This window comes from Selenomonas sp. CM52, assembly GCF_000292955.1.
In the GTDB taxonomy this organism is placed as follows: domain Bacteria; phylum Bacillota; class Negativicutes; order Selenomonadales; family Selenomonadaceae; genus Selenomonas.
Genome location: NZ_ALNM01000025.1, coordinates 1 through 95,403, shown reverse-complemented (window position 1 = coordinate 95,403; position 95,403 = coordinate 1). Strand labels below are relative to the sequence as shown.

At 56.1% G+C, this 95,403-nt stretch carries 96 protein-coding genes, 4 pseudogenes and 1 riboswitch; of the genes and pseudogenes, 87 read left to right on the top strand and 13 right to left on the bottom strand.

The window, feature by feature from the left end; all coding sequences use genetic code 11:
• Both HMPREF1153_RS13055 and HMPREF1153_RS13050 read right to left on the bottom strand, forming a co-directional pair.
• A partial coding sequence (locus tag HMPREF1153_RS13055) for a hemagglutinin repeat-containing protein (RefSeq protein WP_009646105.1) occupies window positions 1-1,487 on the bottom strand: 1,487 nt, incomplete at its 3' end.
• Between the two features lie 61 nt (window positions 1,488-1,548).
• Window positions 1,549-5,946, bottom strand: a complete 4,398-nt coding sequence (locus HMPREF1153_RS13050) for a filamentous hemagglutinin N-terminal domain-containing protein (protein ID WP_009646084.1) — start codon at window positions 5,944-5,946, stop codon at window positions 1,549-1,551.
• Window positions 5,947-6,324: 378 nt separating this feature from the next.
• Here HMPREF1153_RS13050 and HMPREF1153_RS06290 point away from each other — a divergent pair, with 378 nt between their 5' ends.
• Together HMPREF1153_RS06290 and HMPREF1153_RS12325 are read left to right on the top strand one after the other, a co-directional pair.
• Window positions 6,325-7,638, top strand: coding sequence for a recombinase family protein (locus HMPREF1153_RS06290; RefSeq protein ID WP_009646075.1), 1,314 nt, complete (start codon window positions 6,325-6,327; stop codon window positions 7,636-7,638).
• A 216-nt stretch (window positions 7,639-7,854) separates the two neighbouring features.
• Window positions 7,855-8,338, top strand: a pseudogene (locus HMPREF1153_RS12325) (terminase TerL endonuclease subunit); the annotation flags it as partial.
• A 152-nt stretch (window positions 8,339-8,490) separates the two neighbouring features.
• Here HMPREF1153_RS12325 and HMPREF1153_RS06275 read toward each other — a convergent pair.
• Entirely contained in the window at window positions 8,491-8,736 is a 246-nt protein-coding gene (locus HMPREF1153_RS06275; RefSeq protein ID WP_006689659.1) for a hypothetical protein, read from the bottom strand.
• Window positions 8,737-8,875: 139 nt separating this feature from the next.
• Between HMPREF1153_RS06275 and HMPREF1153_RS12320 the strand changes: the two are divergent.
• From HMPREF1153_RS12320 to HMPREF1153_RS06250, 7 genes and pseudogenes are all read left to right on the top strand, one after another.
• A pseudogene (locus HMPREF1153_RS12320) lies at window positions 8,876-9,097 on the top strand (phage portal protein); the annotation flags it as partial.
• A gap of 204 nt (window positions 9,098-9,301) precedes the next feature.
• Window positions 9,302-9,682 (top strand): winged helix-turn-helix transcriptional regulator, encoded by a 381-nt coding sequence (locus HMPREF1153_RS06270; RefSeq protein WP_006689657.1) that lies wholly within the window; start codon window positions 9,302-9,304, stop codon window positions 9,680-9,682.
• Window positions 9,683-9,688: 6 nt separating this feature from the next.
• Window positions 9,689-10,327, top strand: coding sequence for a DsbA family oxidoreductase (locus HMPREF1153_RS06265; RefSeq protein ID WP_009646051.1), 639 nt, complete (start codon window positions 9,689-9,691; stop codon window positions 10,325-10,327).
• A 102-nt stretch (window positions 10,328-10,429) separates the two neighbouring features.
• The gene (locus tag HMPREF1153_RS06260) at window positions 10,430-11,647 is read left to right on the top strand and encodes a recombinase family protein (RefSeq protein ID WP_009646064.1); all 1,218 of its coding nucleotides are present in this window, start codon (window positions 10,430-10,432) and stop codon (window positions 11,645-11,647) included.
• A gap of 222 nt (window positions 11,648-11,869) precedes the next feature.
• Window positions 11,870-12,814 (top strand): Dyp-type peroxidase, encoded by a 945-nt coding sequence (locus HMPREF1153_RS06255; protein ID WP_009646026.1) that lies wholly within the window; start codon window positions 11,870-11,872, stop codon window positions 12,812-12,814.
• A gap of 34 nt (window positions 12,815-12,848) precedes the next feature.
• The gene (locus tag HMPREF1153_RS12690; protein ID WP_156810558.1) at window positions 12,849-13,016 is read left to right on the top strand and encodes a hypothetical protein; all 168 of its coding nucleotides are present in this window, start codon (window positions 12,849-12,851) and stop codon (window positions 13,014-13,016) included.
• Window positions 13,013-13,258, top strand: a complete 246-nt coding sequence (locus HMPREF1153_RS06250) for a SemiSWEET family transporter (RefSeq protein WP_009646032.1) — start codon at window positions 13,013-13,015, stop codon at window positions 13,256-13,258. The genes HMPREF1153_RS12690 and HMPREF1153_RS06250 overlap by 4 nt, the downstream gene beginning before the upstream one ends.
• 114 nt (window positions 13,259-13,372) lie before the next feature.
• Here the strand turns inward: HMPREF1153_RS06250 and HMPREF1153_RS06245 are convergent.
• Window positions 13,373-13,649: pseudogene (locus tag HMPREF1153_RS06245) on the bottom strand (GNAT family N-acetyltransferase).
• A 151-nt stretch (window positions 13,650-13,800) separates the two neighbouring features.
• On the opposite strand from HMPREF1153_RS06245, the gene HMPREF1153_RS06240 reads away from it, so the two are divergent.
• Window positions 13,801-15,429 (top strand): malolactic enzyme, encoded by a 1,629-nt coding sequence (locus HMPREF1153_RS06240; RefSeq protein WP_009646072.1) that lies wholly within the window; start codon window positions 13,801-13,803, stop codon window positions 15,427-15,429.
• Between the two features lie 170 nt (window positions 15,430-15,599).
• Here the strand turns inward: HMPREF1153_RS06240 and HMPREF1153_RS06235 are convergent, their stop codons facing one another.
• Entirely contained in the window at window positions 15,600-16,535 is a 936-nt protein-coding gene (locus HMPREF1153_RS06235; protein WP_009646077.1) for a LysR family transcriptional regulator, read from the bottom strand.
• A 121-nt stretch (window positions 16,536-16,656) separates the two neighbouring features.
• Between HMPREF1153_RS06235 and HMPREF1153_RS06230 the strand changes: the two genes are divergently transcribed.
• The 7 genes from HMPREF1153_RS06230 to HMPREF1153_RS06200 all read left to right on the top strand — a co-directional run bounded on the left by HMPREF1153_RS06230 (window position 16,657) and on the right by HMPREF1153_RS06200 (window position 23,285).
• Window positions 16,657-17,469 carry an MBL fold metallo-hydrolase gene (locus tag HMPREF1153_RS06230; RefSeq protein WP_009646052.1) on the top strand — a complete coding sequence of 271 codons (813 nt, stop codon included), beginning with the start codon at window positions 16,657-16,659 and terminating at the stop codon, window positions 17,467-17,469.
• A gap of 151 nt (window positions 17,470-17,620) precedes the next feature.
• Entirely contained in the window at window positions 17,621-17,782 is a 162-nt protein-coding gene (locus HMPREF1153_RS06225; RefSeq protein WP_009646096.1) for a magnesium chelatase domain-containing protein, read from the top strand.
• Window positions 17,783-17,929: 147 nt separating this feature from the next.
• Window positions 17,930-19,459: a YifB family Mg chelatase-like AAA ATPase gene (locus HMPREF1153_RS06220; protein ID WP_037370064.1), complete on the top strand. Its 1,530-nt coding sequence runs from the start codon at window positions 17,930-17,932 to the stop codon at window positions 19,457-19,459.
• Between the two features lie 30 nt (window positions 19,460-19,489).
• On the top strand, window positions 19,490-19,807 hold the full coding sequence (locus tag HMPREF1153_RS06215) for a TfoX/Sxy family protein (protein ID WP_009646090.1): 318 nt from the start codon (window positions 19,490-19,492) through the stop codon (window positions 19,805-19,807).
• A 77-nt stretch (window positions 19,808-19,884) separates the two neighbouring features.
• The gene (locus HMPREF1153_RS06210) at window positions 19,885-20,511 is read left to right on the top strand and encodes a DUF47 domain-containing protein (protein WP_009646011.1); all 627 of its coding nucleotides are present in this window, start codon (window positions 19,885-19,887) and stop codon (window positions 20,509-20,511) included.
• Entirely contained in the window at window positions 20,504-21,499 is a 996-nt protein-coding gene (locus tag HMPREF1153_RS06205) for an inorganic phosphate transporter (RefSeq protein ID WP_009646076.1), read from the top strand. The genes HMPREF1153_RS06210 and HMPREF1153_RS06205 overlap by 8 nt, the downstream gene beginning before the upstream one ends.
• A gap of 139 nt (window positions 21,500-21,638) precedes the next feature.
• On the top strand, window positions 21,639-23,285 hold the full coding sequence (locus HMPREF1153_RS06200) for a nucleoside kinase (RefSeq protein ID WP_009646054.1): 1,647 nt from the start codon (window positions 21,639-21,641) through the stop codon (window positions 23,283-23,285).
• Between the two features lie 307 nt (window positions 23,286-23,592).
• Here the strand turns inward: HMPREF1153_RS06200 and HMPREF1153_RS06195 are convergent, their stop codons facing one another.
• A complete protein-coding gene (locus HMPREF1153_RS06195; protein ID WP_009646056.1) occupies window positions 23,593-24,360 on the bottom strand; it encodes a TVP38/TMEM64 family protein in 768 nt (255 codons plus the stop codon).
• A gap of 236 nt (window positions 24,361-24,596) precedes the next feature.
• Here HMPREF1153_RS06195 and tig point away from each other — a divergent pair, with 236 nt between their 5' ends.
• From tig to HMPREF1153_RS06155, 8 genes are all read left to right on the top strand, one after another.
• Window positions 24,597-25,886, top strand: a complete 1,290-nt coding sequence (tig, locus tag HMPREF1153_RS06190) for a trigger factor (RefSeq protein ID WP_009646062.1) — start codon at window positions 24,597-24,599, stop codon at window positions 25,884-25,886.
• A gap of 61 nt (window positions 25,887-25,947) precedes the next feature.
• Complete coding sequence (gene clpP / locus HMPREF1153_RS06185; protein WP_174261621.1) at window positions 25,948-26,556, top strand: ATP-dependent Clp endopeptidase proteolytic subunit ClpP; 609 nt, start codon at window positions 25,948-25,950, stop codon at window positions 26,554-26,556.
• A gap of 11 nt (window positions 26,557-26,567) precedes the next feature.
• Window positions 26,568-27,845, top strand: a complete 1,278-nt coding sequence (gene clpX / locus HMPREF1153_RS06180; RefSeq protein ID WP_009646087.1) for an ATP-dependent Clp protease ATP-binding subunit ClpX — start codon at window positions 26,568-26,570, stop codon at window positions 27,843-27,845.
• 63 nt (window positions 27,846-27,908) lie between these two features.
• Window positions 27,909-30,242 (top strand): endopeptidase La, encoded by a 2,334-nt coding sequence (lon, locus tag HMPREF1153_RS06175; protein WP_009646099.1) that lies wholly within the window; start codon window positions 27,909-27,911, stop codon window positions 30,240-30,242.
• Window positions 30,196-30,855 (top strand): ribosome biogenesis GTP-binding protein YihA/YsxC, encoded by a 660-nt coding sequence (yihA, locus tag HMPREF1153_RS06170; RefSeq protein ID WP_009646069.1) that lies wholly within the window; start codon window positions 30,196-30,198, stop codon window positions 30,853-30,855. Before lon ends, yihA begins: the two co-directional genes overlap by 47 nt.
• 49 nt (window positions 30,856-30,904) lie before the next feature.
• The gene (locus tag HMPREF1153_RS06165; protein ID WP_009646047.1) at window positions 30,905-31,357 is read left to right on the top strand and encodes a siroheme decarboxylase subunit alpha; all 453 of its coding nucleotides are present in this window, start codon (window positions 30,905-30,907) and stop codon (window positions 31,355-31,357) included.
• A 12-nt stretch (window positions 31,358-31,369) separates the two neighbouring features.
• The gene (locus HMPREF1153_RS06160) at window positions 31,370-31,864 is read left to right on the top strand and encodes a siroheme decarboxylase subunit beta (protein ID WP_009646071.1); all 495 of its coding nucleotides are present in this window, start codon (window positions 31,370-31,372) and stop codon (window positions 31,862-31,864) included.
• Complete coding sequence (locus HMPREF1153_RS06155) at window positions 31,864-33,048, top strand: pyridoxal phosphate-dependent aminotransferase (protein WP_009646060.1); 1,185 nt, start codon at window positions 31,864-31,866, stop codon at window positions 33,046-33,048. Before HMPREF1153_RS06160 ends, HMPREF1153_RS06155 begins: the two co-directional genes overlap by 1 nt.
• Window positions 33,049-33,133: 85 nt before the next feature.
• Here HMPREF1153_RS06155 and HMPREF1153_RS12310 read toward each other — a convergent pair whose 3' ends face one another.
• On the bottom strand, window positions 33,134-33,400 hold the full coding sequence (locus tag HMPREF1153_RS12310; protein WP_009646030.1) for a type II toxin-antitoxin system RelE family toxin: 267 nt from the start codon (window positions 33,398-33,400) through the stop codon (window positions 33,134-33,136).
• Window positions 33,397-33,618, bottom strand: a complete 222-nt coding sequence (gene relB, locus HMPREF1153_RS06150; protein ID WP_037370060.1) for a type II toxin-antitoxin system RelB family antitoxin — start codon at window positions 33,616-33,618, stop codon at window positions 33,397-33,399. Before relB ends, HMPREF1153_RS12310 begins: the two co-directional genes overlap by 4 nt.
• A 183-nt stretch (window positions 33,619-33,801) precedes the next feature.
• Here relB and HMPREF1153_RS06145 point away from each other — a divergent pair, with 183 nt between their 5' ends.
• The 17 genes from HMPREF1153_RS06145 to HMPREF1153_RS06060 all read left to right on the top strand — a co-directional run bounded on the left by HMPREF1153_RS06145 (window position 33,802) and on the right by HMPREF1153_RS06060 (window position 52,849).
• Window positions 33,802-34,839, top strand: coding sequence for an ABC transporter substrate-binding protein (locus tag HMPREF1153_RS06145; RefSeq protein WP_009646015.1), 1,038 nt, complete (start codon window positions 33,802-33,804; stop codon window positions 34,837-34,839).
• Window positions 34,840-34,907: 68 nt separating this feature from the next.
• A complete protein-coding gene (gene rimO / locus HMPREF1153_RS06140) occupies window positions 34,908-36,236 on the top strand; it encodes a 30S ribosomal protein S12 methylthiotransferase RimO (protein ID WP_009646067.1) in 1,329 nt (442 codons plus the stop codon).
• A gap of 77 nt (window positions 36,237-36,313) precedes the next feature.
• Window positions 36,314-36,808, top strand: a complete 495-nt coding sequence (locus tag HMPREF1153_RS06135) for a CinA family protein (protein ID WP_009646049.1) — start codon at window positions 36,314-36,316, stop codon at window positions 36,806-36,808.
• A gap of 162 nt (window positions 36,809-36,970) precedes the next feature.
• Window positions 36,971-37,573: a hypothetical protein gene (locus HMPREF1153_RS06130; RefSeq protein WP_009646103.1), complete on the top strand. Its 603-nt coding sequence runs from the start codon at window positions 36,971-36,973 to the stop codon at window positions 37,571-37,573.
• Between the two features lie 220 nt (window positions 37,574-37,793).
• On the top strand, window positions 37,794-39,749 hold the full coding sequence (gene htpG, locus HMPREF1153_RS06125) for a molecular chaperone HtpG (RefSeq protein ID WP_009646038.1): 1,956 nt from the start codon (window positions 37,794-37,796) through the stop codon (window positions 39,747-39,749).
• A gap of 225 nt (window positions 39,750-39,974) precedes the next feature.
• The gene (locus HMPREF1153_RS06120) at window positions 39,975-40,832 is read left to right on the top strand and encodes an Rpn family recombination-promoting nuclease/putative transposase (RefSeq protein WP_037370058.1); all 858 of its coding nucleotides are present in this window, start codon (window positions 39,975-39,977) and stop codon (window positions 40,830-40,832) included.
• A 158-nt stretch (window positions 40,833-40,990) separates the two neighbouring features.
• A complete protein-coding gene (gene speD, locus HMPREF1153_RS06115; RefSeq protein ID WP_006192191.1) occupies window positions 40,991-41,764 on the top strand; it encodes an adenosylmethionine decarboxylase in 774 nt (257 codons plus the stop codon).
• Window positions 41,765-41,805: 41 nt separating this feature from the next.
• Window positions 41,806-43,275: an aminotransferase class I/II-fold pyridoxal phosphate-dependent enzyme gene (locus HMPREF1153_RS06110; RefSeq protein WP_009646101.1), complete on the top strand. Its 1,470-nt coding sequence runs from the start codon at window positions 41,806-41,808 to the stop codon at window positions 43,273-43,275.
• Window positions 43,272-44,126: a polyamine aminopropyltransferase gene (gene speE, locus HMPREF1153_RS06105; protein ID WP_009646027.1), complete on the top strand. Its 855-nt coding sequence runs from the start codon at window positions 43,272-43,274 to the stop codon at window positions 44,124-44,126. The genes HMPREF1153_RS06110 and speE overlap by 4 nt, the downstream gene beginning before the upstream one ends.
• Entirely contained in the window at window positions 44,113-44,994 is an 882-nt protein-coding gene (speB, locus tag HMPREF1153_RS06100; RefSeq protein WP_009646068.1) for an agmatinase, read from the top strand. Before speE ends, speB begins: the two co-directional genes overlap by 14 nt.
• 43 nt (window positions 44,995-45,037) lie before the next feature.
• Window positions 45,038-46,237, top strand: coding sequence for a saccharopine dehydrogenase family protein (locus HMPREF1153_RS06095; protein WP_009646063.1), 1,200 nt, complete (start codon window positions 45,038-45,040; stop codon window positions 46,235-46,237).
• Entirely contained in the window at window positions 46,237-47,400 is a 1,164-nt protein-coding gene (gene nspC, locus HMPREF1153_RS06090) for a carboxynorspermidine decarboxylase (protein ID WP_009646106.1), read from the top strand. Before HMPREF1153_RS06095 ends, nspC begins: the two co-directional genes overlap by 1 nt.
• A gap of 139 nt (window positions 47,401-47,539) precedes the next feature.
• Entirely contained in the window at window positions 47,540-48,886 is a 1,347-nt protein-coding gene (locus HMPREF1153_RS06085) for an MFS transporter (protein ID WP_037370052.1), read from the top strand.
• 3 nt (window positions 48,887-48,889) lie between these two features.
• Window positions 48,890-49,279, top strand: coding sequence for a fluoride efflux transporter CrcB (gene crcB, locus HMPREF1153_RS06080; RefSeq protein ID WP_009646107.1), 390 nt, complete (start codon window positions 48,890-48,892; stop codon window positions 49,277-49,279).
• Window positions 49,280-49,391: 112 nt separating this feature from the next.
• Window positions 49,392-50,132, top strand: coding sequence for an alpha/beta hydrolase-fold protein (locus HMPREF1153_RS06075; RefSeq protein ID WP_009646074.1), 741 nt, complete (start codon window positions 49,392-49,394; stop codon window positions 50,130-50,132).
• Between the two features lie 76 nt (window positions 50,133-50,208).
• Window positions 50,209-51,162, top strand: coding sequence for a serine O-acetyltransferase (locus tag HMPREF1153_RS06070; protein ID WP_009646080.1), 954 nt, complete (start codon window positions 50,209-50,211; stop codon window positions 51,160-51,162).
• 129 nt (window positions 51,163-51,291) lie between these two features.
• Window positions 51,292-51,470: riboswitch (cobalamin riboswitch) on the top strand.
• A gap of 380 nt (window positions 51,471-51,850) precedes the next feature.
• Window positions 51,851-52,849, top strand: a complete 999-nt coding sequence (locus tag HMPREF1153_RS06060; protein ID WP_009646039.1) for a sirohydrochlorin cobaltochelatase — start codon at window positions 51,851-51,853, stop codon at window positions 52,847-52,849.
• A gap of 120 nt (window positions 52,850-52,969) precedes the next feature.
• Here the strand turns inward: HMPREF1153_RS06060 and HMPREF1153_RS06055 are convergent, their stop codons facing one another.
• Genes HMPREF1153_RS06055 through HMPREF1153_RS06045 form a run of 3 tightly spaced genes read right to left on the bottom strand, consistent with a single transcriptional unit; the run spans window position 52,970 to window position 53,916 of the window.
• Window positions 52,970-53,362 carry a hypothetical protein gene (locus HMPREF1153_RS06055; protein ID WP_009646022.1) on the bottom strand — a complete coding sequence of 131 codons (393 nt, stop codon included), beginning with the start codon at window positions 53,360-53,362 and terminating at the stop codon, window positions 52,970-52,972.
• A 24-nt stretch (window positions 53,363-53,386) separates the two neighbouring features.
• Window positions 53,387-53,575, bottom strand: a complete 189-nt coding sequence (locus tag HMPREF1153_RS06050) for a hypothetical protein (RefSeq protein WP_009646066.1) — start codon at window positions 53,573-53,575, stop codon at window positions 53,387-53,389.
• Window positions 53,575-53,916, bottom strand: a complete 342-nt coding sequence (locus HMPREF1153_RS06045; protein ID WP_009646023.1) for a type II toxin-antitoxin system RelE/ParE family toxin — start codon at window positions 53,914-53,916, stop codon at window positions 53,575-53,577. The genes HMPREF1153_RS06050 and HMPREF1153_RS06045 overlap by 1 nt, the downstream gene beginning before the upstream one ends.
• 240 nt (window positions 53,917-54,156) lie before the next feature.
• Here HMPREF1153_RS06045 and clpB point away from each other — a divergent pair, with 240 nt between their 5' ends.
• From clpB to HMPREF1153_RS13045, 20 genes are all read left to right on the top strand, one after another.
• Window positions 54,157-56,730, top strand: a complete 2,574-nt coding sequence (clpB, locus tag HMPREF1153_RS06040; RefSeq protein ID WP_009646055.1) for an ATP-dependent chaperone ClpB — start codon at window positions 54,157-54,159, stop codon at window positions 56,728-56,730.
• A 176-nt stretch (window positions 56,731-56,906) separates the two neighbouring features.
• A complete protein-coding gene (locus tag HMPREF1153_RS06035) occupies window positions 56,907-58,223 on the top strand; it encodes an HD-GYP domain-containing protein (RefSeq protein WP_009646078.1) in 1,317 nt (438 codons plus the stop codon).
• A gap of 232 nt (window positions 58,224-58,455) precedes the next feature.
• A complete protein-coding gene (locus HMPREF1153_RS06030) occupies window positions 58,456-59,628 on the top strand; it encodes an HD-GYP domain-containing protein (protein ID WP_009646012.1) in 1,173 nt (390 codons plus the stop codon).
• A gap of 96 nt (window positions 59,629-59,724) precedes the next feature.
• Complete coding sequence (locus HMPREF1153_RS06025) at window positions 59,725-61,110, top strand: HD-GYP domain-containing protein (protein WP_009646061.1); 1,386 nt, start codon at window positions 59,725-59,727, stop codon at window positions 61,108-61,110.
• A gap of 167 nt (window positions 61,111-61,277) precedes the next feature.
• Window positions 61,278-61,691, top strand: coding sequence for a DUF4418 family protein (locus HMPREF1153_RS06020; RefSeq protein WP_009646104.1), 414 nt, complete (start codon window positions 61,278-61,280; stop codon window positions 61,689-61,691).
• Complete coding sequence (locus tag HMPREF1153_RS06015) at window positions 61,688-62,878, top strand: ABC transporter permease (RefSeq protein ID WP_009646044.1); 1,191 nt, start codon at window positions 61,688-61,690, stop codon at window positions 62,876-62,878. Before HMPREF1153_RS06020 ends, HMPREF1153_RS06015 begins: the two co-directional genes overlap by 4 nt.
• The gene (locus HMPREF1153_RS06010; RefSeq protein ID WP_009646035.1) at window positions 62,878-63,555 is read left to right on the top strand and encodes an ABC transporter ATP-binding protein; all 678 of its coding nucleotides are present in this window, start codon (window positions 62,878-62,880) and stop codon (window positions 63,553-63,555) included. Before HMPREF1153_RS06015 ends, HMPREF1153_RS06010 begins: the two co-directional genes overlap by 1 nt.
• Before the next feature lie 235 nt (window positions 63,556-63,790).
• Complete coding sequence (locus HMPREF1153_RS06005) at window positions 63,791-64,684, top strand: energy-coupling factor transporter ATPase (protein WP_009646094.1); 894 nt, start codon at window positions 63,791-63,793, stop codon at window positions 64,682-64,684.
• Window positions 64,669-65,532: an energy-coupling factor transporter ATPase gene (locus HMPREF1153_RS06000; RefSeq protein WP_009646042.1), complete on the top strand. Its 864-nt coding sequence runs from the start codon at window positions 64,669-64,671 to the stop codon at window positions 65,530-65,532. The genes HMPREF1153_RS06005 and HMPREF1153_RS06000 overlap by 16 nt, the downstream gene beginning before the upstream one ends.
• Complete coding sequence (locus tag HMPREF1153_RS05995; protein WP_009646041.1) at window positions 65,526-66,332, top strand: energy-coupling factor transporter transmembrane component T family protein; 807 nt, start codon at window positions 65,526-65,528, stop codon at window positions 66,330-66,332. Before HMPREF1153_RS06000 ends, HMPREF1153_RS05995 begins: the two co-directional genes overlap by 7 nt.
• Complete coding sequence (gene truA, locus HMPREF1153_RS05990) at window positions 66,329-67,105, top strand: tRNA pseudouridine(38-40) synthase TruA (RefSeq protein ID WP_009646048.1); 777 nt, start codon at window positions 66,329-66,331, stop codon at window positions 67,103-67,105. The genes HMPREF1153_RS05995 and truA overlap by 4 nt, the downstream gene beginning before the upstream one ends.
• A 187-nt stretch (window positions 67,106-67,292) precedes the next feature.
• Window positions 67,293-67,583 carry an Asp-tRNA(Asn)/Glu-tRNA(Gln) amidotransferase subunit GatC gene (gene gatC / locus HMPREF1153_RS05985; RefSeq protein WP_009646053.1) on the top strand — a complete coding sequence of 97 codons (291 nt, stop codon included), beginning with the start codon at window positions 67,293-67,295 and terminating at the stop codon, window positions 67,581-67,583.
• Between the two features lie 12 nt (window positions 67,584-67,595).
• On the top strand, window positions 67,596-69,068 hold the full coding sequence (gene gatA / locus HMPREF1153_RS05980) for an Asp-tRNA(Asn)/Glu-tRNA(Gln) amidotransferase subunit GatA (RefSeq protein WP_009646040.1): 1,473 nt from the start codon (window positions 67,596-67,598) through the stop codon (window positions 69,066-69,068).
• Window positions 69,065-70,504 (top strand): Asp-tRNA(Asn)/Glu-tRNA(Gln) amidotransferase subunit GatB, encoded by a 1,440-nt coding sequence (gatB, locus tag HMPREF1153_RS05975; protein WP_009646100.1) that lies wholly within the window; start codon window positions 69,065-69,067, stop codon window positions 70,502-70,504. The genes gatA and gatB overlap by 4 nt, the downstream gene beginning before the upstream one ends.
• A 187-nt stretch (window positions 70,505-70,691) precedes the next feature.
• Window positions 70,692-71,483 carry a 4-hydroxy-tetrahydrodipicolinate reductase gene (gene dapB, locus HMPREF1153_RS05970; protein ID WP_037370041.1) on the top strand — a complete coding sequence of 264 codons (792 nt, stop codon included), beginning with the start codon at window positions 70,692-70,694 and terminating at the stop codon, window positions 71,481-71,483.
• A gap of 32 nt (window positions 71,484-71,515) precedes the next feature.
• Window positions 71,516-72,550: an aspartate-semialdehyde dehydrogenase gene (locus HMPREF1153_RS05965; RefSeq protein WP_037370039.1), complete on the top strand. Its 1,035-nt coding sequence runs from the start codon at window positions 71,516-71,518 to the stop codon at window positions 72,548-72,550.
• A gap of 42 nt (window positions 72,551-72,592) precedes the next feature.
• The gene (locus tag HMPREF1153_RS05960; protein WP_006190529.1) at window positions 72,593-72,856 is read left to right on the top strand and encodes an IreB family regulatory phosphoprotein; all 264 of its coding nucleotides are present in this window, start codon (window positions 72,593-72,595) and stop codon (window positions 72,854-72,856) included.
• On the top strand, window positions 72,853-73,302 hold the full coding sequence (gene ruvX / locus HMPREF1153_RS05955) for a Holliday junction resolvase RuvX (protein WP_009646098.1): 450 nt from the start codon (window positions 72,853-72,855) through the stop codon (window positions 73,300-73,302). The genes HMPREF1153_RS05960 and ruvX overlap by 4 nt, the downstream gene beginning before the upstream one ends.
• A gap of 10 nt (window positions 73,303-73,312) precedes the next feature.
• Window positions 73,313-73,651 (top strand): DUF1292 domain-containing protein, encoded by a 339-nt coding sequence (locus tag HMPREF1153_RS05950; protein WP_009646095.1) that lies wholly within the window; start codon window positions 73,313-73,315, stop codon window positions 73,649-73,651.
• A gap of 175 nt (window positions 73,652-73,826) precedes the next feature.
• Window positions 73,827-74,003, top strand: coding sequence for a hypothetical protein (locus HMPREF1153_RS13045; RefSeq protein ID WP_009646102.1), 177 nt, complete (start codon window positions 73,827-73,829; stop codon window positions 74,001-74,003).
• On the opposite strand, the pseudogene HMPREF1153_RS13040 reads toward HMPREF1153_RS13045, so the two are convergent.
• Window positions 73,978-74,046, bottom strand: a pseudogene (locus HMPREF1153_RS13040) (nucleotidyl transferase AbiEii/AbiGii toxin family protein); the annotation flags it as partial. The gene HMPREF1153_RS13045 and the pseudogene HMPREF1153_RS13040 overlap by 26 nt on opposite strands.
• Window positions 74,039-74,407 carry a hypothetical protein gene (locus tag HMPREF1153_RS05945; RefSeq protein ID WP_232208223.1) on the bottom strand — a complete coding sequence of 123 codons (369 nt, stop codon included), beginning with the start codon at window positions 74,405-74,407 and terminating at the stop codon, window positions 74,039-74,041. The pseudogene HMPREF1153_RS13040 and the gene HMPREF1153_RS05945, both read right to left, overlap by 8 nt.
• Before the next feature lie 693 nt (window positions 74,408-75,100).
• Between HMPREF1153_RS05945 and HMPREF1153_RS13035 the strand changes: the two genes are divergently transcribed.
• From HMPREF1153_RS13035 to HMPREF1153_RS05820, 25 genes are all read left to right on the top strand, one after another.
• On the top strand, window positions 75,101-75,913 hold the full coding sequence (locus HMPREF1153_RS13035; protein ID WP_232208221.1) for a hypothetical protein: 813 nt from the start codon (window positions 75,101-75,103) through the stop codon (window positions 75,911-75,913).
• Window positions 75,914-76,391: 478 nt separating this feature from the next.
• Window positions 76,392-77,345 carry a MuF-C-terminal domain-containing protein gene (locus HMPREF1153_RS12900; protein ID WP_009646058.1) on the top strand — a complete coding sequence of 318 codons (954 nt, stop codon included), beginning with the start codon at window positions 76,392-76,394 and terminating at the stop codon, window positions 77,343-77,345.
• Window positions 77,346-77,488: 143 nt separating this feature from the next.
• Window positions 77,489-78,736 (top strand): endolytic transglycosylase MltG, encoded by a 1,248-nt coding sequence (gene mltG, locus HMPREF1153_RS05930; RefSeq protein ID WP_009646045.1) that lies wholly within the window; start codon window positions 77,489-77,491, stop codon window positions 78,734-78,736.
• Window positions 78,737-80,014, top strand: a complete 1,278-nt coding sequence (locus tag HMPREF1153_RS05925; protein ID WP_009646050.1) for a peptidase U32 family protein — start codon at window positions 78,737-78,739, stop codon at window positions 80,012-80,014.
• Between the two features lie 5 nt (window positions 80,015-80,019).
• The gene (locus HMPREF1153_RS05920; RefSeq protein WP_037370034.1) at window positions 80,020-80,301 is read left to right on the top strand and encodes an acylphosphatase; all 282 of its coding nucleotides are present in this window, start codon (window positions 80,020-80,022) and stop codon (window positions 80,299-80,301) included.
• Window positions 80,302-80,329: 28 nt separating this feature from the next.
• Window positions 80,330-80,788 (top strand): type II 3-dehydroquinate dehydratase, encoded by a 459-nt coding sequence (gene aroQ / locus HMPREF1153_RS05915; RefSeq protein ID WP_037370067.1) that lies wholly within the window; start codon window positions 80,330-80,332, stop codon window positions 80,786-80,788.
• Window positions 80,785-81,870 carry a M24 family metallopeptidase gene (locus HMPREF1153_RS05910; RefSeq protein ID WP_009646070.1) on the top strand — a complete coding sequence of 362 codons (1,086 nt, stop codon included), beginning with the start codon at window positions 80,785-80,787 and terminating at the stop codon, window positions 81,868-81,870. Before aroQ ends, HMPREF1153_RS05910 begins: the two co-directional genes overlap by 4 nt.
• Before the next feature lie 18 nt (window positions 81,871-81,888).
• Window positions 81,889-82,446, top strand: a complete 558-nt coding sequence (gene efp / locus HMPREF1153_RS05905; RefSeq protein WP_006192454.1) for an elongation factor P — start codon at window positions 81,889-81,891, stop codon at window positions 82,444-82,446.
• A gap of 102 nt (window positions 82,447-82,548) precedes the next feature.
• On the top strand, window positions 82,549-82,944 hold the full coding sequence (locus tag HMPREF1153_RS05900) for an Asp23/Gls24 family envelope stress response protein (protein ID WP_009646031.1): 396 nt from the start codon (window positions 82,549-82,551) through the stop codon (window positions 82,942-82,944).
• Between the two features lie 17 nt (window positions 82,945-82,961).
• Window positions 82,962-83,540: an alkaline shock response membrane anchor protein AmaP gene (gene amaP / locus HMPREF1153_RS05895; RefSeq protein ID WP_009646059.1), complete on the top strand. Its 579-nt coding sequence runs from the start codon at window positions 82,962-82,964 to the stop codon at window positions 83,538-83,540.
• Between the two features lie 14 nt (window positions 83,541-83,554).
• Window positions 83,555-83,842, top strand: a complete 288-nt coding sequence (locus HMPREF1153_RS05890; RefSeq protein ID WP_009646082.1) for a DUF2273 domain-containing protein — start codon at window positions 83,555-83,557, stop codon at window positions 83,840-83,842.
• A gap of 66 nt (window positions 83,843-83,908) precedes the next feature.
• Window positions 83,909-84,331: a transcription antitermination factor NusB gene (gene nusB, locus HMPREF1153_RS05885; RefSeq protein WP_037370031.1), complete on the top strand. Its 423-nt coding sequence runs from the start codon at window positions 83,909-83,911 to the stop codon at window positions 84,329-84,331.
• 67 nt (window positions 84,332-84,398) lie between these two features.
• On the top strand, window positions 84,399-85,601 hold the full coding sequence (gene xseA, locus HMPREF1153_RS05880) for an exodeoxyribonuclease VII large subunit (RefSeq protein ID WP_009646091.1): 1,203 nt from the start codon (window positions 84,399-84,401) through the stop codon (window positions 85,599-85,601).
• The gene (gene xseB / locus HMPREF1153_RS05875) at window positions 85,601-85,852 is read left to right on the top strand and encodes an exodeoxyribonuclease VII small subunit (RefSeq protein ID WP_009646097.1); all 252 of its coding nucleotides are present in this window, start codon (window positions 85,601-85,603) and stop codon (window positions 85,850-85,852) included. Before xseA ends, xseB begins: the two co-directional genes overlap by 1 nt.
• On the top strand, window positions 85,836-86,723 hold the full coding sequence (locus HMPREF1153_RS05870) for a polyprenyl synthetase family protein (protein WP_009646036.1): 888 nt from the start codon (window positions 85,836-85,838) through the stop codon (window positions 86,721-86,723). Before xseB ends, HMPREF1153_RS05870 begins: the two co-directional genes overlap by 17 nt.
• An 11-nt stretch (window positions 86,724-86,734) precedes the next feature.
• Window positions 86,735-88,633 (top strand): 1-deoxy-D-xylulose-5-phosphate synthase, encoded by a 1,899-nt coding sequence (gene dxs / locus HMPREF1153_RS05865; RefSeq protein WP_009646016.1) that lies wholly within the window; start codon window positions 86,735-86,737, stop codon window positions 88,631-88,633.
• On the top strand, window positions 88,614-89,429 hold the full coding sequence (locus tag HMPREF1153_RS05860; protein ID WP_009646033.1) for a TlyA family RNA methyltransferase: 816 nt from the start codon (window positions 88,614-88,616) through the stop codon (window positions 89,427-89,429). The genes dxs and HMPREF1153_RS05860 overlap by 20 nt, the downstream gene beginning before the upstream one ends.
• 11 nt (window positions 89,430-89,440) lie before the next feature.
• Window positions 89,441-90,292, top strand: coding sequence for an NAD(+)/NADH kinase (locus HMPREF1153_RS05855; protein ID WP_009646014.1), 852 nt, complete (start codon window positions 89,441-89,443; stop codon window positions 90,290-90,292).
• A gap of 35 nt (window positions 90,293-90,327) precedes the next feature.
• Window positions 90,328-90,783 carry an arginine repressor gene (gene argR / locus HMPREF1153_RS05850; RefSeq protein ID WP_009646025.1) on the top strand — a complete coding sequence of 152 codons (456 nt, stop codon included), beginning with the start codon at window positions 90,328-90,330 and terminating at the stop codon, window positions 90,781-90,783.
• Between the two features lie 10 nt (window positions 90,784-90,793).
• Window positions 90,794-92,509: a DNA repair protein RecN gene (gene recN, locus HMPREF1153_RS05845; protein ID WP_009646019.1), complete on the top strand. Its 1,716-nt coding sequence runs from the start codon at window positions 90,794-90,796 to the stop codon at window positions 92,507-92,509.
• A 10-nt stretch (window positions 92,510-92,519) separates the two neighbouring features.
• The gene (locus HMPREF1153_RS05840) at window positions 92,520-93,068 is read left to right on the top strand and encodes an NUDIX domain-containing protein (RefSeq protein WP_009646017.1); all 549 of its coding nucleotides are present in this window, start codon (window positions 92,520-92,522) and stop codon (window positions 93,066-93,068) included.
• A 13-nt stretch (window positions 93,069-93,081) separates the two neighbouring features.
• The gene (locus HMPREF1153_RS05835) at window positions 93,082-93,708 is read left to right on the top strand and encodes a site-2 protease family protein (protein ID WP_009646086.1); all 627 of its coding nucleotides are present in this window, start codon (window positions 93,082-93,084) and stop codon (window positions 93,706-93,708) included.
• Between the two features lie 9 nt (window positions 93,709-93,717).
• The gene (locus HMPREF1153_RS05830) at window positions 93,718-94,440 is read left to right on the top strand and encodes a segregation and condensation protein A (protein ID WP_009646043.1); all 723 of its coding nucleotides are present in this window, start codon (window positions 93,718-93,720) and stop codon (window positions 94,438-94,440) included.
• Window positions 94,440-95,108 (top strand): SMC-Scp complex subunit ScpB, encoded by a 669-nt coding sequence (gene scpB, locus HMPREF1153_RS05825; protein ID WP_009646079.1) that lies wholly within the window; start codon window positions 94,440-94,442, stop codon window positions 95,106-95,108. Before HMPREF1153_RS05830 ends, scpB begins: the two co-directional genes overlap by 1 nt.
• Window positions 95,101-95,403: peptidase U32 family protein (locus HMPREF1153_RS05820; protein ID WP_369791799.1), on the top strand; the 303-nt coding region annotated here is incomplete at its 3' end. The genes scpB and HMPREF1153_RS05820, both read left to right, overlap by 8 nt.

Below are 95,403 nucleotides of genomic sequence, written 5' to 3'. Positions count from 1 at the left end.
GAGGCATTTTCCTTGCTGTTTCCCTGTGCTTTGCTTGCGTGCAGACTGAGGCCTGAAAGTCCTTGCGGGCTGAAGGAGACACCAATCCCGGCGGAGCTTGCTTCGTTCTGCGTCGTCGTGCGGTTCCTGTTTTCTCCGGCGGTCAGCTGTATATTCTGCTTTGCTGTCAGGGCGACGTTCTTTCCTTCGACTTTAGAGCCTTGGATGGTAAGATCGCGTTCGATGGCAGAGAGCGTTGCTTTCTCTCCGGCGGCTATTTTGCTGCCCGCATATTCCTTGGTGACGCTCTCCGTGCGGCTGTAAGACTTGCTCGTGCCCAGGCTGAGGTTTAAGGAGAAGCCTGCGGCATCTTTCAGCGGGTTTTGCCCCTTGTCGAAGTTTTCATGGATGAGGCGGCCGGCCTTCCAAGCGTAGACGGCTTTCAAGCGGTCGTCCTGCACTTCGCCCATGCGCTGCAAAGGTGCGGCGATCTCCTGTCCGAGGCTCAAGAGTCCATGCCCGAGGCTGACGGTCAGTCCCGTTGTTCGGCTCTCCTGCGTCAAGACATCGCGGTAGATATTTTCCCTGCCGTTGATCTGCGTCTCCTTTGCCGTGATGCTCGCATTTTTGCCTGCGAGGATACTGGCCGATGTGAGGTGCGCGGTATCTCCGGCTGTGATCTTGACGTCGCCTGCAAAGCCTGCGATGTTCGTTCCCGCCTGTGTAAGCGCGGAGCTGTCGCGCTCGCTCTTGACCTGCTGCGTGCCGATGGTGAAGCCGAGACCGCCGGAGGAGAAGATGCCGGAAGTCTTTTCTTCCTTGAAGCTGTCCGTATGGGCGTAGTTCTCTTCCGATGCCGCAGTGAAGTTTCTTCCTGCAGCGATATTCGTGGTATTGTCCGCGAGGACGTTTGCCGCCTGCAGCGTCACATCTTGTTTGGCGGCGAGGTTGACATCCTTTCCAGTGACGAGCGTGCCGCGCGCCTCGTCCGTCGCATTGTCGATGCGGATGGTTGTCCGGGTGCTTGACAGGAAGCCGCTTGCCGTATGGCGATGACCGTAGTGATCTTCGGCAGTTTCGCGTCCTGCGGTGAGGGTGATGTCCTTTCCAGCGGTGAGGGAGGTCGTGCCTTCCGTGCTGGCGATGGTAGCGGCTCTTGCTTTCAGATCGTTTCCGGCAGCTATGGAGATGTTTCCATCGGCGCGAATCTCTGTGCCAAGCTCTGTACCGCGCTTGGTGCGCAGGTAATTCTCTGCATTCTCCGTCATGTCTTTTTGGCTTTGGAGCTTCTTTGTGTCAAGCGTGATGTTTTCTCCCGCTGAGAGGAGGACGCTGCCATTCTTGCCAAGCGCGGAGAGCGTTGCGCCGACAAGCTCGATGTTCTTTCCTGCGCTGGCGACGAGGACGCCATCCGCGCCCTTGACAGCGATGCCTGCCGTCGTATTTAGAACATCCTGGTTCGCCAGATGCTCGCTCGTGCTCTTTGCCGCTAATATTGCCCTTCGCATCGAGGAAGACTTTCTTCTCGCCGATGATATTTCCCTGCACATTGATGTCGCGATCGGACTGTCAGGCGATGTTTTTGCCGAGGACAAGCCCCGAGCTTTCCATATCTCCCGCTTTGGCGATGATGTTCTCCCCGTAGAGCGTGCCGGCATTCTTCAGTGCGTCCTTGGTCTCGACGACGATATTCTTCGCCGAGATGAGGCTGCCGCCTTCAGTGAGTCGGAGTCCATCGGTGTTTTTCGTATAAAGGACGGGATAGATAGCGCGCTCCTTTTGTCCGTTGACTTCGACCTCGCGTTCTTCGAGCCAGATCATGTCCGAGGTGAGGGCGGCGACCTGCTCTTTGGAGAGGGCGACGCCGGGTGCGAGATTCATCTCCTTGGCATAGGAAATACCCGCATCCATCAATGCTTTGAAGGCGGTTTCATCGTCTGTATAGCCGTCGAGATGACGCTTGCCTGTCTGCTTTAGAATTTGCTCTGCGAGAAGCTGCTGCTCGTAGAAGCCGTCGCCGACGCGCTTGGGAATCTTGTCTTGATCCCATTTCAGCTGGCGATACATGTAGTCCGAGGAAAGGAACTGCTTCTTGTTGGTAAAGGCAGGGTCGGTCTCTACGAGATACTTCGCTGTGGCTTCCGGGTATACGTGGTAGAGGGAGCTGACGAAGAGCGGCTCTATCTGCGTATCCGTGCCATGATTTGACGTATCTGTGTGGGAAAGTCCGAAGGGAGAGAGGGCGTTTTGTACGTGCGCTCTTTGGGCATTTGTGATGTCTGCCTGCGCGACAGAAACAGCACGGCCGCTCTCATAGGTCTGAACGCCGATGGGGGAGGGATTGCTTTTTGTGATTTCCGGCGTCATGAAGACTACACCGTGATATTTCCGTACTTTTCCTCTATGGAGCCAGTTCCTTCTTTCGGTATAACTGCCCTGTGTCGTTCCGAAGGTGACGGCAAGTTCCTGCTGTTTTTGGGCGTCTTCTTTGACCGCCCCCGTTGCATGGAGTGTTCCTCCTGCAACGATGTTGCTGTCCTCGTTTTCAACGGCGCTGTTCAAAAGGATGTTCGCGCCTGCACGGATACTGCCGGGGAGAGAGGAGGTAACATGCTCCTTCGAAAGGAGCGATCGACTGCGAATGACAGTGAAGTGGATGATCTTCTGCCCTGCCGCTGTGCCGATCTTTTGATTGTACGCTTTTGCCTCTGTATTATACACCGTAATCTTTTCGTTGAGTTTTGCAAGAATCTTTTTGTATGCTTCATCCCATGCAGAACGTGCAAGATCGTCTGCAGCGGGGCGGTCCGTGCTCATGGAGGCGACGCCGAATTGTTTGAAGATCGGATCGTCGTAAGCGTATGTCGGCGCAAGGGCGCCGATCAGTTCGTCCGGAATGGGCTTCTCGCCCGCAGCACGTTCTTCCTCCGAGATTTGCTCGATGGGCTTGTACTCCGCAGGTTCAAGAATCGCCTTTGGCGCGACATAGCTGTGGTATGCGCCGTAACCGCTGTTGATCTCGCGAAATTCTTCTGCGGGAAATGCCTGCCCTTGTTCGATATGGCCGCCCTCATCAATGCGAAGCTTCACGGGATTGTCTTTCGTCTCTGTGATGACGCGCTTGGCGGAGAAGGCAGCGTTCTCGTTCTTCGTCAAAGGCGCAGTGATGGAGATGTTTCCCTGCGCCTCGATGCGTGCGCCGCGATTGGCGACTTCTTCTTTTGCCGCAAGCGACAGATCGCCGCCCGAGTAGAGCAGGGCATTCCCGCTGTTTTCGATGGAGTTTGCCTGAAGAGCGAGAGCTTCACGTGCGGCGATGACGCCTGAGGGAAGGGCGGTGAGCTCGGCTTTGACGGCATCTACAACCTTTTGCTGTGTGTCGTAGGCGGATTCGGCGGCTTGGATGTTCGCTTTGTAGGCGGCAATGTCCGCATGGGATGTGAACTTTGTGACGTCGACGCGATGCGCGGCTTCGAGGAGCTCGGCCTTTTCCTTGAGGATGCGCATCTCTTGTGCCAGACGCGCTTCAAGAGCGGCATGCTTTTCGTTCCGGATGTGCGAAGCCTGCACGTGGATCGTATTGCCGTAGATTCTGCCCGCAGCGTCGTTCTTGAGATTCGAGGCGGTGATAGCGGCTCCTTCGTCGGCTTGAACAAGGCCGCGATTCTCCATATCTGCCGTATGAATGGCAAGGCTCTTTCCAGAGATTTCTCCCGCAGCCGTTTGCGTAAGGCTTCCTGTCGTTGCAAGAGAAAGCGTGCCGGCAGCTTCCAGCTTTCGCTGATTGTAGACGTTTCCCCGGAGACTTGCCGTGAGATTTTGCCCTGCATGGAGATTGCCGAAGTTTTCTGCAGCAGATTCGTTGGAGAGGCCGCTGTCATGGAGCGTGAGGCGCATATCTCGGTTGGCAGAGAGATTGCCGCTAAGGGGCATGGCGTCCGCCTCAATGGAGAGGTCTCTGCCGCTTTGGACAGAGGCGTCTTGGATGTCGAGCGCATTTTTGACGGTGAGGGAAACATCCCCGTTGCCTGCAATCTGACCGCTTTTTGTGCGAAGGTTCTCGGCAGAAAGCGACAGATTGTTTCCGCTGAGGAGTTGGGCGTTATTGCTGAGTTCTTTTGCCGCAATCGTGAGCGTGCCGGTATCGTTCGCTTTGCCTAAGGGAGCGATAGCGGCGGCAAGCGTGCCTTTGTTGACGACGGAAGCAGCATGAATCGTCGTATCCGCTTCGCTGATGATCTTGCCGCTGTTGTAAAGTGCGGCGGCAGCGCTGTCTTCTTCCGTGCCGTTCTTTGCCTGTACGTTGATTCTTCTGCCATAGATTCCGCCAGTGGCGTCATTCTTGAACCGTGCAGTATGGAGAATTGTTTCTTCCTTCGCTTGAACAAGACCGCTATTTTCTACATCTGCCGCCTTGACATGGAGATGCTCCGCTGAGAGTTTTCCCGCAGCGGTTTGCGTGAGACTTCCGTCTGCCGTAAGGGAAAGCGTGCCGCCTGCGTTCATCGCCCTCTGATTGTAGACGTTTCCCCGGATGTTTGCCGTGAGGTTTCTTCCCGCATGGAGATTGCCGAAGTTCTCGGACGCCGCCTCGTTGGAGAGGTCGCTTTTCACTGCGATGGTCATATCCCTGCCGCTGGAGAGATTGCCGCCAAGGGGCATGGTGTTCGCTTCGACGGACAGGTCTTTGCCGCTTTGGACGGTGCTGTTTTCAACGGTCAGGGCATTTTGAGAAACGAGGGAAATATCCCCGTTACCCGCGATGCGGATGTTTTGCGTGCGCATGTTTTCAGCGGATACGACGATGTCTTTGCCGCTGAGGAGTTGGGCATTGTTGTTGTCGAATTCTTTTGCCGTAACAGTGAGCGTGCCGGCATCGTTTGTTTTGCCCGAGGGCGCGATGGCGGCGGCGAGCGTGCCGGTATTGGCGACGGTTGAGGCACGGATTGCCGTATCTGCTCCGCCGACGATCTTGCCGCTGTTTTGTAAGGAGGAAGCCGTCAGGATGGTGTCTTCCTTGCTGTAAACAGCGCCGCTGTTTTCTATCTCGTCTGCATGAATACGGGTTGAACCGTCCGTGTAGAGGTTGCCCGAGGTCTTGAGATTGCCGTTGACGTCGAGGGAGGTGGCTTCCGTGCTCGTGATTTGTCCTGCGAGGTTGACGCCGAGGCCTTTTTCCGTGCCGACAAGCTCGATGCGGTTCGCGTACATGCCGCCGATGGCGGCGAGATCGAGGGCGTACGCTGGCGCGTTTTCCGTGCCTTTTATGGGCGTGATCGTTCCGTCTGCATAGCGGATTTCGTTGGCTCCGGCAGAGAGTCTGGCGTTTTTCGCCCAGAGTCCGGCATTGATTTCGATGGCGCGGGCATAGATTTCAGCGGAATCTGTGCTTTGGGCATTAAGGCCGTTTCCTGTGATGGAGAGTTTGCCGCCTTCCACACGAATGGCGGCGAGATTGCCCGATGCATCCATCTCGGTGCGCCCAGTCGCAAGCGTCACCCTCGCCGTATTCAAAAAGCCGGCGCCGTCTGCCAGAATCCCGTTGGGATTGGCGATGACGACACCGGCTTTGTCTCCTGCGACCTCCAAAAAGCCGCGCAATTCAGACGGGTTGGCGCTCGTGACTTCGTTGATGATAAGCCGCGCCGTGCCTGCGGCGAGATTCGGATTGCCTTGCACATATCCGGCAAGCTCGGTGGATGTGAGGCCGTAGCTGTTGTTGAGGATGGCGCCGCGTTCGGGAACATTGAAGAATTCATAGCGATTGACAGACACGCCGCCTGCCGTGGGCGTTGTGATCTGGACAAGGGGATTGCCGCTTGCCGTTTCCGTTACAAGGGGGCGTTCCGCAACTGGGGCGTTGTTGTCCGGGAGAATTTCTTCCGCAAAAGCAAGCATCGGCTGCACAGAGAATGCGCCCAAGGTGAGCCAGCTCGTAATCTTTCTTGCCAGTTCCTTCTTTTTCACGCGATAAGAGCCTCCTTGAATGATGTAAAACACGAAATGAATGAGGTCATGGTAGCATGTTTTAATGATTCTTTCAAGAGAGCAAAATGGGGAAGGAAAAGGGCAGATGTAGTCTTATAGTCTATGGAGTCTGTTAGCGTATGTACAGCTCTTCGAGCAGTCTTGTTCGACATCCAGGTTCCATGACCAATTTTTAGATTCTCGTGTCCGGTTTTTCTGGCTAGGGTGTGCAAAATCTCGACCTAGGGGGTGCAAATGCACCCCCTAACACTATGCCGAGAAGCCTTGATTTATGCGGCTTCACGGTGCATACTCGTTTAACGATAAGCAGGGGGGTGCAAGGGGGTGCATCGTTAATCGGGTATAGGGGGTGCATCGTTGGATTGTATCAAAGTTAGGGGTAAGACGGATCTTATCATCACGAAATCCGTCAGCCGCTTCGCGAGGAACACGGTGGATTCGCTCCAAAACGTCCGAAAGCTCAAGGAACATGGTGTAGAGATTTACTTTGAAAAAGAGAATATCTGGACGTTTGATTCACGCGGCGAGCTCCTTATCACGATTATGTCCAGCCTAGCGCAGGAGGAGAGCCGCAGCATCTCGGAGAACACCACATGGGGCAAACGCAAGCAGTTCGCCGAGGGCAAGACCAGTGTGGGCTACAGTGCCTTTCTCGGCTATGATAAGGATTTCAAAATCAACGAGGAACAGGCGCAAGTGGTGAAGCTCATCTACAAACTCTTCCTTGGCGGGCGATCCTTCTATGCGATTACCAAGGAACTGGAGAAGCGCGGCCTCAAATCCCCATCGGGAAAGGACAAGTGGTACATTTCCACAGTGCGCTCCATCCTCACCAACGAGAAGTATCGTGGCGATGCGCTGATCCAGAAAGAGTATACGGCGGACTTCCTCGATAAGACGCGACAGAAGAATACGGGTGAGATTCCGCAGTACTATGTGGAGGAACATCACGAGGCGATTATTCCGCCGGACTTGTTCGACTTTGTGCAATCGGAGATAAAACGCAGAGAGCAGAACGGCAAGCACAGCGGCGTGAGCATCTTCGCGAACAAAATCAAATGCGGCTGCTGCGGCGGTTGGTACGGAGCGAAGGTATGGCACTCGACCGACAAATACCGCAGAGTCATCTATCGCTGCAACAAGAAATACGCCCACAAGGGCAAGCCATGCAGTACAAGGCATCTGACAGAGGAGGAGATCAAACAGATTTTCGTCAAGGCTCTGAACTCCTTGGTGGAAGTCAAAGAGAACGTAATTGCGGAACTCCGATCCCTGATTGACGACGTTTGCCAAACGGAGGAGCTGACGGAGGAACGGGATAAAGTAGAGCAGGAACTTCGTGTTTTGGCAGAACGCCTTGAAACGCTGATTCGTGAAAATGCACGGGTGGCACAGGATCAGACGGCGTATCTGAAACAGGAAAATGAGATTCGTGCGCTCTATATGGAAAAGCAGGGGGATATGGAGCAGTTGGACGAGCAAATTGCCGCGAGAGAGAGCAAGAGAAAAACCTTGGAGGCCATGATTCAAGTGGTATGTGGTATCGACGGGGAGCAGGTTGAGTTTGACGAGGAGCTATGGGGCGGACTACTCGATCACATTGTGGTCAAGGAGGACGGCACGGTAGTCGTTGTTTTCAAGGGAGGGATTGAGATTGGTGTTGGGGGATGAGTGCCTCTAGAAAAAAATAGATTCCATTATGCTCCCCATCCTACATTATAGTCAGATGCACATTCCTTTTCAAAGAGAATGAGATTTTGGATATCGTAAAGCAGAACTGCATCACCACATTCGGTGGTTCTGTAGGAAAATCGGCATGGAGCGCCTACCGCGCTCAAGGGATGATGAAGATTGCCGTTCTGGATGCTGACCTCATAGCAAGGAAGCAACATAGATTTCCGAATCTCGTCTGTATGGAAACTATCTGGTTATCATAAATCCGGAGAAAATGACGTACATTACGGCTTTATCGAGGCGTTTATTGAGCAGCTTAGCGAGAAGTACAACATCCGCGAAATTGTCTTTGAGCGACGTGACGCGGTACAGATGGTGCAAAACCTCGAGGGGATGAGCTTCACCGTTGTTCCATTCGGGTAGGGCTTTAAGGATATGGGGGCACCAACCAAGGAGTTGATGAAGCTGACGCTGGAAAAGAAATAGCGCACGGCGGGCATCCCGTCATGCGCTGGATGGCAGACAATATATTCATTCGCACCGACCCTGCAGAAAACATCAAGGCAGACAAGGAAAAATCCACCGAGAAGATCGACGGCGTGATTGCGCTCATCATGGCACTTGACCGTGCGATTCGGTGTGGGAATGAGATACCTCCGCATGTGTCTATGATGAGCGAGGAATTTTGTTGCTGTGAATTAGTGTTTATTCGAGCGGTTCCAGTTTTGACAGCGTGACCTTGTCGTATGCACCGTTTTTCTTATCTTCGGGATGGGGTTCCAATCCGATGATGGTAATATCTTTCTGCTCTGGGCCATGGAATACCCATATGAATCGAAAAATCCATATTCAGAATCCGGAGAGGTCAATCGGTGCAGAAACTTTTCCTGCATTCAGATTGCGGATGGATTCATCCATCATCTGTAGCGTACGTTTCGATATTTCCTCTGGACGAACCAGTTCTCGCGGCTCTAGCAGGATGATGCCGTTATCGTATTCCTGTACTTCGTAATAATCATATTTAGCACCGCGCAGTGTCAGACGTTTCTTTGCATCCAAGTGAGCCTGATAGCGACCTTTGATTGCAGCTTGCATACATATTCCTCCGTTCTAAGGAGTGGGATTTCCCACATTTGATATGGTTAGTATAAATCAAATTCGAATATTGTGCAAGACATGGGGATTGGGAGATTGCAGCGGACATAAAAATTACAAACCTGAAATGGAGGTTTCCATGAACTTCTTCACAAAACTCTTCCGTTCACGGGACAAGCCCAAGAATCACCTCGGCGGCTTGTCCTTTTTGTTTGGACAGACAGCGGCGGGCAAGGCGGTCAATGAGAGGACTGCGATGTAGACAACAGCGGTTTACGCTTGCGTGCGCATCCTTGCCGAATCCATCGCAGGATTGCCGCTCCACGTCTATAAATACAAAGGGCAGGGAAAAGAGCGTGTGTATCTACCTCACTTTCGTTGGATTTTCTATATATTTTCATTATACTACAGTCCACCCAATAATATGATCAGAAACACATAAAAAACACTAACTTTAATTTTTCGACTTGCATTAACAAAAGAACTATGCTATTATTTCTAACAGGTCGTATGAACGATATGCAGACAGAAGGGAATCACCATGACAAAGCCCCCCCATCGACAGATGAACAAATTCGGTTCTTGTCCCTTTGCTACGGCGCAAAAACTCATCGCAGGGAAATGGGCGATCCTCATCATGCGTACCCTTGCCGCCGGTGCAAGGCGCTTTGGTGAAATTCAAAAGGAAGTCGGCGCAACACAGGCGACACTTGCCACACAGCTGAAAACGCTTGAATATGAAGGCCTGCTGACACGCACCGCCTTCCCCGAAGTCCCGCCGCGCGTCGAATACGAGCTGACGCCAATCGGTTACGCGTTCACCCCCGTCCTCGATTGCATTGAAGTGTGGGGAAACCGCTACATCGACTATCTGCATCAACACACGACACAGGCAGAATCTCTGCCGCAGGAAGAACCCACTCTATCATCACATAACGAAAGGTGATGCCACATGAAAATCACATATTGGTCCGACTACGCCTGTCCCTTCTGCTACATCGGAGAGACACGCATGAAAAAAGCCATTGCCGCGATGGACACCACCGAGCCGATTGAACTTGAAATGAAAGCGTTCCAGCTTGATCCAAATGCACCGCGAAAATCCGTAGGCAACATGACCGACCTCTTCGTACACAAGTACGGATTCTCGCCAGATGAAGCAGAAAAGCGCATCGACAGCATTACTGCCATGGGCAGACAGGAAGGACTGAACTTCAACTTTGTCGATGCCCAGTTTGTCAACACCGTGGATGCACATCGTTTGACCAAGTATGCACAAAGCAAAGAGCCGGAGAAAGCCGACCGTCTTATCGAGGTTCTCATGGATGCCTATTTCGGCAAAAATGCCGCCCTCTCCGAACCCGATGTTCTGCGCTGTGCGGCACAGTCGGCAGGTCTTAATATGGAAGAAGCGGAAAAAGTGATCAAGTTCGACACGCTCTATCTGGACGAAGTGCAGCAGGATGAAACGGAGGCCTATATGCGTGGCGTTAGCTCCGTGCCGCTCTTTATCATCGGTGATGAACGCATTGCCGGCGCAGACAGCATCACACGGATGAAAGCCGCACTCCAAAAGGCACTGGAAAAATAATTTTTGTAGGTTGTAAAATCAAGTTGCACAGGAAAAATTCCATAGCGGAAGCCTTATGGTAAAATAGAGTTGAACAGACCAATCTACCAAAGAAGTCACGCTATGGAACAACTAGAGTGTACCACAAAATCGGAGCATCGCAAAGGGGCACATCTCACTTATGAAGAGCGCGTCATCATCCAGATCAGACATAGAGACGGACGCTCCCTTCGCAGCATCGCACAGGAGATCGGCTGCGCGCCCAACACCGTACACAACGAACTGAGGCGGGGCAGAGTTCTGCTCCACAACGGGAAGCGTCTCGGCTATGACAAGGATTTCCAAATCAACGAAGAACAGGCAAAAATCGTGAGACTCATCTACAAACTCTTCCTTGGCGGCCGATCCTTCTATGCCATCACAAAAGAGTTGGAGAAGCGCGGCATCAAATCTCCGTCGGGAAAGGACAAGTGGTACATCTCCACAGTGCGCTCCATCCTTACAAATGAGAAGTACCGTGGCGATGCACTGATCCAGAAAGAGTATACGGCAGACTTCCTCGATAAGACGCGACGGAAGAACACCGGGGAGATTCCGCAGTATTATGTGGAGGAACACCATGAGGCGATTATTCCACCGGACTTATTCGACTTTGTGCAGTCGGAGATAAAACGCAGAGAGCAGAACGGCAAGCACAGCGGTGTGAGCATCTTCGCAAACAAAATCAAATGCGGCTGCTGCGGCTGTTGGTACGGAGCGAAGGTATGGCACTCGACCGACAAATACCGCAGGGTGATCTACCGCTGCAACAAGAAATATTCCCAAAAGGGAAAGCCGTGCAGCACGAGGCATCTGACGGAAGAGGAAATCAAATGGATTTTCGTCAAAGCACTGAACTCCTTGGTAGAGGTCAAAGAGAACGTGATTGCAGAACTCACGGAGCTGATTGACAGTGTTTGCCAAACGGAGGAGCTGACGGAGGAACGGGATAAAGTAGAGCAGGAACTCGGCAGTTTGACAGAACACCTTGAAACGCTGATTCGCGAGAATGCACGGGTGGCACAGGATCAGAATGCGTATCTGAAACAGGAAAACGAGATTCGTGCACGCTATGTGGAAAAGCAGGGGAATTTGGAGAAGTTGGACGAGCAAATTGCCGAGAGGGAGAGTAAGAGAAACACCTTGGAGACCATAATTCAAGTGATATGTGGTATCAACGAGGAGCAGGCTGAGTTTGACGAGGATTTGTGGAGCGGACTGCTCGATTACATTGTGGTCAAGAAGGACGGGCAGATTGTTGTTGTTTTTAAGGGTGGGATTGAGAGTGGCATTGGAGGATGACGCTCATTAGATTGGTACAGTGTATTTGCTCCATCAAGAGAATAAACTGAACAACGATGAAAATTTATTGAGATGGACAGGAAAAAGACAGATAAAAAAGAACTCTTTAATAAAAATTCTTCCCTAACACATTCTTTTGTCGATATTTTTCTTGTACTGCACGGAGAAAAAGCGTACAATCAAACACAAGGCAGATGTTATTATGAAGTAGGAGGGGGATCTATGGAGGTCAATGCAAATCTGGCACAGGATGTGTTCAAGGATGCAGGTGAGAGCGTCATTTTCGTCATGCTCTCACTGAAACGCGAGGATATTGAGAAGGAGCGGGAGATCATCGCCGATATGGCAGATCGGATGGAGGCGATTCAGCGCTCGATGAACATCCGCGTCGCACCGGAGACGGTGAAGCTCTCGTTTGGGTTCAGCAACCGTGCGTGGGAATATCTCTTTCCAACGGCAAAGAAGCCGAAGGAACTCGAGGATTTCCAGGGGGTAAACGGCGAACACCACACGGCACCTGCGACACCTGCCGATCTCTTTCTCCATGTGCGTGCGGGTCAGGCGGCAACAAGCTATCTCGTCGTCGATCAGATCATGAGCTTCTTTCGTCCTGTCGTGGACGTGGTAGATGAGACACACGGCTTTCACTATCTTGAGGGACGTGCAATCATTGACTTCATTGACGGAACGGAGAATCCCGTCGGTGAGGAGGCAAAGGAGTGGGCGATCATCGGTGCGGAGGATCCGGAGTTCATCAACGGCTCCTATGCTTTTGCACAGAAATACATTCACGACCTCGACGCGTGGCGGGCACTCCCGACCGAGGTGCAGGAGAAGTATGTCGGCCGGAGGAAATACAGCGATCTTGAACTCTCCGACGAGGAGAAGGATCCGCGTGCGCACAACATCATCTCGCAGGACAACCGCGATGGTGAGGAGCACAAGATCGTGCGCATGAACGTCGTCTTTGCGAATCCCGGCGAGGGGGTGCGCGGCACCTATTTCATCGGCTACGCACGCCATTGGAATGTGACACGGCAGATGGTCACCAATATGTTTACGCAGGATGACCGCCTACTCGAATATTCGACCGCCGAAAAGGGGCAGCTCTTCTTCATTCCGTCGAAGGAAATCTTAGGGCGTATCGCCGAGGGGGAATTGTTCTAGGGAGCATTGAGTATATCGGTATACACTGGGGAATGTGGTATCAGTCAAGAAATTTTGTGTTACAATATCGGGTGTTGAAAGATCATTGATCTTTTTGGAGGGAACACAATATGGAAGAAGTATTAAAAAAACAGAAGCTGAGGTAGAGCATCTGGAAAAGAAGGCTGTACAGCTTGGCAAAGAGGCTGCCAAAAAAAGATGAGCATCGTCGGCGTGATTGCCTCCGGTCTGTCCATTTGTATGTACGTTTCCTATATCCCGCAGATCCTTGGAAATCTGTCCGGTCATCAGGGAGACTGGATTCAGCCGTTCGTCGCATTCATCAACTGCACGATGTGGGTTGGATACGGGTTTTTCAAAAAGCAGCGCGACTGGCCGCTCGTAATCGCCAATTCTCCGGGCATCATCTTTGGTCTGACGGCTGCGATTACCGCTCGTCTCTAAATGCGTAAACACAGCAGCCAATACAAATGATGTGAATTTCCGTGAGTTCGCGGGACTGTTGCACGAAGTTAGAAAACTTCGTGCAACAGTCCCTTTTTGTCGAACGGATTCCACTCAGTCTGCAAGCACATCGGTGTATTCCTCCCTGCCGCGCATCATCTTCTCTGCATAGGAGCAGATGGGGACGATCTTCTTCCCTGTATGGCGCCGCCTCGGCGATGATCTTCTCGATGAGGCGGCGGGCGATGCCCTGCCCTCCGTAGGCGGGGTCAACCTCGGTATGTGTGATGACCCAGCATCCGCGCGCCTCCTCAAGCTCTGCGACGCCGACGCGTGTTTCGCCGTCATAGGCCGCGCTGCGGAAATGTTCGGGTTCAAATACGATCTGCATGGTGATTCCTCCTTTGCCCGTATTGTAACGCATGAGGAATGTGCCTGTCCAGTATGCGGCAGCAGATTATAAATTGTGCACAGCAGGAAATCGGAGGGCTTTTCTCGAATACCGAATGCAAGAGTGTTTCACTGACGAAAAGGGGGAAATTATGGACAAGAAAGGGTATGCTCTGTTGAGCGATCCGTTTCAAAACAAGGGGACGGCGTTCAGTGCTGACGAGCGCGCACAGTTTGGACTTACGGGCCTCCTGCCGCCGCATGTTGACACGATTGCGGAGCAGGCGCAGCGCATCTATCAGCAGATGGAGCGCAAGAGCTCGGGGCTCGAGAAGCGCCGCTTCCTGATGGACGTGTTCAACCGCAACCGCCGCCTGTTCTACTATGTGTTTCGTCAGCATATCGCAGAGCTCATGCCGATTGTCTACGATCCCGTGATCGCCGAGAGCATTGAACAGTACAGCGAGCAGTTTATCAACCCGCAGGAGACGGCATATCTCTCGATCGATCACCCGGAGGCGGTCGAGACGACGCTGCGGCAGGCGGCGGGCGACCGGGAGATCCGTCTCATCGTTGCAACGGACGCAGAGGGCATTCTCGGCATCGGCGACTGGGGGACGGACGGTGCCGATATCGCCGTCGGGAAGCTGATGGTCTATACCGCAGCAGCGGGAATTGACCCCACGTCGGTGCTGCCGGTCATGCTCGACTGCGGGACGAACCGCGAGAGCCTCCTGCAGGATCCGCTCTACCTCGGCAATCGTCACGAACGCGTGCGGGGCAAGGCATACGACGACTTCATCGATGCCTTTGTGCAGACGGCGGAGCGGCTTTTCCCACGCCTCTATCTCCACTTCGAGGACTTTGGACGGCCGAACGCCGCGCCGATTCTGCGCCGGTACCAGAAGACCTATCCCGTCTTCAACGACGACTGTCAGGGGACGGGCATCATCACGCTCGCAGGACTCCTTGGCGCGATGAAGATCACGGGGCAGAAGCTCACGGAGCAGAGATACATGTGCTTCGGCGCGGGGACGGCGGGCGCGGGCATCACGAGCCGTATTTGCCGCGAGATGGTCGAGCAGGGGCTCAGCGAGGAGGAGGCGCGCGGGCATTTCTACCTCGTGGACAAGCAGGGCCTCCTCTTTGACGACATGGGCGACCTGACGCCGGAGCAAAAGCCATTCGCGCGAAAACGCAGCGAGTTTGAACATGCGGATTCGCTCACGACGCTTACGGCCGCCGTGATGGCGGTAAAGCCGACCATCCTTGTCGGCACGTCGACAATGCCGGGCGCGTTCACGGAGACGATCGTGCGAGCGATGGCATCGTGGTGTGATCGTCCGATCATTTTTCCGCTGAGCAATCCGACGGAGCTTGCCGAGGCGACAGCGGAGGACCTCATTCGCTGGTCGGACGGGCGTGCGTTGGTTGCGACCGGCGTTCCGCGTGATCCGGTCTCCTACCGAGGAACGACCTACGAGATCGGACAAGCGAACAACGCACTTATCTATCCGGGACTCGGCCTCGGCAGCATGGCGGTCGATGCGAAGCTCGTGACCGATGAGATGATCTCGGCCGCGGCGCATTCACTCGGCGCATTCCTTACGCCCGAGGCAAAGGGCGCTGCCGTCATTCCGCCCGTTACGCGCCTCATTGAGTTCTCTGCCGCCGTCGCTGTTGCCGTTGCGGAGTGTGCCGTGAAGCAGGGACTGAACCGACGCGCGGTCGCGGATGTAAAGGCCGCTGTCGAGGAAATGGTCTGGAAGGCGGAATACTGACGCATTGAGAAAGGGGCTGTTGCACGAAACCAACGTGTAGCAGCCTCAATTTTGTGGAAAAAACACAGAAGGAGGTGTTGCCCCATGAGTGACCGACTTCTCCCCTATGAAACCATTGTAAAGGCACATGAGGGCGACCCCCATAGCAATAGAATGGTTCTGTTCATCAGTTACCATATGATATGATCCTTTCTCGTTTTTTTCAGCCAATCCAAGAGGAATTGACGGAATGTACGCGCCGCTTCGGTGAGGATGACGGTCTTGTCCTGTATGAGGCATACCTCCTGCCCCATATCTTTTCCGTCGCCAAGTTCTCGCATGACAATGTCTGGCTGTCTGTTCATGACGGCTGCGTAGTCGTAGCCGAGATTGATCGCAGGATTATGACGCAGCAGATCAACAATGAGGGATTCATCGGCAGTTTCGGCTAGAATCTCGATTTTGAGACCTGGCAGGAGGATGTGTTTGTCGATATTGTGACGGAAACAGTGATAGGCGCGTCCTTTACTGATGATCATTTGCCCGTCGAGATCTGTGTAGGTGATACGGCTCTTTTCTGCCAAGGGATGATGCGCAGAGAGACGAGCACAGTAGCGGGAGAAAAAGAGTACGTCCCCTTGAAAGCGTGTCTGATCAAAAGGGGCGGTGACAATGGAAAAATGAGATCGCTTTGTTAGAAGTCCCTCCATTGCATCGTCGTCTGTTGTATCGACAATGCTCAGAATAATGCTCGGATGAGCAGTATGAAAATCCTGTAGAAATTGCGCTCCGAGATAAGAAAAGACGTGATCCAGTGCAAAAATGGTAACGACACTTTTTGAATGGGTGGCGAGGGATTTCATGCTTTCGATGGATTGATATTCATCCAGCATACGTTGAACGTGGGGCAGTAGTGCTGCTGCATAATCGGTCGGAATGATTCCGCGTGGGGTACGGGTGAAAAGCGGCTGCCCAAGCTCCTCCTCCAATGATCTCATCGCTCTGCTGAGACCTTGTCTTGCAACATAAAGATGATCTGCTGCCGTCTGGATATTGCCGCAGCGATAGACCTCAATAAAATACTCCATCTGTTTTCGATTCATCTTCATACCTCCCGCCTGCTTCATCGGTATCTATTCTACTGCAACAATATTGTTGCGGCAAGCCCCGTTGTTTTTCTTGTCGTCATGAGGGAAGTACACTATACTGTGAAGCAGATCAACCAAATGATGAACAGGAGAAACACTTATGAAACTCACACAGATTCGCAATGCAACAAACCGTTTGGACTATGCAGGGAAAGTCTTTCTGATTGACCCGTGGCTTGCACCGAAACATCAGCTGTCGTTCGTCGATATTCCAGGCATGCCGTTCCATGTCCCTGATCAGATGAAGGAGCATCTTCCAATGCCGTTCTATGATTTGCCAATGAATACAGAGCAGATTTTGAGCGGTGTTGACTACTACATCGTTACGCATCTGCATCCCGATCATATTGATATGGCACCGGACGGGACGGTCGGTGCGCCGCTTGATAAGGCATTTCCAGTCATCTGTCAGTCGGAGGAGGATGCCTCTGTTCTGCGGAGTTCCGGGTTTTCAGAGGTAATCGTCTTGCCGACAAGCGGTATGGAGTTCGGTGCGGCGAGACTGACCCGTGTCCCTGCCCTGCACGGCACCGTTGTTCCGTGCGGTGACGCGATGGGGATTGTGTTTGAGGCACCGGAGGAGAACACCTTCTATTTGGCAGGGGATACGGTCTGGTATTCCGGCGTAGCTGAGACACTGCGGAACTATCAGCCTGAGGTGATTGCCCTGAACTGTTGTGCCGCAGAGACCGTGGAAAACGGACGCCTCATCATGAACGATGAGGATGTTCAATGCGTTGCAATGACTGCGCCTAACGCCCGTCTTTATCTGACGCACTTGGACAACGTCGCACATGCTGCGCTTACGAGGCATACACTGCGAGGATGTTTGGCACGTCGCGGCGTGGTGAATTATGATATGCCATCCGATGGTGCGTCGGTTGAATATAAAGCCGCAACAGTCGGAGCTTAATTCCTGTCATACGGTAAATTCCGCACACAAAAGAGATTCCATTCGCCCCACCTAGCGACTGGAATCTCTTTTTGTTGCAAAAAATCATTAGGAAACACACCCTCTCTTGTGTTATAATTTTCTTATATTTAAAACGTGGGAGGGAAGGCCGTTGTTTGCAAAGACTTATGGTGCGACGACCCTCGGGATTGACGGACGGATTATCGACGTTGAGATGGATGTGTCGCCCGGGCTGCCGGGCTTTGAGCTGGTGGGGCTTCCCGATACGTCGGTGAAGGAGTCGAAGGAGCGGGTGACAGTCCATCTCGTTTAACCATATTGCTCGGTCAAAGTGCAGAATACAGAAGTGGGATTTTGGTATTCGCCGCAATTTTCCATCAAAAGCAGGATTAAATCTCATCAATGGAGAAAAATAGTAAACAAAAGAAACAGCATTCCAATCAAAAAGAGGTGCAGCTTTGTGTTTGCTAAATCGTATGGTGCGGTGACGTTCGGGGTCGATGGGAGGATCGTCGATGTCGAGGTCGATGTTTCTTATGGATTTCCTGCTTTCGACATCGTCGGGCTTCTTGATACGGCGGTGAAGGAGTCGCGTGAGCGGGTACGCACGGCGATCAAGAATACGGGCGTGAAGCTCAAGCCTGCGCGGGTGACGATCAATCTTGCGCCAGCAGATATACGAAAGGACAGCTCGGGACTCGATCTGCCGATCGCCGTCGGGCTTTTGGCGGCGTATGGGCTGATTCCGACAGAGCGCATTGAGCACGCCTTGTTTGCAGCAGAGCTTTCGTTGGAGGGGGAGCTTCGGAGTGTGCGCGGCGTGCTCTCCATGACGGTCGGGGCGAAGGAGCATGGCTTTCGTGAAATCTTCGTCGCGCCCGGCAACGGCAGTGAGGCATTGCTCGTCGATGGCATCCGCGTGTATGCGCCGAAAAACTTGCGCGAGCTGTACGATTTTCTCTTGGGCAAGGCGGAATTGCTTCCGTTGGAGGTGAATCCCAGTGCACCAAGCGATATGGAAGTGCCTTCAGATGACTTTGCCGATGTGCAGGGGCAGTTCTTCGCCAAGCGTGCGCTTGAGATCGCAGCGGCAGGCGGGCATAATCTTCTGATGGTCGGCGTGCCCGGCTCGGGCAAGACGATGCTCGCGCGGCGCCTGCCGTCGATTCTGCCGCCGATGACGCGGCAGGAGGCGCTTGAGGTGACGAAGATCTACAGCATCGCGGGGCTCTTGAAGGACGGCAGCGGCCTCGTCGAGACGCGTCCCTTTCGCAGTCCGCATCATACGACGTCGACGGTGGCGATGATCGGCGGCGGCAGCATCCCGCGCCCGGGCGAGGTGACGCTCTCGCATCACGGCGTGCTGTTTCTCGACGAGCTGCCTGAGTTCGGCAAGTCGACGCTCGAAGTCCTGCGCCAGCCGTTGGAGGACGGCGCTGTAACCGTGGCGCGGGTCAATGCGACTTTGACGTTTCCCTCTCGTATCATTTTGGTCGTGGCAATGAATCCTTGTCCGTGCGGCTATTTTGGCGATAAGGAGAAGAGCTGCGACTGCACACCGAATGAGATCAAGCGCTATACGCGGAAGATTTCGGGGCCGCTGCTCGACCGCATCGACATTCATGTCCATGTGCCGCGCGTCAAGTACGAGGATATGACATCCGTGGAGAAGGCGGAATCTTCGGCTGCGATTCGGGAGCGTGTCCTGGCTGCGCGTGAGATTCAGATGGAGCGGTTACAGGAATGGGGCATATTCTGCAACGCGCAGATGAGCCATGCGATTTTGAAAAAGACGTGCCATCTTGAGCCAGAGGCGCAGAATCTCTTGGCGCAGGCATTTCAAGTCATGAATTTATCAGCACGCTCGTATGACCGCATCATCAAGGTCGCACGCACGATTGCCGATCTCGACGGAGCGGCGACGATCGAGGCGAAGCATGTGGGAGAAGCCATACAATTGAGGGACGATGTGGGGCTGAGTGTGGAATGATTGAGAAGTAATGTTGATGGAGGAATGTTTATGGCATCGACGAAAGAGTATCTGGAGTTCGTATTGGAACAGCTATCCAGTTTAGAAGATATTTCCTATCGTGCTATGATGGGCGAGTACATCCTATATTATAAGAAAAAAATCTTCGGAGGAATTTACGATGATCAATTCCTTGTGAAGCCGGTCAAGGCAGCTGTTGTGCATATGCCGGATGCAGCGTATGAACTGCCTTATGAGGGGGCGAAGGAAATGCTGTTGGTGGATCGTTTGGATGATAAGGCGTTTTTGAGCGAGTTGGTGCGTGCGATGTATGAGGAACTGTCTGTGCCGAGAGAGAAAAAGAAATGAAATATTGCTCTATCCGTAAAATAGTGATATAGTGATAGCGAAAGAGTCGATGATTACTGTATTCTGGGAGGAAACAGATGTTTAATTTCAAGAACAAGGACTCGGAGTTTTTCGACTTGTTCCTCGAAAGCGCCCAGTATTTCCATAAATGCGCTGTGATGATGGATGAGGTCATGCAGGACTACAGCAAGGCGGAAGCGAAGATGCGCGAGATCATCGATCTTGAGCATGAGGCCGATGCCGTCAATGACAGGATTATTGACAAGCTCAACCAGACATTCATCACGCCGATCGATCGTGAGGATATCTATGCGCTCGCCAACGGCTTGGACGATGGCGTTGATTTCCTGCAGGGTACGCTGCAGCGCGTCGTCATGTATCATATCGCTGGTGTTCGTGACAGCGCGATCGCCCTCACGAAACTCCTCATCGAATGTACGGAGGAGATGATGAAGGCGTTCAAGCTCTTGAAACATGTGAAAAAGAACCAGAATGAGATCTTAAAGTGTACGCACCGCATCAGCAGTTTGGAGAGCGAAGGGGATCGCGTCTATCGCAATGAGGTCGCCAATCTCTTTGAGAATCTCAAAGATCCCATCGAACTCATCAAATGGAAGGATCTTCTGGAATATCTGGAGGATACACTCGATCATTGCGAGAAGGTCGCGGACATGGTGCGCGGCGTGGTGATGAAGTATGCATGAGCTGCAGTTTCTTATACTGACGGTTATCGTGCTTGCCTTGCTGTTTGACTTCATCAATGGTTTTCATGATACGGCAAATGCCATCGCCACGTCCGTTTCGACACGCGCCATCAAGCCCGCACATGCCATCATCATGGCGGCTGCTTTAAACTTCCTCGGTGCGATTTACAGCACGGGCGTTGCAAAGACGATTGGCGGTGACATCGTTGCGAGCGCGGAGATGGTTGATGAGCATATCATCATAGCAGCTCTCATGGGATCGATCGTTTGGAATCTTTTCACTTGGTATGTGGCGATGCCAAGCAGCTCTTCACATGCGCTGGTCGGCGGTATTATCGGTGCGGTGCTCGTTTCCACGGGAAGCACGGGATTGAATTTCATAGGTATAGGCAAGATCGTCCTGTCGTTGATCGCGTCGCCGCTCTTGGCGATTTTTTCCGGCTTCATTGTCATGACAGTGCTCTTTCTGTTGTTTGGCCGCTTCGCACCGTCGGCGCTCAATGGGCGCTTCAAAAAGATGCAGATTCTCTCGGCTGCGACCATGGCTTTTTCACATGGCTCGAACGATGCGCAGAAGTCGATGGGTATCATCACTCTGGCGTTGCTTTCTGGCGGCTATCTGTCGAGCTTTGAGGTTCCCGATTATGTGAAGTTCCTATGCGCGGCGGCGATGGCGTGCGGCACGGCGCTCGGCGGCTGGCGCATCATCCGCACGATTGGCGGTAAGATCTTCAAGCTTGAGCCGATCAGCGGCTTCGCTGCCGATCTCAATTCTTCCATCGTCATTTTTTCGGCGACGCTTCTGCATCTGCCCGTCAGTACGACACATGTTGTTTCCGGATCGATCATGGGCGTTGGCACGGCGAAGCGCATTCGTGCCGTGCGTTGGGGAGTTGCGCAGCAGATGCTCGTGGCATGGGTGCTGACGATTCCGTGTACGGCTGTCATGGGGGCATTGGCATATCAGATTGTTCTTTGGATTTTTTAGGAAATTACTGCTCATGGATTCTTATGTTGCTATCAATGGCTGGAAATGGACGCTTTCGGCGTGCTTTTCAGCCATTTCTTTTTATAGGAATCCCTTATAGTTTGTCGTTTGACTGTACAGGATGGTAGGAGGAAGAGATATGCGCTGGGAGAAGGGAATGGGGCGGGAGATTCCTGCCGAAATGACGCTGTTGGAGCTTGCGCAGGAGGTACAGAAAAAAGGGGAGCCGCTTATCGTGGCAGCGCGTGTGGATAATGTGCTGCGCGATTTGCAGACGCCTGTCGGAGATTTTCATACGATCGAGCTTGTTGATACGAGGAGCGAGTTCGGACGGCGCATCTATCGCCGATCTGTGGTATTCTTGCTCATCATGGCGGTGCGGGAACTTTATTCCGAGACGGAGGTCGTCGTACAGTTCACAGCGCACAAGGGGCTTTATTGTGCCATACAGTCGCCGTTCGATGTGACAGAGAGCGTGGTGCTTGAGTTGGAGCAGCGCATGCGCGAGATTGTTGCAGAGAACCGTCCGATCGTCAAGAAGCGCCTGCAGAGAGAGGAAGTCGTGCAGCTCTTCAAGAAATCAGAGCAGATTGAAAAGGCGAATCTCGTCATGTCTCTTGAGACAGAGAAGGCAAGCCTTTACTACTGTGGCGAGTTTTATGACTATCTGTTTGGCCCGATGGTGTCTGCGACGGGCGTTTTGGATAAGTTCGCTCTCGATGCCATGCCAGGCGGCGTTTTGCTGCGCACGCCGGAACCGAGCGCGCCTGAGATCGTGCCTGCGTTCAAGGAGCAACCGAAGTTCGGCAGCATCCTCATGGAGGCGGAGCGCTGGGCGAGTGTCCTGCACTGTGACTATGTATCTGATCTCAACCGTTATATCCGTCGCGGTGAGGTGGCTGACATCATCCATGTATCGGAGGCTCTGCACGAAAAGAAGATTGCCGAGATTGCCGATCATATTGCATCGAACATCAAGGAACTGCGTCTCATCTTGATTGCGGGGCCGTCGTCTTCGGGCAAGACCTCGTTCGCTCAGCGCCTGCGCATCCAGCTTCGCGTCAACGGCATCGAGCCGGTTTCCATCTCGCTTGACGACTACTTCCGCAACTGGGAGGATACGCCGCGCACGAAGGACGGGGCGTATGACTTTGAAAATATCGGCGCACTCGATGTCGAGCTGTTCAATGACCATCTTGTGCGCTTGTTGAATGGCGAGGAAGTTATCCTGCCGCATTACAACTTCCTCACGGGGAAACGCGAGGTGGGATCGGAGCATCTTTCCATCGCGCCGACATCGCCGTTGATCGTCGAGGGCATCCATGGCCTCAACGAGGCATTGACCGCCTCTGTGCCGCGAGGCAAGAAGTTTAAAATCTACATCAGCGCTTTGACGCAGCTCAATATCGACGCGCACAACCGCATACCGACGACAGATGCACGGCTTCTGCGCCGCATGGTGCGCGACTATCAGTTCCGTGGCGCCTATGCCTTGAAGACTTTGCGTCAGTGGCCTGATGTGCGTGCGGGGGAGGAGAAGAACATCTTTCCATTTCAAGAGGAGGCGGATGCGATGTTCAATTCGGCTCTGATTTATGAGCTTGCTGTATTGAAGCGCTACGCCGTGCCGCTTCTTGAGATGGTGCCGCGTGATGTGCCTGAGTACACCAAGGCGAACCGCTTGCTCGATTTCTGCCGTTGCTTTTCTGACATCACGGAGGAATACGACATTCCGAACAATTCGCTCCTGCGCGAATTCATCGGTAAATCGATCTTCTTCAAATAGGAGAGGGGAAGTGAAGAAGAGGTTAAATGGCACGGTTCTAAATAACAAAGGGGCTCCTCCACAGACTCGAAAGAGTCTGCGGAGCTCCTTCTGCGATAAGTTATACGCACAAACGTCCACTTTGTGGACAGTCGTCGCCGTCTTTAATAAAAATTTGCCAATTAGTCTGCACCCTTCGGACTTGGCTTCTTGGACTTTCGCTGTCAATTTATTTACAAATGATTATATGGGGTGTTCCTATGCCGCGCAGTAAAGCGGAATTAAGAACAGAATCATTCGCGCGCAACGAAGAAGTGACTTTTATGCATCAGGATTTCGCATTTTGTCGCAGTCCCTTGTTCTTTTGCATTTTTGCGTGTTCGTCGAGGATTTTCTGCATGGCGTCCGCCTTTTTCTCGACGCGCTTCTCGTAGTACCAGGCGCCGATGACGAGGAGGACGGCTGCGATGCATACGAGAACGAGGCGCGTCGGGTCGGGATTCTTGAGCACGGTGTCGTGCCCGATGATCGCCTCGATGGCGGTCGAGGGAAATTTGCCGACGCAGGAGGAGATGACGTAGTCCCTAAGGCTGATGGCGCTCAGGGCGCCGAGTGCGTTCAAGAGCGCACTCGGCACATAAGGCACCATGCGTGCGATGAGCATGACGGTGAAGCCGTTCTTGCCGCTGTAGGCGTCGACCTTCTTGAGCCTCGGGTGCTTGGCAATCAGCTGTTCTGCCGAGGCGCGGAAGAGAAAGCGCAGCAGCAGGAAGCTGATCGTGACGCCGACGGTCTCGGCGATGACGGAGAGGACGATGCCCGGCACAATGCCGAAGATCAGGGTGTTCGCCGTGGAGAAGATGATGGCGGGCGGAAAGCCGATGGCATTGACGAAGAGCACGAGCCAGAAGCTGAAGAACATCGCCCAAGAGCCGAAAGAGCGGATGTATTCTGCCGTCGCAAGGAGATCGCCGCTCCTTAAGACCTGCCAGAGTTCGGGAAAAAAGGTCGGATTGGCAAGGTGGATTGCATAGAGGAGAGCGCACGAGAGAAAGAGGGCGACGAGCTTGACGATGTTCATGGGATTCTTGAGCATGGACGGCCTCCTTCGATCCAATAGAAAAGACGGCTTTATTATAGCAGAGATTCGTTGGTTTTGCACGCGGCAAACCGCGAGCATCGAATGAATAATCTGTGGGAGAAATGCTTGTATTTCCCATTTGAGTATGGTATCATGAATAGTATGGCAAAATGGGATTGCAAGGGGGATGCCCTTGCTTTTGTCCCTTGGAAACCATCGATGAAGGAACATTTAGGAGGGTATTTCATACTATGAAGGTTACTGCAGAGAAGATGGACAACCACGAGGTCGTGCTGACAATAGAGGTAGAAGCGGAGGTCTTGAAGAAGGCCGAGGCGAAGGCTTGCAAGGACCTTGCAAACCGCGTGAGCATCCCGGGCTTCCGCAAGGGCAAGGCGCCGCGCCATATCATCGAGCAGCGCATCGGCAAGCAGGCGATTCTTGATACGGCATTTGACGCCGTGGCGGACAAGGCGTTTGCCGACGCCCTGAAGGAGCAGGACGTGACCCCTGTTTCGCGCCCCGATATCGAGGTCGTGACACTGGAAGAGGGAAAGGATGTCATCTTCAAGGCACGCTTCACGGCAAAGCCCGAGGTAACGCTCGGCGAGTACAAGGGTATCCAGGTTGAAAAGAAGGTCGATGAGATCACGGATGAGGACATCGACAAGGAAATCGAGAGCATGCGTCGTCGCCGCAGCCAGATGGTCGATGCCGCCGAGGGCGCTGAGGTCAAGAACGGCGACCTCGTGACGCTTGATTTCAAGGGCTTCGTTGACGGAGAGGCATTTGAAGGCGGCGAGGGCAAGGACTATCCGCTCGAAATCGGCTCGAACCGCTTCATCCCGGGCTTCGAGGATCAGCTCATCGGTGCGAAGATCGGCGAGGCGCGCGACGTCAATGTGACGTTCCCCGAGGAGTACCACTCTAAGGATCTCGCAGGAAAGCCCGCAAAGTTCGAGTGCACGATTCACAGCATCAAGGAGCGTCAGCTGCCTGAACTCGACGATGAGTTTGCCAAGAAGGTCAGCAAGTTCCAGACGGTCGAAGAGCTTCGTGCCGACATCCGCAAGAACCTTGAGCATGCCGCGCAGCAGAAGGCAGATAACGACTACAAGGTCGCCGTCATCGAGAAGGCGACGGAGAACATCACGGTCGACATTCCTGCCGTCATGATCGAGAACCGCGTGACGATGATGATTCAGGAGATGGCGATGCGCCTGGAGCAGCAGGGCATGAAGCTTGAGCAGTACCTGCAGTACGCGGGCACCGACCTCAACCAGATTCGCGAGCAGTACAAGAAGACGGCTGAGGAAAACGTCAAGACCGACCTCATGCTGGAAGCTGTGGCGAAGGCCGAAGACATCAAGGTCGAAGGCAAGGATCTCGACGACGAGGTTGCGGCGATGGCGCTGACCTACGGCGCGACGCCGGCGCAGGTCCGGAAGGTCGTCAAGGAGCAGGGTCGCATCGGCGATCTCATCACGACGGTTCTCAGAAAGAAGACGTCGCAGTTCATCTTGGACAACGCCGCGAAGTGATGTCACGTTCTTTCACGGTCGTTGACGTCGTCATATATGGAGTGATTGCATGAACAGCTATATGAACAGTTATGTTCCCATGGTGGTCGAGCGGTCGAACCGAGGAGAGCGCGCCTACGATATTTATTCGCGCCTCTTGAAGGATCGCATCGTCTTCGTCGGCGGGCCGATCGATGACAATGTCGCGAATGTTGTCGTCGCGCAGCTTCTCTTCCTTGAGTCGGAAGATCCCGATAAGGACATCCATCTTTACATCAACAGCCCGGGCGGCGTCGTGACGGCAGGTCTTGCCATCTACGACACGATGCAGTACATCCGCCCCGACGTGTCGACGATCTGCATCGGGCAGGCGGCGAGCATGGGCTCTTTGCTCCTGACGGCGGGCGCGAAGGGCAAGCGCTACGCGCTTCCTCTGGCACGCATCATGATTCATCAGCCTTTGGGCGGTGCACAGGGACAGTCGACGGACATCCAGATTCAGGCGAAGGAGATTCTGCGCCTCAGGGAAGTCGGCAACGACATCCTCGCCAAGCACACGGGGCAGCCGCGTGAAAAGCTCATTGCCGACACGGAGCGTGACAATTTCATGACGGCAGAGGAGGCGAAGGAATACGGTCTCATCGACGAGGTCATCACGCGTCCTGTCAAAATTGAGAAGCCCAAGGAGTAAGAGGTGGTATCATGTTGAAGTTTGGGGATGAAAAGGGCCAGCTCAAGTGCTCCTTCTGCGGCAAGTCGCAGGAACAGGTAAGAAAACTTGTGGCAGGTCCAGGCGTCTACATCTGCGATGAATGCATCGAACTTTGCAACGAGATCATCGAGGAAGAGTTCAGTGAAGATAGCGAAGTGGAACTCAAGGATGTGCCGAAACCGAAAGAGATTCGCCAGATCCTCGACCAATACGTGATTGGACAGGACGAGGCGAAGAAATCGCTTTCCGTTGCCGTCTACAACCACTACAAGCGAATCAACCGCACGCAGGGAAAGGCGGACGAGGTCGAGCTGCAGAAGTCGAACATCCTCATGATTGGTCCGACGGGCAGCGGCAAGACGCTCTTGGCGCAGACGCTCGCCAAGATCCTCAATGTACCGTTCGCCATCGCCGATGCGACATCCCTGACGGAAGCCGGCTACGTTGGCGAGGACGTGGAGAACATCCTCTTAAAACTCATCCAAGCGGCAGACTACGATGTGGAGAAGGCGGAGAAAGGCATCATCTACATCGACGAGATCGACAAGATTGCACGCAAATCGGAGAATCCGTCCATCACGCGCGATGTCTCGGGCGAGGGCGTGCAGCAGGCGCTCCTCAAAATCTTGGAGGGAACGGTGGCTTCCGTACCGCCGCAGGGCGGGCGCAAGCATCCGCACCAGGAACTCATTCAGATCGATACGACGAATATCCTGTTCCTGTGCGGCGGCGCATTCGACGGCATCGAGAAGATCATCGAGGCGCGTCTTGGCAAAAAGAACATGGGCTTCGGCGCGGAAATCGAGTCGAAGGTGGAGCGCAATATCGGGGAAACGCTGCGCCATATCCTGCCCGAGGATTTGCTGAAGAACGGCCTGATTCCCGAGTTCATCGGAAGACTTCCGATCGTTGTGACGCTCGAAGCGCTCGGCGAAGATACGCTCGTGCGCATCCTGACTGAGCCGAAGAACGCGCTCGTCAAGCAGTATCAGAAGCTCTTGGAGATGGACGGCGTGAAGCTCGATTTCGACGAAGAGGCGCTTCATCTGATTGCGAAGGAAGCCTTGAAGCGAAAGACGGGGGCGCGAGGTCTGCGCTCGATCATCGAGAGCATCATGCGCAACGTCATGTACGAGGTGCCGTCGGTCGACGGGGCTTCGCACTGTCGCGTCACGAAGGAGGTCATTTCGGGCAAGAAGGACCCTGTGCTGACGATTGACAAGGCGAAGGCGAAGACGAAAGGCACGGACAAGGAAGCATCGGCTTGAGCATCGAAAGGGGGCGCTGCGGCAAGCAGCGTCCCCTTTTTTCTATATTCAGGAGGATTGTTTATGTCGGAAATACGTAAGCTGCCGCTCCTGCCTCTGCGTGGAATGATTGTGTTTCCATTCATGATCATCCATCTCGACGTTGGCAGGGAGCGCTCCGTGGCAGCCTTGGAGGAAGCGATGGTGCGCGATCGTCAGATCCTGCTTGTGGCGCAGAAGAATGCGGAAACCGATGGGCCGGGAGAGAAGGATCTCTACGATGTCGGCACGATCGCCGAGGTGCGCCAACTCTTGAAGCTTCCGGGCGGCGCTTTGCGCGTGCTCGTCGAGGGGCAGAAGCGTGCGGCAATCGAAGCGTATGAAGAGATGGAAACCTTTGCCGAGGTGACGGTCGTCGAATACGCCGAGGTCGTGGAGGAATCCATGGAGATGGAGGCTTTGACGCGCGCCGTCGTGCATGAATTCGAGCAATGGGTGAAACTCAGCAAGAAGATTCCCGCCGAGACGCTTGTTTCCGTGGCGATTCTCGACGATGCGGGACGCTTGGGCGACCTCATCGCCAGCCACTTGAGCCTTAAGGTTGAGGACAGGCAGGCGCTCCTTGAGCAGATCAACATCAAGAATCGCATGGAGCTTCTCTACAAGATTCTGGCACGTGAGCTTGAAGTGCTTGAGATGGAGCGCAAGATTGGCATGCGCGTGCGCAAACAGATGGAAAAGATCCAGAAGGACTATTACCTGCGCGAACAGATCAAGGCGATTCAAAAGGAGCTGGGCGACGAGGACGACAAGGCGGCGGATATCGAAGCGTACCGCAAGAAACTCGCCGAAGGCGGCTATCCCGAGGACGTACAGAAGACGATCGAGAAGGAAATCCACCGCATGGAGGGGCAAGCGAGCATGTCCGCCGAGATGGGCGTCATACGCACCTATATCGAGACATTGCTTGAGCTTCCGTGGATGATTTCCTCGGAGGACAACATCAACATCAAGGCGGCGGAAACGGTCTTGAACGAGGATCACTACGGACTCAAGAAGGTCAAGGAGCGCATCCTCGAATACCTCGCCGTCCACCAGCTCACGAAGGAGCAGCATGCGCCGATCCTGTGCCTCGTAGGCCCGCCGGGCGTTGGCAAGACGTCTCTGGCAAGCTCCGTGGCGCGGGCGACGGGCAGGAAATTCGTTCGTGCGTCTCTGGGCGGCATCCGTGACGAGGCGGAGATTCGCGGGCATCGCCGCACCTACGTCGGTGCAATGCCGGGACGCATCATGGAAGGGCTGCGCAAGGCGGGAACGAAGAATCCCGTATTCCTGCTCGACGAGGTGGACAAGATTGCCATGGACTACAAGGGCGATCCGTCGGCGGCGCTCCTCGAAGTGCTCGATCCCGCGCAGAACACGACGTTCAGCGATCATTACGTCGAGCTTCCCTTCGATCTCTCCGAGGTTCTTTGGATCGTCACGGCGAACAGTCTCGCGAATATCCCGCGCGCCCTGCGCGACCGCATGGAGATCATCATGCTGTCGAGCTACACGGAGCAGGAGAAGCTGGAGATCGCCAAGCGCTATCTCGTCGGACGCCAGCGCACGGCGAACGGCCTGAAGGCGCGTGATCTGCAATTTGGCGAAGGCGTCATCGAGAAGATGATCGTCGAGTACACGCGTGAATCGGGCGTGCGCGAGCTTGAGCGCACGATTGGCCATGTATGCCGCAAGGCGGCACGGCTCATCGTCGAGGGCGAGAAGAAGTCCGTGCGCGTGACGAAGAAGAATCTTAGGGACTTCTTGGAGCGTCCGAAGTTTCTCAGGAAGAAGGCGGAGAAGAAGCCCGAGGTTGGCGTTGCGACAGGCATGGCGTGGACGGAGGTCGGCGGCGACATCCTGCCGACGGAGGTCACGGTGCTCGCGGGCAAGGGCAAGCTGATCTTGACGGGTCAGCTCGGCGACGTCATGCAGGAGTCGGCGCGCGCAGGGCTTTCCTACATTCGCAGCCGGCAGGAGAAATTCGGCATTGACGGCGACTTCTACGAGAAGCGCGACATCCACATCCATCTGCCTGAGGGCGCGATTCCGAAGGACGGCCCGTCGGCGGGCATCACGATGGCGACGGCGATGATTTCGGCGCTGACAGGGCGAAAGGTCAGAAGTGACGTCGCCATGACGGGTGAGATCACGCTGCGCGGGCGCGTGCTCGCCATCGGCGGGTTGAAAGAAAAGGTTTTGGCGGCGTACCGCGAAGGCATGACGCGCATCGTGCTGCCGAAGGAGAATGAGCGCGACATCGAGGACATTCCGCAGGAGGTGCGCGAAAAGCTCGCCTTCGTGCCCGTGGAAACGATGGACGAGGTTCTTGCCGAAGCGCTCGTGCCGCAAAAAGGGGGGACGCACGCTGGATAGGGTCACGATCACGCAGGGCAAGTACATTGCCTCCGCCGTAAAGAAGGAGCAGTACCCCGAAGTGCGTCGCAGGGAGATCGTCTTCATCGGACGCTCGAACGTTGGCAAGTCGTCGCTCATCAACTCGCTCGCACGCACGAAGAATCTCGCTCGCGTCTCGGGACAGCCCGGCAAGACACAGACGATCAACTTCTACGAGCTTGGCGCGAAGATCGAGGGGGAAGACGAGCGGCGCGACTTCTACCTCGTCGATTTGCCGGGCTACGGTTATGCGCGCACAGCGAAGAAGAACCGCAAGATTTGGTCGCGCTTCATCGAGGCGTACCTGCTGCAAAGCGAGGACTTGCAGTTCGTTTGCCAACTCATGGACATCCGCCACGAACCCATGGCTTCGGATATCGAGATGTTTCAATGGCTGGTGGCGAAGGGATTGCCCGTGCTCGTCATCGCGACGAAGGCGGACAAGCTGAGCCGCAATGAGCAGAAGAAGAGCATCGCTGCCATGCGAAGGGCGCTCGGTGTCGCGGAGCTTGATATTCTGCCGTATTCTTCGATGAAAAATGAAGGGCGTTCAGAATTGCTTGACGCGATAGCGAACGTTCTGATAGAATGAAGGAAGGGTGTATTGCCAGAAATTCCCCAGAGAAAATGAGGGTGAAAATATGTTGACAGCTTTTGACAAGAAGCTCCTCAACGTCTTGCAGGCCGGCTTGCCCATCAGCAGCCGGCCTTTTGCTGACTTGGCGCAAGGCTTGGAGTCGGACGAGAAGACCGTTCTTTCGCGCGTGAAAGAACTCAAGGAGCAAGGGTATCTGCGCCGCATCGGGCCGTTTTTTGACTCGGCGAAGATGGGCTACCGCGGCACGCTCGTGGCGCTTCGCGTGAAGCCCGAGGCGATGAAAAGCGTGGCGGAGGCCGTGAATCGCCATGTGGGTGTGACGCACAACTACGAGCGCGAGGGCAGGTACAACCTTTGGTTCACGCTGCTCACGCCGAACGAGGAAATGCGCCGCAGGATTCTCACGGAGATTCGAGCGCTTCCCGGGGTCGAGGCTCTGTTGAATCTTGCCTCGCACAAGAAGTACAAGGTCAACGTGCAGTTCAAGCTTGGATAGGGGGGCGTCACGATGGAAATGCTCGATGAAATCGACAGGAAGATCACGCGTGCCATGCAGGGGGATTTCCCGCTTGTGGAAGAACCGTACAAGGAGATCGCCGCCAAGGTCGGCATCGGCGAGGAAGAGCTTCTGCTCCGTCTGCGCCGTTTCAAGGAAAACGGACAGATCCGCAAGATGGGAGCCGTGCTTCAGCATCGCGCGGCGGGCTTCACGGCAAACGTTCTGAGCGCATGGGTCGTGCCGCCCGAGCGCATGGACGAGATCGCGCGATGTATGTGCGAAAGCCCTGCGGTGTCGCATTGCTACGACCGCGATACGGCGGAAGATTGGCCGTACAACGTCTATACGATGATTCATGCGAGGAGTCGCGCCGAGTGCGAAGAGATTGCCGCTGCGCTTGCGGCAGAGTGCGGTCTCAGTGAGCGCGTCATGCTCTACTCCGTCAAGGAGTGGAAGAAGACGAGCATGCGTTATTTCTGTGAGAATGAAGAGGGTTTGGCATAATGGTATCGGAAAAGATGCGGGAACTCGGCACGAAGAAGTCGACGATCCGCGAGATCTTTGAGTACGGCAGGAAGCGAGCGCAGGAGGTGGGGGAGGAAAACATCTGCGATTTCAGCCTCGGCAATCCCAATGTCCCTGCGCCCGATTTCATCAAGCAGGCGGTTCTTGCAATCATGACGGAGATGGAGCCGCAGGCGGTGCACGGCTACACCATTGCGCCGGGCAATCCCGCCGTGCGCGAAACGCTTGCCGCGAGTATCAACGAGCGCTTCGGCACGCACTTTTCGGGCAGGAACCTCTTCATGACGGCGGGCGCGGCGGCGGCGATCACCGTGTGCTTCAAGGCGCTCGCCGAGGAGGGCGACGAGTTCATCGCCTTTGCGCCGTTCTTTCCCGAGTATCGCTGCTTTGTCGAGTCCGTCGGCGCGAATCTTCGCGTCGTGCCCGCCAAGACGGAGGATTTTCAGATCGACTTCGTCGCCTTGGAGGAGCGTCTTTCGCCCAGGACGAAGGGCGTCATTGTCAATTCGCCGAACAATCCGAGCGGCGCCGTATACTCTGAGAAGACGATCAAAGAACTTGCCGCACTCCTTCGCAAGAAGCAGCAGGAATACGATCATCCGATCTTCCTCATTTCCGATGAGCCGTACCGCGAGATCGCTTACGGCTGCGAGGTGCCGTACATCACGAAGTATTACGAGAATACGCTCGTCTGCTATTCGTACAGCAAGTCCTTCTCGCTTGCAGGAGAGCGCATAGGCTACATCGTCGTGCCCGATGAGGTCGCGGATTTTTCGAGTGTCTACGGCGCTGTCGCAGGTGCGGCGCGCGTCCTCACGCATGTGAATGCGCCATCTTTGTGGCAGCTCGTCGTCGCGCGCTGCGCGAGGCTGCCCTCGGATATAACGCCGTACGAGAAGAACGGCACGATGCTCTACGAAGGACTCGTGCGCGCGGGCTTCTCGTGTGTCAAGCCGCAGGGCGCGTTCTACCTCTTCCCGCGGTCGTTGGAGGCGGACGACTATGCCTTCTGCGAGCGCGCCAAGAAGTACGACCTTCTGCTCGTCCCCGGCACGGACTTCGGCTGCCCCGGACACTTCCGCGCGTCCTACTGCATCAAGGAGCAGACGATCGAACGCTCTCTGCCGCTCTTTGAGAAGCTGGCGAAAGAATACGGCGTTTGAAATCGTTCGGCATAAAATAATAAAGAGGGTTCAGAGCACTTGGCAGGTGTTCTGAACCCTCTTTGAGTACATCTGGAATAGAATTTCAATCATAAACATCACGACGATGACCGATGGATACGATTAGTATGATGATTTTATCGTCTTGAATTTCTGCAATCAAACGATAGTCTTCAATGCGGTAGCGCCATTGTCCGCTTCGATTTGCAGATAGAGCTTTGCCGTGCAGGCGCGGATTGCTGCATCCTTCAAGGTTGTGTCGAATCCACGAGGTAATCTTGGCAGATATATGACGATCGAACTTTTTCAGTGATTTTTTTGCTTGTGCAGTGAAAACGACACGATAATTCACGAAAGTCCGAGCTCCTTTTCGACTTCATCCAGCGTATAGGTAACGGGATTGGCACGAAATTCTTTCATCGCCTCTTCGTATGCTTGTCGGTCAAGTTCATCTTCTATACGTTCACGCATGGCTTTTGCGGCGAAATCAGATAAGGTCATGCCGGATCGAGCGGCATGTTTTTTGAAAAGACGGGCATCGCGAGGATTTAGATGTACAGTCACAGTCATATATATCCGCTCCTTTAATAAGAATATCACGTATATGCTAACATATACATGATAGCATATATATGCTGGCATGTATAGACAGTTGTATAAGTGCGGCATTTTATGTATAATGTACCCAATGATATACTTTCAAGGAAGCGCTGAAGCTGTCGGCGCTTCGATAAGAACCAAGGAGGGAAAGCGATGCGACGATATACATCCCTGCTCCTCGTGGCGTTCATGCTGGTTCTTTTGATCGCGACGATTTCGGACAATTTGGCGGGGCATGCGGACAGGACGCGGCGGGAGCGGCCTCAGCAGTCCGTCACGGTATATACGACCTTGCCGCCCGAGCATGCGGGAATCCTTGCTGAAGGATACGAAAAGGCAAAGCGCGTGCAGGTGAACTTCGTTCCCGTAAGTTCGGCCGAGGTTTTGCAGAAGCTGCACCAGGATGCCGCGATCGGCAAGGACGGGGCGGATCTCGTGCTCGCCGATCGTGCGACATTGGAGAAGGCGGCGGCAGACGGTGCTCTGCAGCCGTACGTTTCGGAGAGCACGGACTCGGTCAGCGCGTCCTTCAAGGATGCGTCTGCTGCGTGGACGGGCATCTGGTACGATCCCGTCGTATTCTGCGCCAACCGCGACTATGTGCGTACTGTGCCGCGCGTGCCCAATACGTGGACGGAACTTGCCACGATGCAGGGGATGCGCGTCGGCATTACCGACTTTTTTGCGGCGGATGCGTCAGCGAATCTCTTCTTCTCCATGATGTCGCAGTTCGGCGATGCGGCGACGTATGACATCCTGCGCGGCATACAGCCCAAGGTCGTGCAGTATTCCAAATACCTTTCGACGCCTGTCCGCATGGCGGGCATGGGCGAGGTCGACATTTCCGTCGCCGTGCAGAGCGAGGTCATGCGCTACATCCATCAGGGCTATCCCTTGCAGATCATCTACCCCGAGGACGGCACGGCGTACACGCTGACGGGTGTGGGACTGGTCGAGGGAGCAAAGAACGAGGAGCAGGCGGAGGCCTTTGCGGAGTGGCTGCTGAGCGATGAAGCGCAGCTCACCCTGCAGAGCCGGGAGTTCTTCTTCGTGCCGCTCAATCCTGTGACGATCGCCTATAAGTCTTTTCCAGGGAAAGACGTCGTGCTCTTTTCCAGGTCGCAGGATTTCAGCCCGAGCCAGCGTCACGATCTCTTGGATCGTTGGGTGAAGGAAGTGCGGCTGCAGTAAAAGATGATGGTGGGAGGAATCCTTGGATTCCTCCCCTTATGCTTGATATACCTTGAGGGGGAAATTTTTTGAAAGCAGGATTCATCAGCCTCGGCTGCGCCAAGAATCTCGTCGATACGGAAGTCATGCTCGGTATCTTGCAGGACAACGGCATCGAGCTTACGCCCGATCCGGCAGAAGCGGAGATCATCATCGTCAATACATGCGCTTTCATCCAGTCGGCGAAGGAGGAATCCATCACGACGGTGCTCAATATGGCGGAGTACAAGGAAACGGGCTGCTGTCGTTCGCTCATCATCGCAGGCTGTCTCGGGGAACGCTATCATCAGGAGCTTTTGGACGACATGCCCGAGGCCGATGCCATCATCGGCACGGGTGCATGGAACCGCATCATGGAGGCGGTGCGTGAGACTCTGGCGGGCAACCGCATCGTTTTGGCAGGAGAGAATGAGATTGTCTACGATGCGAAAACGCCGCGTATTCTGACGACACCTGCCTATACGGCTTATGTGAAGATCGCCGAGGGCTGTGATCATCGCTGCGCCTTCTGTGCCATTCCGCTGATTCGCGGACGCTTTCGCAGCCGACCGATGGACGACATCAAGCGCGAGGTCACACGCCTTGCCGCCGAGGGCGTCCGGGAGATCATACTCGTCGCGCAGGATTCGACGTATTACGGCAAGGACATCTACGGCGAGCCGTCTTTGGCGCGTCTCTTGCAGGAGCTTGTGAAAATCGAGAAGATCGAGTGGCTGCGTGTGCTCTACTGCTATCCGAAGAATTTCACCGATGAACTCATCACGACGATTGCGCAGGAGCCGAAGATCTGCAAGTACGTCGACTTGCCGCTGCAGCATGCGCACAATTCGATTTTGAAGTCGATGCGCCGCCCCGATACGCAGGAGGAGGTTGTGACGCTCCTCGAAAAGATTCGCGCGCGCATACCGAACGTCGCTGTTCGCTCGACCTTCATCGTAGGGTTTCCAGGCGAGACGGATGCGCAGTACCAGACGCTGCGCCGCTTCCTCATTGAGCAGCGCTTCGAGAAAGTGGGGATCTTCACCTACTCGCAGGAGGAGGGTACGCCAGCCGCTTCCATGCCGCGCCAAGTGCCCGAGGATGTCGTGCAGGAGCGCTACCATGATCTCATGAGCGTGCAGTGTAAGATTTCGGAGGAGCTGAACCAGGGGCTTGAGGGCAAGGAGCTTGACGTGCTCGTCGAAGGCCGCGACGAGGAGCAGCCGAATCTTGCCTTTGGGCGCTCCTATCGCGAAGCGCCGGGCGTCGATGGGCAGATCTTCATCGAAGGCGATGCGGCGAGCCGACCAGGCGACATCGTGCGCGTGCGCATCGTGCAGGGATTCACCTACGATGCGGTCGGTGAGCTTGTCGAGTGAGGATACGGTTTGTACGATGTACGAGCGGCGGCGCTTAGGAAACGAAAGGCGGCAGGATTTTGGAAGGGTGTGCAGGTATGGCCGAGGAAAGGGAGTCGTTGGAGGCGTTTGTCGGACGATTGCTGCGTGAGTGCGGCAGAACGATTGCCTGTGCCGAGTCGTGTACGGGCGGTCTTCTGACGAGCCGCCTGACCGATGTCGCGGGAAGTTCCGCCTATGTCATGGGCGCAGTCGTCTCCTATACGAACGAGGTCAAGGCTTCGCTCGTCGGCGTGCACGAGGCGACGCTCAAGGCGTTCGGCGCCGTGTCCGAGGAGACGGCGCGAGAGATGGCGGAGGGCGTGCGTCGTGCGATTCCCGCCGATATCGGCGTCGGCATCACAGGCATCGCGGGGCCGGGCGGCGCGACGGCAGAGAAGCCCGTGGGGCTTGTCTATATCGCCGTCGCCACGGCGGGGGCGGTGCACGTGGAACGTCATATTTTCGATGGCGTGCGCACGGAGGTCAAGCGTCAGTCGACAGAAGCGGCGCTCTCCATGGTGCGAGATCTGCTTCTGGATGATTCACATTGAATGGAACACAATTTTGTCACACAGCCTTTTAGACAAGTTTCAGCCTTTATCGCTGATTATTTAAGCAAATGTAAGGAGGCTCTAGATTTTTCGTTGTATGATGGCATGAACAGCAAGATGTCGTTCTGCCGATATTTTGGGAGTTGGGAAAGGAGATTTTTTATGAAGTTGAAGAAGATTTTTGCTGCAGCCCTCGCCGTTTGTGCAATGTTCGCAGCGACAGCAGTGATGCCGCAGACGGCGGGTGCCGAGCCTTACACCTACACGAACAAGGAGGAAGGCTACAGCATCATGTGTCCGACGAAGCCGCTTGGCGTTCTGCCCGCAAGTGTGCTGAATGAGGATGAGAAGGGCAGCGTGCTCGTCTTTGCCAACGATGGCTACAAGATCAACAAGGCTTGGATCATCATCCCCGATGGCTTCGCCAAGGGGGATCTGCCTGATCTCACGAAGCTCTCACAGAAGGATGAGGCGCTTCTTCTGACACAGTTGAAGGAAAACAGCGCTTACGCTGTCGTCGATATCATACCGGTCACGGCAAAGACGAAGGGTGTCTTCGCCGTGACTGCGAAGACCATCATGGTTGATACGGACGGCGATGGAGAGCTCGACACCGAAGCGACGGCGGACACGCAGATGGCAGTCGTTTTTCTGCGCTCGGAAAAGGGGCGCGCCTTCAAGATCGAGTTGATCGACAACCCCGAAATCACGGCGAAAAACGTTTCGGAATTCCGCGCGGGCATTTCGACGCTAAAGGATTTGTGAGCTATGCAAGGGATGTTGACTTTTTGACTTTTATATAGTACACTAGATGCACGGGAACGGACGGCGCACAGCGCGTCGCCTCCCGTGCATTTTTATCATGAAACCCTAAGAGGTCAAGCCCAAAGGGCGCAGACCGATTGGTTGGTTTCTGGTAAGGGCGGCGCACAATGTCCACGAAGTGGACGTTTGTGCGTGTAGTTTGTGTAAAGGGGATTTTTTCATGGCAAAAGTACAGCATGAATTTCAGGCAGAAACAAAACAGCTTCTCGACTTGATGATTCATTCCATCTATACGAATCACGAGATCTTTTTGCGGGAGCTTATTTCCAACGCGTCGGATGCGCTCGATAAGCTGCATTTCGCTGCCTTGACGAACAGCGCATTGCGTGAGGGTGACGAGAGTGCGGAGATCTTCCTCGTGCCGGATGAGGCGTCGCATACGCTTTCCATCTCGGACAACGGCATCGGCATGACGGCGGAGGAAGTCGTCGAGAACATCGGCACGATTGCGAAGTCGGGAACGAAGGCGTTCTTGGAGCAGCTGCAGCGTACGAAGGAAGAGAACGGAGCGATTGACGAGAAGGAGCTGATCGGTCAGTTCGGCGTGGGTTTCTACTCCGCCTTCATGGTCGCCGAGAAGGTTACGATCCTCACGCGCAAGGCGGGCGAGAAGCAGGGCATACGCTGGGAATCGACAGGTGACGGCACTTACAGCATAGAAGAGTGCGACAAGGAGAAGCACGGCACGACGATCGTCATCACGCTCGCCAAGGAATACTACGGTGCGGAGGCTGAGGAGAACTTCCTCGACAAGTACAAGCTTGAAGGTCTCGTCAAGAAGTATTCGGACTATGTGCGCTACCCGATCAAGATGAGCTTCGAGATCGAGGAGACGCCGAAAGACGAAGATGGCAAGCCCATCGAAGGCGCGGAGAAGACGAAACGCACGGAGGTACGTACGCTCAATTCCATGACGCCGCTATGGACGAAGAACAAGAGCGATATCAAGCCCGAGGAATACAACGAGTTCTTGAAGAATCAATTCCACGAGTGGGAAGACCCGATGGAGATCTTCCACACGAAGGCGGAAGGCGCGGTCGAGTACACGGCGCTACTCTTCATTCCGGCACATGCACCCTTCAACCTTTATCATACAGACTTCGAGCCTGGCGTGCAGCTCTACTCGCGCCACGTCTTCATCATGGACAAGTGCAAGGATCTCCTGCCCGACTACCTGCGCTTCATGAAGGGGCTAGTTGACTCCCCCGACCTCTCGCTCAACATCTCGCGCGAGCTTCTGCAGCAGAGCCGCGAGCTCAAGACCATAGGCAGGAATCTTGAAAAGAACATCCTGAAGACGTTGGAGCGCACGCTGAAGAACGAACGCGAGAAGTACGAAAAGTTCTGGGCGGAATTCGGCAAGTCGCTGAAGATCGGCATTTACAACAGCATCTACAGCGGCGAGAACACGGCTGACAAGCTCAAGGACTTGCTGCTCTTCCTTAGCTCGAAAGAAGGCAAGCTCGCAACGCTCAAGGAATATGTTTCGCGCATGCCCGAGAGCCAGAAGGAAATCTACTATGCGACGGGCACGGACAAGGCGACGATCGAGAAATTGCCGCAGATGGAACTGTTGCGCGAGAAGGGCATCGAAGTCCTCTACCTGACCGACCCCGTCGACGAGTTCACGATTGAGACGCTGCGCGAATACGAGGGCAAGAAGTTCCACTCGATCAGCCGCGGCGACCTCGACCTTGACGACGCCGAGTCGCAGGAGGCGAAGAAGGAGACGGAGGACATCCAGAAGAAGAACGACGATCTTCTGAAGGACGTCAAGGAAGCCTTGGGCGACCGCGTGGCAGAAGTTAAGCTGACCTCGCGTCTCAAGTCGAGCGCCGTTTGCCTCGTGGCGGACGCGATGGGGCCAAGTCTCTCGATGGAGCACACGTTCTCCGAGATGGACAACCCGATGTTCAAGGCGCGCCGCATCCTTGAGATCAACCCGCACCATGAAATCTTCACGCGCCTGCAGGCCTTGCACGAAGCGGGCAAGGATACGGAGGACTTCAAGGACTACTGCGACCTCCTCTACACGCAGGCTTTGATCATCGAAGGCATCTTGCCCGAAAATCCCGTGGACTTTGCGAATAAGCTTGCGAAGCTTATGGCGAAGTGAGGAAAAATGGTGTGATAAGTGACGGATGCGAGTGAAGCAGTCGCTTATATAAAAATGAAAATCCCCGAGAAGTCCAATTTTCTTGGGGATTTTTCTATGTGAAGAATCGAGTGAGCTGCACGTGCAACCGTTAGTTTTTTGGACATTGTATGCAGGTTGTTGCTGCAGCGATTCTTGGCGGAATGCGGCAAAATGTAGTATAATACAAATAAGGAAGTGAGGAAGATGTACCGCATCAAGCCGTGGGAAGACTTGACGATTCAAGATGATTACATGTTCAAACTCATCATGGGCGTCAAACGGATATGCCTGAACTTGCTGCAAGGAATTCTCCGTGTGGAAATCAAGGACATCCATTATCTGGAAACAGAAAAATCCATGGGCGCACGCTATCAAGGCAAGGGTGTTCGCATGGATGTCTATGTGCGCGACGATGCTAATACAGTATACAACATCGAAATGCAGGTTCGTATGCTTGAAGGGGAAAGTCTTTTCAAGCGTACGCGCTACTACCAGTCAATGATTGATGCCGATCTCTTGGCGGCAGGTGCGGACTATGACGACTTGAATAAAACCGTTATCATTTTTATCTGTCCTTTTGATCCTTTCAGCAAGGGGCGGCATATCTACACTTTTCGCAATCTATGCGTGGAGGATAAGAAGCTTGAGCTTTCTGATGGAGCAATAAAAATTTTCTTAAATGCTAAGGGTACGCTGAATGATGTGGATGAAGGAGTCAAAGCGTTTCTCGATTATGTGAACGGTATCGTATGCGACAATCCTCTTGTAAAGGAAATTGACGAGGAAATTCGGCGAATCAAGAAAGAGAACGAAGAGAGGGTGAGTTACATGACTTTCGCGATGAAAATGATGGAGGAAAGGAAAGAGGGTTTCAGGGAAGGGGAACGTCAGGGTCTTGCCAAGGGCAAGGCTGAAGGAAAAGCCGAAGGAAAAGCCGAAGGGATGGCGCTTTCTATTCGCAGCATGATGGAGAAATTGAACTTTTCCATGGAAAAGGCGATGGATATTTTGCAGATTCCTGCGGCGGAACGTGCCAAATACGCAGCGCTCGTCAAAGGGTGAGTTGTCCTCCAGCTTGCAGTGATGAAGTCTTGTCAAAGCACGAAATTTCCATTATAATAAGGCAGAGCTAGCAAAAACGAAAATGAACGGCAGGTGACGCAGCGATAGCTCGTTGTCTGCCTTTTCTTGTCAGCCAAGGGAAGGATGGGACGTTCGGGTTGGAAGGAAAGCTGAAGTTATACGGGTTCAATAATCTGACGAAGTCTTTGAGCTTCAATATCTACGATATTTGCTATGCGAAATCGCAGCGCGAGCAGCAGGACTACATCAAATATATTGACTCGCAGTACAACTCAGAGCGATTGACGAAGATCCTCATGCGCGTGACAGAGATGATCGGCGCACATGTCCTGAGCATCTCGAAGCAGGATTACGATCCGCAGGGCGCGAGCGTGACCTTCCTCATTTCGGAAGAGGATGCAGCAGGGCACAAGAAGCCGCTGCTGAATGACGAGATTGTCGCGCACCTTGACAAGAGCCATGTGACCGTGCATACGTATCCCGAGTTCCACCCCGAGACGAGCATCGCGACGTTCCGCGTCGACATCGACGTGGCGACGTGCGGCGAGATCACGCCTTTGAAGACGCTCGACTACCTCATTGGCAAGTTCGATTCGGACATCATCACGATGGATTACCGCGTGCGCGGCTTCACGCGAGATGTGACGGGAAAGAAGCTCTTCATGGACGATAAGATGTCGTCGATTCAAGAGTATATCAAGTCGGAGACTTTGGCGACGTACGACGCCATGGACATCAATGTCTATCAGGCGAATATTTTCCACACGCGCATGCTCATCAAGGAAATCGAGCTGCAGAATTACCTCTTCAATACGGATATTTACGAGATACCGCCGAAGACGCGGCTCGCGATCAGCAACAGCCTGCGGCGCGAGATGATTGAGATCTACAGCGGCAGCAATGTATTCTGAGCGAGGCTTCGCGCTTTGCTCTTTGGGAGGAAAAAGAAGGATTGGAAGCATTCGACTACTATACGCAGGACAGGGCGCCTGTTCTTGAAGCTCTGGAGCGCTTCAAGAGCAGGCGCGTCGTGCCTTTTGACGTGCCGGGGCACAAGCGCGGACGCGGCAACGCGGAGCTTGTGGACTTTCTTGGCGAGAAGTGCCTTTCCGTCGACGTCAATTCGATGAAGATGCTCGACAACCTTTGCCATCCCGTATCGGTGATTCGCGAGGCGGAGGAGTTGGCGGCGCGGGCGTTCGGTGCGGCACACGCATTCTTCATGGTCGGCGGCACGACGAGTTCGGTGCAGACGATGATTCTGACGGCGGCGAAGCGCGGCGAGAAGATCATCCTGCCGCGCAATGTGCATCGAAGCGTCATCAACGCGATGATCCTCTCGGGCGCCGTTCCTGTCTATGTGAATCCACAGATGGATCGGCGGCTCGGCATCGCGCTCGGCATGAGGCTCGCCGATGTCGAGCGTGCAATCGAGGAGAATCCGGACGCGAAGGCGATCTTCGTCAACAATCCGACGTATTACGGGATATGCTCGAACATCCGCGCCATCGCCGATCTCGCTCATGCGCACGGCATGCTGCTCCTCGCCGATGAGGCGCACGGCACACACTTTTACTTCCACGATCATTTGCCCGTTTCCGCCATGGCGGCGGGCGCGGACATGGCGTCGGCGAGCATGCACAAGTCGGGCGGCTCTCTGACGCAAAGCTCGCTCCTCTTGATTGGCGAGCGCGTGCACGAGGGCTATGTGCATCAGATCATCAATCTCACGCAGACGACGAGCGCGTCGTACCTCCTCATGGTAAGCCTCGACATCTCGCGGCGCAACCTTGCGATTCGCGGGCGCGAGACGATTGACAAGGTCATACGTCACGTCGAGTATGCGCGTTCTGAGATCAACGCCATCGGCGATTACTATGCCTATGCGAAGGAACTTGCCGACGGCGACGCCGTATTCGATTTCGATGTCACGAAACTTTCGATCTTCACGCGCTCTCTGGGGCTTGCGGGCATCGAAGTCTACGATCTCTTGCGCGACGAGTACGACATTCAGACGGAGTTCGGCGACATGGCGAACCTCCTCGCTTACGTCTCAATCGGCGACCGTCCCAAGGACATTGAGCGTCTCGTATCCGCGCTTGCCGAAATTCGCCGCAACTATAAGAAGCCGCCGAAAAATATGCTGGAGGTCGAGTACATCAGCCCGAAGGTCGTCTGCGGCCCGCAGGAAGCGTTCTACGCTGAGAAGGAGGCGCTTCCCATCGCCGAGACGGCAGGGCGCGTTGCGGGCGAATTCGTCATGTGCTATCCGCCGGGCATTCCGATCCTCGCACCGGGCGAGCTTGTGACGGCGGACATCCTCGATTATATCCGCTACGCGAAGAAGAAGGGCTGCTCGCTGACGGGGCCTGAGGATATGGAAATCCGACGGCTCAACGTGATGAAGGAGACTGAGGCATGAATCTTTGGTTTACGGAGAAGCACACGAAGAATGCGGGCTTTTCCATCAAGGTCGATCGGCAGATTTATTCGGGCAGGAGCGAGTTCCAGCGCATCGATATCTTCGAATCGCCGGAGTTTGGGCGCTTTCTGACAATCGACGGCTACATGATGCTGACGGAGAAGGACGAGTTCATCTACCATGAGATGATCGTGCATGTGCCGATGTGCGTCAATCCCGAGGCGAAGCGCATTCTCGTCATCGGCGGCGGCGACGGCGGCACGGTGCGTGAGCTTCTGCGCTACAAAAGCGTCGAGCGCATCGACCTCGTGGAGATCGACGAGATGGTTGTCGAGGCATGCCGCGAGCACTTGCCGCAGACAGCGGCGTGCCTTGCAGATCCGCGCATTCGTTTCTTTTTCGAGGACGGACTGCGTTTCATCCGTCAGCCCGAGGACGAATACGATTTGATCCTCGTGGATTCGACCGATCCGTTTGGACCAGGCGAGGGGCTTTTTACGAAGGAGTTCTACGGCAACTGCTTCAAGGCTCTGCACGAGGACGGCATCATGGTCAATCAGCACGAAAGCCCGTTTTACAAGGACGATGCCTATGCCATGCAGCGTGCGCACAAGCGCATCGTCGAGTCGTTCCCCATTAGCCGCGTCTATCAGGCGCATATCCCGACGTATCCGTCAGGGCACTGGCTCTTCGGCTTCGCGTCGAAGAAGCGTGCGCCCATCGAGGGTGTTGATTGGCAGCGTTGGAAGCGGCTCGGCATCAAGACGCGCTACTACAATACGAAGCTGCATATCGGCGCTTTCGCCTTGCCGACCTATGTGGAGGAGATGCTGCGCGATGTTGAAAGATAATGTAGAAACTTTTCTTGGCTGCGAGACTTCATACGAGGAGTCGCGCATCGTGCTCTTCGGCGCACCTTTCGATTCGACGACGTCGTTTCGCCCGGGCACGCGCTTTGCGAGCCGCACGATGCGTGCCGAGTCGTATGGGCTGGAGACGTACAGCCCATATCTCGACCTTGATATGGAGGAGGCGCGCGTCTTTGACGGCGGCGACTTGGAGCTTTGCTTTGGCGATACGGCTCGCGCCCTGGGGCAGATCGAGGACTTTGCGCGGAACCTGCTCGCCGATGGCAAGAAGCCCTTCATGATCGGCGGCGAGCATCTCGTGACGCTTCCCGTCGTGCGTGCGCTCGCCGAATGCTACGAAGACCTCCATATCGTGCATTTCGATGCACATACGGACTTGCGCGATGATTACTTGGGCGCGAAGCTCTCGCACGCAACGGTCATGCGCCGCGCCTGGGACATCCTGGGTGACGGGCGCATTTATCAGTTTGGCATACGGAGCGGCGAGCGCGCGGAATTCCTCTGGGCGAAGGAGCACACACATTTGCAGCGCTTTGATTTCACGGGGCTTGAATGGAGTCTTGCTGAACTCATGGGAAAGCCCGTGTACCTGACGCTCGATCTCGATGTGCTCGATCCGAGTGTTTTTCCCGGTACGGGCACGCCCGAGCCGGGCGGTGTGAGCTTCCTCGATCTTCTTCGTGCGCTCCGAAAGACGCTGCGGCTCGACCGCATCGTCGGCTGCGACATGGTCGAACTGTCGCCGCACTACGATGCGAGCGGCGCATCGACGGCGGTGGCCTTGAAGCTCCTCAGAGAGATGCTTCTCGCTTGGGAAGAGCCGGCGATTCGCGGTGCAGAGATGGTTTGATGCGGGCGGCGAACGCCCTTGAGTTGACGACAGGAGGAAAATCATGGGAAAGGCTTTGATCATCGGCGCGGGCGGCGTCGCAAGCGTCGCCGTGCACAAGTGCTGCCAGAACAGCGACGCCTTTGAGGAAATCTGCATTGCGAGCCGCACGAAGGCGAAGTGCGACGCATTGAAGGAAAAGCTCGCGGGCGGCAAGACGAAAATCACGACGGCGCAGGTGGATGCGGACAAGACGGACGAGCTCATCGCCCTGATTGAGCGGGAGAAGCCCGACGTCGTCTTGAATCTCGCATTGCCGTACCAAGATCTGACGATCATGGACGCATGCCTTGCGACGAAGACGCACTATGTCGATACGGCGAACTACGAGCCGGAGGACACGGCGAAGTTTGAATATAAATGGCAGTGGGAGTACAATGACCGCTTCAAGGAAGCCGGCATCACGGCGCTGCTCGGCTCGGGCTTCGACCCGGGCGTCACGGGCGTCTTTTCCGCTTACGCCTTGAAGCATCATTTCGACGAGATCAACTACATCGACATTCTTGACTGCAACGCGGGCGATCACGGCTATCCGTTTGCAACGAACTTCAACCCTGAGATCAACATCCGCGAGGTTTCGGCGAAAGGCAGCTATTGGGAAAACGGCAAGTGGGTCGAGACGGAGCCGATGGAGATCAAGCGCGTCTACAACTTCCCTGAGGTCGGCGAGAAGGACATGTACCTCTTGCATCACGAGGAGCTGGAGTCGCTCGCGATCAATATCCCCGGCATTCGCCGCATCCGCTTCTTCATGACGTTCGGCGAGAGCTACCTGCGCCACCTCAAGTGCCTGGAAAACGTCGGCATGACTTCGATCGAGCCGATAGAGTTCGAGGGCAAGAAGATCATTCCGCTGCAGTTCCTCAAGGCGGTTCTGCCCGATCCCGCGAGCCTTGGTCCGAGGACGAAGGGAAAGACGAACATCGGCTGCATCTTCCGTGGCAAGAAGGACGGCAAGGAAAAGACGTACTATCTCTACAACGTCTGCGATCACGAAGCGTGCTACAAGGAAGTCGGCTCGCAGGCCGTTTCCTACACGACGGGCGTGCCCGCGATGATCGGCGCGATGCTCGTGATGAACGGCACATGGAAGGGCGCGGGCGTCTATAACATCGAGCAGTTCGATCCCGATCCGTTCATGGATGCGCTGAATCGCTGGGGCTTGCCGTGGCAGGAGAGCTTCACGCCGGAGCTTGTCGATTGATGGGCGAGGCTTTCGGGAAATTCGAGAAATACGCAGAAATTTTCCATGCCGTGCCGACGCCCGCCTACGTCGTCATGGAGGAGCTTCTGCGCAGGAATCTCGCCGTGCTGCGCGACTTGCAGCAGGAGACGGGCGCACATGTGCTTCTGGCACAGAAGGCGTTTTCGATGTTTCACTTCTATCCGCTCATCGCCGAGTACCTCGCAGGTGCGGCGGCGAGCGGCCTCCTTGAGGCACGTCTCGCATACGAGGAGATGAAGGGCAAGGAGAACCACGTCTTTTCACCGGCGTTCAAGGAGGCGGACATGGCGGAGATCGTCAAGATCGCCGACCACATCGTATTCAACTCCTTCTCCCAGTGGGAGAAGTACGGCGAGCTTGCCTTGAAGCACGGCTGCGCGTGCGGCCTGCGCATCAACCCCGAGCATTCGACACAGGAGCACGCGATCTACGACCCATGCTCGGCCGGCTCGCGTCTCGGCGTCAAGTGCGGCGATTTTCGCCCCGAAAAAATAGAAGGATTGACGGGGCTGCACTTTCACACGCTTTGCGAGCAGGGGGCGGAGCCGCTGGCGGAGACGCTCGAAGCCGTCGAGGAGAAGTTCGGCGCATGGCTGCCGCAGATGAAGTGGATCAACTTTGGCGGCGGACACCATATCACGCGCGAGGGCTACGACATCGACCTGCTGAAACGGTGCATTATGCGTATGCAAACGAAATACGGACTCAAGGTCTATATCGAGCCGGGCGAGGCGATCGCGCTCGATGCAGGATTCCTCGTCGCCGAGGTGCTGGAAATCGTTGAAAACGATACGCCTGTCGCCATCCTCGACACGTCGGCGGCGTGCCACATGCCCGACGTCATCGAGATGCCGTACCGTCCGCCCGTCTTGGGGGCGGGAGAGGCAGGGGAGAAGCCCTTCACCTATACCTTTGCGGGACCGACGTGCCTTGCAGGCGATACGATCGGCACATACTCGTTCGATGCGCCGCTTGCCGCCTCCCGCCGCGTCGTCTTCGGCGACATGGCGATCTATACGATGGTGAAGAACAACACATTCAACGGCATGCCGCTGCCTGCGATCATCGCCGTCGATGAAACGGGCACATGGCAGGTCGTGCGCCGCTTCGGCTACGAGGATTTCAAGATGCGTCTGTCCTAGGAAGAAGTGCCGCCGTTCGCGATGGCGCTTCTTTGCGTCCTGTAGGGAAGACTTGACCTGCGGTGCATAGGTGGTACAATAGAGGGCGACGCCTTTGTTCGGGGCGGAGAAGATATGATTTTATTTTCAAGGGAAGTGGATGTTTATGCTGCGTCGTTTGGAAGAATTGCCCATTGGCTCTTTTCACTACAAGATGCTCCTCGTCACGGGTCTGGGATGGCTCTTTGATGCGATGGATACGGGGCTGATCGCCTTCGTTCTGCCGCTCTTGGTCAAGGATTGGGGGCTGAGTCCCGCGCAGGCGGGCTGGATCGGCTCCGTGGGACTTATCGGCATGGCGCTCGGTGCGGTCGTGGCAGGTTCGCTTGCCGATCGTTGGGGGCGAAAGAAGGTCTTCACTGCGACGGTTCTGCTCTACAGTGTATCGACGGGGCTTTGCGCCCTGGCTTGGAGCTATGAATCGCTGCTCGTCTTCCGTTTCCTCGTCGGCTTCGGCCTCGGCGGCGAACTGCCTGTCGCCGTCACGCTCATGACCGAGTATGCGCCGACGCGGTTGCGCGGACGTTTCATCGTCCTTCTTGAGAGCTTCTGGGGCGTCGGCTGGCTCGTCGCCGCCTGCATCTCGTATCTCTTCATTCCGACGTTCGGCTGGAAGCTCGCGTTTCTCCTCGGCGCTCTGCCTGCACTCTATGTGTTCCTCATCCGCCTGCACCTGCCGGAATCCGTTCGCTACCTGCTCGCGAAGGGGCGCGTCGAGGAGGCGAAGGAAATCGTCTGCCATCTGGAGGAAAAGCTCGGCCTTGCAAACCGTCCGTTTACAGCAGATGAACTATTGCCGAGAGAGAGCGGCAGAGAGACGGGATTTGCCGCTCTGTGGCAAAAGGGCTTCCGTCTGCGCACGGCGATGCTCTGGCTGACGTGGTTCGGCATCGTCTTCAGCTACTACGGCATCTTCATGTGGCTGCCGTCGCTCGTCTATGCGCAGGGCTTCGCCGTCGTCAAGACCTTCGAGTATGTGCTGATGATGACGCTCGCGCAGCTGCCCGGCTATCTTGCTGCCGCGTGGCTCGTGGAAGTCATCGGACGCAAGTATACATTGTCCGCATTTCTGCTCTTGTCGGGCGTTTGCAGCTACTTCTTCGGCGCTGCCGAATCGTCGTCGGCGCTTCTCGCCTGGGGCGCGGGCATGAGCTTCTTCAACCTCGGTGCATGGGGCGTCATCTACACCTACACGCCCGAGCAGTACCCGACGGCGATGCGCGCGCTCGGCAGCGGCTGGGCGGCGGGCTTTGGACGCATCGGCGGCATGATCGCGCCGATGCTCGTCGGCGTGCTGCTCGCCGGCTCCGTCGGCATTGGGACGATCTTCGCTCTGTTCGCGTCCGTATTCGTGCTGATCTCGATCGTCGTCATCGCCTGCGGCAAGGAAAGTAAGCAGAAGACGCTCGAAGATCTCTCCGATGTCCGCGAAGCGCACGGAGCGTAAGCGATGGGAGCACAGTATATCTTTGTCTTTCTTGGCGGCGGCCTCGGCGCTGTCTGCCGCTATTTGGCGACCTCGTTTTTCGCCGTGCGCTTCGGGGCGGCATTTCCTTACGGCACGCTCTTTGTCAACGTGTTGGGCAGTTTCCTTATGGGGCTTCTTATCGGCGTTTTGCCGTTTTTGCCGCGCGGCGCGCTTTTGCCTGAGAACCTGCGCTTTCTGCTCGCCGTCGGTTTCCTCGGCGGCTTCACGACGTTCTCGTCCTTCAGCATGGAGACGTTGACCTTGCTGCAGGGCGCGAATGCGCTTTCAGCGCTCTGGAATGTACTGGCGAACGTCGCCTTCGGTGTGGCGGCGGCATGGGCGGGACTCTTGCTCGTGCGCGCTGCACTGTAGGCGAGAAAAATAGAAACGGCTGCTGCAAATTTTTGCGGCAGCCGTTTCTTCTTGTCACGACAGACGTTGTATAGTATAGTTATGATTAGGGAACAATGGGGAGGGGATGTATATGGAAACGAGAGTGGATCGCTGGTACAGCGAGCGGCTGCAGAAAGAAATGACTGTCCGAACGTATGGGGCAGACGGCACGCCCGTGCTCGCCTTCCCGCCGCGAGAGATGCTTTCCGATGCCTATGAAGCGGCGGGCGTGACAGAAACGCTCGCACGCTGGCTCGACGGGCGCATGATCCGGCTCGTGACGGTCGATACGATTGACTCCGAGAGCTGGTTCAGTGCGGATGATCGTGAGTGGCGTGCCAATCGGCAGGAGGCTTATTATGAATATGTTGCCGAAGAAGTCGTGCCCTTTGTGCGCTCGCTGAGTGATTGGACGCGTCTTCCCGTCTCCGTCGGTTGCGGCTTCGGCGGCGCTCACGCGGCGATCCTCTTCCTGCGTCGCCCCGATCTTTTTACGGGACTCATCTCGCTTGCCGGTTCCTACGATGCCAAGACATTTTTCGGTGGTTGGCTCAATGCACAGCTCTACGACAATTCACCGCTCGACTTCCTGCCCAATATGGCGAACGAACATCCCTATATCGAGCTTTACAACGAGAGGAAGATGGTCTTCTGCACGGGGCAAGGAGAGGGGCTTGACGAGCCGCGTCGCACGACGGATCTCCTGCGCTCCGTGCTGCACGAGAGGGGCATAAATGCATGGGTTGACTTCTGGGGGGCGGACGTCGACTATGGCTGGGAATGGTGGAAAAAGCAGCTCATGTACTTCCTGCCCTACGTGCTCGGCAGGTGAAGGAAGACCTTGTTCGTAGGGAAGAGAGAAGCAGCGGCAATGCGCCGCATTTTCTGAAAGAAAGAGAAGTGAAGAAATGGCGGACATCATAGCGGAAAATTTGCACGGCGTCATCGGCGAAATCCTCGCCGACTACAAGACGGATCGCATCATCGACAAGATGGACGTGTTCTGTCGTCCCGACAAGAAGTCGGTCATCGACATCCTCGACAAGCTCGTGCGCATCGTCTTTCCCGGCTACTTCAAGGACGAGCACTACCGTGTCTACAGCGTCGAGAATAATATGACGATGGTCATGGAAGATGTGGCTTATCTGCTGAACAAGCAGATTGCCATCGCCTTGCCGTGCAAATGTGCGTCTATGCAGTCGGAAGAGGTCATTGCTGATCGTGCGCAGGAGATCACGCTCGCCTTCTTTCGTGCCATACCGAAGATTCGCTCCTACATCGAACTGGACGTTCATGCGACGTTCGAGGGCGATCCCGCAGCGTCGAGCGAGGCCGAGATCATCTACTCCTATCCGGGTCTTTACGCGATCTGCGTGCATCGCCTCGCGCATGAGCTTCATGTGCTCGGCGTGCCCGTGATCCCGCGCATCATGTCGGAGCACGCGCACAGCCGCACGGGCGTCGACATCCATCCGGGCGCGACGATCGGCAGGAGCTTCTTCATCGATCATGCGACGGGCGTCGTCATCGGCGAGACGACAGAGATCGGCGAGCATGTGAAGATATATCAGGGCGTGACCTTGGGGGCGCTCTCGACAAAGGGCGGCCGCTCCCTGAAGGACAAGAAGCGCCACCCGACGATCGAGGATCATGTGACGATCTATTCGGGCGCCTCGATCCTCGGCGGCAAGACCGTCATCGGCAGGGGGGCGATCATCGGCGGCAATGCCTTCATCACGAAGTCCGTCGCGCCGGGCACACAGATCAGCGTGAAGAATCAGGAACTGCGCTACGACAAGTCACGCGACGAATTGGAACAGGTCGATTTCGAGGGAGAGGCTCCGTGGTTTTATGTGATATGAGCGGCGAGAGGGCGGCATGTGCTGCGACCCTCTCGCATGAAGGCTTTATGGATATTTTTCATAAAAGGTGTTGACAAGGGACGCGCATAGTGCTACCATAATACATGAAGTTCATGAGAACATAAAAACTTCATATCGATTGGGTTAGGTGTCGCAAGACTTAATAGGGAATCCGGTCAATGCCGGAGCGGTCCCGCCACTGTAACAGCGAGCGAATCTGCATGATGTCACTGGGGAGTTTTCCTTGGGAAGGCGCAGAGGAGCGATGACCTGGAGCCAGGAGAACTGCCTAGCTGACAATCACCGTTTGACCTGCGAGTGATGGGGAAGGGGATTATTGCGCAACGCAATGAATCCCGGCTGAAGGCCGGGTTTTCTTTTGTAGTGCCTCCCCTCCGAAACCCCTTCCCCTTCGCGGGCAAAGGGGATCAATTTCGGCGGAGAGTTTTCCCTGCGGCTTGGGCTACAGGGGAAAGCATTGCTCATATATTATTTCCGATCCAGTTCTCTTTTGCTGCTCTGCAGCAGCTCCGTGTGTGGAGACACGGAGCTTCCTTTTTCAAAGACTGGCTTTACGTCTCTATGCCTTGACATCGAGCGCGAGGTCTGCCATAATTCTTCTAGGGAACATCCTTCGGGGGGCGTTTCCTGAAGCCTTATTTTTCAAGATTCAAAGGAGAGATATTGAATGAAGAAGAATTTCAAGAAAATGCTAGCCATGTCGCTCGCGTGCGGCGCTGTTTTCGCTTTGAGCGCACCCTCCGCCGACGCTTCCTACATGCTGAATCCCGAAGTCAAGGATGCGACGCCGGCTCTCCTTGAGGCGTCGGAAATCGGCGTCTTGAAGTATGAAAACCCCAAGATGCAGAATCTCCCGAACAAGGACGCCATCCTCGTCATGAGCTTTGGCACGACCTTCAAGGATTCGCGCGAAAAGACGATCGAGGCGACGGTCAAGGCGATTCAGGCGGCTCATCCGAACGTGAAGGTTGAGCTGGCATTTACTTCGCATATCATCGTAGACCGCATCAAGGCGAAGGAAGGTCTCGATATTCCAACACCGGAGGCGGCGCTGCAGCAGCTCAAGAAGGACGGCTATACGCGCATTGCGCTGTGCTCGCTCGATGTCATTCCGGGCATGGAATATGCCTATGACAAGGCGATCTTCAATGAGTACAAGGGCAACTTCAAGAAGATGACGCTCGGCACGTCGCTCATCTACTGGCAGGGGCAGGAAAAGCAGCGCGATGACGTCGAATCTGCTCTGAAGGCGCTTTCGACGCAGTTCCCCGAGGTTGCTGACGATGAAGCCGTCCTCGTCATGGCGCATGGCACGCCGCATCCGGCAAACGCTTATTATGCCGTAATTCAGGATGGCATCAACAAGATGCAGCTCAAGAATACGTTCATCTATACGGTCGAGGGCTGGCCGAGCCTTGAGGACATTATCCCCGAGCTTAAGGCGAAGGGCATCAAGTCCGTCACGCTCATGCCGATGATGATGGTCGCCGGCGATCATGCGAACAACGACATGGCGGGCGATGACCCGGATTCGCACAAATCCGTTCTCATGAAGGCTGGCTTCAAGGTCAACACCTACATTCATGGTCTTGGTGAGAACAAGGCGATTCGCAGTCTCTTTGTCGAGCGTGCGAATGAGTCGTGGGATATGCTCGAAGCCAAGTAAGAAGCCTAACACATCTCCTTTCAATAAAAGAACGCCGCTCGGCTTGCCGAGCGGCGTTCTTGCGTCAATTGTGGAAACGGGAAATTATCGGTCTTGCGCGGCCGAGATTTGCGGTTTCCCTTAAATGTGGAAGAAATTCATCATCCGCATCGCGAGCTTCTTTGGTTCGGCGTCCTTGTTGCGCAGCAGGTAGGCGAGGGAGCCGGCAAAGAAGAAGGCAGAGATGGGGACAAAGCGCCGTCCCTTCTTGAAGTTCGCCCAGACGAGGAGCTTCTGGAAAAGCGTCTCAATGTCCGCGCGTGTGCCGCCGTATCGCTTCATGATGCGCCGCAGCCGCCAGTCCGATGTGCAGTAGGCATAGATCGTGTCGATGAGCGCAGGATCGTTAGGCCGGTCGATGTACTCGTTGATGAGCGAGTTGACGAGCGTCGAACGCTTGAGCGAGCGGCGCATCTGCAGAATGAAGAGGGCGGTGAGGAGGCCGAGGGCTATGAGGAGAAGTGTGTTCAGCATATGGATTCCTCGCGTGTGTTCGGACTATACGGGAATGACAGTTCGGCTCTTGCGCGGTGGGTGCGGAGCGTTCGAAGCCGTGGGCTTTTCGGTATGGGCGAGTGCGTCCTGTCGTGCAAGCTGCTCCTGATACCAGCCTTCGAGTGCATCGTATTCACGCTTGAAGGCTGGGTCTTTGAGCTGTTCTTCAAGAAATTCTTCCCAAGTTGTCATTAGGGATTCCTCCTTTTATAGTCATCACGATATCGTTTTGCGCGTTCAAGCTCGTGTATTGGCGTTTTCTGCGTTTTTTTAGCAAAGCCATTTGTTAGAACGGCGGTGTTTCCGATAAAAAAGAAGTAGAGGATGCGTGTCGTATTATTGCCTAGAATCGTTCGCAGCTCAAAGATTCCATCGCCCAGACTTTTTGATGCTGGAGCACGGAGATTATGACCTTTTGCTCGCAGTTGGTCTACGGTACGGGCGACTTTCGCTCGCATGTTTGGTTCTAAAGAGAGTAGAAATTCTTTTGCAGGCTCAGAGCCGTCCTCTTTCTGATAGAAAGTGATGTTCATCAAGAATCTCCTATAGTTGTATGCTGTGAAGAGCAAAATTCCTGTCTTTACTATACCATAAACCGTACCCGACATAAAGTCTGACCGACTTTATATTCTCTCGAAAATAATTGATCAAAAGGTCAAAAAAATTATTTGACTTTTTGACTTTTAGCGTTATAATAAGAAATAACGAGGCGAGGTGAAAGACGCCTTGTACTTTCTTAGGAAATCATCATTGATATATAGGAGGAAGAAATTATGGGTGAAGAAAGATATACGGAGAAAGCTTTAGCGGCGATGCAGACGGCGCAGCAGGCGGCGGCCATGCGCTATCAGCAGGAAATCACGTCGGCGCATCTGCTCTATGCGCTCGTGCAGGAGCCGGAGGGACTGCTTGCAACGATCTTCGAGGACTGCGGCACGGATCAGGCGATGCTGCGCGCGCGGCTGGAACAGGAGCTTAGCAAACTGCCAAGCGTCAAGGGGCAGGATCGTCTGACGATGGGCATGGACATGGTGCGCGTCATTGGCAGAGCGCAGGAATATGCAAAGAGCATGAAGGACGACTACATCAGTACGGAACATCTGCTGCTCGGCGTTGCCGCTGACGGCAGCAATGAGGTGCAGGAGATCTGCCGCCAGTTCGGGCTTACGAAGAGCAGCGTCATGAATGCCGTCAAGAAGAACCGCAAGCAGAACGTCACGAGCGGCAATCCTGAGGAGGGCTACAAGTCGCTCGAAAAGTACGGGCGCGATCTCACGGATGCGGCGAAGAAGGGCAAGATCGATCCCGTGATCGGCCGCGATGAGGAGATTCGCCGTACGATTGAGATCCTGACGCGCCGCACGAAGAACAATCCTGTGCTCATTGGCGAGCCGGGCGTCGGCAAGACGGCGATTGTTGAGGGGCTTGCGCGTCGCATCGTGGCGGGTGACGTGCCTGAATCGCTGAAGAACAAGACACTCTACTCGCTCGACATGGGTTCTCTCGTTGCGGGCGCAAAGTTCCGTGGCGAATTCGAGGAGCGCTTGAAGGCCGTCTTGAACGAGATCGCGAAGTCGGACGGTCAGATCCTGCTCTTCATCGACGAGGTGCATACGGTCGTCGGCGCGGGCGCAGCCGAGGGTGCGATGGACGCGGGCAATTTGTTGAAGCCGATGCTCGCGCGCGGCGAACTGCGCTGCATCGGCGCGACGACCTTGAGCGAGTACCGCAAGTACATCGAGAAGGATGCGGCTCTTGAGCGCCGCTTCCAGCCGGTCATGGTCAGCGAGCCGACGGTCGAGGACACGATTTCGATTCTGCGCGGCATCAAGGAGCGCTACGAGGTGCATCACGGCGTGCGCATCCGCGACAACGCGCTCCTGGCGGCGGCGACGCTTTCTGACCGTTACATTTCGGACAGGTTCCTGCCCGACAAGGCGATCGACCTTGTGGACGAGGCAGCGGCAAAGCTGCGTACGGAAATCGAGTCGATGCCGCAGCCGCTGGATGAGGCGCGGCGCAAGATCATGCAGCTTGAGATTGCCGAGCAGGCGCTGAAGAAGGAGACGGACGACGCCTCGAAGGAAAAGCTCGCGCATGTAACCGAGGAGAAGGAGGAACTGCAGAAGAAGGAAAAGGAACTCAAGGACAAGTGGGAGGCGGAGAAGCAGGCGATCCTGCGCGTGCGTGCTGTAAAGAAGGAGATCGACCAGGTCAAGAACGAGATGGAACTTGCCGAGCGCGACTACGACTTGAGCCGCCTGTCCGAGCTTCGCTACGGCAAGCTGCCGACCTTGGAGAAGCAGCTTAAGGAAGAGGAGGATGCCTTGGCGAAGAAGGCAGAGGACGATCATCTGCTCAAGGAGGAGGTCAGCGAGGAGGACATCGCCGAAGTCGTGAGTCGCTGGACGGGCATCCCCGTCTCGAAGATGCTCACGGGCGAGCGCGAAAAACTCTTGCGCCTCGAAGATGTATTGCATGAGCGCGTCGTCGGACAGGACGAGGCTGTGCGCGTCGTCAGCGAGGCAATCTTGCGGGCGCGTGCGGGCATCAAAGATCCGAACCGCCCGATCGGCTCGTTCATTTTCCTCGGCCCGACGGGTGTCGGCAAGACGGAACTGGCGAAAACTTTGGCGGAGGCGCTTTTCGACGATGAGCGCAGCATGATCCGCATCGACATGTCGGAGTACATGGAGAAGCATTCCGTGGCGAGGCTCATCGGAGCGCCTCCGGGCTACGTCGGCTACGAGGAGGGCGGACAGCTCACAGAAGCCGTGCGCCGTCGTCCCTACAGCGTCATCTTGCTCGACGAGATCGAGAAGGCGCATCGCGACGTGTTCAACGTGCTCCTTCAGATTCTGGACGATGGCCGCCTGACGGATGGCAAGGGGCGCGTCGTGAACTTCAAGAACACCGTCATCATCATGACGAGCAACCTTGGATCGCACGAGATTCTTAACAAGGACTTCGAAGAAGCGCAGACGGCAGTCAAGGAGCTTCTGAAAGAGTACTTCCGTCCTGAGTTTTTGAACCGTGTCGATGACATCGTCGTGTTCAAGGGTCTCGCGCGTGAGCAGGTCAAGGCGATCGCCAAGCTCCTGCTGGAGAGCCTTTCTAAGCGTCTCCAGCACCAGGTGGGCATCACGCTCTCGTGGACGGAGGACGCCTTGGAGTTGCTGGCGAACCAGGGATTCGAGCCGAACTTCGGCGCGCGTCCGCTGCGCCGCTTGATTTCGCACAAGGTGGAAACGGCACTGTCGAAGGAGATCATCAAGGGCGAAGCGAAGGAAGGAGATGTCGTCGAGATCGGCGCAGAAGGCGGCGAGTTCACGTTCAAGACGCTTTGAGGAAAAAAGCAAAAAAGATGGGAGGCGGATGCCTCCCATCTTTTTGCTTTTTATGAAGGAAAACGTATCTTAGATAAGAAAAAAATAAAATTTGAAAAAAGTATGGCGGTTAGTCCTATGTGATGTTATAATAGGACAAACAAACTAGTGAGGTGCGAAGAAGGGATGAATTTATCGTGAAGCTGAAAAAGTATCCAGTAAGTCAGTTGCAGGAAGGAATGGTTATTGGCAGAGGTATTTATGAAGAGGATATGACGGTCATTTTGTCGGAGGGGACGGTTCTTGATCGTCAGATGATTTCTTTGCTGGAAAGCCGCGACGTATACTTCGTTCATGTACGTGACGATATTGCGCCTGTGCCTCCTGCGCATCAGGTTGACGATGTGAAAATCGCTCTGGCGGATGTGGCGGCGGCCTTGGGTGGCTCGCGGGCAAAGTCCGAGAACGCTCTCTTGCCTACGCTGAACATCATGCCTGAAACCTCCTCGCTCGACAAGGACGCCTCCTTGGCGGAATTCATGCGAGAGGTGGCGGACACCGTTGCCGTGAAACCTGTGATTCGTCGGAGGGCTGCCCGTTCTGTCGTGCAGACGGGGATTGCCCCGCAGAAGGACTCTCCTCTTGAGTCCGCTTATGTGAGCCAGTACAAGGATCTTTGTCTCAATCTCTCGATGCTTTACGAAACGACGCGCACGAGCGGGCACATCGACAAGGCGGCGGTGGAGATCCTCGCACAGCAGGTTCTGCCGCTTTGCTCAAGCGCCAAGGCGATGACGCACATTTACAATGTGGGGGTGAAGGGCGATTACTCGCTTCATCACAGCGTGCGCGTCGCCATTCTCGCAGGCCTCATGGGGCAATGGCTAAAGATGATGCAGCGTGATCGGCTGCGTCTCGTCATGGCGGCTCTCCTTCTTGATATTGGCTCCACACGCATAGCACCGGGGTTTCTTAAAAAGGTGGGCGGCTATACGAAGGAGGACCGCATGCTCATGCAGAAGCACACGCGCCTCGGTCATGCGCTCGTCATGAACTCGGCATTCGCTTCAGATGCGCAGATTGCGGGAGCGGTGCTGCAGCATCATGAACGAAACGACGGCTCGGGCTATCCGGATGCCGTAAAGAAGGAGCAGATCTGCGACTTTGCACGCATCCTTGCCATTCTCGACAGTTACGATGCGATGACTTCGAGACGCTCCTACGCCAAGAGGCGGTCGCCCTTCGACGTCTTTTCGGCGTTGTCCGATGAATTTGTCGCAAACCATCTCGATGCGGCTTATGGCCTGCCGTTCATCCGCCACGTCTGCAATTCATTGAACGGCAACTGGGTCAAACTCACGAACGGCGAGACGGGAAAGATCGTCTACATCGATGAATCGCGGCTCGATGCATTGCCAATCGTGCAGACGATGGACGGCGCCTTTGTCGACCTCAATACGCTGAGCAGCATACGCATAGAGTCCATGCTCGCGAGCGAAGAGATGACACATTGATAAGTTTCCCGCTCGCGTTGCTATCTTCCCGCGCGTTGCTATCTTCCCGCGCGTTGCTATCTTCCCGCGCGTTGCTATCTGCCGAAAACAGTAGCATTCAAGAAGGAATTATGATATAATCGAATGCGACGATTGTAGGAATTTTTGGGCGGAGAAAGAAAAGCAGTCGGATACCATCGGGCATGGACGTTTCGGTGACGTACCCGGCTGTTTCGCCATGGAAGGGTGCAGGATGATGTTGAAGAAGTGTTCTATTGGCCGCCTGCGGGAAGGCATGATTCTTGGACGGGATGTATACAAGGACGATATGACGGTCCTTTTGGGCGAAGGAACGGTGCTCACGTCCAAGATGCTCGATTCCCTTGCCGATCACGACATCTTTTCCGTGTATATTCAGGCGGAGGACGAGGAGGAAGCGATCTCAGCGCCAAATCCGCCGTCGCTCGGGGAGGATGAGGAACGAGGCGAGATTCCTGCCGAGGCAGATGAGAAGATGCCTGTGAAGGTTGCGCCGAAGAAGGAGCGACTTCAGGATGATTCCTATGTGCGGCAATATGACGAGGTTTTTGCCTTGCTGAAGAAGTTCTATGCTGCCACGAGGACGACCTCACGCATTGATGTGGAGACTGCTCGGTTGTTGACTCGGAAGTTTTTGCCGCTGTGTGAAAGTGCAAAGGCGATCGTGCAGATTTACAATATGGAGACGGAAGAGGATTATCGCCTCCACCATAGCATGCACATTGCCATTCTTGCGGGACTTATGGGGCAATTCCTCAAACTGCGTGCGTCGGAGAGGGACCGTCTCATTATGGCGGCCTTTCTCTTGGACATTGGTACGACGCGCATCGCGGCGGAATTCCTTGAGATCCAGGGCTATTACAGCGATGCGGAGCGCAGGCTCATGCAGAAGCATGTGCGCTTAGGGCAGGAACTTCTTGCCCGGTCTGCGCTCGGGACGGATGAGCAGATTGTCGGCGCTGTACTGCAGCATCATGAGAGAAACGATGGATCGGGCTATCCGTCAAGACTGAAGAAGGAACAGATCTGCGGCTTTGCCCGCATCCTTGCTATCGTGGATATCTTTGACGCGATGGCTTCTAACCGCGTTTATAAGAGAAAGCGATCGCCTTTTGATGTATTTAAAATTCTTGCTGATGACATCTTGAAAGGTCGCCTGGATACGGAGTATGGCGTTTCGTTCATCCGCCATATCGGACAAGCCTTGAATGGCTGTTGGGTCAGGCTTAGTGATGGAGGTGTGGGCAAGATTGTCTATATCGATGAATCGCGCCTTGACGCATTGCCGGTCATTCAGACAATGGAAGGGGAGTTCCTTGATCTCAACACGAACGGCAATATCAAGATTGTGTCCTTGCTTACGAGTAATGAAGTACAGGAGGCATAAGATTTATTGTTGTTGCTTTGAAGATTTGCCGAGGAATTTTTGCATGAGAATAAATTCTTCCGCAATTTGCAGCGATCTGCAAGGGAGTGCAAGTGGATGTTGAAGAAGTATCCTGTTGACCAGTTGAAAACAGGTATGGTCATTGGGCGAACGGTATATGCTGAGGATATGTCCGTCCTCTTGGGCGAAGGGACGGTGCTCGATGAGCAGCGAATCGAATATCTCGAGCAGCGGGGGATAGTCTTCGTCCGCATTTTGCTGCCCGATGCAGATGAGTCTGCCGAAGTTGCCGAGTCGCCACAGGTGAAGAAAGAGCTGGACGCTGCCTCAAAGGTGTCGAGCGAGCAGACGCAAGCGGCGATGGCGGTGCTTGCGTCTGCAGAAGAAGCAAAGAAAAAGGCTTTGGCAGCGGTCGAGGAGCGGGCAGCTCAGAGGGCGGCAAAGGCGAAGAAGGAAGTGCAGGCTGAAGTCCCAGAAGAGGCGTATCACGAGAAGATGGCTCCTGTGCCTGAGGAAGAAGATCATCGGCCTACATCCAAGTCAGGTGTCGTGCTGCGCGAGACTTCAGTGCTTGAAGCAGCGTATCTTGAGAAGTATGAAGCGTGCTTCGAGGAGCTACAGGGATTTTTCAGCTCAGTACGTTCCAACGGCCGCATCAACACGGCGGAGGCGGAGGCGATCTCGCGCAATTTTGCGCCGCTTTCTTCGAGTGCGAAGGCGGTCACGCATATTTACAATATGGAGACGATCGGCGAATACCAGCTGCATCATACGATGCGCGTCGCGGTTCTCGCCGGACTCATGGCGCAATGGCTCAAGATGTCGGCGCAGGAAAGGCAGCGACTGATCTTGGCGGCGTTTCTCATGGATATTGGCTATACCTCGTTCGCACCGAATTTTCTCAGGAAGATCGCACTTTATACGCCGGAAGAGCGCCGTCTTATGCAGAAGCATGCTCGCTTAGGTTATGACATTGTTTCTCGTTCCTCGTTGCAACTTGATAAGCAGGTCGTAGAGGCCGTATTGCAGCATCATGAACGAAATGACGGTTCGGGCTATCCGCAGAGAATGAAGAAGGATGGAATTTGCAAGTTTGCACGTATTCTCGCCATCTTAGACACCTACGACGCGATGGCATCGCGCCGCTATTATGCGAAACGACGTTCTCCGTTCGAGGTCTTTTCTGTTATTTCAGACGAGTGTATTGCGGGACGTCTGGATGCGGAGTACGGCATCGTCTTCATCCGCAACTTTTCCAGCACCCTTAACGGCAATTGGGTCAAGCTTTCCAATGGTGAGGTGGCGAAGATCGTCTATATCGACGGCTCGCGCATGAACGCCCTGCCGGTCGTGCAGACGTCTGAGGGACAGTTCATCGACCTCAATACGATGCCAAACATCAAGGTCGAATATCTTCTGTCCAGTTCCGAGGCGGAAAAAAAGGCGAAATCTGCAGAGAAAACAGCAGCAGGCGGCATGTAAAGATGATAATACGGCTCTATGGGGAGCGTTCCCGAACGGAAGGATAGTTCCGTTCGGGAGTTTTTTTGTAGAAACATGGTGTACTAAGGGAATATATACTTGAAAATAATTATCTATTTTGCTATGATGGGAAAAATGTTTGGCAAAAGAAGGAAGGAGAGTTTTGTTTGGAGAAGAAGCGGAGGTTTAAGATCACCGACATCCTGCTCTTGCTCGCAAGCGGTGCGTTTCTTGTCGGTATGCGCACGTTCCTTGCGCCTTGCGCTCAGCAGGCAGACGGCAAGTGGATGGTGTGCCACTGGGCGGGTGAGGCGCTCACGGGTGTTGCCGCTGTGCTCTTCGTCATCTCTTTGCTGCACGCTTTGATTCCGCGCGCCCAAATCAAGATGGGGCTGGCTCTGGCGATGATTCCTGCAGCGGCGTTGGCTTTCCTCCTGCCGGGAACAATGATCGATCTCTGCATGATGGAGACGATGCGCTGCCATACGGTGATGCAGCCTGCGGCCAGGGCGATTTCCGTCGTGTTGATCTTGCTCGCCTGCTTGGATGTTTACTGCTATCGGAAGGGGGATGACCGATGAGCTTCGCACGCTTTCTTGCCGTGCGGAACTGCCGCAGGAATCCTTCGCGCACCGCCGCGCTGGGGCTGGTGGCGGCGCTGCTCGCTTTGGCGCTCTTCGGCGGTTCGCTCGTCGTCTTGAGTTTGCAGAACGGCCTGAATCGCTTTCAGGAGCGTCTGGGCGCAGACATTCTCGTTCTGCCCAAGGCGGCGCAGGCGGACGGCGGCCTGGAAGGCGTGCTCGTGCAGGGAAAGCCGCTTCAGTTCTACATGGAAGCCTCGCGCCTTGCAGAAATCGCGTCCTTGCCCGGCGTCGAACGCGCCGCACCGCAGTTCTTCCTGACGTCGGCAAATGCCGGCTGCTGCTCTGTAGCGGTGCAGCTGATCGGCTTCGATCCGGCGACGGACTTCACGATCCGGCCGTGGCTTTTGGAGAGCTATGCGGGAGACGTCGGCTATGGTGACATCCTCTGCGGCAGCGGCATCTCCGTGCCCGCAGACAGGCGGCTGAAGTTTTACAATGTGCCGTGCCGCGTCGTCGGTCGCCTGAGCCCGACGGGAACGGGCATGGATACGGCGGTCTACGCGAATATAGAGACGATCCGCGCCATGATGAAGAATGCGGCGGATTTGGATTTCGCATCGTTTCAGGGTGTCGATCCCGAGCAGGCGATTTCCGCCGTGCTCGTCAAGACCTCGCCCGACTTCAGCCCTGAGGCCGTGGCGCAGGCGATTTCCGCTGCCTATCCCGATCTCGCGGCGCGGCCCGCACACGGCATGGTTCGGAGCGTGGAGGCGGGACTGGGCGGCGTCACGGGGACGGTCGGCGTCCTGCTCTTCGTGGTCTGGCTTCTGTGCATCGGGCTTCTGGCGCTCGCCTTTCGACTGGTGTTCGCGGAGAGACGCGGGGAGTTCGCCGTGCTCCTCATCAGCGGCGCAAGGAGAGGCGTACTCGCGCGAATCGTCCTCGCCGAAGCCCTCATCGTGTCCTCTCTTGGCGCGGCGGGCGGTGTCCTTGCGGGCGCTTTCGTGCTGCTGCCTTTTACCGCACTCTTGAAGGACAGTTTTGCGCGGCCCTACCTTCTGCCCGACGCTTCGTGCATCGCTCTTTTGGCGGCAGGGGCTTTTTGCGCCGCTGTTCTTTCCGCCGCGCTCGCGGCGCTTTGGACGGTGCGGCGCATGGATGTGACGCTGCGGGAGGATATGTGATGGAACTTCGTGCAGAAAAAATCAGCCGGGATTTCCTGCGGCCGAGTGCGCCGCAGGGCTTCTTCATGGCGGTCGAGGAAACGGACTTCTCGCTGCGTGCGGGTGCCTTGATCGCCATCACGGGACGCTCGGGCAGCGGCAAGAGCACGCTTTTGAAAATGCTGGCAGGCCTCATGGAGCCGGGCACGGGACGCGTGCTCCTGGGTGATACGGACATCTACCGACTGGAAGAGGCGGAGCTTGCCCGGCTGCGCAATCGGCAGATCGGCCTCGCGCCGCAGACGCTCATGGCGCTCTCCAGCTTGACGGTGCAGGAGAACGTGCTGCTGCCGTGCTTGCTCTACGGCGAGGCGCGAGAGGCGAAGCCGCGTGCCGAGCAGCTCATGGAGCGGCTCGGCATCGCGCATCTCAGGTGCGCCGATCCGACGGAGCTTTCGGGCGGCGAGCTGCGCCGCCTGACGCTGGCTCGCGCCTTGGTGCGCGACAGCGCCGTCCTGCTGCTCGACGAGCCGACGGGCGATCTTGACGACGAGAATACGCGCCTCGTCCTCACGCTGCTGCGCGAAGAGGCGGCGCACGGCAAGGCAGTCCTTCTCGTGACGCATGAGCGCGAGGCGGCGGACTACGCTGATCGCCTCTATCGTATGGAGGCGGGCAAGTTAGAATTGTTATCCTGAAATTTCATTTGTGTTGACGATTGAAATCGGGTATAATGGGGGTGTTTTGTTGAGGAAGCGCTGATAAAATGAGGTCGCCCAGATTTGCACAGATGCGCTGTATCTGTCGAGGAGACAAACCACAGGCGTAGCGGTGCTACGTCGAGGATTTGTCGACGACGAGAGGACAGTGCAGATGTGTGAAGATGGGTGGCTGAATTTATCAGTGATTCCTTGACAGCGTGATTTGTAGCAGATGGGAGAAGGGCGCGGCAGTTTTTCGTCCGTGCATGACAGGGGGGCAAGAAGCGTGGCGGAGTTCATTCGTGCCGAACATCTTTCGCATGTATTCCATGCGGGGGAAGAGGATGCTTATCGGGCGCTTTCCGACATCTCCTTGTCCATCGCCGACGGCGAGTTCCTCGCCGTCCTCGGCACGAACGGTTCGGGTAAGTCGACGCTGGCGCGTCACTTCAATGCGCTCCTCCTGCCGACCGAGGGTCGATGTACGGTCGCGGGGCTGGATACGAAGGAGACGCAGGAGCTCTGGCGCATCCGCCAGCTCGTGAGCATGGTGTTCCAGAATCCCGACAATCAGATCATCGCCGCTGTCGTTGAGGACGACGTCGCCTTCGGGCCGGAAAACCTCGGCATAGAGCCGGCGGAAATCCGCGTGCGCGTGAGAGACGCGCTCGCTGCCGTCGGCATGGAGCGCTATCGCACGGCAGCGCCGCACCTCCTCTCGGGCGGGCAGAAGCAGCGCGTGGCGATTGCGGGCGCGTTGGCGATGCGGACGCGCTGCCTCGTGCTCGACGAGCCGACGGCGATGCTCGATCCTTTGGGCAGGCAGGAGGTCTTGCAGACGGTGCAGCGGCTTCATCGCGAGAGGGGCATCACCGTCATTTATATCACACACTTCATGGAGGAGGCGGCGGCCGCCGACCGCGTCATCGTCATGGAGGAGGGGCGCATCGCGGCGGAGGGAACGCCGCGCGAGGTGTTTCAGGACGTCTCGGGCATGAAGGCGCGTGGCCTCGACGTGCCGCTCGCCGTCGAGCTGGCGGCGCTCCTTCGCGCGGACGGCATATCGCTGCCGCAGGATCTCTTGACGGATAGGGAATTGGTGAGTGCGCTTTGTCCATCGTGCTGAAAAATATCGACTACACATACATGCGCGGCACGCCGTTTGAGCGCAAGGCTCTTTCGGACGTCTCGCTGACGATCGAGGCGGGCAGCTTCACGGCGCTCGCCGGGCATACGGGATCGGGAAAATCGACGCTCGTGCAGCATCTCAACGGCCTTCTGCAGCCCGACAGCGGCACGGTTCTCGTCGACGGCACGGACATCGGCAAGAAGGGCGCGGAGGCGAAGAAGGCGAAGCGCAGCGTCGGCATGGTCTTCCAGTACCCCGAGCATCAGCTCTTCGAGGAGACGGTGGAAAAGGATGTCGCGTTCGGCCCCATGCGTCTCGGGCTTTCCGCGCAGGAGGTCGAGGAGCGCGTGAGGGCGGCGCTGGACTTCGTGGGGCTTCCTGTCTCCGAGTTTGGGGCGCGGTCGCCGTTCGCTCTGTCCGGAGGGCAAAGGAGGCGTGCGGCGATTGCGGGCATCTTGGCGCTCAAGCCGCGCTATCTCGTGCTTGATGAGCCGACGGCGGGGCTTGACCCGCGTGCGAGCGCCGCGCTCCTCGCGCGTCTCGCCGAATTGCACGAGCACGACGGCGTGACCATCGTGCTCGTCTCGCACAATATGGACGACATCGCGCGCTATGCCGACCGCCTCATCGTCATGCACGCGGGTGGCGCGACGCTCGAAGGTGCGCCGCGCGAAGTCTTTTTCGCCAAGGAAAGGCTGGCGGAGGCGGGGCTTCGTGCGCCGCATCTCGTCGAGCTTCTGGAAGAGCTGCGCGAGAAGGGACTCGACCTCAATCCCGCCGCCTTCGACACGGCGGATGGCGCAGCGCGCATCAAAGAGGCTCTGAGGAGGCGAAGACTATGCTGAAGGACATCACGCTCGGGCAGTTCTTCCCGGGCGATTCGCTCCTGCACCGCCTCGATCCGCGCACGAAGATCGTCCTCTTGTTCTTCTTCCTCGCGGCGGTCTTCGTCTTTGACTCGCCGCTCGCTTATGCGGCGCTGACGGCGTTCACGGCGGCGCTGATCGCTGTCAGCCGCGTGCCGTTCCTCTTGATGCTCAAGGCGCTGAAGCCGCTCTCGTGGATCATCGCCTTTACGTTCGTCATCCACCTCGTGAGCACGCCGGGCGACGCCTTTTTCCATGTGTGGCTCTTCGACCTCACTTGGCAGGGCACGGCGAAGGGCTTCTTCATCGCGCTCAGGCTGGCGCTTCTGATTCTCTTGTCCGCGCTCCTCACGTATACGACCTCGCCGCTCGCCCTGACCGATGCCTTGGAAACCCTCATGCAGCCCGCGAAGCGCGTCGGTGTACCCGCGCACGAGATCGCCATGATGATGACGATCGCGCTGCGTTTCGTGCCGACCTTGATCGAGGAGGCTGACAAGATCATGAAGGCGCAGCAGGCGCGTGGCGCAGACCTCACGGAGGGAAGCGTCATCGAGCGCGTCAAGGGGTTCGTGCCCGTGCTCGTGCCGCTCTTTATCTCGGCGTTTCGCCGCGCCGACGACCTCGCGCTGGCGATGGAGGCGCGCTGCTATCGCGGCGGCGTCGGACGCACGCAGATGAAGGCGTTGCGCATCAGCTCCATCGACTATGTCGCCTACGCTTTCGGCGCACTCTTTTTCGCGGCGCTCGCCGCCTTGAAGTTCGGCGGGATCGCATGAAGCGCGAGCATAAGGAAAGGATGAAGGCGCGCGCGCGCAACATCTGTTTGACCGTCGCCTACGACGGCACGGCGTACCACGGCTTCCAGCGTCAGAGTCCGCCGATCCGCGCCGTGCAGAACGTCCTGGAGGAAAAGCTTGCGCTCGTCTTCGGCGATGCGATCGAACTGGCGGCGGCAGGACGCACTGATGCGGGTGTTCACGCCATGGGGCAGGTCGTGAACTTCTTTACGGACGGGCGCATCCCGACAGAGCGCATCGTGCGTGCGATGAACAGCGTCCTGCCGCCCGATATCGTCGTCAAGGCGGCGCGGGAAGAAGGGCGTGACTTCTCCGCACGTCACAGCGCGAAGAGCAAGTCGTATATCTATCGCATACAGGAGGGCGGTACGCCGAACCCGTTCAGCGAGCGCTACGCTTGGTACGTTGGCACGCCGCTCGACCTTGCAGCGATGAACGAGGCGGCGGCGCTGCTCCTCGGCACGCACGACTTTTCGGCGTTTCGTGCCGCAGGCGGTGCGCCGATGCTGCCCGTGCGCACGATGTACAGCGCCGAGGGCAGACGCATCGAGGGCGAGAGGATTGAGTTTCGCTTCCATGCGAACGGCTTCCTCTACCACATGGCGCGCAACATCGTCGGCACGCTCGTCGATGTTGGCAGGGGGCGGCGCACGCGGGCGGACTTCGCTGCGATTCTCGCGAGCCGCGAGCGAAAGCGTGCCTCGGCGACTGCGCCTGCACGCGGCTTGTTTTTGGAAAGCGTCGTGTATTGAATACGAAGGATTTATTCCCCAGAAAGGCGCGGATGTGTTATAATGAATCGAGTGCACGATGTCTGCTTTTTGAATATTATACACTTCCCTGCCATAAAAACGGCCGATAGGTTTAGCCTTCGGCTCGATTTTTTAGGATTCATAGCAGACAGCGTGTAACAACAGTCATTATATGGATGGTGAGAAGATGAAAGTCACGGAGAAGGATTTGGCGGATGTCGCTGTCCTGTCGCGCCTCTCGATTGCAGAGGAGGAGAGGGAAAAGTATCTTGGGCAGCTCGACGCCTTTTTGCAGTATGTCGAGAACCTTGACGGTGTCGATACGGCAGAGGTTCAGCCGACGACGTATGCCCTGCCGATGCAGAATGTCTTTCGTGCCGACGAGGTGAAGCCTTCGCTCGCACGAGAGGCGGCGCTTTCCAACGCGCCTTTGGCGGACGACGGCTATTTCAAAGTGCCGAAGATTCTGGAAGGCTGAGGAGGAACCTAGGTGAAACTTTACGACAAGGCGGCGCATGAGCTTCATGATCTGCTGCAAAGGAAAGAAATCTCCTCGACCGAACTGACGAAAGACGTGCTCGCACGTATGGATGAGGTCGAGGGCGAAGTCGGGGCGTATTTGACGCAGACGCGTGAGACGGCGCTCTTGCAGGCGGCAAGCGCTGATGAGAAGATTGCGCGCGGCGAGCGGATCGCCTTTTTGGAGGGCATCCCCGGCGCGATCAAGGATAACATCTGCACGAAAGGCGTCAAGACGACGTGCGCTTCTAAGATTTTGGAGAATTTCGTACCTCCCTACGATGCTACGGTCATGGAAAAGATTGCCTCAGAGCATCCTGTCATCTTAGGAAAACTCAACATGGATGAGTTCGCGATGGGCGGTTCGACAGAGAATTCCGCTTATCAGAAGACGCACAATCCGTGGAATCTCGACTGCGTGCCCGGCGGCAGTTCGGGCGGCAGCGCGGCGGCGGTCGCTTCAGGTACGGCGGTCTGGGCGCTCGGTTCCGATACGGGCGGCTCGATTCGCCAGCCAGCGTCGTTCTGCGGCGTCGTCGGCATGAAGCCAACGTATGGCCGCGTCTCGCGCTATGGTCTCGTCGCCTATGCGTCGTCGCTCGACCAGATCGGCCCCGTGACGCGCGATGTGATGGATTGTGCGCATGTGCTGAATGTCATCGCCGGACACGATGTGATGGATTCGACCTCCAGCACCGCGCCCGTGCCCGATTATACGAAGGCACTGACCGAGGACGTGAAGGGCTTGAAGATCGGTCTGCCGAAGGAATACTTCGTCAAGGGCATGGACGCTGACGTAGAAAAAGCGATTCGCAAGGCGATTGCGGATTTTGAGGTGATGGGCGCTGAGGTCACGGAAATCACTCTGCCGCATACGGATTATGCGATTTCGACCTATTACCTCATTGCGCCGGCGGAAGCCGCGACGAACCTTGAGCGTTACGACGGTGTGAGCTACGGTGCACGCGTCGATGGCGCGGACATCGTTGAGATGATGACGAAGACGCGCAGCGAGAAGTTCGGCGAGGAGGTCAAGCGCCGTATCATGATCGGCAACTACGCGCTTTCGGCGGGCTATTATGATGCGTACTATCTCAAGGCGCTGAAGGTGCGTACGCTCGTGCAGCAGGATTTCACCGACGCCTTCAAAAAGGTCGATGTCATCATGGCACCGACAGCGCCGACGCCGGCCTTCAAGATCGGCGAGATGGTTTCCGACCCGCTGAAGATGTATCTGCAGGATATCTGCACCGTGCCTTTGAACCTCGCAGGTCTGCCAGGCATTTCCGTGCCCTGCGGCTACTCGGCGAAGGGCATGCCCATCGGCCTGCAGATCATCGGCAAGGCTCTGGCGGAGGAAACGATTCTGCGCGCCGCCTACGCTTATGAGCAGGCACATTCCTTCCATAAGGATAGGGCGGAGATCGGGGAGGTGAAGGCATGAATTACGAAGCAGTCATCGGTCTTGAGATTCACAGTGAGCTCAAGACGAATACGAAGATTTTCTGCGGCTGCGCCACGAAGTTCGGCGCCGAGCAGAATACGCATGTCTGCCCCGTTTGCCTGGGGCTGCCCGGCGTCCTGCCCGTGCTTAACAAGCGCGTTGTCGAGTTCGCCATCAAAGCGGGTCTTGCACTCAACTGCACGATCAACAAGTACAGCAAATTCGACCGAAAGAACTACTATTATCCCGATTTGCCGAAGAACTTCCAGACCTCGCAGTACGATCTGCCGATTGCTGAGCATGGTTATGTCGATATTGAGACGGAGAATGGCATGAAGCGCATCCGTATCCTGCGCATCCACATGGAAGAGGATGCGGGCAAGCTTGTCCATTCGGGCGCTACGATTACGGACTCTTTGACATCGAACGTCGATTACAACCGCACGGGCGTGCCTCTCATCGAGATCGTTTCCGAGCCGGACATGTCGACGCCCGAGGAAGCGCGCGCCTACATGGAGAAAATCAAGTCGATCCTCGAATACATCGACGTTTCCAACTGCCGCATGGAAGAGGGAAATCTGCGCGCCGACCTCAATATCTCGCTTCGTCCCGCAGGAGAGAAGACGCTTGGCACGAAGGCGGAGATGAAGAACATCAATTCCTTCAAGGCGGTTGAGGACGCTCTTTCCTACGAGATTGAGCGCCAGGAGGAAATCCTCGAAGACGGCGGTCATATCGTGCAGGAAACGCGCACATGGGATCCTGAGCGCGGCGTCACGAAGTCCATGCGCTCGAAGGAAGAGGCGCATGACTATCGCTACATGCCGGAACCGGATCTCGTACCCATCGTGACCACGGAAGAAGAGATCGAGGCGTATCGCAAGGGTTTGCCCGAGCTGCCCGATGCACGCCGCGAACGCTACATGAAGGAGTTTGGCCTGTCGGCTTACGATGCGGGCATCATCACGGCGTCGCGGGCGATGGCGGAATACTTCGAGGCCTGCCTTGCGGGCGGCGCCGATGCGAAGAGCGCGGCGAACTGGATCATGGGAGACCTCGCGAAGAACCTCAATGCCGAGGGCAAGACGATCGAGGAATCGCCGGTTGAAGCCTCGCGCCTCGCGCAGATGCTTGCGCTCATCGAAAAGGGCACGATCTCGTCGAAGATTGCCAAAAAGGTTTTCGCTGAGATGTGGACGTCGAGCGATGCGCCCGAGAAAATCGTCGAGGACAAGGGCCTCGTGCAGATCACGGATACGAAGGCGATCGAGGCGATCGTCGACGCCGTCATCGCCGCCAATCCAAAGCCTGTCGCCGACTACAAGAGCGGCAACAAAAAGGCGCTCGGCGCTCTCGTCGGCCAGGTTATGAAGCAGTCGAAGGGCAAGGCGAATCCGCAGATGGTCAACCAGCTGCTCGCAGATAAGCTGAGCTGATAAAGTGTTTGAAGGGGCAGTGCATGAGTCGGATCTGACTCATGCACTGCCCTTTTTTACCTAAATTTCCCACAGGCATACGACAATAAGAAAATACATTGACTTTTTCCATCTGCTTCATATACAATAGATGCACATTGGTCTTGCGCGTTTTCTTCGCAAGGCTTGCTTGAAGGGGGCGCATATCTTGGTAAAGGTGTTGGTCAGCGGAGCTTGCGGCCGCATGGGACAGGCTGTCGTCAAGGCAGTGCTCGCGGATGCGGAGCTTTCCCTCGTCGCTGCTGTCGACGTGCATGGCGGCGGGGATGCGGGAGAGATCGCGGGCTGCGGCAAATGCGGCGTGACGGTGGCGACGGATCTCGCGCAGGCGCTCTTAGAGGCAAAGCCGGACGTCATGGTGGATTTCACGCGGCCGGACGTCGTGTTTTCCAACGCGATGCTCGCCGTGCAGCATGGGGTCTCGCCCGTCATCGGCACGACGGGCATGACGGCGGACGAAAAGGCGCAGCTCGAAGCGCTGTCGTTGGAGAAGAAGACGCCGGTCTTTCTTGCACCGAACTTCGCCATCGGCGCAGTCCTCATGATGCTCATGAGCCAGCAGGCGGCGAAGTATATGCCGCACGTCGAGATCATCGAGCTGCACCATGACAACAAGCTTGATGCGCCGTCGGGCACGGCCTTGCAGACGGCGGAACTGATCAAGGAGGCGCGTGCGTCCGTGCGGCAGGGGCATCCCGATGAGAAGGAGAAGCTTCCGGGCGCACGCGGCGCTGAGGTCGACGGCATGAGGATTCACAGCGTGCGTCTGCCCGGCTTCGTTGCGCATCAGGAGGTCATCTTCGGCGGTCTCGGTCAGACACTGACGATCCGCCATGACTCCATCAACCGCGAGTCGTTCATGCCGGGCGTTGTGCTCGCTTGCAAGAAGGTCAGGGATCTTGCGGGTCTCGTCGTCGGCTTGGAGAAGCTGCTCGATTGATGTCGGCAGGAAAAATTACAGGAGATGGCAGCATGAAGAAATATAATGTGGCAATCATGGGCGCGACGGGCGCCGTGGGGCAGGAATTTCTGAACCTCATCGAGGAGCGCAAGTTCCCATTTGCAGAGCTTCGCTTGCTTGCGTCCTCGCGCTCGGCGGGCAAGAAGATCGCCTTCATGGGCAAGGAATACACGGTAGAGGAGACGCGCGAGGATTCCTTCGAGGGCATTGACATCGCGCTCTTTGCGGGCGGCGGCGCGAGCAAGACATTTGCACCTGCCGCTGTGAAGGCGGGCGCTGTTGCCATTGACAATTCGAGCACGTTCCGCATGGACAAGGATGTGCCGCTCGTCGTGCCCGAGGTCAATCCCGAGGCTTTGAAGGAGCACAAGGGCATCATCGCGAATCCGAATTGCTCGACGATCATCATGGTCATGGCGCTGAAGCCGCTTCGCAATCTCGCGCTCATCAAGCGCGTCGTCGTCTCGACGTATCAGGCCGTTTCGGGCGGCGGCAAGGAGGCGATGGCGGAGCTTGAGGAGCAGGTCGAGGCCATCGTAGCGAAGAAGCCCGTGAAGGCGGAGATCTTGCCGGGCGCATCGCTCAAGAAGCACTATCAGATTGCTTTCAACCTGATTCCGCAGATTGACATCTTCAAGGAAAATCTCTACACGAAGGAAGAAATGAAGATGATCGACGAGACGCGCAAGATTCTTTCTGAGCCTGACTTGCGCGTGACGGCGACGACGGTTCGTGTGCCTGTCTACCGCAGCCATGCGGAGTCGGTCAACATCGAATTTGCGGAAGCGGTCAGCGTCGAGGCAGCGCGAAAGGCGATCGCCGCCTTCCCCGGTGCTGCCCTAAACGACGATCCCGACGAGCAGGCTTACCCGATGCCGCTCTTCACCTCGGGCAAGGACGACGTCGAGGTCGGGCGCATCCGTCTCGATGAATCGGTCGAGCACGGACTGAACCTCTGGGTCTGCGGCGACCAGATCCGCAAGGGCGCGGCGCTCAATGCGCTGCAGATCGCCGAGTACATGATCGAGCATGAGATGATCGGCTGAAGATGCAGATGCGAGCATTTCCGATGGGAGGGACAGCAAGAGATGGTCAGCGATGAAACGATGATGTTCCGCTTCGGCGCGGAAGAGAATAAGGCTGAGGTCATCATTCGCGAAGCCTGCGAAGCGATGGAAGAAAAGGGCTACAATCCGATCAACCAGCTTGTCGGATACCTTCTTTCCGGCGATCCTGCCTATGTGACGAGCTACAAGGAAGCGCGCAGCAAGGTGCGAAAACTGGAGCGCGACGAGCTTTTGGAAGAACTCGTGCATTTCTATATCGAGGCGCATCGGGAGAAGAAGGCGTGAAGAAGCGAGTTCTTGCGCTCGACGTCGGCGACCGTACGATCGGCGTCGCTGCAAGCGATGCGCTCGGTCTCACGGCGCAGGGCGTCGAGACGATTCGGCGCAAGTCGTGGGATAAGGATTTTGCGCGTCTCAAGGAACTGATGGAGATTTACGAGACGGACACCTTCATCGTCGGCTTGCCGAAGAACATGAACGGCACGCAGGGCGAGCGCTGCGACATCGTGCGCGACTTCGCGCAGAGGCTGCAGAAGAAGTTCAAAGGCAGCCAGGTCGTCTTTTGGGACGAGCGGCTTTCGACCGTGGCGGCGGAGCGCTCGCTGATCGCGGCCGACGTGAGCCGCGCCAAGCGGCGCAAGGTCATAGACAAGATGGCGGCCGTGTTCATCTTGCAGGGATATTTGGACAATCTGGGGATGTGCGTCGGCGCAGTCCCAGAAGAGAAATGAGGAAAAAGATATGTCGGACAAGGAAAAAGAAATTCTGGACGAGGATGCGGACGTCATTGTCGAGATGACGGACGAAGAGGGAAATAGCTACTATTACCGCGAGGAAATGATCATCCCTGTCGGCGATGACAAATTCGCGCTGCTCATCGGCATCCATGACGAGGAAGAGGAAGAGGAGCATGCGCACAGCTGCGGTTGCGGCTGCGGCGAGCACGATGAGGACGTCCTCATCGCCAAGGTCGTCATGGGCGATGATGGCGAAGAGGAATACGTCGAGCCTACGGACGAGGAATTTGACGCCGTGCAGCGTGCTTATGATGCGCTGATGGATGACGAAGAGGAAGACTGACGATTCATGCGAGGAAGTGCCGACGCTCATGAGGCGTCGGCTTTTTCTGGTTCTATTCTATACGTTATGGGGATACATTTTGTGTCTAAGTAACATAACCTAAAAAAAGATGTTACGAAGATACATTTTGTATCAACGTAACATCTTTTTTAGCTTGACGGAAAGAAGGTATTTTATGATGCCGGAGGAGTTTATTGTGTATGTCGACAATCTTCCTGATGCCCGCATTGAGAAGCGCACGGCGGAGGAAGTGATCTTTCATTCGCCCAAGAAGAAGTACGCTTGTCCAGCGCCTCGGAAAAACGATCCAGTCCATAAGCAAGAAGAAGGCTCGTTCCGCCTTTCAAGATGAACGTATCGGTTTCCTTGTTGAGTTCTGTCAAGAAATTACGCATGATTTCTATATGACGCATTTGTGCGGTATTCATTCGCCTCTTGCTCCTTTCTGAAAAGAATCCACTTCATTCGATACTCCTTTTCCATGAATCGGTCGATGTCTGTCCAGTGTGCTGTCTCGCGCAGTTTCCAAACTGCGGCAAAAATATCTGCGTCATAAATATCCGTGCAGATATAATCGCGGCGCATGCCTTGTAAATTGGAAAAATCTCCTGCCAAGAGCAGATCAAGGCAGGCTCGGATGTGGTTTGCAATGTAGAAAATCCCTTTTTTGCCCATAAGGCTGTGATGCTGTTCGATCCCTTCCGTGCCAAACGGCGATTTCTCCGTATTCCATAAAGGAATGTTTTCCCATGACAAAGACAGCGTATGCCAATCGCCGCTCGTTTCCAAACGGCACGGAATGTTGAGCGCATGAAGCCCCGATATGTATTTCATGACAATGCTCCTTTCCGTCATAGCACCTGGTTCACTCCCAGTATACAGGAAAATTCGCCCTTTAACAAAGTCTCGTGAAAAAATTCACAGCCGTCGGAAAGTGTGCAGTATTTAAATACTGCAAGCATTTACAATAGAGGAAGAGAGAAAGGGAGGGAAGCAGATGACAGAGGAACTGAAAGAACGTGATCCCGCGCGATGCCTACCCTTACAGGGTTAGCATAAACATGCAGTAGCACGCTCCCACTACCGTCAATATACGCGAAATACTCGTCAGTGTTAAGAATATCGACGGGAACTCTTGGCTATCAACAGGCATGGCACGGTGCAGAAAAAAAAGAAAGACCTCTCGCCCCCTAGCAGGAATTTCACCTGTGATAGGGACGGCGGGAAGACTTTCTACGAGTAGTATACGAGAAATATTCATCCGCGTCAAGGCTGCCGACGGGAAGTCTTGCTATCAGCAGACGTGACATAATCAGAGACAAAAAAGAAGAGCTAACGCCCCAGCGGGGAGTTTACCCCTTGTGGAGCCAGATAACTCTTCTATTGCCACCACTATACGCGAGATTTTCGCCAGTGTCAAGGAAGCCGCAGAAAATTTCTACTATAAGAATGATACAGAGAGAAAAAGCGGGACAGCAGATGACGGAAGAACTGAAAGAACTGCTCGGCAAAGACGGCAGCCGCGTTACAAAGAAGTCGAGAAGGCGCTGCAAGGCGGCAATGCGAGGGCGAAGAGCGCTGCAAGGTCGGTGCAGCGTTTCTCGCCGCTCACGCCGCGACATGGGCAGAGCGCGTATCACGCGCGACAGGGAAGCCTTTCACGGCACAGTACTGGTCGCGCATATCCATAGATTTTATGTACCCGTGCACATAGGAACAGAACTAAAGACAATCCGAATCGTTGCGGAAGAACAGGAAGGCGTCATCACTTTGATGCCAGCAGATGTAAACGTGTATGATGTGCTTCTTGAAGATGTACATACAAACAAAGGAGGAAGCGCTGCTACCTCAACAGGGATTTCACCTGCTGGGAGGCCAGACAACGCTTCCTCTGATACCATTACTATACGCGAAATGCTCGCCGGTGTCAAGGACGCCGACGGGAAAACTTACTATCAGCAACATCAAGAATTCCGAGGACAGATTCAAGGACAGTTCTCCGTGCTGCAAGAAGGCAGCTGTCTCTTCAGCCTCTTTGAAGCAGCCGACGAAAGCACCTTTCTGCATGAGATAGAGCATATCTTTTACGACGATCTCGCGCGTCTCGCGCCTTTCGATGAAGAGACTGCCGAAGACCTTGCCAAGGTCGACGCCTGGGCGAGCTGGTACGAGGGCGCGGCAAAAGAATACGAAGATACGCCGTGGGCGATGGAATTTGCCGCACGCGAACGCGCGATCGAAGATGCAGGACGCGGCAGATAAAGAAAAAGCTGCCCGTTTCTCTCGATCCGCCGGAGTGCAATTCTCCCTCGGGAAAGAAACGAGCTGCCTCATAAGCAAAGTATAAAGATACAAGCGGCTTTCGTCAATATCGACCAATAAAAAAGCTGCCGTTTTCAGCTCCCGCCGGGGTCCAATTCCCCCTGGCAGCCGAAAACAGCAAACCTCTTAATGCAAAGTATAAAGACGAAAAGGGATTTTGTCAATATCGATATAATAAAAAGCTGCCGTTTTCATCCCCCGCCGGGGTCCAATTCCCCATGGCAGATGAAAACAGCAGACTTCTTAATGCAAAGTATAAGGACAGAAAGGGCTTTTGTCAATGGAACATCCGACATATAAAAAGCATCCAAGGAGTGCGATCGGAAAGGGGCAATTCCCTTGACGGAGGCAATTCTTAGATGTTTTGACGAAAGAGGCGTTCCTATCTATCCCAGCCACCTGATAATGCTATCCGCAAATGAGAGGAACGCTCCTTTACAGGGCTACGATAGCAAAGTTTATAGGAAAAGTCAACAAGAAGGTCATAAAGAAAAAGCTGCTCAGTTTCTCACATCCGCCGGGGTCCAATTCCCCCTGGAAGAGCAAACGAACAGCTTCCTTAGCTAGTAGGATAGCCGAAGAAGAGGAGTTTGTCAACACGAAAAAGCACCGATCGAGCCAAGCGCACTACCTCCGCGCGAGGTGTGGGGATTGTGCTCGTCGATGCTTTAACTACGTCGCATTATATCAAAAATTATTCCTCAGAGCAATAATTTCGTGCCTAGAACACATTCAAGTAAAGCATAAGGACATGTCAGAAGAAATATTAAAAAAGATACCTGCGGCGATGGCAGAGCCAATGATGATCTTCAAGTCTCATACCGTCTCCAATTGCATAGTTTTAGCTCTTGACTTAAAGGATAATCAAGGGGTGGATATAATTGTTCCCTTGGAATTGGAAGCCGTAAAAGGCAGGGAAAAAACACATATTATCACATCGATCTATGGGCGCGGTTATGGAAGCGGGAGGACAAGAAGTACAGATCATGTATGGTATATCAATAACGTAATGGGAGGGAGCACGCTGTATGTAAATAAAAGAAAGGCCAAGAACTTTTACCAGTCCGCCAGGCTTCAATTGCCCATGGAGGGTAAAAGGTTCTTTGACCTCTTTGGTTCTAGTATAAAGACCGAAGAAGATCTTGTCAAGTTCAAACTGCAAAAAGAAGAAGAATACAAGGCCGCTGCGGCTCGTGAAGCCGCCAATGAAAAAAACAGTTCCCTTCAAATCCAGCCTGCTGACAAAAGCCACCTACAGCTGAGAGGAACTGCCTCTTATGAACCTATGGTAACGGATTCCATCAAAGCAGTCAACAAGGAGGAAGCTAAAATGACCGCAGGAAATCAAGTCGCCGCATCATATTCCTGCTGAACAACAAAGCCCGCCAAGCTCGCTGATCCAAAATCGCATAAACTATTTTGAAAAAATTTTCACCGTAACTCTTGACAAAGAGCCCTTTTTCTATGCCTGTTGTAATTTTCACGGGTATTGCGTATAATGGGATTGGAAATAGAATGGAAGGGGATGTTTTTTTGCGGCTGCCGGATTTTCTTGCGCCATGGGTCGAGCGCTTCAAGGGGATGCTTTCTGATTCACCTGAGAAAGATAAGGCGGGAAAGAGTCTCGGAACTGCGGCTTTGGCATATCTTGGCAAGGCTCTGGCGCTTTTCCTCATATGTGTGGTGTGGGTGCAGGAAATAGTCCTCTCGTGGGCGAAGAGTCTTTCCTTCGAGGAATTGCGCCGCTTTCCGCCGGAAGATTGGACGGGATATATGAAAAAGTACATTTTGCCGCCTGCGCTTCTTTTTTTCTTGCTGCTCGGGCTCTTTTCTTACGCTCTTTCGCCGGCGACGCCTGTCTCAGAGGAGCAGAGGGACGTCTATGTCACGGTTCGCACAGGCATGAGCGCTGATGATGTGGCAGGAATGCTCGAAAAGCGCGGCGTCATACGCAGCCGCTTCAAGTTCTGGCTGACGGCGAAGATGAACGGCGCGGACGGTGCTTTCAAGGTTGGCACGTATGCGCTCCATACGAACATGGAGCCGCGCGATGTGCTGCAGGCTTTGGTCGAAGGACAGACGGTGCAGGTGCGCTTCACGATTCCCGAGGGCTTCACCGTCGAGGATATCGCCAAGCGCCTCGACGCGAAGGGCATCGTGAAGAAGGAGGAATTCCTGAAGGCGGCGAAGCATTATGCGCCCTACGATTATATAGAAAAGAACGATAAGACGCGCTACTATGCCGAGGGTTTTCTCTTCCCCGATACGTATGAGGTCGACGGCGACATCACGGTTGACGGCATCCTCTCGATGATGTCGCGCGATTTCGATCAGCGGCTCACGCGAAAGATGCGCGAGCGTGCGAAGGAGGAAAACCTGAGCATCTATGAGCTGATCATTCTCGCTTCGCTCGTGGAGAAGGAGGCGCGCTACGAGGAAGACCGCGCAATCATCGCGCAGGTTCTCTTGAAGCGGCTCGCCATCGGCATGCCGCTGCAATCAGATGCGACACTGCAGTACCTGCTCGATGCACCGAAGGAGGATGTGACGCTCAAGGACACGGAGATGGATTCGCCGTACAACACCTACCAGCACCGAGGCCTGCCGCCCGGCCCCGTCGCCAATCCCGGCACGGCGTCCATCGAGGCTGTGCTCTGGCCGGCGAAGACAGACTACCTCTATTTCGTCGCGGACAGGGAGGGGCATAACTATTATTCCCATACATACGAGGAGCACGACGCCATCGTGCAGAAGGTGCGCTAGATGAATTTGACGGAAAATCGTGATCCGTCTTGCCGCGCAGGCGATGGGTGCATGAAAAAGCCGGAGCTTCTTTCCCCCGCGGGCAACTTGGAGAAGCTCAAGATGGCGCTCATCTATGGTGCGGATGCCGTATATCTGGGCGGCAAGAGCTTCGGACTGCGCGCTTTCGGTGGCAACTTCAGCGAGGCGGAGATGGAAGAAGGCGTGCGTTTTGCCCATGCGCTTGGCAGAAAGGTCTATGTGACGCTCAATATCTTCGCGCACAATGCGGATTTGGAGAGGCTTCCGCCGTACCTTTCCTTCCTCGCTGAGATTCATGTCGACGGACTGCTCGTCTCCGACCTTGGCGTCTTCTCGCTTGCGCGTGAGTTTGCTCCCTCTGTGCCGCTTCATATCAGCACGCAGGCGAACAATACGAATTGGGCAACGGTCGACGCTTGGCAGAAACTCGGCGCTGAGCGCGTCGTGCTTGCACGCGAGCTTTCGCGTGCCGAGATCGCCGCGATCCGTGCGCATTCTACGGTTGAGTTGGAGATGTTCGTGCACGGCGCGATGTGCATATCGTATTCGGGGCGCTGCCTCCTGAGCAGCTACCTCACGGGGCGTGATGCGAATCGCGGCGCGTGTGCGCAGGCATGCCGCTGGCGCTACGGGCTTGTGGAGGAGAGTCGCCCCGGCGAGGTCTTTCCCATTGAGGAGGACGAGCGCGGCGCCTACATCATGAATTCCAAGGACTTGTGCCTCTTGCCTTTTTTGCCTGAGCTTTGCGCCATGGGACTCGACAGCTTGAAGATCGAGGGGCGCATGAAGAGCGTCCACTATGCGGCGAGCGTCACAAAGGTCTACCGCGAGGCGATCGACGCCGCCTATGATGAGGGGCGGATGTTCCATCTGCGCGATTCTTGGCTCGAAGAGCTGCAGAAGGTATCGCACCGCATCTACACGAGCGGCTTCTTCGATCATGTGCCCGACGGGGGCGACCAGATCTATGCGAGCGCTTCGTACGAGCAGACGGCGGATTTCATCGGACTCGTGCGCCATTACGATGAAAGGGCGCGCATGGCGACGGTCGAGCAGCGCAACAATATGAAGGTCGGACAGGAGATCGAAGTGTTCCAGCCGACGCGCGAGACGTTCTGCCAGCGCTTGATGGAGATGAGGGACGATGCGGGCGAGCCTGTTTTGACGGCAGCTCACGCGCAGCAGATCGTGCATCTGCGCATGGAGCGGCCCGTTGAGAAATATGCCATCCTGCGCCGCCGCAGGGAGAAAGGGTGAATGTGATGGAAAAGGAAAATGTGCGCTTCTTTGCCAGAGTCGAGGGGCGCGTGCAGGGCGTCGGCTTTCGCTTCTTCGTGCAGCAGAATGCGCTGGAGCTTGGCCTTTGCGGCTGGGTGCGCAACATGGAGGACGGTTCCGTCACGATGGAGGTGCAGGGTCAAGCCGAGGCTGTCGAGGCGCTTTGGAACAGGATTTGGCAGGGCAACGGCTACATCCGTGTCAGCGGTCTTGTCACGGAGGCGCGGGAAACGGCGGATGAGCAGGACTTTGTGATTCGCTATTAAAAAGATGGAAACGATGGGGGGAGAAATCTTGGCGAAAATTTTGGTGCTAAACGGTCCGAATCTCAATCTTCTCGGAAAGCGCGAACCGGAAATCTACGGGGCTGCGACGCTTGCAGACATCAACGAGGTGTTGCGGAAGCGTGCGGCAAAAGCGGGCGCGGCAATCGAGTTCTTTCAGTCGAATCATGAGGGGGCGCTCGTCGATGCCGTGCAAAATGCCGAGGGCAGTACGGACTTCATCTTGCTGAACGCCGCCGCTTTCACGCACTACAGCATTGCTCTGCGCGATGCGATCGCCGCCGTTTCCGTGCCCGTCATCGAGATTCATCTGTCGAACATCCATCGGCGCGAGGAGTTCCGCCATACGTCGGTGCTCGCGCCCGTCGTCATGGGACAGGTTGCGGGATTCGGTGCGGAGAGCTATCTGGGGGCGCTCGAAATCGCTTTGATGAAGCTCGAAGCGAAGGAGAAGGGGGCGAGGCGATGAGCACGGAAAAGCGCGTAGAGCGTCTGCGCACACTCATGAAGGAGAAGGGCGTCGAGGCGATGCTCGTGAGCAAGGTCGTGAACCTGCGCTACTTCAGCGGCTTTACGGGCGACGATTCGCTTCTCCTCATCACGGCGGAGCGCGAATTGCTGCTCACGGATTTTCGCTATATGGAGCAGGCGAAGGCAGAAACCGCTTTCGAGGTTGTCGAGCAGAAGGCGGGGCTTTGGCAGCAGGCGGCGAAAGCGGTGCAGGAGCTTGGCTGCCGCTCGCTGGGCTTCGAGGGAAGAGACGTCGCCTTTGATACGTTCCAGGCATTTCGGAAGCTCTTGCCTTCCTGGCCGGAGGAAAATTTCATCAGTCTTGCGCTTGAGCCGCTGCGCGAGGTCAAGGACGCCGAGGAGATTGCCTGTCTGAAAAAAGCCGTGGAGATCAGCGACCACGCGTTCGACGATGTGCTGCAGTTCCTGCGTCCCGGCATCTCGGAGCGTGCGGTTGCCGCGCATCTGGAGGCGTTCATGCGCGAGCATGGATCGGAACGTCCCGCCTTCACGACGATCGTGGCATCGGGCGTGCGCGGCAGCCTGCCGCATGGAACTGCATCAGAAAAGTTGCTTGTTGCGGGCGAATTTGTTACAATGGATTATGGTGCTGTTTACCAAGGGTATCATTCCGATATCACGCGCACCGTCGTCTTGGGCGAAGCGTCCGAAAAGCACAGGGAAATTTACCACACGGTGCTTGAGGCGCAGATCCTCGGCGTGAAGAGTCTCTATGTCGGCATCCCAGGCAAGGAGGCTGACCGAATCGTGCGCGATTTCCTCACGCAGGAAGGCTATGGCGAGAACTTCGGCCATGGACTCGGTCACAGCGTCGGTCTGGAGATTCACGAAGAGCCTCGCCTGTCGCCGAAGAGCAGGGCGGAGCATCTCGCGGAAGGTACGGTCGTCACTGTGGAGCCGGGCGTCTATCTGCCGGGCTGGGGAGGACTGCGCATCGAGGATACGGTGCTTCTGGAGAAGCGGGGCGGCGTGCCGCTGACGAAGGCGGCAAAGCACCTGATTGAGATAACGCAAGGATAGGTTACTGGAGGGCTACAAATGATTTCAAGCACAGATTTTCGTACAGGTCTCACGATCGAGATTGACGGCGGCGTTTGGCAGGTTGTCGAGTTTCAGCATGTGAAGCCGGGCAAGGGTGCGGCGTTCGTGCGCACGAAGATCAAGAACGTCGAGACGGGAGCCGTCGTCGAGCGTACGTTCAACCCGAACGAAAAGATGCCTGCGGCGCGTCTCGATACGCGCAAGATGCAGTACCTCTATGAAGCCGATGGCATGTATACGTTCATGGATACGGAGAACTACGAACAGACGGAACTGAGCAAGGATCAGCTCGGCGACGCCCTGAACTACCTGCAGGAAAATATGGAAGTCAATCTGCAGACATTCAAGGATCGTATCATTGGCATCACGCTGCCGACGTCTGTCAATCTCAAGGTCACGGAGTGTGAGCCGAGCGTCAAGGGCAATACGGCGACGGGCGCGACAAAGATGGCGACAGTCGAGACGGGCTACGTCGTGCGCGTGCCTCTCTTCGTCAATGAAGGCGACGTCCTGCGCATCGACACGCGTACGGGTAATTACATCGAGCGCGCCTGATTTTCTTTTGCATCTGCTGCTGATAAGGCGGCATACGATGTGTTTTCTGCATCTGCCGCCCGACCGGGCGGTGTGCAATGTGTTTTGAAGGAGGAATTTTCCATGGCAGAGGAAGTCAGCATGAGCAAGAAGGGTGCGATCGGTTCGATCCGCATCGCCGACGAGGTCGTGGGCATCATCGCGGGACTCGCCGCGACGGAGATTGACGGCGTCGCGGGCATGAGCGGCGGCATCGCCGGCGGCATCGCCGAAATGCTCGGCAAGAAGAGTTTCACGAAGGGCGTGAAGGTCGAGGTCGGCGAGAAGGAGACGGCGGTCGATCTCTACATGATCGTGAAGTACGGTGCACGCGTTCCCGATGTAGCCATCGCTGTGCAGGAAAACGTCAAGAAAGCGATCGAAAACATGACGGGGCTGACCGTCGTCGAAGTCAACGTCCATGTGCAGGGCGTGAGTTTCGCTGAGGAAGCAGAGGAAGAGGACGCGCGCGTCCACTGAGGAGGAGAGGAAAGTTCATGGGGATCATCAACCGCTTTCTTTTGTTCCTTTACGCACTCGCCGTCGCGTGCCTTTCGCTGGGAATCGTGGCTCTTGCCTTGCAGATCGTGCCCGAACCGATCTTGCTCAACGAGTACCGCTACCTGATGGGAGCGCAGCAATGGCAGCTGGTTGCGGGAGGCGTCCTTGTATTTCTTCTAAGCATACATCTGATCGGCTGCAGCTTTTCGGGTGGCTCAGATAAACGGGAGGGCGGCGAATTCCTCGTGCTCCATGGCAAGGCGGGCGATGTCGGCGTCTCGCTCGGCGCCGTCCACAATCTCGTGGAGCAGACAGTGCAGACCGTTCCGGGCGTCCGGAGTCTCCAGGTGAAGGTTTCCGTCGCGAAGAAGGCCGCGAAGGACGGGGCACAGCTCTCCCTTCGCCTCGCTATCGTCATAGGCAAGGAGGCGAATGCCGCCGCTGTTTCCGACGATATTCGCACGGAGGTTCGCCGCGCTATGCAGGAAACGATGGGCGTCGATGAGTTTTCGCTGGACATTGTCGTTGAAGATATTTCCAATGCGCCGCTGACGAAGAAGAAGCGCGTCGTTTGACAGGAGGAAGGCAGATGGGTGAGGAAAAGACATGCCCGTTCAAGGCTTTTTTTGAAGCGCACGCGCCTACGCTCCTGCCGCATCGCGGCAAGATCGGCGGCGTGTTTTTCGGGGCGCTTTTTGGTCTCGCTGTACTTATCTTCGGCTTCTGGCAGACGTTCTTCGTGCTCTTCTGCTGCCTTGTCGGGCTGCTCGTTGGCGTTCGCATCGATCATGATATTCGTCTGCGCGATGTGGAGGATTTTTTTGATGAGATGTTTCCCTATCGACAGCGTTATCGGCGGCATCGCTTCAGGGAATGAGACTGGATGCGGAAGCAGCTCGTTGCTTTGTCTTTTGAGCGACAGGAAAGGAAAAGGTTTTGTTTTATGAGTCGTAGACAGGCGCGCGAGGCGGCGCTTCAGACGTTGTTCCAACTGGAGCTCAATCCGCCGTCGGAGGCGGCTTCCGAAGAGGCGTGCCAGATGTGGGCGCTCGATGCGGCGGTTGAGGAAATGCCCGTTGAGACGAAGCGGGATTATAGCTATGCAGCTTCCCTCGTGCGCGGTACGCGCGAGCATCTCGCCGCCATCGATGAGGAGATCGCCGCGTCCACGCACGATTGGAAGCTCGACCGCATGACAGGCGTCGACCGCAACATCGTCCGCATCGCGCTCTACGAGATGAAGTACGGTGCGGAGAAGGTAGATGTCGGCATCGCCATCAACGAAGCGGTCGAGCTGGCGAAGAAATTTGGCACGGATGATTCCAGTCGCTACGTCAACGGGATCTTGGGCGGACTGGTACGGTGATCCTCGGGCTGTTGCCTTTTGCGCGACAGCCCCTTTCCTTATGACGACTTCGGAAGGAGGCGGCGGGTTGACGGTTCACAGCGTATCTGCGCTCACGCAGTACATCAAGAGCATGTTCCAGTCGGAAGGATTGCTGCGCAATGTTTCTGTCGAGGGCGAGCTGTCCAATTACAAGATGTACGCTTCGGGACATTGCTATTTCACGCTGAAGGATGAGACGGCGTCTCTGAAGGGCGTAATGTTCAAGAGCCGTGCGCGGCTGCTGCGTTTTCAGCCGGAAAACGGCATGAAAGTCGTCGCCACGGGCGAGGTTTCCGTCTACGAGCGCGACGGCGCCTATCAGCTCTATGTCGAGCGCCTTCTGCCCGTGGGGGCGGGCGAACTGAGCGTCGCCTTCGAGCAGCTGAAGGCTCGTCTTGCCGCCGAGGGGCTTTTCAATGAGGAGCACAAGAAGCCTCTGCCGCCGTTTCCTCGCACGATCGGTATCGTGACGTCCCTTTCGGGCGCAGTGCTGCGCGACATTTACCGCGTTTCCAAACGGCGTGATGCGAATGTTCGCTTGGTTCTTTATCCGACGCTCGTGCAGGGCGAGGGCGCGGCGGCTGAGATTGCTGCCGCCATCCGCTTCTTCAATGAGAAGTACCCCGTCGACCTTTTGATCGTCGGCAGAGGCGGCGGATCGGCGGAAGATTTGTGGGCTTTCAATGAGGAGCCTGTCGTGCGTGCGATCTATGACTCCGTGATTCCCGTCATTTCTGCCGTCGGTCATGAGACGGATACGACTCTTTCCGACTATGCGAGTGATGTGCGTGCGGCGACGCCGTCACAGGCGGCGGAACTCGCCGTGCCCGAGACAGCGGCGCTCATTCGACGCATTGGCGAATGCGAGATGCGTCTCCAAAAGGCGGTGAAGAGCCGTCTTTACTACGAGCGTGAGCGCGTGGAGCGTCTGGGCGGCTTCTTCCTGAAGCGTCCGCCGCAGGTGCTCCTAGCCGAGCGTCGTCAAAGGCTCGACATGGCAGCAGAAGCGCTCGACCACGGGATGCGCCGCGCCCTGCTGGAAAAGCAGCACGCCTTTCAGGTCGCAGCGGAAAAGCTCGAAATGCTCAATCCGCTGCACGTCATACGGCGCGGCTACAGCGTTGTGGAGAAGGCGGGCACGGCGGTGCGCAGTGTAAAGGAGCTTGCCGCTGGAGATGGAATCCTCGTGCGCCTTGCCGACGGCAGCTTTGACGCCGTCGTCGGAGGTTTGCGAGAAGGAGGTTTATGATGCCGAGAAAGAAGACGCCGTCCTTTGAGCAAGCGCTCGCGGAGCTGGAAGAACTCGTGCAGGCGATGGAAAACGGCGATTTGAGCTTGGAACAGCTCATGGACAATTATGCGAAGGGCGTGGAGCTTGCGAAGTTCTGCATGACTTCGCTCGATCATGCGGAAAAGGCGATGGATGTCGTGCTCAAGGAAAAGGGCGGCGCAGTCGAGGAGTTTCGCTTGGAGATTGAGGGGGATGCACGTGAATTTTAAGGCGGAATGGAAAAAGCGTGCCGACTTGGTGGAAGAGGGGCTTCTGCGCGAGCTGAAGAAAGTGCCCGCGTATGATGAGACGCTGGAAAAGGCGATGGAATACAGCCTCATGGCGGGCGGCAAACGCCTGCGCCCCGTGCTCCTGATGGCGGCGGCAGATGCCGTCGGCAAGGATGGCGCGGCCTTCTTGACGACGGGATGCGCCATTGAGATGATTCATACGTATTCCTTGATTCACGACGATCTGCCCGCGATGGACAACGACGACTATCGACGCGGCAAGCCCACGAACCACAAGGTTTTTGGCGATGGAATCGCGGTGCTCGCGGGCGACGCTCTGTTGACGCTCGCCTTCGAGGTCATGCTGCGCCAAGAGGGCGCTGCCCCTGAAACCCTCGTCACCGTCGTCTCCGAGATGAGCCGCGCGGCCGGCCCTTACGGCATGGTCGGCGGACAGGTTCTCGACCTTGAGGGCGAGGGCAGGCGTCTCGATCTGGCAGCCCTTCGAAAGATTCACATGGGCAAGACGGGCGCACTGTTTTGCGCCGCCATACGCTCGGGCGCGATTCTGGCGGGCGCGAAGGAGGAGGAACTTGCCGCGCTGACGCTTTATGCTGAGCGCTTTGGGCTGGCCTTTCAGATCACGGATGACATCCTCGACGTCACGGGAGACGAGGCGGCGATCGGCAAGCCTGTGGGCAGTGACGTTCGCAACGAGAAGGCGACGTATGTGACGCTGACCTCCCTGGAAGAGGCGAAGAAATTGGCTGAGGATGCAGTAAATGAGGCCGTGGCGGCACTCGACATCTTTGGCGAACGCGCCGCCTTCCTGCGGGATTTGGCGCTGTTTCTGCTCAGACGGAAAAAGTGAGGCGGATGGATATGGGACAGCTGTTGGAACGCATAAACGAACCGCACGCGCTGAAAAGCTGCACGCTCGATGAGCTTTCGCAGCTGGCGAGAGAACTGCGCCGCTATATCATCGACACAGTTTCCAAAACGGGCGGTCATCTCGCCCCGAGCCTTGGCACGGTGGAGCTTACGCTCGCCCTGCACAGGGCGTTTGACTGTCCGGAGGACAAGATCGTCTGGGACGTCGGTCATCAGGCGTATGCGCACAAGATCCTGACGGGCAGGCGCGAGGCATTCGCCGGTCTTCGCCAGAAAGGCGGCATCACGGGCTTCCCCAAGCGCGAGGAGTCCGTCTACGACGCTTTCGGCACAGGTCATTCGAGCACGTCGATTTCGGCCGCCCTCGGCATGGCGGCGGCGCGTGACATCGCGGGCGAGCATTACCGCATCGCCGCCGTCATCGGCGACGGCGCATTGACGGGAGGCGAAGCGTTCGAGGGACTGAACAATGCGGGGACACTGGGCAAGGACATCATCGTGATTCTGAACGACAACGGCATGTCCATCGCGCCGAACGTCGGCGCGATGTCCGAGTATCTGTCGCGCTTCCGCGTTGCACCGGGCTACCACCGTGCGAAACAGGACATCAAGAACTTTCTCAAGAGCATCCCGCACATCGGCGAGCGCGTCTACCGGACGGCCGAGCACATCAAGGACGGCGTGCGTTCGGCGCTCGTGCCGGGCGGCCTCTTCACCGACATGGGTTTTCACTACATCGGCCCCTTGGACGGGCACAACATCGCCCTTCTGCTCGATGTGTTCGAGCAGGCGAAACAGCTAAAGGGCCCCCTGCTCATTCACGTGGAGACGTGCAAGGGCAAGGGATATGCGCCGGCAGAGAAGGCGCCGGACAAGTTCCACGGCATCGGCAGATTCGACGTCGCCGACGGCACGACGCTGAAGAAGGCGGGCGCGAAGCCGACGTACACGAGTGTCTTCGGCAAGGCTTTGCTGGAAGCCGCCGAAGAGGATGCAGATGTCGTCGCCATCACGGCGGCGATGCCCGACGGCACGGGTCTGCGCGCTTTTGGCGAGAAGTACCCGACGCGCTTCTTCGATGTGGGCATTGCTGAGCAGCATGCGACGACGTTTGCTGCAGGCCTTGCAGCGGCGGGCAGGAAGCCCGTGCTCGCGCTCTATTCGACGTTTGCCCAGCGTGCCTACGACCAGATCTTGCACGACGTCTGTCTGCAGAACCTGCACGTCGTCTTCGCGCTTGACCGCGCAGGCTTCGTCGGAGAGGACGGCGCGACGCATCACGGCGTCTTCGACTACTCGTATCTGCGCCACCTGCCGAACATGAAGGTGCTCGCGCCCAAGGATGAGAACGAGCTTGGACGCATGCTCAAGACGGCGCTTTCCCTAGAAGGCCCGGTAGCTCTGCGCTACCCGCGCGGCGAGGGGCTCGGCACGGCGTTGGAAGAACCGTTCACTCCGTTGGAGAGTCTTGCGGCGGAAGTCTTGGAGGAGGAGGGAGAAATCGCACTCCTCGCTGTCGGCAGCATGGTCGATGCGGCGCAAAAGACGGCGAAGCTTCTGAAAGAGGAGGGGCTTTCTGCCGCCGTCGTCAACATGCGCACCGTAAAGCCATTGGACGAAGAATTGCTGCATCGCATGGCGCACGAGAAGAAAATGCTCGTGACGATGGAAGAGAATGCGCTCGCCGGCGGCTTCGGCAGCGCCGTGCTCGAAGCCTTGGCGGATGCAGGTCTTCTCGTGCCCGTCGTGCGCTTTGGCATTGGAGATGCATTCATCGAGCAGGGCAAGCCGCAGGAGCTTCTGGAAATGGCAGGGCTCCAGCCTGAGCAGATGGCAAGAAGCATCCTCACGGTATGGAAGGGAGCACGCGATGGCGAAGGAGCGGCTTGACGTTCTGCTCGTCGAGCGCGGCCTTGCCGCGAGCCGCGAGCGCGCGCGCACGATGATCATGGAAGGCAGGGTGCTCGTCGACGGCAAGAAGGTCGAAAAGGCGGGGACGGGCGTGAAACCTGAGGCTGAGCTTCGCCTTTTAGGCGAGGAGATGCCCTATGTGAGCCGCGGCGGGTTGAAGCTGGAAAAGGCTCTCAGAGCCTTTTCCATTTCGCTTGCGGGAAAGACGATGGCGGACATCGGCGCATCGACGGGCGGCTTTACGGACTGCGCCCTGCAGAACGGCGCGGCGAAGGTCTACGCCATCGACGTCGGTTACGGTCAGCTCGCGTGGAAACTTCGCACGGACGCACGCGTGAAGAACATGGAGCGCACGAACATCCGCCATGTGACGCCAGAGGCGCTCGGTGAGCTCGTCGACTTCGCATCCATCGATGTTGCCTTCATATCGCTCGCGAAGGTGCTGCCGGCAGTGCGCTCCTTGCTGAAACCGCAGGGCGAAGTCGCGGCTCTGATCAAGCCGCAGTTCGAGGCGGGACGCGAAAATGTCGGCAAGAAGGGTGTCGTGCGCGATCCGCATGTGCATGAGATCGTAATCCGGGACGTCTTTCGTGCCGCGCAGGAAGCGGGATTTTGCATCCGAGCGCTCTCTTATTCTCCTGTCAAGGGGCCGGAGGGCAATATCGAGTACCTTATGCACCTCGTTTGCACAGGAGAAGAGTCTGCCGCATCGGGTGTTTCACAAGAGGAAATCGTCGCCGTCGTAGCAGAGGCGCATACGGAATTGGACAAGTAGGCAGGGATTTGATGTTTACCATAGCGGTTTTTCCCAATGTGACGAAGGCGAATATTCGTGCGATCCTCGATCGCGTGCTTGCTTTCTTTGCCGATAAGAGGGTGTGCGTGCTGCTTCCAGCGAAGGAGGCGAGACTCTTAGGGCACGAGGAGTACGGCATCGAGAACATCAACCGGCATCCGATTGACATGGCGCTGAGCATCGGCGGTGACGGCACGCTTCTGAATGTTTGCCGCCGCGTCTACGAGCAGACCGTTCCCGTCTGCGGCATCAACTTCGGCACGGTCGGCTTCCTCATCGATATCGAACTGGATGAGATAGAGACGAAGCTGCAGAAGATCCTCGATAAGGAGTACCACATCGAGGAAAGGCTCATGCTCTCGGGCTACGTCGTCCATCATGGCAAGAAAAGCTACAAGGGAAGCGCGGTCAACGACATCGTGGTGACGAAGGGCGGGCTTGCGCGTATGCTGCGCTTCGGACTTTCCATCAACGATACGCGCATCGCGAACTACAAGGCGGACGGACTGATCGTCTCTACAGCGACAGGCTCGACGGCGTATTCCCTTTCGGCGGGCGGGCCGATCGTCAATCCACACGTCAAGGCGCTTGTCCTCACGCCGATTTGCCCGCATACCTTCGACATCCGTTCTATGGTGATTTCCGAGGACGATACGGTGCGCATGCGCATCAAGGCTGGACATTCCGATATTTTCGTTACCTTCGATGGACAGAAGTCGTTTCAGATTGCCGATGAGGATGAGGTGATCGTGCGCAAGGCGAAAAATCCCGCACGCATTGTGAAATTCGGCGACAAAGATTATTACCGCACGATGAAGGAAAAACTTCTGGACAATGCCTGAGGGAAAGCGCGCTTTCGAGAGAACGGGGGAAGAGCATGAAGGTCAAGCGTCACGCGGTCATTCGTGAAATCATCGAAAACACTGCCATCGAAACGCAGGAGGAATTGGCAGCGGCGCTGCGTGCGCGTCAGATCGACGTGACGCAGGCGACCGTGTCGCGTGACATCAAGACGATGATGCTCGTCAAGGTGCCGGCGGGGAATGGCCGCTATCGCTATGCGCTGCCGAAAGAAAAGGGAGCCGTGCTATCCAAGGAGCGCATGGCACGCCTCTTTTACGATTCCGTTGTTTCTCTCGATTACAGTGAGAACATCATCGTCGTCAAGACGCTGCCCGGCGCTGCCAATGCCGTCGCCGCCGTCCTCGATCATACGCCTTGGCAGGAGATCGTCGGCACGGTGGCGGGCGACGACAGCATCCTCGTCGTCGTCAAGCCTCGGGAGGCGGCGCCCGAGGTCGTGCGGCGCATGGAGAAATTCTTCGCTCAGTGAGAGGAACATCATGTTAAAGACATTGACGGTTTGGAATTTTGCCCTTTTGGAGCATGTGAAAATCGAATTTGGTGCGGGGCTGAACATCCTGACGGGTGAGACGGGCGCGGGCAAGTCCATCCTCATCGACGCCTTGGGCGCGGTGCTGGGCAAGCGTCTCGCGGCGACCGCCATACGAAGCGGCTGCGAATGGCTGCGCGTCGAGGCGGTTTTCGATCTGGAAGCGCAGACTGCATTGAAGAGTCTCCTTGAGGAGCAGGCGATTCCTGTGGAGGATGACGAGCTCATCATCACGCGCCAAGTCTCGCACAAGGGGAAGAATTCCGTCCTCCTGAACGGCTGCCGTGTGACGCTCGCGCTGCTAAAAGAGCTTGGCGCCTATCTCGTCGACATCCACGGGCAGCACGACAATCTTGCGCTGCTGCGCCCCGAAAACCAGCTTCTCCTCCTCGACACTTCGGATGCCGCCATTGAAAAGCAGCGCGATGTCTATCAGAAAAGCTTCGCCGCTTGGAACGACTGCAAGAAGCAGCTCAGGGCGAAGGAGGAGGAAGCGAAGAACACGACGGAACGCCTCGATCTCCTGCATTGGCAGGAAAAGGAAATCGAGGAGGCCGATTTGAAGGAGGGCGAGGACGAGCGCATCGAGGCGGAGATCAAGAAGCTCTCGAACGCCGAAAAGATCTCAGGCTTCGTCGAAGAATCCTACGCGCTCTTGAACGGCGATGTGGGAGGCAAGGCGCTGAACGTCCTCGCGGCTCTGAGCAAGGTCAAGAAGAACCTCGAATCACTCTCGCGCTTCGGCAATGAGTTGGACAATGCCTGCAAGATGGTGGAGAACGCCTATTGCGACTTGCAGGAAGCGTCGTATGAGATTCGCGACTACGGCTCGGACATGGAATTCGACCAGCATCGGCTCGACTCGTTGGAAAGCCGCATGAGCGTCATCGACAAATTGTGCCGCAAGTATGGTGCGACAACGACGGACGTGCTCGCCCATCTGGCGAAGGTCAAGGCGGAACTGCAGCGCATCGAGAACTACGATGTCGATTTGGAAGACCTGAAGGCTGCACTGAGGAAAGCGGCGGATACGCTGCAAGAGGAGGCGCAGAAGCTTACGAAACTGCGCTCTGCCGCTGCCAAGGCGCTCTCCGCGCACGTCGGCGAGCAGATCAAGGCTCTCGGCATGGAGAAGGCGCACTTTTCCATCGCGCTCCGTGCAGCAGACTACAGTGCAACGGGAGCGGACGACATCGTCATGCTCTTTTCGGCGAATGCGGGTGAGAAGGAGCAGCCGCTGCAGGACGTCGCCTCGGGTGGCGAGCTTTCGCGCGTGGCTCTCGCCGTCAAGGCTGTTTCGGCCGCGAATGATGATTCGCCGCCGAGCATGGTCTTCGACGAGATCGACACGGGCATCGGCGGCAAGACGGCGCGCATGGTCGCCGAACGCATCGCCATGGTCGCTTTGCACAGGCAAGTCCTCTGCATCACGCATCTGCCGCAGATCGCCTGCATGGCGGACGCGCATCTTTACATCCACAAGGAGACGCAGGAGGGGCGCACGCTGACGGAAGTGCAGCTCCTCGCCGAGGGCGAGCGCATCAACGAGATCGCACGCATGGCGTCGGGCAGCGACATCACGGCGGCTGCGCTTGACAATGCGCGGGAAATGGTGGATAATGCTAGAATTAAACGCGCTGAAATCAGCCGCAGTTTCTCGAAATAAAGGGGAAAATATGTACGAAGATTTGTTGGAGAAAAAGCTCCGGAGTGAAAACATCTACGACGGCGTCCTGCTCCATGTTCGGCGCGATACGGTGACGTTGCCGAACGGTAGGGAAGCCGTGCGCGAGTGGGTCAGGCATCCCGGCGCTTCCGCCGTCCTGCCCGTGTTCGAGGACGGTACGGTGCTGCTCGTGCGTCAGTACCGCTATCCCGTCGACCGCGTCACGCTTGAGATCCCAGCGGGCAAGCTCGACTCTCCGAAGGAAGATCCGCTCGCGTGCGCCGTGCGCGAACTTTCGGAGGAGACGGGATACACGGCAAAGCATTGGGCAAAGCTCACGACGATCGGCACGACCGTCGGGTTTTCCAATGAGTATATCCATATCTACGCCGCGCACGATTTGCAGGCGGGCGAGCAGCATACGGACGACGATGAGTTTATCCACGTCGTCAAGATGCCGCTCGAAGAGGCCGTAGAGCGCGTCAAAGCCGGCGAGATCTTCGATGCGAAGTCCGTGACAGCAATTCTCATGACGGCGCTCGGCAAAGCGAAACACTGATGGGAGGCGGAATATGTTTGGTTCTGATTTGATGTGGTTCATCGCGGGTATCCCGGGAATTTTGATTGCCATGGTCGTGCACGAGTATTCCCACGCACGCGTCGCCGTTGCCATGGGCGACATGACGCCGCGCCTCATGGGCAGACTCACGCTCAATCCCAAGGCGCACATCGATCCCATCGGGCTTCTGACGCTGTTCCTCGTTCATTTCGGCTGGGCGAAGCCCGTGATGATAAATCCGAGGAATTTTCGCGACATGCGCAAGGGCGAAGTCCTCGTGGCTCTGGCAGGGCCGGCATCCAACCTTGTCATAGCATTTCTGGCCATGCTTTTTTTTGCTGTCTACGCGCGCCTCGGTCTGCCTGTATCGCAGGGCTTTTATACGGTCATGCAGCTTCTCGCGCTGATCAACGTCAACTTCGCTGTGTTCAATATGATACCGCTGCCGCCCCTTGACGGTTCGCGCGTACTCATGGCATTCTTGCCGGGGCGCTGGGCGTATGAACTCATGCGTCTGGAACGCTACACGTTCATTATTCTCATCCTGCTGATCATGGTCGGGCCGTTCGCGCGCCTCTTGGGCGCTGTCTCCTGGGCGATCTACTCCACGCTCGCGGCGGTCGTCGGTCTGCTCATCTGATTCGCTCTCATGGACAAGTATACGGTACGGCTCAATGCTTTTGAAGGGCCGATGGATCTCCTCATGCATCTCATCGAGAAGAATAAGATCGACATCTACGATATCCCGATGGCGGTTCTGACCGAACAGTATATGAACTACCTTGCAGAGATGCAGGAATTCGATATCGAGGTTGCGAGCGAATTCATCGTCATGGCGGCGACGCTCCTGCAGATCAAGTCGCGCATGATGCTGCCGAAGCCGCCGAAAGAAAAGGAGGAGGAAGAAGAGGAAGATCCGCGCAGGGAACTTGTGGAGCGCATCTTGGAGTATCGCCGCTTCCGCCGCGTCAGCGTGGAACTCGACGGTCTTGCCGCGCTGCAGGAGAGGGTGTTTGCGCGAAAGCCGCTGCCGCTTCCCGTGCGCCGTTTGCCGCCTGAGGAAATGTCCGTCGCCCTGCTCGTCGACGCCTTTCGCATCGCCATGGAGGTGCGCGAGGAGATCACGATCCCGAAGGCACTCGTAGCGCCCGACGCCTACAGCATACAGGGAAAGATGGAGGACATCCTCGTGCTCCTCGACCGCGAGGGAGGGCAGATGCCGTTTGCCGCCGCATTCCCGTCGGGCACGCGTGCGGAACTCATCGTTTCTTTTCTTGCGCTGTTGGAGCTGATCAAGCTCCATTCCGTCGTGATTCGCCAGGGCGATCTTTTTGGCGATATTCTTGTTTGCCTAAGGACGAGTGATCACTGATGTTTATGGAAGAAATGCAGGCGCCTTTGGAGGCGCTGCTTTTTGTGCGCGGCGAGCCAGTGACGGCAATGCAGCTCAAGGAGATCCTGCAGGTTGACGAGGAGAGCCTAGCCGAGCTTTTGACGCTTTATGCGAAGACGTTGGAGGAACGCGGGAGCGGCCTCATGCTGCATCGTGTCGCGGGAGGCTTTCAGCTTGTCACGCGCCCCGAGTGTCATGCCTATGTGCAGAAGCTTGCAGAGGTGCAGGACAGAAAACTCACGACGCCGACCTTGGAGACGCTCTCGATCGTCGCCTTCAAGCAGCCGATCACGAAACAGGAAATTGAGCACATCCGCGGTGTGCGCGTCGAGCGAGCGCTGCAGAAACTCCTGGAGATGGAGCTGATCGAAGAAGTAGGCAGGAAGCCTGTTCTAGGGCGGCCGATCCTCTACGGTACGACGGACGTCTTTCTCAAGTGCTTCGGACTCAATGCACTGAGCGACCTGCCTGCTTTGCCGGCCTTGGAAGAGGTGGCGGAAGAAGGAGACGTGCAGCTTGAGCTGCTCGCCGCCGATGGGGATGCTCAGACCGAGGAGGAAGAATCGTCGGAAGCGCTGACAGAAGATGGTGCAGAACGTGCTGAGGAGATTGACGACGCCTTGCATACGGAGGAAAACATTGATTGAATTATTGGCTCCGGCAGGGAGCAGGGAGGCGTTGACGGCCGCTGTGGAAAGCGGCGCTGACGCCGTCTATCTGGCAGGCAATATGTTCGGCGCACGCGCCTATGCGGATAACTTTGACGAAGATGGACTGCGCGAGGCGATCGCCTTCGCCCACAGCCGTGATGTGCGCGTGCATGTGACGGTCAACACCATCGTACGCGATGAGGAGATGGCGGCACTCTCCCGCTACCTGCGCTTCCTCTATGAGGCAGGGGCGGACGCCGCGCTCGTGCAGGATCTCGGCGTTTATCGGCTC

Bases quoted from the DNA above. Each gene is read 5' to 3' on its own strand.
- HMPREF1153_RS06275 (WP_006689659.1), bottom strand. From the start codon at position 8,736: ATGCAAGCTGCAATCAAAGGTCGCTATCAGGCTCACTTGGATGCAAAG.
- HMPREF1153_RS06270 (WP_006689657.1), top strand. From the start codon at position 9,302: ATGAACAAATTCGGTTCTTGTCCCTTTGCTACGGCGCAAAAACTCATC.
- HMPREF1153_RS06265 (WP_009646051.1), top strand. From the start codon at position 9,689: ATGAAAATCACATATTGGTCCGACTACGCCTGTCCCTTCTGCTACATC.
- HMPREF1153_RS06260 (WP_009646064.1), top strand. From the start codon at position 10,430: ATGGAACAACTAGAGTGTACCACAAAATCGGAGCATCGCAAAGGGGCA.
- HMPREF1153_RS06255 (WP_009646026.1), top strand. From the start codon at position 11,870: ATGGAGGTCAATGCAAATCTGGCACAGGATGTGTTCAAGGATGCAGGT.
- HMPREF1153_RS06250 (WP_009646032.1), top strand. From the start codon at position 13,013: ATGAGCATCGTCGGCGTGATTGCCTCCGGTCTGTCCATTTGTATGTAC.
- HMPREF1153_RS06240 (WP_009646072.1), top strand. From the start codon at position 13,801: ATGGACAAGAAAGGGTATGCTCTGTTGAGCGATCCGTTTCAAAACAAG.
- HMPREF1153_RS06235 (WP_009646077.1), bottom strand. From the start codon at position 16,535: ATGAAGCAGGCGGGAGGTATGAAGATGAATCGAAAACAGATGGAGTAT.
- HMPREF1153_RS06230 (WP_009646052.1), top strand. From the start codon at position 16,657: ATGAAACTCACACAGATTCGCAATGCAACAAACCGTTTGGACTATGCA.
- HMPREF1153_RS06215 (WP_009646090.1), top strand. From the start codon at position 19,490: ATGGCATCGACGAAAGAGTATCTGGAGTTCGTATTGGAACAGCTATCC.
- HMPREF1153_RS06210 (WP_009646011.1), top strand. From the start codon at position 19,885: ATGTTTAATTTCAAGAACAAGGACTCGGAGTTTTTCGACTTGTTCCTC.
- HMPREF1153_RS06205 (WP_009646076.1), top strand. From the start codon at position 20,504: ATGCATGAGCTGCAGTTTCTTATACTGACGGTTATCGTGCTTGCCTTG.
- HMPREF1153_RS06200 (WP_009646054.1), top strand. From the start codon at position 21,639: ATGCGCTGGGAGAAGGGAATGGGGCGGGAGATTCCTGCCGAAATGACG.
- HMPREF1153_RS06195 (WP_009646056.1), bottom strand. From the start codon at position 24,360: ATGCTCAAGAATCCCATGAACATCGTCAAGCTCGTCGCCCTCTTTCTC.
- tig (WP_009646062.1), top strand. From the start codon at position 24,597: ATGAAGGTTACTGCAGAGAAGATGGACAACCACGAGGTCGTGCTGACA.
- clpP (WP_174261621.1), top strand. From the start codon at position 25,948: ATGAACAGTTATGTTCCCATGGTGGTCGAGCGGTCGAACCGAGGAGAG.
- clpX (WP_009646087.1), top strand. From the start codon at position 26,568: ATGTTGAAGTTTGGGGATGAAAAGGGCCAGCTCAAGTGCTCCTTCTGC.
- lon (WP_009646099.1), top strand. From the start codon at position 27,909: ATGTCGGAAATACGTAAGCTGCCGCTCCTGCCTCTGCGTGGAATGATT.
- HMPREF1153_RS06165 (WP_009646047.1), top strand. From the start codon at position 30,905: ATGTTGACAGCTTTTGACAAGAAGCTCCTCAACGTCTTGCAGGCCGGC.
- HMPREF1153_RS06160 (WP_009646071.1), top strand. From the start codon at position 31,370: ATGGAAATGCTCGATGAAATCGACAGGAAGATCACGCGTGCCATGCAG.
- HMPREF1153_RS06155 (WP_009646060.1), top strand. From the start codon at position 31,864: ATGGTATCGGAAAAGATGCGGGAACTCGGCACGAAGAAGTCGACGATC.
- relB (WP_037370060.1), bottom strand. From the start codon at position 33,618: ATGACTGTGACTGTACATCTAAATCCTCGCGATGCCCGTCTTTTCAAA.
- HMPREF1153_RS06145 (WP_009646015.1), top strand. From the start codon at position 33,802: ATGCGACGATATACATCCCTGCTCCTCGTGGCGTTCATGCTGGTTCTT.
- HMPREF1153_RS06135 (WP_009646049.1), top strand. From the start codon at position 36,314: ATGGCCGAGGAAAGGGAGTCGTTGGAGGCGTTTGTCGGACGATTGCTG.
- HMPREF1153_RS06130 (WP_009646103.1), top strand. From the start codon at position 36,971: ATGAAGTTGAAGAAGATTTTTGCTGCAGCCCTCGCCGTTTGTGCAATG.
- htpG (WP_009646038.1), top strand. From the start codon at position 37,794: ATGGCAAAAGTACAGCATGAATTTCAGGCAGAAACAAAACAGCTTCTC.
- HMPREF1153_RS06120 (WP_037370058.1), top strand. From the start codon at position 39,975: ATGTACCGCATCAAGCCGTGGGAAGACTTGACGATTCAAGATGATTAC.
- speE (WP_009646027.1), top strand. From the start codon at position 43,272: ATGAATCTTTGGTTTACGGAGAAGCACACGAAGAATGCGGGCTTTTCC.
- speB (WP_009646068.1), top strand. From the start codon at position 44,113: ATGTTGAAAGATAATGTAGAAACTTTTCTTGGCTGCGAGACTTCATAC.
- HMPREF1153_RS06095 (WP_009646063.1), top strand. From the start codon at position 45,038: ATGGGAAAGGCTTTGATCATCGGCGCGGGCGGCGTCGCAAGCGTCGCC.
- nspC (WP_009646106.1), top strand. From the start codon at position 46,237: ATGGGCGAGGCTTTCGGGAAATTCGAGAAATACGCAGAAATTTTCCAT.
- HMPREF1153_RS06085 (WP_037370052.1), top strand. From the start codon at position 47,540: ATGTTTATGCTGCGTCGTTTGGAAGAATTGCCCATTGGCTCTTTTCAC.
- crcB (WP_009646107.1), top strand. From the start codon at position 48,890: ATGGGAGCACAGTATATCTTTGTCTTTCTTGGCGGCGGCCTCGGCGCT.
- HMPREF1153_RS06075 (WP_009646074.1), top strand. From the start codon at position 49,392: ATGGAAACGAGAGTGGATCGCTGGTACAGCGAGCGGCTGCAGAAAGAA.
- HMPREF1153_RS06070 (WP_009646080.1), top strand. From the start codon at position 50,209: ATGGCGGACATCATAGCGGAAAATTTGCACGGCGTCATCGGCGAAATC.
- HMPREF1153_RS06060 (WP_009646039.1), top strand. From the start codon at position 51,851: ATGAAGAAGAATTTCAAGAAAATGCTAGCCATGTCGCTCGCGTGCGGC.
- HMPREF1153_RS06055 (WP_009646022.1), bottom strand. From the start codon at position 53,362: ATGCTGAACACACTTCTCCTCATAGCCCTCGGCCTCCTCACCGCCCTC.
- HMPREF1153_RS06050 (WP_009646066.1), bottom strand. From the start codon at position 53,575: ATGACAACTTGGGAAGAATTTCTTGAAGAACAGCTCAAAGACCCAGCC.
- HMPREF1153_RS06045 (WP_009646023.1), bottom strand. From the start codon at position 53,916: ATGAACATCACTTTCTATCAGAAAGAGGACGGCTCTGAGCCTGCAAAA.
- clpB (WP_009646055.1), top strand. From the start codon at position 54,157: ATGGGTGAAGAAAGATATACGGAGAAAGCTTTAGCGGCGATGCAGACG.
- HMPREF1153_RS06030 (WP_009646012.1), top strand. From the start codon at position 58,456: ATGATGTTGAAGAAGTGTTCTATTGGCCGCCTGCGGGAAGGCATGATT.
- HMPREF1153_RS06025 (WP_009646061.1), top strand. From the start codon at position 59,725: ATGTTGAAGAAGTATCCTGTTGACCAGTTGAAAACAGGTATGGTCATT.
- HMPREF1153_RS06015 (WP_009646044.1), top strand. From the start codon at position 61,688: ATGAGCTTCGCACGCTTTCTTGCCGTGCGGAACTGCCGCAGGAATCCT.
- HMPREF1153_RS06010 (WP_009646035.1), top strand. From the start codon at position 62,878: ATGGAACTTCGTGCAGAAAAAATCAGCCGGGATTTCCTGCGGCCGAGT.
- HMPREF1153_RS06005 (WP_009646094.1), top strand. From the start codon at position 63,791: ATGGGAGAAGGGCGCGGCAGTTTTTCGTCCGTGCATGACAGGGGGGCA.
- HMPREF1153_RS05995 (WP_009646041.1), top strand. From the start codon at position 65,526: ATGCTGAAGGACATCACGCTCGGGCAGTTCTTCCCGGGCGATTCGCTC.
- truA (WP_009646048.1), top strand. From the start codon at position 66,329: ATGAAGCGCGAGCATAAGGAAAGGATGAAGGCGCGCGCGCGCAACATC.
- gatC (WP_009646053.1), top strand. From the start codon at position 67,293: ATGAAAGTCACGGAGAAGGATTTGGCGGATGTCGCTGTCCTGTCGCGC.
- gatB (WP_009646100.1), top strand. From the start codon at position 69,065: ATGAATTACGAAGCAGTCATCGGTCTTGAGATTCACAGTGAGCTCAAG.
- HMPREF1153_RS05965 (WP_037370039.1), top strand. From the start codon at position 71,516: ATGAAGAAATATAATGTGGCAATCATGGGCGCGACGGGCGCCGTGGGG.
- HMPREF1153_RS05960 (WP_006190529.1), top strand. From the start codon at position 72,593: ATGGTCAGCGATGAAACGATGATGTTCCGCTTCGGCGCGGAAGAGAAT.
- HMPREF1153_RS05950 (WP_009646095.1), top strand. From the start codon at position 73,313: ATGTCGGACAAGGAAAAAGAAATTCTGGACGAGGATGCGGACGTCATT.
- HMPREF1153_RS13045 (WP_009646102.1), top strand. From the start codon at position 73,827: ATGATGCCGGAGGAGTTTATTGTGTATGTCGACAATCTTCCTGATGCC.
- HMPREF1153_RS13035 (WP_232208221.1), top strand. From the start codon at position 75,101: ATGATACAGAGAGAAAAAGCGGGACAGCAGATGACGGAAGAACTGAAA.
- HMPREF1153_RS12900 (WP_009646058.1), top strand. From the start codon at position 76,392: ATGAGAGGAACGCTCCTTTACAGGGCTACGATAGCAAAGTTTATAGGA.
- mltG (WP_009646045.1), top strand. From the start codon at position 77,489: ATGGAAGGGGATGTTTTTTTGCGGCTGCCGGATTTTCTTGCGCCATGG.
- HMPREF1153_RS05925 (WP_009646050.1), top strand. From the start codon at position 78,737: ATGAATTTGACGGAAAATCGTGATCCGTCTTGCCGCGCAGGCGATGGG.
- HMPREF1153_RS05920 (WP_037370034.1), top strand. From the start codon at position 80,020: ATGGAAAAGGAAAATGTGCGCTTCTTTGCCAGAGTCGAGGGGCGCGTG.
- HMPREF1153_RS05910 (WP_009646070.1), top strand. From the start codon at position 80,785: ATGAGCACGGAAAAGCGCGTAGAGCGTCTGCGCACACTCATGAAGGAG.
- efp (WP_006192454.1), top strand. From the start codon at position 81,889: ATGATTTCAAGCACAGATTTTCGTACAGGTCTCACGATCGAGATTGAC.
- HMPREF1153_RS05900 (WP_009646031.1), top strand. From the start codon at position 82,549: ATGGCAGAGGAAGTCAGCATGAGCAAGAAGGGTGCGATCGGTTCGATC.
- amaP (WP_009646059.1), top strand. From the start codon at position 82,962: ATGGGGATCATCAACCGCTTTCTTTTGTTCCTTTACGCACTCGCCGTC.
- HMPREF1153_RS05890 (WP_009646082.1), top strand. From the start codon at position 83,555: ATGGGTGAGGAAAAGACATGCCCGTTCAAGGCTTTTTTTGAAGCGCAC.
- nusB (WP_037370031.1), top strand. From the start codon at position 83,909: ATGAGTCGTAGACAGGCGCGCGAGGCGGCGCTTCAGACGTTGTTCCAA.
- xseB (WP_009646097.1), top strand. From the start codon at position 85,601: ATGCCGAGAAAGAAGACGCCGTCCTTTGAGCAAGCGCTCGCGGAGCTG.
- HMPREF1153_RS05870 (WP_009646036.1), top strand. From the start codon at position 85,836: ATGCACGTGAATTTTAAGGCGGAATGGAAAAAGCGTGCCGACTTGGTG.
- dxs (WP_009646016.1), top strand. From the start codon at position 86,735: ATGGGACAGCTGTTGGAACGCATAAACGAACCGCACGCGCTGAAAAGC.
- HMPREF1153_RS05860 (WP_009646033.1), top strand. From the start codon at position 88,614: ATGGCGAAGGAGCGGCTTGACGTTCTGCTCGTCGAGCGCGGCCTTGCC.
- HMPREF1153_RS05855 (WP_009646014.1), top strand. From the start codon at position 89,441: ATGTTTACCATAGCGGTTTTTCCCAATGTGACGAAGGCGAATATTCGT.
- argR (WP_009646025.1), top strand. From the start codon at position 90,328: ATGAAGGTCAAGCGTCACGCGGTCATTCGTGAAATCATCGAAAACACT.
- recN (WP_009646019.1), top strand. From the start codon at position 90,794: ATGTTAAAGACATTGACGGTTTGGAATTTTGCCCTTTTGGAGCATGTG.
- HMPREF1153_RS05840 (WP_009646017.1), top strand. From the start codon at position 92,520: ATGTACGAAGATTTGTTGGAGAAAAAGCTCCGGAGTGAAAACATCTAC.
- HMPREF1153_RS05835 (WP_009646086.1), top strand. From the start codon at position 93,082: ATGTTTGGTTCTGATTTGATGTGGTTCATCGCGGGTATCCCGGGAATT.
- HMPREF1153_RS05830 (WP_009646043.1), top strand. From the start codon at position 93,718: ATGGACAAGTATACGGTACGGCTCAATGCTTTTGAAGGGCCGATGGAT.
- scpB (WP_009646079.1), top strand. From the start codon at position 94,440: ATGTTTATGGAAGAAATGCAGGCGCCTTTGGAGGCGCTGCTTTTTGTG.